Consider the following 114,021-nt stretch of genomic DNA (forward strand, 5'->3'; position numbering starts at 1 on the left):
ATGGCGTCCTTGTTGCGAATGGCGTCGAGGCCGTCGGCGGGCATCATCACGCCGTGCTGGCGGTAGTAGTCGGCGCCCCAGTCGAAATCCTCGAATTCGAAGGCGAATTGATCGCCGTGTTTGGCCAGCACTTCGAGCACCTGCTTGCCCGCGGGCACGACTTCCTTGCCGATGCCGTCGCCAGGGATCGTTGCGATGCGATAGGTCTTCATGTCTCCGTCCTCATATGTAGTCAGTGGAGGGCACTTTACCCCTACCGGGAGTCCAGGAATCGGGCCGATATTCAAAGCATCTTTAACTTTGAGTCACAAGTGGCTCGCCCGCACGGACTGCCCGCTGCGCCGGTTCGCGACTGCACTCATTTCACGCCTTTGTCGAGATGAGTCAGCACGAAGCCGGACACCGTTTGTCCGGGCCGCATAAGCGTGTCGGGTGCTTCGACGATGGCCGATTGCGCCTTCTTGCGCCGTCTGCAACGTCGATCATGTCGTTTGGTCTACGAACGATAGGCTCGGGAGATTGGCGTAGCCAATTCGCGTCAGGTCAGTGCATGCGTATCACCCGGAGCGGGGCGATGGCTAGCACCAGGTCGGCTATATCAGCATCCCCGTCACGGACGGTGACGCTGCAACGGATCGAGGATGTTGTAGCGGGGCAAATTGGTTATACACTGCAAATGCATCACGGCAGTGCTTGAACGCGCCCAATCCTTGGAGAACATATCATGCTCAAACGTCTGATGTTGATGCTCACAATCGTGCTGTTTTTGCCTGTTTCTGCTGCCTGGGCCGACGAATATTCGGACGCACTCAACCTGTTCAGGAACGCGGGAGAAAGCGGCAGTCTTCTACAGAATGCCTACGCCTACGCTGTGTTTCCGAAGATCGGCAAGGGAGGGGTCGGTATCGGCGGCGCCCGTGGCAAGGGCCGCGTCTATGAGCAAGGGAAACATATCGGCGATGCGACGATGACTCAGCTCACTGTGGGTTTGCAACTAGGCGGTCAGGTGTACAGTGAACTCATCCTGTTCGAAGACGCACGCGCGCTCAAGGAATTCACCGGTGGCAACTTCGAATTCGGCGCGGATGCCAATGCGATCGCGATCACTGCGGCGGCGGGTGCACAGGCAGGCACGACGGGCACGTCTGCTAACGTCAGCGGTGGCAAGAAAGACGCCAAAACTGCGGGGTCCTATCGAAAAGGCATGGCCGTATTCACAGTGGCCAAGGGTGGGCTGATGTACGAGGCAAGCGTCGGCGGCCAGAAATTCTCTTACAAGCCACGGTGATTTTCGCCGAGCGTGAACGTGGACGCCGACACGGCCGTGCCCATGGGCATCATGAAGCTGGACTTGCGTGGAGGCTCCTATGAATCATGGCCCAGGCAGAAAATGGATGTCTCCATACCACGCGCGTGTCGTCGTGCCGGTGTTGTCGGTGTCGGTCAGCAGGCCGTAGCCGATGATCCGTCCTGGCGGTTCGTGAAAGACTTTCTCATAGTCCTGCACGACGTTGCGACGGAGCGTTTGCCACTGGCCGGCATCGCCGGGCTGGCCGGACACGACGATCATCTGAACGCGGCCCGTGTGAGGGTTGGCAATGACACTGCCTGGCGCGGCCGAGGTTGACCAGATGTACATGAGCGTTGCGTAGGGCAGGTCCTGGCCGCCCAGGCGCCTTGCCATTGCCATGCTCGTGCGATCGAAAATCGAAAGTTTGCTCACGTCGCCGTCAAATGTGAAGACCAGTCGCGCCGGTGCGTCTTCCTTCGAACCGACGCGATTGTCCGCGCCCTCTATGGGCTTTTCCGCTTTCCAGCGCCATGCCACGACGGGTGTCTGCGCGAGATCGATATTGCCTTCATGCATCAGCGCGGAAGCGGAACGATCGGCGTCTGCCTGAAGGACAGTTTTGTTGCCGTCGTGAACCAGGGTGTATTGCGTCATCGCCTTGCCGTGTACGACCGGCAGGTTCTTCCACCCTGCGGGCAGTGGTCCGCCCGGCTCGAGCGTGGAAAAGGCAATACCCGGTGTTTCGTCCTGCGCTGGCAGGGTAAGTGGCGACAGCAACAAAGCAACGCACGCAGCGATGCGGATTGGCCTGGCTGTTCGTTTCCACGCTCGCGTGATCGGGGTACGGTGCATGACGGGTCCCGGCTGTCTCCTGGCGTGCATTCATTGTAGTGGGTGTAGCTGACGACAGCCCGGCCCGGAAGCGGCGCGCCCGACGTTGTGCGACCGCGGAACCATGAACTTCCGTGGTCGACCCGAAGGAGCTGCCGGGGTTGGTGAAATATTAATGGTAGCTTCCAGGACCGTTTCGGACATCGGCCCCGCTATTCGCAGCACTTTGTAGCCGTTGGCGTGCGCATATCATTCGCGCGACGTGCTGGCGCGTCCTTGCCGTCATGCTCAGTTGCTATCAGGAAAGATACAGCCGCCACTGCGGACCAGCGCCTTCACCTCTTCGCTCACCTGCATGGGGCTTCGACTTAGTCGAGCAAGGAACTCCTTGCTGCGCCGCACATACGACTTCGAGTCGTGCTTCGCGCTCCAAAGGACTATGTTAAGGACGATGGGAATGAGGTCGAGTCCCTTCTCGGTCAGAGTGTAGAAGTCCTTGCGCCTGTCGTCGGGGCTGGGCGCCCTCGAGAGAATTCCTTGCTCATCAAGAAAGGCAAGGCGGGAAGCAAGGACGTTGGTCGCAATTCCCTCTTCCGATTTCAGGAACTCGCCGTACGTCTTCTTGCCAGCAAAAACGATGTCCCGAATGATCAAGAGCGACCACCGGTCGCCGAAGATTTCCACGCCGTAGTTCACCGCGCAATGGGACCGAACGTCTTCTTTGCTCTTCGTATTCATGGCTACATCTTAACATCGCTTGTATGTTGCAAGTAAAATTCTGCCTTTTACTTGTATTTTGAAAGTAATATGACTGGCATGGTTTGTACGTTAAGCGCGGTCATGGGATCACGCCGGCACCCCATGAATAATCAACCGCATGTCAGCAAGCAAATTCGCAATGAAAATCGGGTTTATCGGCGCCGGGCCTATCGCCCAAACCCTCGCCAAGCACGTCTTGGCGCACGATCATCAGGTTATAGTTAGCAATTCGCGAGGGCCTGAGTCGCTCGCCACCCTTGTGGGAGAGTTGGGTTCCGGCGCTGCCGCCGGAACGGCGATGAGCAGTGTGTGCACAGAAACGTGCAGTATTGCCAGGCGACGTCCTATGGCTTTGTGCCGATCGCTTCACCTGCTATGCCCCAGTCTTCTTTCGCGTGCGTCTTCGACGAACGGCTTCGACCGCCTGTGAGGGCTTGCCGGCGCGGTGCGCGTTGGCAAGCGCTTCAAGCCCCGCAATAACGAACTCTAGGTAGTCGTCGACAATCGCCTCGTGATCGCTGCCTGCCGCGGGAAGTACGGCCGACTGTATTTTCCTGGGCGCAATCATCATTGCGATACAGGGCAATACGGTGAACAGCACTGCACGTTGAACGGCGGCATCGTTCGGCTTCAGACCCAGCACGTCGCTGACGATGCCGAGCATGAAGGCCGCTTTCGGCCGCACAGCCTGCTCGACGAGCGCGGGAATGGCCGCCGACGGCGAGAGGACTTCGCGCAATATCAGCAAAAATCCCCATGGCCTTTTCGTGCTGGTCGAAAGGCTCACGAGGCGCGTAAGCACGGTGCGAAGCCTGTCCTGCGGATCGCTGATTCCGTCTACAAGTGCGGCGAGTTCGTCCAGTCCCACGACCTGCCGGTGCGCTTCGATAAGGGCCGCTTCATAAAGCGCTTCCCGACTGCCGAAGTGGTAATTGACCGACGCCATAGGGGTGCCAGCCGTCTCACATATCGCCTTACTGGTGGATTCGGCAAATCCGCGTTCGGCGAAGATGCGTCCCGCGACATCGAGCAAATGCTGCCGCGTCGCGGCGCCGTCTGGCCGTGACGCCCGACCTTTTCGCGTGTCCGGGGTCCTGCCTGAATTCGTTGGCATGGTCAACGTACCTTACGGGAATTAGTTTGAATTTGAATTTCAATTCAGATATGCTCCATTCTACTTCATCATCGCCCGCTGCGTGGACAGACGGGCACGATGCAGTCGATTCCAGCTGTCACTTTTGGGCAGGCCTTGGCTATGACGGTGACGACCGGATCATTCTCGATGGAGCAGCACCATGTCACGAGCAGTCTCCGGGACGGAACCCGGCCAGCGTCAACTCAACGGGCCCCAGACAACGGGCCGCCACTACAGGAATCTTTCTCGTCCGATGTTCGAGATGGGCTCGGAATTCGACGTGGTCGTGCGCATGCGCGATGGCGTTGAGCTGCGCGCGGACATCCGCAGGCCCGCAGCACCCGGCCGATACCCGGTGCTGGTTTCGGCATCGCCTTATCCGCGTCAGATCCAGAACCTCGGGGCGCCGCTGGGCTTTCTGGAAGCGGGCGCCAGCGACTTTTTCGTGCCGCGAGGCTACGTACACGTCATTGCAAACGTGCGCGGCACGGGGGGCTCTGGCGGAACGTTCGGGTTTTTCGACGCGCAGGAACGGCGAGACATGCACGATCTCGTCCAATGGGCCGGCGAGCAGTCGTGGTCCGACGGTAACGTCGGCATGGTAGGAATCAGCTACTTTGCGATGACCCAGCTGGAGGCGGCGGTGGAACAGCCCGCCCATCTAAAGGCCATCTTTCCTGTCGCGGCGAGTATCGATCTCTACGAAGCGGCCGTACACAACGGACTGGCGAGCACGAGTTTTCTGACGCCGTACCTGTCGATGATCGGTGCGACGTCGGCACACGTCAGCGACTTCTACCGCAATCGGTTCGTCGAAGTTTTGGGGCGCTTCCTGAAGACACCTGTCATTCACAAACGGTTCGAGACGATCAATGGCGAGGCGGCAATCGCGGCCCTGAAGGGCTTGCTCACACTGCATCACGATCCGCATCCCTGGGACGATCTATGGCGGGCTTGCGTTGTTGAACACCAGACGCGCGACGACTGGTGGGAGGAGCGCAGCCTGCTGCCGCTGCTGGAGCGCGTCCAGGTACCCGTTTATCTGGGCTGCGACTGGGACAATGTCCCCATGCATCTTCCATCGACGTTCAGGGCCTGGCACGCGCTCAGGAACAGCCCGGAAGTCCGCGTGGCGATGCTGGGCGAACATGGCCTCGCCTGGCCGTGGGAAAGCCTCCACGTTGAAGCGCTTGCGTGGTTCGACCACTGGCTGAAAAAGCGCGACACGGGCATTCTTGAAGGCGACCCGATCCGCTACTGGATGGCTGGCGCCGAAGAATGGCGGACGTCGGACACCTGGCCGCCGGCACGAACGGAACTGCGACGGTTTGCACTCTGCGCGGACGGCACGCTTGCGAGCGAGGAGGGCACACCGGGGGTGCGGCGACTGATCGCTTTCGGCCAGGGATTGAATCGTCAAGCTCCGAGTCCGGCCGATCCCGCATCAAGTCTGATCTGGACTAGCGCCCCGTTGGAACACGATGTCGACGTAACAGGCGATGCGGAGATCGAGCTTGATGCGAGCTGCACGGCGCCGGACACCGCGTGGATTGTACTTTTACAGGACGTCGATCCGTCGGGCAAGGCACAGAACGTGACGGCCGGATTTTTGCGCGCAAGCCTGCGTGAAATCGATGAGCAGCAAAGTCATGCGGGTTCTCCTGTGCTGCCCTGCAAGCGTTTTGAAGCTGTGCCGGTCGGTACGGTTGTCAGGTATCGGATTCCGCTCGTTGTCACGGCTCGCCGGTTTCGTGCCGGTCACCGTATCCAGCTTCTCATGACAAGCGACGACCAGAATCCCGACTTCCCGGCACCGCTGAATTTCCGGCATGCGAGCGTGGGTAGTAATACGGTTAACACGATTGAATCTTCGTCCCGCCTGCTGCTCTCCATTTGCGGCTGAGATTGGCCGCTTGCGGCTTCCCTTGAGCGCGCCATCGTGCGGCGATTCTCGTCGGCTTTCGAACTTCCTGCTCTAAGGGTGAATGGTTTCGCCGCGATTGAGCATGCCGATGAACTCCTCGATCTTGCGCGCACGCGTTGCGGCCTTTTTGGCATTCTGTATCCGAAACAGGACGGCATAGCGGTTTCGGCCGTTCAGCGTCGCAAAGAATGCGCTGGCCTTGGGATTGGCATCCAGTGCGGCCTGAAGGTCGTCCGGCACGACTGAGTTGCTGGCGGACGTATAGGCAGCTTCCCAGCGACCATCCTCTTTGGCTTTCTCGATTTCTCGCATGCCCGAAGGCAGCATTCTGCCTGCGGCGATCAGCGCTTCGGCCCGGTCTCTGTTGAGCCTGGACCAGAGACTTTTTGCAGAGCGTCGAGTGAAGCGTTGCAACCAGCATTCGTCGCTTTCAGTCTGTTTTTGACCGTCGATCCAGCCATGACAAAGGGCACTTTCCAGCGCCTGTTCGTAAGTCAAGGTTGGCTGCCCGGCGCCCTTTTTGGCAAGGCGCAGCCATATCCCGGCCGAGGTGTCGCCGTTTTGCGTCAACCAGTTTTCCCATTCATTCTGGTCGAGGAATGTCAGACGAGGCTCAGTCATGGAGGATCCGAATGGTTGCATTTCAGCAGCGAGGTTTTTGCGTTCACGGAACCTTCGCAGATTAACCATTTGCGCAGATTTGGGAATAGCCAGTTTATCGGCACTTCAGTGCGTATCCGTCGCAGGGAAGATGACGGCCTTTCCTGGCGGCGCATCCCGTGACCGGTTTCCCAATACGGATTCAACCGGTGGATGCAACACACTAGAAGCTGTGCAAGCCGTAGGGGGCGTTGCGACTGCCATCGACGACATGTCTCCGCTTTGATCGCGCAACTAACCGTCCTCGTCGCTCGCATCCCGACAACGCCGGTTCCCGGCGTGTAACCCCGCCTGGCAACGTTTGTCGAGGCGCTTTGAGCTAGCGAGGTTTCTGAACGACCAAAGCGCCATTTAAAAGTGATGCCTGATGCGCACCCGCCCCGTTGAGCTTCAGCGTATGGACGGCGGGACCGGGCAGGAACGGCGCCGCATCGCCGCGCACCCACGTTTCATGTCCCGCGAGGAAATACGGCGACAGCGGGTTGCCCGACTGTCCACCGGGCATCTCGAAGATCCCGTCCTGCTCATGCCCCGGCGATACCGCGAACCGCTCCGATGCACCGAACGCCGGTGACTGCACGCGCGGCATATTGATGTCGCCCGGCAGCGGATCGCTCGGCGTGCTGAGCCAACCGCGCACCCACGGTAGCCACGACGGCACCATCCGCGCGAACGGATGCGCGATCGCGGAGCGGTTGCGCTCGCCCCAGCGCGCATCTCCAAGCCTCGTGCCCTTCGGCAATTGCGCAATCGAGCGGTCGATCCGGTCCAGCACGAACGCGCGCCAGTCCGCGTAGCCCTCGGGTACCCACGCGTGCTGCTCGGCGAGTGTCTCCATGGTCGCCTCGTAACGCGAGTTCGCCGCGCGATAGCCGAGTTCGGGGGCGAACGCGCTCATCTCCTTGTCGAGCGCACCGAACCAGGCGTCGTACAGCGAGTAATAGAACGCGCGCAGCAGCCGGTAGCCGACCGCGCTCACATCCGCGCGGCCATTCCAGGTTTCGACAAGCCGGCGGAATGCCGCGCGTTCGGGATGGCCGTCGAGAGCGCTCGCGTCGAGCGCGTCGAGGGCAATGCGTCGCCAGGGTTCGATCCACAACGCCCGGTCGTCGGTCTGCGTCGCCAGCATGTCGCGCTCGGTCGCATGCGGCAACGCGAGCAGATCGTCGCGAATCTGCGTCGCGCGTGCGCCGAGATCGGCGCCTGCGTCGCCGATGCGGGCCGCCTCGTCCTCTGGCAAGGTCCGGTTGTTCGCGCTCCAGATGCGGCCTGCTGGCGGATCGATGCGCGACGGATACGCTTCGGGCGGCAGATATCCCTGCCAGCCGCGATAGGTGTCGGAGCGCAACGGGAGGCTGGCGAGCGTCGTCGCATTTGCGCTATTCGCATCGGCAAAGCGCGGCAGGGGCCCGGCGAGCGTCCAGCCGATATGGCCTTGTGCATCGGCCGCCATGAAATTCTGCGTTGGCACGCCGGAGGTCTGCGCGGCGCGCAACGCGTCGGCGACGTTCGACACGCTTTCGAGTTGCATGAGGTTCACATTGATCGCCTGTGGATCCTGCGCAACCCAATGCACCGCATACGCATGGGGGCCGGCAACGATCCGGGGGCCCCAGCGCGTTTGCACGACAGGAAGATCGACGCTCGCGCCGCCGTTCACGTCGATGCGCTCATGGATCACCTGCGCGCGCTGCCAGCCGCCGTCGGGCACGCCATAACGCAGCGGATCGGCCGGGTCGCGTACCAGTTCGACGAGATCGATGAACCGCCCGTAGCTGTTCGTGAACCCCCAGGCGATATGGCCATTGCTCCCGGCCACGACGAGTGGCGTGCCTGGCAGGCTCACGCCGGTGATGCGCCGCGTGCCGCCATCCGGCGCGCGATAGATCAGCGACAACCGGTACCAGATGTTCGGCAGCGACAGGCCAAGATGCATGTCGCTCGCGAGCAGCGCGCGCCCGTCCACGCCGTGCGCACCGTCGACCGCGAATCCATTGCTGCCGACCATCGAGTTGACGGCGGCCCCCGTGCCGATGAATCCGGGCACGCCGCTCAATAACCCGGGGGCCTCCGGGGCGATGTTCGCCGCGGACCGCGCTGCGGACAGCCACGGCGGCGGTGCGGGCAGGGTGGCGGGCGACGGCGCGACGGTGTGCATCCCGTCGAGCGGAGCGTCCCAGCGGCTCGTCGCGGGCAGCAGGAACGCGAGCAGATCCGCGGGCACTCGCTCGCGCAGCGCCGCGCGCGACAGCACGTGAGAGACCTGGCCGTACTGAAGGTCGAAGTACATGGCATAGACGGCGAGCAACGTGTCCTCAGGGCGCCACGGGACCGGTTGCGTTCGCAGCAGCCAGTATTCGAACGGCCGCGCGCGAAGCGAGCGCAGGCCGTCGTTGACACCCGCCGCATAGCGTTCGATCAGTTGCCGCTGGTCCGCGGGCAACGTGGCGAGCGTCGCCCGCGCGTGCTCACGAAAACGCCACGGGCGGTCACGCCGGTCCAGTGGCAACGCAGCGGGCCCGATGAGCGCGGCCATCTCGCCGGCGGCGACCCGGCGCAGCAAATCCATCTGAAAGAAGCGGTCCTGTGCGTGAACGAATCCGGTCGCATACGCGACGTCGTCACGCGTGCTGCCTTGTACCGTCGGCACGCCGAGCGCGTCGCGCGCGATCGTCACCGTTGCGGATACCGGCGCGTCGCGCGTGCCGTCGAGCGGCGGCAGGCTGGCTCGCAGCGTCAACCCGGCTGCTGCCACCAACGCGGCCACCGCGATGACGACGACGCACAGCAGAATCAGCGGCCACGCGCGGCGCCGCTTTTGGGGGGAAGGGTCGAACGGATCGTCATGGATCATGGAGGCGGTCGTCCAAAGCCTGCTGCAACGGCAATCTGATCGCCGAAATGGCTGACGACGATAGCACGATCGTGTGTAGGGCAATATGCGCGGACGTTACCGGAGCCGAACGATGAGCATCGTCGCGCTCTGGAGGGGATGGATTGTTTCTGGCGAATTGCGTAGGGCGTGGGATCGTCTTTAGAAGTTCTCGGCCACCGTGTTCCAGAAGCCCGGCTCGTCGCGGTGGGCGTTTTCCATCGCGATGCATTTCCAGTAAGCAGATGCAGAACGACAGGCTCCGCCGGCGCTCTCTGTCACCGAGCGCCAGCGGCAAACGCCGTGTCAGTGTCTGGTCACGCTGACGGTCACGATTTCGTATCCGGGGTCGGCGTTCTCATTGGCCGCCTTTTCCGCTTCCTCATAGGAGAGAAAGGACTTGGCCCCTTCAATTGCCGGTGCCATGCCAATGTCGCCGTCCTCTGCACAGCAGAGGAACTGCTCACCGGTTTTCACCACGTAGACGGTCGTCATGTCTTCCTCCATGGTTTGCGCGGGAGTTTCCAGTCTAGCAGGCCGCATGCGGCGAGACAGCCACGCTTTCATCCAGTGAAGTGCAGCAAAACACGCGCCTTGTCGTGATGTCGATGCTGAGTGTCAAGTTGCGGAGAAGCGTGGGCTTCTCTATACGTATGCGACGTACGCGCCCCGTCCGCGAACCGTCTTCCCGATCCAGCTATATAAAAAATCATATGGAAGATATGAATTTGTCATTTTACCTGGCATATCTCCCTGTCGTTTAATGGGCTCCGTCACATCGACCCATAACGCCGTGGCGCAACGCCCAAGGCGGATAAAGACAGGAGACAACGATGACAATCTCACGCACCGTCGACGTGACGGCCTTCATCGATCGGCATCGCGTCTCGCGGTTTCAGTTGCTGATTGTCACCCTATGCTTCCTGATCGTTGCCATTGATGGCTTCGATACCGCCGCGATCGGCTTCATCGCCCCCGTGCTGCACACGCAGTGGCAACTGCAACCGTCTCAACTCGCGCCATTGTTCGGCGCGGGGCTCGCAGGCCTGATGGTCGGTGCGCTCGTGTTCGGCCCGTTTGGCGATCGGGTGGGGCGCAAGCGGCTCTTGCTCGTGTGCGTATGCGCATTCGGTTTGGCGAGTGTCATGTCGGCGTTCGCGCCGTCGATCGGCGTGCTGATCGCGCTGCGCTTTTTGACCGGTCTCGGCCTGGGTGGCGCGATGCCGAACGCGATCACGCTTACTTCGGAGTACTGCCCGTCGGCGCGCCGCTCGTTTCTCGTCACGACGATGTTCTGCGGCTTCACGATCGGCTCCGCACTCGGTGGATTCGCGGCCGCCGCGCTCATCGAGCATTACGGCTGGCGCTCGGTGCTGTTCGTGGGCGGCATCGTACCGATCGCGATCGTGCCGCTACTCGCGTGGCGGCTGCCGGAATCGGTGCGCTATCTCGCCAGCCGCGGCGGACATGGCGAGCGCATCGTGCGCACGCTCGCGCGCATCGCCCCCGATACCGACCTCGAAGGCGCGACGTTCACGGCGTCCGGCGCGAAATCGGGCGGTTCGCCGGTGGGTCGACTGTTCCGTCCCGAACTGCTGCGCGGCACGCTGCTCATGTGGCTGGCCTTCTTCATGAGCCTGCTCGTGATCTACCTGCTGTCGAGCTGGCTGCCCACGTTGCTGCGCACGACCGGCGCCTCGCTGCGCACGGCGGCGCTCGTCACGGCGATGTTCCAGGTTGGCGGCACGCTTGGCGCGATCGTGCTTGGCTGGCTCATGGACCGGCTCAACCCCTGCTATGTGCTCGGTGCGAGCTACGCGGCGGCCGGCGTGTTCACGGCCGCCATCGGCTCGCTCGCCGCTACGCCCTGGCTCGCGGCGCTCGCCGTCTTTCTCGCCGGTTTTTGCGTGTCGGGCTCGCAGGTCGGCGCCAATGCGCTCACCGCGGCGTTCTATCCGACCGATTGCCGCGCAACGGGCGTGAGCTGGGCCAACGGCGTGGGCCGCCTGGGCTCGGTGGTCGGTTCGGTCGCGGGCGGCGCGATGCTCTCGATGGGGCTCTCGTTGCCGTTGGTCTTCGCGATCGTCGGCGTGCCTGCGGTCGTTGCGGGCATGGCGATGATGGCTTTCGGACGCTGGCGCACGCTGGCCGCGCCCGTGGCGCCGCAAGACGAATGGGTGCTGAGCGGCGACTGAACGCGGCGCGCGAAACGTGTCATTTCGCCTGTGCTGCCGCCTGCAACGCGGCCAGCACCACGGACACCGCCGAGCTTTGCGGCTGCGCCGTCAACGCACCGATGCGCTGCACCGCCGTCGACACCTTCAGCGGCAGTTGCCGCAACTCGCCATTCAAATCGGTCTCGCCGCGCCGCAAGCGCGTGGAGACGAACAGGCACGGCACGCGTCGCGCCACCGCGCAGTTGGTCAGATGCGAGGTCGACTCCATCAACACGTGCGGTGAGGCGACGCCCGCCGTCGCGAACTCGACTTCGAGCGCGGTGCGCATGGGCGAGCCCATCGACGGCATGATCCATGGCCAGGCGGCCGCGTCGCGCCAGGTGACGCGAGTGTGCCGGTGCAACGGATGATCCTTCGGCGCGACGACCAGAATCTCGTCGCTGTATAGCTCGGTGACGGTGAAGCCGGCGGTCAGCACGGCCGGTTCGAGCCGGCAAACCACCATGTCGAGTTCGCGCCGCTGCATCAGCGGCAGCAGGTAGTCGAGCGTGCTTTCCGAGTAGTTGATCTGCTGGGTGGGCGCGTGCGTGGCCAGATACTCGATCACACCAGGCAGCAGGCGTGTGGCGATGTACGGCAGCATGCCGATCTTCAGTGGCAGACGCGTGCCGCGTTTCAAGGCATCGAACGCGGGCTGCACGGTGTGCAGGTCGGTGAGGATGCGCGCGACGCATTCGAGCATCGCCTCGCCATAGGCCGTGGGCGCGACCCGCCGCGAGGTGCGCTCGAACAGCGGCAGGCCCAGCGTGTCTTCCAGCTCGCGCAGCCATTTCGACAGCGCCGGCTGCGTGATGGACGCTTCTTCGGCCGTGCGCGCGAAGCTGCGATAGCGCCCGAGCCAGTCCAGCGTCTCCAGGTCACGGATGCGCAGCCGGCGCAACACGTGCGGCAAATGTTCGATACGGCCACGGTCGGCGCCGGGCGGTGCCACGTCGGGAAGCAATACGGGCGGTCTTTTCGTGGCGGCCATCGTGCTCTCTCATTCATTACCGCAGGGTTATGGATCGATACTCATCTTTCATCGAATCGTATCGCACATTGCGCCACAATGAATCGCACATCCGGGCTGAACGGGTGCGAACAGCAGAAAAAAATCGTGGAGACAATCGTATGAACGAGCAGAAGAAAGCGGATGCCCCGAAGCCGTCCCGGCTTGCGAGCGACGGCAGGCGGCACTTCCTGAAAGTGGCGGGCGCGGGCGCGGCGATTGCGGCAACGGGTCTCGCGCGACCGGCAGAGGCTGCCGTGTCACAACCGGACAGCGCTTCGCAAGCGCCGCAAAAAGGGCCGCAAAAAGGGCCGACGAGCGCGCCGGAAAGCGCCCCGCCTGGCTACAACATCCTGTTCATCCTCACCGACCAGGAGCGTTACTTCGACGCCTGGCCGTTTCCCGTGCCGGGGCGCGAAGCGTTGCGGCGCGACGGCATCACGTTCACCCGCCACCAGATCGCTTCCTGCGTGTGCTCGCCATCGCGCTCGACCATCTATACGGGGCAGCATACGCAGCACACAGGCGTGCTGGACAACGCAGGCGTGCCCTGGCAAACCGATATGTCGACCGACATCCGCACGATCGGCCACATGATGCGCGACGCCGGCTACTACGCGGCGTACCTCGGCAAATGGCACCTGAGCGGCAGCCTGCACGAAACGAACAGCCCGTACAGCGCGCCGGTGGCCGACTACCATCAAAAGATCAAGGAATACGGGTTCGACGATTACTTCGGCGTGGGCGACCTGATCGGCGAGGTGCGTGGCGGCTACAACTACGACGGCATCACGACCGAGTCGGCCGTGAGCTGGATGCGCACGCGCGCCCCGCACCTGGCCCAGGAGGGCAAGCCGTGGTTTCTGGCCGTCAACCTCGTCAATCCGCACGACGTGATGTTCGTGAACACCGATCCGCCTGGATCGGAATTGCAGCGCGCGAATGCGATGATCCTCGGCAACGCGCCGCCGCCTTCAGACGCGCTCTACCAGCAGGGCTGGAGCCAGGTTCCGCTGGCGGCGTCGCGCCGCCAGCCATATGACGAGCCCGGCCGCCCGCGCGCGCACGGCATGTACAACGATGCGCACGTGAACCTCGTCGGCCGCTTTCCGTTCACCGACGAGCGGGTCCGGATCTATCAGGATAACTACTTTAATTGCATCCGCGACTGCGACACCCATGTCGTGCGGCTCCTGGAGACGCTTCAGACGCTCGGGCTCGACGAGCGGACGATTGTCGTCATGTCGGCGGATCACGGCGATCATGTCGGCGCTCATCAGCTTGTCGACAAGGGCGCGACGACCTATGCGCCGCAGAACCACGTACCGCTCGTGATCCGCCATCCGGCCTATCCGGGCGGCAAGCGATGCGAGGCCTTGACCTCGCATATCGACATCACGCCCACGCTGCTCGGGCTGACCGGGCTCGACGCGGCGCGCCGGCAGTCCATTGGCGGCGATGCGCTGAAAGGGCACGACCTCACGGGCATGCTCGCCCGCCCGGAGCAGGCGCGCATTGACTCGGTCCGCGAGACCGCGCTCTTTAACTACGCCATGCTGCTGTACTACGACAGCGAATGGATGCTCAAGGAGTTCAAGACGCTGCACGAGAAAGGCGTGCCCGAAGACGAGATCCGCCGCCGCGCGCTCGCGCAACAGCCTGACTTCCGCCTGCGCGGAACGATTCGCAGCGTGTTCGACGGGCGTTATCGCTTTAGCCGCTACTTCTCGCCGCTGGCGTTCAATCGTCCCACGACGCTCGAAGCGTTGTTCGAGAAGAACGACGTCGAGGTCTATGACCTTGCGCGCGATCCCGGCGAGATGCATAACCTGGCTCTCGACAGAAAGCGCAACGGCGAATTGTTGCTCGCGCTGAACGACAAGCTAAACGAAACGATGGATCGCGAGGTTGGCGAAGATAGTCCCGACGTGATGCCGATCCGCAACGGCAAGGTGCAGTTGCAGATACGGGAGTCGATCTAGCCGGGGCTGGCGTCGTTTCAATCCGGCATCAGTGCCTGCGATCCAGCCGCCGGGTGAAAAACTCGCCCGCCAGCTGGATGACTGAAACGAGCGCGATCAGAATGAAGATCACGACGATCATCACCTGGGTTTCGTAGCGCTCGTAGCCATAGCGAATCGCCATGTCGCCAAGGCCGCCACCGCCCACGGCGCCAGCCATGGCCGACATGTCGATCATCGCGATCGCGGTTACCGTCACGCCGCCGAGAATGCCGGGCAACGATTCGGGCAACAGCACGTGGCGCACGATCTGGAGGCGTTTGCAGCCCATCGCGCGCGCGGCCTCGATCAGCCCCGGCTCGACGCCGCTGAGATTGACCTGAACGACGCGTGCAAAGAACGGAATCAGGTTCGCGCTCAAGGGCACAACGGCGGCCCATGCGCCGAGCGTCGTCCCGACGATGAAGCGCGTGACGGGCAGCAGCGCGACCAGCAGGATGATGAAAGGGATCGCGCGAAACATGTTGATCGCGGTGGAGAGCGTCTTGTGCAGCAAGGGCCGCGGATACAGCCCGCCTGGCGCGCTCAGCGTGAGCACGATCGCGAGCAGCATGCCCGCGACGATCGCGATCACCATGGACGCGCCCACCATGAGCAGGGTCTGGAGCAGGGCCCGGACGTAGCGGTCAGCCAGGGTCGGCGACATAAGCTTTCACCTCGGAAGCATCAGAACGCGGGAATCACGGAACCGTTGAAGTGCGTCTGGATAAAGTGCCTGACTTCCTCGGACTGGTACGCCTTGACGAGCTTCGGTACCCACGGCGCGTTGCGGTCCTGCTCGCGCACGGCGATGATGTTCACGTACGGGTTGTGCTCTTTGCGCTCGACCGCGATGCCGTCGCGCGTGGCGTAAAGTCCCGCCTCCGACGCCACGTTGTTGACGATGGCGGCGGCATCGACGTCGGGCAGCGAGCGTGCCTGGACGAGCGGGTCGGCCTCGACGAAATTGAGCTTGCGCGGGTTGGCGCGCACGTCCTGAAGCGAAACCGTGCCCGTGTAGGGATCGACGCCGTCGCGCAACGTGATGAGTTTGTGATCGCGCAGGATCACGAGCGCGCGCGTCTGGTTGCTCGGGTCGGCAGGAATACTAACCGTTGCACCGGCCGGCAGTGCTTCGAGCGACTTGTACTTCTTCGAGTAGAAGCCGATGGGCGAAATATACGTGTCGCCCACCGCCACGAGCTTGTAGCCGCGCGACTTGACCTGATCGCGCAGATACGGGATGTGCTGGAAGGAATTGGCGTTCAGATCGCCATTGTTGAGCGCCTCATTCGGACTCGCGGTGCCGCTGATCACGATGGCCTCCACGTCGAGCCCGTCTTTTTTCGCGACCTGCGTGACGACCTCCCAGATCTGCTCATCCACGCCGCCGGCCACGCCCACCTTGAGCGGCGTCGGCGCGCCGGCAGCGAAGGCCGGGCCGCTGGCAAACGGCAGCACGAGGGCGAGGGCGGTGAGAATGCGCAGGGTCGGTCGAATCATGAAGAGGTCTCCGGGATGAAAGGATGAGCTGACATGCCGGGCGATTATAGGAATGCGGAACCGCGCCGCACTACGAATGGATTGTCGAATGCTAATGACGCTTGGAGCACCGTGCATCTGAGTGAAGCGGGGATGCGGGCAGCGTGCGGGGCGGCTGGCAAGCAATAGGGCGGCAAGCTGGGGCCGGGCAGCTTCTACGTGGCCGTCATGCGGCCAGAAGTCATGAGGTGCCGGACAGGAAAGCGTACCGGAGCGTGAGGCAGGACATGCGCCCGCGCAGTCGCCGGACGGTGGCGGGCATAACCCGTGCGGGAAGCGTGAATCGCCTGGAACGGAATCCAACGGAGTCCGGCGATCCACACTTCCACGGAGCCCCCACCATGAAAAAGCGGATCCTTTCCCTTGCCATCGCTGTGGCCATTCCAGCGTCCTTTGCTACCCCGGTGCACGCTGAGGGCTGCCTGAAAGGCGCGGCCGTTGGCGGCGTCGCGGGCCACGTCGCGGGCAAGCACGGCACGGCCGGTGCGGCCGCCGGGTGCGCAGTCGGACATCACGAAGCAGCAAAGAAGCAGAAGGCCGCGAGTGACGCGGCCGCAAGCAGGCCGGCGAGCCAATAGTCGCTCAGGGCCGGCTACGTACGATGCCTGAGGTTGCCTCAGGTCGCGAAGCCGGCCGCGGCGCGGCGCGCGGTTGACGGCAACGTCAGCACGCCGATCAGGCCGATGACCACGCTCACCTGCACGTAATAGATCGGTGCGAGATTGCTGCCGGTCACATGCACGAGCCACGTATTCACGAACGGCGCGAGGCCGCCGAAAATCAGCACCGCGAGGTTGTAGGTGACGGCGGCGCCGGTCGAACGCACGCTGACGGGGAACACCTCGGTCAGCACGATCGGCGTGGGGCCCCAGAAGAAGCTCATGAAGAACGACACGCCGATCTGCACCGTGAGCAAAGAGCCGAACGTCGGTGCGTCGACGAACTGTTTGAACAGCACGTACGAGGCGATGCTGTAGGCGACGATGGCCGGCAGCAGCACCGCCTTGCGGCCGATACGATCCGACAGGTAGCCCGCGAGCGGACAGAATACGAGGATGACCAGCGTGCCGATGAAGGTGCTCAGGTTGACGTCGGAGGCCGACATGCCCAGTTGCTTCTTCGCGAAGATCGGCAGGAAGAACACGAACACGTAGGCCGACACGGTGCCGACCACCGACATGCCGAGCGTGCCGAGCATCGCGCGCGGATAGTCGCGGAATACGGTGCGCAGCGGCGTCTTCACACGCTCCACCTTGCCGCTTCGCACTTCGTTCGCGTAGGTGAGGAATTCCGGCGATTCGTCGACGGTCGAGCGGATCAACCAGCCGACCGGCCCGATCAGGATGCCGAGCAGGAACGGCAGACGCCAGCCCCACGATTCCAGCGCTTGCGGCGCGAGATTGACGGTCAGCAGATACGCGACCAGCGCACCGAGCGAAAATGCCAGCGCCTGCGAGCACATCTGGAAACTGCCGAAAAAGCCGCGCCGGTTCGCGGGGGCGAATTCGACCAGCATCGTCGTCGCGCCGCTGAATTCACCGCCCACCGAGAAGCCCTGGATCAAGCGCGCGAGCACCATCAGGATCGGCGCGGCAATGCCGATCGCCGCGTGGGTCGGCAGGATGCCGATCATGCCGGTGCCGATCGACATCAGCACGATCGTCAGTGACAGCGCTTTCTTGCGGCCCACGCGGTCGCCATACAGGCCGAGCAGCACGCCGCCGAGCGGGCGCACCGCGAAGCCGACGCCGAATGTGGCGAGCGTCAGCAGCATCGACGCGAATTCGTTGCCGCCCGGAAAATACAGCTTCGCGATTATCACGGCGAAGAGGCCGTAAATCGCGAAGTCGAACCATTCGAATGCATTGCCCAGTACGGATGCGATTACGACTTTGCGCACCATCGCCGGCGACGGCGTCGGTTTGGCGTTCATGGCGGTCCCTTCTGATCGATTGCGTGGAATGGCGTCGACTTAGCCGAGCCGTTGCCGAACGATTTCGATGAACACGGCTGCGCCGGTGGGGGCGGTGTCGTCGTCGAAATCGAATTCGGGGTGATGGCAGGTGAGCCCGTTGTGGCCGAGGAAAAAGTACGAGCCGGGGCGCTGCTGCAACATGAACGCGAAGTCTTCCGAGGCCATCAGCGGCGCGACGTCGACGACCACGTTGTCCGCGCCGAGCACGCGCTCGGCCGCGCGGCGCACCGTTTCGGTTTCGGCGGGCGTATTGAGCGTGGGCGGCGAAGTTTGAAGGTGCTCGAAGCTCACTTCGCAGCCATACATCGTCGCCGCGCCTTCGCAGATCGCGCGCAGCCGCGCGAGCGACGTTTCCTGTGCCTTCACCGAGAGCGTGCGCACCGTGCCTTCGAGCACCGCGCTGTCGGGAATCACGTTGATCGCGGTGCCCGAGAGGAACTTGCAGATGCTGACCACGGCGGTATCGAGCGGATCGATGTTGCGGCTCACGATGCTCTGGATCGACTGCACGAGCGTGGTGCCGACGATCAGCGAATCGATCGACTTGTGCGGCATCGCCGCATGACTGCCGATGCCCTTGATGCTGATGCGAAAGAGGTCGCAGGCCGAGAGGATCGCGCCATTGCGCACGCCGATCTTGCCGGCGGGCAACTGGTTGTTGTTATGCAGTGCGTAGATTTCGTCGCAGTGGAAGCGCTCGAACAGGCCGTCGTCGATCATCGCCGAGCCGCCGCGCAGCGTTTCCTCGGCCGGTTGAAAGATCAGATGAACGGTGCCGCGAAAGTCTCGATGCGCGGAAAGATATTTCGCCACGCCGAGCAGGATCGCCGTGTGGCCGTCGTGGCCGCAGCCGTGGAATACGTTGTCGTGGGTCGATCGGTGCGCGGGCGTGCCTTTTTCGCTCATCGGCAGCGCGTCCATGTCGGCGCGCAGACCGATCGACGGACCCTCGCCAAGCGTGCCGCGAATCGTGCCGACCACGCCCGTGCCGCCAACACCGGTCTGCACGTCGATCGCCCAGTCGGCGAGCCGCTGCGCCACCAGACCGGCGGTGCGATGCTCGTGAAAACCCAGCTCCGGATGCTGGTGAATGTCCCTGCGCCACGCGCGCATGTGTTCGCCCAGGTCGTTCAGTTCGCTTTCCGTCTGCATGGCGCCAGTCCCTTTTTCCCGTTCTGCCAGGTGAGTGTGCGGTCCGCCCATGCGCTGCACGGCGGGCCGGTCAGATTCCAAGAATAATTCAATAGTTGCATTCTTCAACTAATGATATTCCCTGAGATCGGCGGACGCCCGGCGCGCGTGGGCTATGATGATGGATGACAGAGCGGCCGCGCGCGGCGCGCTTCCATACAAGTGAAGGTTTGGGAACAGGACGGCAGCACATGCGAGCAGGAACGCCACCGGCGGGGCATAAAGGGAAACCGGACGACCGCGGCCAGGACGAGGACCAGGCGAAACACGACGGTGGCGGCGCCAACGGGGCAGCACTTTATCTGACCTTCAAGCTGGATCTGATCAAAAGCGAGATGATCAGCCGCGCGAACGCCGAGTACCGGCCCGCGTTCGGGCTCGACGTGCGCTCGCTGCGCGTGCTGAGGATGATTTGCGACGCGCCCGGGATCACCGCGAGCGTGCTGAAAGAGCAGACGCTGATCGAGAAGACGATGCTCTCGAAGCTGGTCGCGGACCTGATCGAGCGTAAGCTGGTGCGGCGCTCCATTCATCCCGACGACGCGCGCCATTTCCAGTTGTGGCCGACCGCGGCCGGCAAGCGGACGCGCGTTTCCAGCGACGAACTCGGCCAGTCGCTGGAAACGGAGATCCTGTCGATGCTGAGCACCGAGGAGCGCAGCCAGTTGAACAGTATCGTCGACAAGCTGGTCGACGAGTTTCGCAAGGCGGCGAAGGGGCAGGGCTGAGCGGCCGCCGCGCTATTCGCCGATCCAGGACCCGCGCAGGTCACTGTCATGCAGCAATTGCAGCAGCGTTTGCGCCGGACGGCTAAGGCGTTTCGCGGCGAGCGCGATGAACTCGACATCCGGGAGCGTGGGCAGGCTCGACGCATTGACAGGCGGCGCAAGACCGCGCGCCGCGAGATACTGCGATCGCACCGTAATGCCGAGCCCGCCGCGCGCTGCCGCCACGCAGCCCGCATGACTGCTGCTCGTGCAGACCATCTGCCAGCGGAAATCGGTTTGGGCGAGGGCGTCGAGGACGACCGCGCGCGTCACGCTCGGTTCGGCGACAAGGACGAGCGGCAGCGGCTGCGTGAGGTCCACGACCGTGCCGGTGGGCGCGAGCCACTCGAGCCTGCTGGTGAACAGGACCGCGCCGCGTTTGTCGCCGACCCGTCGTTTGCCGACCATGAGATCGATCGTCCCGGCATCCAGCAACTCATAGAGTTCGCCTGTCATGCCAATGTTGATTTCCAGTTCCACATCGGGATGCGCGTTGCGAAAGGCCGTCAATACCGTTGGCAGCGGACCGAGCGCGACGTCGTCCGACGAGCCCAGACGGACCCGACCCTTCAGGCGCGGCGCGCGGAACTGGGCCTGCGCGCGGTCGATCGCATGCAGGATCACGCTGGCGTGGGCGAGCATGGCCTCGCCGTCCGGCGTGATCGAAAGCGAATGCGTGTCGCGCACGAACAGCCGTCTGCCGATCGTCTGTTCGAGGCGGCGGATATGCTCGCTGACGCTCGACTGGGTCAGGCCGAGCTGACGCCCCGCCTCGGTGAAACTGTGGCAGGTCGCGACCGTGACGAACGTCCGGAGCCAGATGGGATTGAGCATCCGGGCATTGTTATCGGAAACGCCGATGACAGTCAACGTCGTCAGTGGGGTTCCCGATTTACGGCGATGACAATACGATGACGGCATTCCCCCAAAGTTTGTCCGCGCGCGCTGCGCGCCCGAAGTTTCAATGAGCAAGGATTCCAGTCACACCGCATTGCTGTGGATCGTCGCCGCCGGCTTTTTCATGCAGGCGCTCGACACGACGATCGTCAACACCGCGCTGCCGTCCATCGCGCATAGCCTTGGCGTGCGGCCACTCGAGATGCAACCGGTGATCGTCGCCTATACGCTGACGATGGCGATGCTCACGCCCGCATCGGGCTGGCTCGCAGACCGCTTCGGCACACGCCGTGTCTACTTCACCGCCATCCTGATCTTCGTGCTCGGCTCGCTGTGCTGCGCGAACGCCCATTCGCTGGGCCAGCTCGTCGTCGCGCGCGTGCTACAGGGCATTGGCGGATCGATGCTGTTGCCGATCGGGCGACTCGCCGTGCTGCGCGCCGTGAGCGGCGAGGCCTACGTCTCGGCGCTGGCGCTCATTTCCGTCTCCGGTCAGGTTGGCCCGATCGTTGGACCGACGCTTGGCGGCTGGTTTGTCCAGTCCTTCTCGTGGCATTGGATTTTCCTGATCAACGTGCCGATTGGCGCGGTCGGACTGTTCGCAGTCCTGCGCTATCTGCCGCGCGCGACGGGGGTGAGGGCGCCTGCGTTCGACGTCGCCGGTGGCGCGCTCGTGTCGCTGTGCATGATCGCGTTTTCGCTGGCAGTGGAAGTGCCGGTCCAATCGCATCGCGCCGCGTGGTCCGCGGGCCTCTTCGTGCTCGGGCTCGCGAGCGCGCTCGCTTACGTGCCGTACGCAAGGCGGCGCCAGAATCCGCTCTTCAAGCTGGCGCTGTTCCGCGAGCCGAACTTCAGCGTCGGTCTGATCGGTAATCTGCTCTGCCGCATCGGCTCCAGCGCGGTGCCGTTCCTCGTCCCGCTGCTGATGCAGCTCGAACTCGGCTATACGCCGCTGCGATCCGGCATCATGATGCTGCCCGCCGCCATTGCGGGCGCCCTTGCCAAGCGCTGGATCGCGCCGCTGATTCGACGCTTTGGCTACGACACCTTCCTGCTCGTGAATACGCTGATCGTGGGTGCATCGATCGTGGCGTTCGCATTGATATCGCACGACACGCCCGTGATCGTCGAGATCGCGGTGCTGGCGATTTTCGGCGCGGCCAACTCGATGCAGTTCGCGGCGATGAACAGCGTCACGCTCAAGGGGCTTTCGCACGAGGATGCGGGCAGCGGCAACAGCTTGTTCTCGATGGTGCAGATGCTGGCGATGGGCCTCGGCGTGTCGGTTGGCGGCGCACTTGTCAGCGTGGTCGCCGATCAATGGGGATCGGTGGCGCTCGGCTTTCGCGTGAGCTTCGCCGTGGTTGGCGCGATCACGCTGGCGTCGGCGCTGATTTTCCGGCGCATCGAGGAAACGCCCGCCGCAGTCTCGACGCCGGTGAAAGCGGCGGCTGCGGGCGGGCGGTGATCGGACAGGCGGCACGCCTGGACGGTAATGCGCTTTATTTTACATAATATAATTTAGCGCATTTGTATCGGGGTCGGGTGTTATAATTTTGCCACCCGAATTCCACGCCCAGGCTTGCGAGCCGCACGGCGCCAACCGGATAATCGAGCCTCGACGGTCCGACAACAGGTGCGCAACGCCTGCAATGCATGACAGATGACCTGAAAAACCTCGTCGCGAGCGACGACTACCGCCATTGGCTGCTCGAATTGAAGCAGCGCGTCGAGCGTGCCCGTCAGCGGGCGGCCGCGAGCGTGAACCGCGAACTGATCAAGCTGTACTGGCAGATCGGCAGCGATATTCTCCAGCGGCAGCAGACCCAGGGATGGGGAGCCGGCGTCGTCGACCAGCTCGCGCGCGACCTGAAAGCCGCATTTCCGGACATGCGGGGTTTCTCGCCGCGCAACCTCAAATACATGCGCGCGCTCGCCCAGGCGTGGCCGGACCCGGAATTTGTGCAGCAGCCTGCTGCACAATTGCCCTGGTTCCACCTGTGCACGTTGCTCGACAAGGTCAAGAACCCCGTTCAACGCGACTGGTACGCCGCCAAGGCGCTGGAGCACGGCTGGTCGAGAGCCGTGCTCGTCGCGCAGGTCGAGACGGACGCCTGCGGCCGCGCGGGCAATGCCATCACGAATTTTGCCGAACGCCTGCCCCCGCCGCAATCCGACCTTGCCCGCGAGGCGCTGAAGGACCCGTACGTCTTCGATTTCCTCGCGTTGGCCGAAAACGCCCAGGAGCGCGATATCGAACGCGAATTGACCCGGCACATCACGCAATTTCTGCTCGAACTGGGCGCGGGGTTCGCGTTCGTGGGGCGTCAGTACCGGCTGGAGGTCGGCGGCGACGAATTCTTCATCGACCTGCTCTTCTATCACCTGAAGCTGCGCTGCTATGTGGTCGTCGAACTGAAAACGACGCCGTTCAAGCCCGAATACGCGGGCCAGTTGAACTTCTATCTTTCCGCCGTCGATGCGCAGGTCAAGGCGCCGGAAGACCAGCCGACCATCGGCCTGCTGCTGTGCAAGGAGAAAAACCGGCTCGTGGCTGAATATGCGTTGCGCGGTGTGGCCAAACCGATGGGCGTGGCCGAGTACCAGCTCATGCGCGAGGTGCCGCCTTCGCTGGAACCTGGCCTGCCGACGATCGACCAGATCGAGGCCGAACTGCGCCCGGATCTTCCGGATGCCGCGTCATAGGCCTTTGTCTTGCAGCCGTCCTGGCGTGCAAATGCGCTAAATCGCGCGCATTTGATTGCCGAAAGCTCGCGCGAACAACCCCGTGCTCATGAAGTAAAGCCTGGCGATCCTGGCTATTTTTCACGCCGCGCCGCTTCAAAGCGCCAACGCGTCGCCGTAAGCCGAAAAGCGCAACTCCTTGCCCGACACGTGCGCCGCGATGAAGTCCAGAAACAGGCGGATTTTCGCGGGAATCATGGGCGTGTCGAGAATGGTGGCGTACATGCCGTCATCGAACGACGTGTTGCTCACCTGGTATTGCGGCATGAGCCGTACGAGCCGCCCGCTGGCGATATCGTGGTGCACGGTGTAATCCTCGAGCAGCGCAATGCCTTCGCCGAGCCGCGCAAATTCCAGCAATGCGACGCCGTTGTTGCTCACATGTCGCGGGTTGACGGCCACTTCTGCCACCGCCTCTTCCTGCTTGAAGCGCCAGATGTAATTGTCGCCTGGCAGCGTGTACGCAAGACACTCGTGCGTGGCGATCTGGTCAGGTGTTTCGGGTGGCGTACGCGCGGCCAGATAGCCGGGCGAAGCCACGAGATAACGCTCGCTCTTGAAGAGAATGCGCCGCTTGAGTCCGGCTTCCACCGGGGGCGCAATGCGAAAGTCGATGTCGATCTGCTGGCGGCGCAAATCGGCTTTCGATTCGCCAAGAATTAATTCAACGTGAATGTCCGGATACTGGCGGCGAAATTTCGTGATCAGCGGCGGCAGCACGCCAAGACCAAACATCATGCGCGAGTGCACGCGCAACATGCCCATGGGCGCGGCGCTGATGGCCGTGATGTTGCTCTGTGCCTCGCTGATGCTCCAGAGTATGCCCTCCAGATGCCTTGCGTATTCCTGCCCTGCTTCGGTCAGCACGACCTGACGCGTGGAGCGCAGCAGCAGCTTGACATTCAGTTCGTTCTCGAACTCGGTGATCATGCGGGAGACGGAGGTGGCCGAAACGCCAAACGTGCGTGCCGTCTCCGAAAAACTCTCCGTTCGTGAAATAGAGAGAAAAAACTCCATCGCACGAAGCCGGTCCATGATTCCTCCAGTTTTTGCAGTTCAGAACGCATGTTTTACGTTATGCCTGATAATAACATGGCGAATCTGGAATTCCTCGGCCATCAGGGGTTTGTATTATGGGTATTAATTCGTCATCCGAATCGTCTGTCTAGCCGGGATGCGGCTGGGTACCGCCGTGGCATCTCTCAAAACGTCGAGGCTGTTGAGTCGTTCCTCATTGCGTCGCGCGAGACGAAACGGGCACCGACGCGCGGTGCGCCGTGTGCCCGTTAGACCATACCGTCGATGCGTTGATGTGCCGCGCACGCATTGGCGCGGCTACATGAGGTTTCGCGCAGGCAGGATTTCGCCGTGGCGGCGCGGCGCTCAGTGGTGCGAGGCCGCTGGCGTGCCCGCCACGAGTTCGTTGCGGCGCAGATGCGGCGCGTGACGGCCGACCACGAGCAACGCGCCGGCTGCGATCAGCGAAGGCACGGCGAGCGTGCCGAAAATGGCCGAGAATTCCCAGTTCAGGCTCAGCAGGAACGCGCCGCCGAACGTACCCGCCACGGCGCCGAGACGCCCGATCGCCAGCATCCACGCGCAGCCCGTCACGCGGCTCGAGGTCGGATAGAACTGCGTGGCGAGCGTGGACATCGAAGACGCCGCGCCCGAAAGCGTGACGCCGGTGACGACGATCAGCAACGTGAGCCCCGCGTCGTGCGCCACGTTGCGCCCGATGATAAAGACCACGAGCGCGGTGAGCGCGTAGAACAGCGCGATCACGCGCACCGGGCTCATGCGGTCCATCAGCCAGCCCGTGAGAAGAATGCCCACGCACGCACCGAGGTGGAAGTAAGCGGACGTGGCCGCGTATTGCGGCAGCGAGAAGCCCGAACCCTTGAGCAGCGTCGGCATCCAGTTGTTGATGAGGTACAGCACCACGAGGCACATGAAGTACGCCAGCCACAGCATGGTCGTGCCCACCACGTACTTGCGCGAGAGAAGTTCGAGCACGGGCGAGCGCCTGGCCTGTTCGCGCGGCGCGTGCGCCTCGCTCACGAACACACAGCCGTCAAGGCGCGCCTTGGGCGCGAGACGACGCAGCGCGCGGGCGATGCGCTCCGCGGGCTTGCCGCGCGCCACCATGAATTTCACCGATTCCGGCAGGAAGGCGAGCAGCAGGCACGCGAGCACGAGCGGTGCGATACCGCCCACGAGCAGCACGCTGCGCCAGCCGAACGCGGGAATCAGCCAACCCGAGAGCAGGCCGCCCACAGTGTTGCCGGCAGCGAACCCCACCAGCATGCCGTTGACCGCGAGGCCGCGAATGCGCGACGGCACGAATTCGGCCATCAGCGTCGCCGTGTTGGGAATCGCCGCGCCAAGGCCCACGCCCGTGAGAAAACGCATGATGGTGAGTGACTCCATCGACGTGGCGAAGGCCGCCGCCGTGCTCCACACACCGAAGAACGCCACCGAGCCCACCAGCACGCTGCGGCGGCCGATACGGTCGGCGATCGGGCTCACCAGCAGCGCCCCCACGCCGATGCCGATGAGCGTGGCGCTCAAAACGGGGCCGAGCGAGGCGCGCGGCACGTGCCAGTCCTGGGCGAGCGTGGGCGCGATGAGGCCCATTACGCCGGTATCGAGGCCATCGAGTGCGATGGTGAGAAAGCACAGCACGAACAGCATGCAGTGGAAGAGCGAAAAGCGCTGATCGTCGATGAAGGCCTGGACGTCAACGGTGCGTCCCATGTCGCGTGCGAGACTCATCGTGCGTCTCCCTTCACGCAGGCCGCGCAACGCGCGACGCGCAACCGGGAAAGACACTGATTGCCGCTACTGATCCTCTTCATACCGTCTTGTCTCCATTGAGTCATATTCGCGCGCGTCGCTTCTCGAAGCGGGCGATGCACAGCCAGACTACGAGCGCTTTGGCCCGTTTTTGTTCCGCGTCGTGCTCGCCTTTTATCCGGCGGCGCATTTTGCGTTGTTTTTATCGATGTTGCCAGCCATCGATTCGCACACCGTTGCTCATGCATCGATCCGGGTGATCGTGCTTTGAACGCCATGCGTTGCGGGAATCTCTCGCGGTACGATTATATGGAGGGCGTGCGGCGCCGATTTCTGCGAAATCAGAAGAGGTGTACTGCAAAATTCGACATATTCGCGTGCGTGGCAGGAGGATTTAAGGGAAAACCCGCTTGAATGGGGTTTGGGCGACGTGTCTTGAGTTACGGCCGCCCCACGCCGCATACCAGCCCCCAAGAACAATAATTCCCTTGCGACCCCAAGTGCCGTGTTGCCGGCTGACCCATCACGGCCATTCGCGATAGTCGGCCCCTCCTCTACTTGATCGTGTCGGCGGCAGCCTTGCACACGGCGGCATCCTGATCGCCCGTGCCGCCGCTACATCCCACCGCGCCGACCACCTTGCCCCCTTCTATGAGCGGAAACCCTCCGGGCGACGCCACCAGCCCGGCGTCCAGCGTGCCCACATACGCGTGTCCGCTTTCGTACTGGTTGTAAAAGACCCGGGTTTCCCGCCGAAATCGCGCTGACGTGCGCGCCTTGTTCTGCGAGACCTCGATCGAGGCGTACTGCGCGCCGTCCATCCGCTCGAACGCGAGCAGCTCGCCATGCGTGTCGACCACGGCGATATTCATTTTCCAGTCGTGTTTTTTCGCTTCGGCCTCCGCAATCGCGAGCAGTTTTTTCGCGGTGTCCAGGCTGATCGCGGTGCCATAGGGAATGTCGAACGGCATCTTCTCCGGTGTCCCGCCTGCCGAAGGCTGTGAGGCCGAAGTTTGCGCCGCCGCTGTCGTTGCAACGGCATTGGCCGCGACAAGGCAGGCTACACACGTAATTCGAACGAGACTTTGCATCGCACCACCTCCCGCTGTGTTGGCCGCAGGCGCGTGCATTGAGCCGTTGGCGGAACGCTTTGCACGATGGCCCGGCTGGTTCGAAACGTAGCGCGATGAGTGCCGGTGTGCAAGACGATCCTTCGCCCGGCGCCTCGTGCCGATTTCCCCCTTGGGAATGTGGCTATGCACAAAATGACGTTTCGTGCTACCGTACAGCCCGTTCGTCAAGAACACGTTCTCGGGGCGGGGTGCAATTCCCCACCGGCGGTAATCGTCCTTAACCACGACGTAGCCCGCGAGCGCTCCGTTATCGCAGGCGGCAATCAGCGATGGCGCAGGTCAGCAGACCCGGTTGGATTCCGGGGCCGACGGTATAGTCCGGATGAAAGAGAACAGGTCGGCTTGCGGCTATTCGCGTCGTGCGAAGGCCGCGGCCGTCCTTCGCCCTGTTCACACAAAACAGGCTGAAGTCCATGAACATTTCCACCACGCTCGAATCACAAGCCGTCGCAGCATCCTCCCATCGTCCGCGCATTGCTTTCATCCAGGCCTGCTGGCACCGTGACATCGTCGACCAGTGCAAGACCTCGTTTTTGCAATCGATTCAGAAGTACGGCTACACCGCTGAAGACGTCGACCTGTATGAAGTGCCGGGCGCCTTCGAAATTCCGTTGCACGCGAAACGACTTGCGCAAAGCGGTCAATACGCCGGCATCGTGGCGGCCGGGCTCGTGGTCGACGGCGGTATCTATCGCCATGACTTCGTCGCGACGGCTGTCATCAACGCCCTCATGCAGGTCCAGCTCGAAACCGGTACGCCGGTGTTCTCGGCCGTGCTGACGCCGCATCATTTCCACGCCGGCGAAGAACACGTTGGCTTCTTCCGCGAGCACTTTGTCGTGAAGGGGGCTGAAGCCGCGCACGCCTGTGCCGACACCGTGAGCAAGCTCGCCGCCCTGCCCGTGCGATAAATCACGCATCACGACGGTTGCGCACGCAACCACTGGTGGCGCCGCATGGAAGACGCGGCGTCGCCTTGGCATCTCATGACGTGAGTGTGCCGCTGTCGAGGCTGAACGCCCAACGTTGCGGATGAAGCTTTACCTGCCCTGCTCCGGTCATTTCAGCGGCGGCACACGATTTCAGTAGTGATTTCGATTCAACGTGCTGCTGCACGAAGAGGCGTTTGAGCACTGCGGCGCAAAGCCGTGAGTTGAAGCGCGGGCACTGCAATGTTCGTTTAGCCAGGTACATGGGTTGCTGATGCACAGGCGCCTGACCTCCTGGAGCGATGCCAAATGATCATTCGATTTCCCCGCACTCAAGCGTTCTACTGCGCCGGAGGCACGATCCGTTTCGACGCCGAAGTGGACGGCGCACAAGTCACATGCGAAATATCGCCTGAGGCTCTTGAAGAACACTTCCGTGCGCGCCCCGGACAAGCCGGCCTGTTGAGCGCCTTCGCGGCGCATCGCGATGAGATCGAGTCAATCGCAAGACAAACACTGCCCCATCGGTTGTCCGCCGGTCGCTGCCAACTCTTTCTACGCGATTTCATGTGCCGGGCAACACACGCCGGCGCAATCATGAGTCTGCACCGGGACATGGCGAAAATCGCACGCCCCGTGGCATCTGAAACGAGTGCGACTCATTCAGCCGCGAGCATTGCGGCGCTCGACGAACTCGAAGCGAGCTAACGCCCTGAACGGCGCGGCGTTGCCGGTTTCCACAGGCACGACGCGAGCAAGCCAACCCGAGCGTTGAATGCCGCGTGAACCCGGCAACCGCTTGCACCGAGGGTCATGCAGTTTGCCAATAGCGTTGTATAGGCCGGGCAATAGCGATGCAATGACGCCGAAGTAATGTTGACGCGCAGGGCTTCATGGCATGGCTGCGCGTTGCAACTCTTGCCGGGATAGATGGCGTTAATGCGGTAAGGTCGACTGTCGTGAACCTCACGCATCCGTGTTTCTTCCGATCGGGAAAATTGAACCTCAACAACGATTAGAACTTCTTACAATTTCGTCGCCGGATCACGCTTGACCCACCGGTATACGCTGCTTACGATCGACCTGCGGACCTTGCTCTGCTGTTCTTCATCTAAAAGTTGAGTCGGTATGGCTGTTGCACCGTTCATGCTGGATTGTGCTGTTTAGCTGCGCAGCCTCGTTGTCAGACCGATGCCAGCGAGCCGTGCGGATTTTTGCGGCGCTGGTTCCAAAGCCCGGTTTGTTGGCATTAGGGGGCTCGTTATGTCTTACCGCCGCTGGACCTCTCCTTCCGAGACCGCGGAATGGCTCATCCTCGTCGGCGCGGCTTTCGCGGTGCTGGGCGGGTGGATTCCCTGGATGGGCCACGCACCTTACTACTTCGTCGCCGGGGTTGCACTGATCGGCTCGGGCACCCTGATGCTCTGGAGCCGATCGGCAGGGCTCTGGTGGTACTTCCTCATGTTCGTCGCGGCCCTGATCTGGTCGGTCTTCAAAGTCGGGCTGAATGGCTGGAGTCTTTTGCAGCGACTCTTTGTGCTCGGCCTGCTCGGCATCGGAATCAGCATCACGTTCGTTACCAGCCAATCGGCAATCGGCCGGCCGCTGCGCGTTGCGGCGATCGTCATGGCGATCGTGTACGGCCTGGCGATAGGCAGCATGTTCTTGTCCGCCGTCTTCTGACCGGACCGGCAATAACCCGCAGAAGAACTTACGCGGCGCCCGTGCAATAACGACGCTCTTCAAGCTCGTCAGTTGATCGGTCGAATGACCGATCGAGTGTCAACATATGCCGATCGCCAAAGGCATTGATCAATTGGCGCACGGCATTCGACCGCAAGCTTCCGGGCAGCCTGTCATGCACCAGTCGTCCGCCGCCAAGCCGCGCTCGTTGCGCGCTGGCCGCTTGCCGTCGTGCGCAAGGGTTCATGTCGCTTCGCTCGCGCACTCGGTTGCGCATGCAACGAGGCATACGGCGGCCCGCTCGTGGCCGAGCGAGGTGAGAGTCGGCTCCAGGACGCTGCCGTCGATACACCGCGCAGCGTGGATTGGCTGATGCGACGGGTTCGTCGAAGCGTCCCCCGCAGCGGGCGAGCTTCACCTCACGCGGACAACGCGTCGACCACATGCTGCGAGTGCACGACCTGCGCGTGTGGCGCAATCACCTTGTCGAGCAGAAGATCGTGCAATTCGCTATCCGGATCGGCGCAACAATCACGCGCGACGACCAACCGGTAGTCGAGGTCAAACGCCTGTCGCACCGTGGACAGCACGACGCCACCCGTCGTGATGCCCGCAAGCACCAGCGTTTCCACACCATTCGAGCCCAATAGTGTTTGCAGGTCCGTTCCGCTGAATGCGCCTATGCGCTGCTTGATCACGACCGGCTCATCGTGCAACGGCGCGACAGCGGGATGGATCGCCGTTTCCGGCTGGCCTCGCAAAAAGAGGCCGTTCTGCTTCACGAACGAAAAGAGCGCGTTACGCGGGCTGACCTCCGGATGGCCGGTGCGAAAGGCGACCATCACGTAGACGATGGGCATGCGGGCCGCGCGCGCCGCCGCGATCATGCGTGCGGTGCCGGCCAGCACGGCCTCGCGCTGCGCCTGCGCAACGTAGTTCTCCAGCAGCACGTTCTGGTAGTCCAGCACAAGCAACGCGGATTTCGCCGGATCGAGATGAAAAGGCTCGGACATGGTCATGTATCCATCAAAGTGGGCCGCCGCTGTCGCGTGAGAGCGCGGACTCGTTGTCGAATCGCGCTGATGACAGCGGACAGCGGGCGTTAGTTATGAAGATATTAACGGCGGCGCAAGTGTGCGGTAGCGCACAGTGTTGTGAGCAAACTGAAAGGCGAGCGCCCTATCACTTCGGTCAGCGAGGGCCTTCTGCGCAAAGCATGACAGTCTTCGAACTCCCCGATCAAGAATGCCACAACGGCTGCAAAGGGAGTCGGAACAGAAAAATCATGCTTCGCTCGTGAGGAAGATCAGTCATGTTCATTCACTTTTCCGACACGGCCGCGACATGCTCCCCCAAGGGATCCGTCGTCTTCGTCGCGATGGTCGACGCGACCGAGGTGAATTGCGAAGTCTCGCCCGAGGCGCTCGCGGACCATTTCGGCGCCAAACGCATGGACCCGCCGTGTCTGCTGGCCGCATTCGAAGCTCATCGGCGGGAAATCCTGGCAACGGCGGCGGCAATGCTTCCGCACCGGCTTTCGGGGCGGCGCTGCCTGCTGTTTTCACGGGACTTCTCGTCCACGCTCACGCCCGGACCGCACGTCATGCTGGAGGCCCGATCGCCGTCTCATCCGGGACCCGTCAGCCTCCCTTGCGAGCCAGCATCGCCACGTGCGAACGCGCGTTCAAGAGCGTCGCCGTAAGCCCGTAGCAACAGGAAGCGCGCTCAGAACTGGATCGTCGAGCGCACCCCCAGAACCGCCTCGTCGCCAATGCGGCGTGACGGATTCTGCGGGTCGGGAATCCCGCCGGCGGGCCGGAAAAAGTACTGAAAATCCGCCTGCCATTGCCACCACGGCGCGACCTGGTACTGGTAGGTCGCCTCCAGAACGGTCTCGGCGCTGCGCGACGGATAGCCCGGCGTGGAAACCGCCTGGGCGCTCGCATAGTCCTGCGCGTGCGAGCCGATGTGCGCGTAACCTACGGCCAGGCCCGCTGCGTCGTTGTCGCGCCCCTTGAACGGTGCCTTGAGCGTCACGCCCGCGTTGATCCCGAGGTCCACCAGGTTACGGTCGCCGGGTGCGCCCATCACGCGCGCGAACACGCCTACCGACTGCGGACTGTCCGCGGCCGGGCGCCATACCATCTGGTCCGCCACGGCGTAGATGCTGTAGTTGCCCCGATGTGTGACCGGGCCGCCCACGCCCGTCATGCCCGTTGCCGGATCGGCGAAGCGGTTGCTGTTGTACCAGAAGCCGAGCTTGTAGGTGCCGGGCAGATCATTTGATTTGGCATCCGAATTATTGGCTGGCGGCTGGTTGATGGCATACTGAATTTCGCCGATAACCAGCGTGCCATTGCCCAGATTGAAATTCGTGCCGCTCGCGTTGAGCTTTTGCGGGTCGCCCTTACCAGGCGCGGGGTTGCCGTCGAATACGCCGCCTAGCACGGTAATCGCGTCGGTGGGCGTGGCGCGCACGCGCACGCCAAGCGACGAAAGCGGATAAGCCGGGCCGCCCGCGGGCAGATCGACGGAGGGCAAGGCCGACCAGCCGAACGTCGCATTCATGAAGACGTTCGCGTACTGGCTGATCATGAATTCCTGATCGAGGCTCTGCTGCCCGACCTTCACGTCGACCTTGCCGCCGGGCAGCGTCTGCTGGTACCACAGCTCCCACAAGCGGGTCGATGCGTCGGCTTCGATGCCGCTCGCGCTTTGCAGCGTTTGCAGGTTGCGCGTGCTCAGGCTCGTGCCGTGAATCTGAAAACCGGAGACGTTGAAAATGCCGCCCGGCAGGCCGAACGCCTTCTGCGTGTCCATGCCCAGGCTGAACTCCGTGAGCCCCTGGTAAGCGCCGCCGCGCTGCGTGCCCCCGCTCAGGTTGCCCATGTATTCGCTGGTTTCCTGCAAGCCGAACGTGACGCCATACTGACCGAGCCAGGGGCGCAAGCCGCCCATGTCGCCAAAGAGGTTCGAGCGCTCCCAGAGGCCGGTGGGTGCGGCGCTCGCCTGATCGGCAGCCGGTGCTTGCTGCGCCGCTTCACCGGATGGTGCAGCCGGTTGAGTGGGTGCGCTTTCGCCGCCGGTCTGAGCGCCGGTTTGCGCATAGGCGGCGGGCACGACGCCCAGCGAGAGAACGGCGCTCAACGTAATCGAGCCGCCGGAACCGGGCAGCCTGCTCTTGAGGATCTTTTTCATAGTATTTGTGGGGCTGGGGTAAGTTGCGGACGGGTCCGCTTTCTACGCAGAGCGTGCCTGCGAAGCTTGATGAAACTGTGTCCGGCGCGCAGGTTTTCTACGCGAAGCGCACGGGCGGCCGTAAGGGGCGCTCCAGTTGCGAGGCGCACGCGCACAGCAGCGAAACCAGCGCGGCCGCGGCGACGGTCGCACCGAGAAGTGCGTAACCGGTGGGCGTGAGCGGATGCCCCGCGTGAACGGTGCGCAGCGCACCGCGTGCCGCCAGGTGCGCGGTTCGATGGACGAAGTGCAGTGAGCGGCGGCGCGCACCGGCAGTCGTTGCCTCGTGCACACGCAGTTGAAAAACAAGAAAGAGAAAGGCGAACATCATCCCTCCGCGTTGGCCGCTCTGAGGGCGGACGAAATGCGAAAGCGCAGCCATGCCTGCAAGCCAGCTTGCAAATGGACACATGGCAATCGAATAGAGGGAGCGTGCTGCTGAGAGACCGGCCGCAAGAACAAGGACCGTCAATAACGAAGCGCGCTAACCCGGCGTAAGCGAGTTAGCGGCGAAGGAGTGAACCTGTGGCGGCTATCTCGCGGTTGTGCTGCCGGCGCTGGCCGGCATCGGACTTCCACTACCTGAACATGCGTCCACGGACGACTCCTTTGCTGTGACGGGGCGGATTGTATTGGGCACGCGGACAGAAACGCAAGTAAAAAAAGCATAAACGCGATGCGGGTCAGCAACAGCCCCGTATGCCGCGATTTCTTTCAATCGCGTTTCCCCAAGCCTTCAGAAGCGAATCTCTGCTCTGCTTAGCAATTCTGGTTGACTTTCCGATTTTTCAGCGACTAGAATTCGCCCGTCTTCTCAAAGGGGCCGATGCCTTGGACAGTAGCAGTAGTCGATCTTCGAACCGTTTCGCTGCCTGACCGGCAGGACACTCGCTCCCCTTCCCGAGCCGCCGTCCTGCCAGCAGGCAGACGGTGCGCGCCGTAGCCGTATCCTTCGTGCACCCCGAACCATAGCGCCATGCCGACGCGGGCTTCGCACGCGCTCGTTCTGGCAATACCTTGCGAGTGCTTGCGCTCGCGGACGACGTGCGTCCGCACCCCGCCAACGCCGGGTGTGGGCGCGCGCCCGGCACGAACAGGAGTCCCCATGCCCGACAGTGACAGTTGCCCTCCCCGCTTGCCTTCAGGCTTGCCCGAGGAAAGCACGTAGGCCCGCGCAGCCGCGCTGAACGCACGGCTACCGAACGTCTGCGGGGCCTCCATTCGCCCGAACCCACCAGACGTCCGGAGAAACATCATGATTTTCGGTCTGCTTTTGTCGCACCTGCCTCACGTCAATGAAGCGCGCCCGCACTACGAGGCGCTGCTCTCGCTCGAACCGGTCCGCCGCCGTTCGGTGAAAAGCGGGTTGAAAAACCCGCTGAAAAGCCTGTGGCGGCGGATCAAGTCGCGGCTTTCTTAAGTTCTGCAAAACTCCGGTCACGAAGAGTCGCCATCGTTGAAAAAGCGTTGGTGCTCCCTGAGCGTGGCCGCGAGTTGACCATTCCCTTTCACATGTTTTTCGATTCGCCTTGTTCGTCACGCTTTCAACCGCACGCCATGGCGTGCGCGGTACGCGTATGCCGAGTCCCACCCGCGCCTCGCTTCACGCTGAATGAAGACTGAATGGAAACTGAATTGAGACTGAATCCCATGCAAAACCCCAACACGTCCAACGCCGCGCTCGACCCCGACCTGCTCCAGCCGCCTTCGCGCGCCCGCCCCGAAGTGCTCAGCGTCCAGCACGTGTGCCGCGGTTTCAACAGGAACCAGAGCGAGCAGCTCGTGCTCGACGATGTGAATGTCACGTTGCGAGAAGGCGAGATCGTCGGCTTGCTGGGCCGCTCGGGCTCCGGCAAGTCCACGCTGCTGCGCATCATCGCGGGCTTGATTGCGCCCACCAGCGGCGACGTGAACTACCTGGGCCGCCCGCTGCGCGGCCCGGCCGCAGGCGTCGCGATGGTGTTTCAGACCTTCGCCCTCTTTCCCTGGCTGACTGTTCTGCAAAATGTCGAGGCCGGTCTGGAAGCGATCGGCGTCGGCCCGCAGCAGCGGCGAGCGCGGGCGCTGGCGGCCATCGACCTGATCGGTCTGGACGGCTTCGAAAACGCCTACCCGCGCGAGCTTTCCGGCGGCATGCGCCAGCGTGTGGGCTTCGCGCGCGCGCTCGTGGTCGACCCCACGCTCATGCTCATGGACGAGCCCTTCTCCGCGCTCGACGTGCTCACGGCCGAAACGTTGCGCACGGACCTGCTCGACCTCTGGACGCAAGGCCGCCTGCCCATCAAGTCGGTGCTGATCGTCACGCACAATATCGAGGAGGCGGTTTTCATGTGCGACCGCATTCTCGTGCTCTCGTCGAATCCGGGCCGCGTGGTCGCCGAAATTCCGGTGCCGTTCAAGCATCCGCGCAATCGCCTCGACCCGGTGTTCCGCGCGCTCGTGGACGACATCTACGCCAAGATGACCGCGCGCCAGCCGGGCGCGCCGGCGAAGCCCGAACTGGAGCCGGGCAGCCGGCTGCCGGGCGTGTCGATCAACCTGATGGCCGGCCTGATCGAGACACTGGCCGCCGAGCCGTACAACGGCCGCGCGGACATGCCGGATATCGCGCGCACGCTGCAACTGGAAGTCGACGACCTGTTCCCGGTTGCCGAAATGCTTCAGCACCTGGGCTTCGCGGAAGTCAGCGAGGGCGACGTGGTCCTCACGCACGCAGGCAAGACCTTCGCGGAATTCAGCACCCAGGAGCGCAAGCTGATGTTTTCCGAGCATTTGCTGCGCCATGTGCCGCTCGCCGCGCGCATCAAGACGGTGCTCGACGAGCGGCCCAACCATCGCGCGCCGCGCGTACGGTTCGAGCAGGAACTCGAGGATCTGCTTTCGGACGACGCCGCCACGCAAACGCTCGACTCCGTGATCGCATGGGGCCGTTATGCCGAAATCTTTTCGTACAACGACAAAACGGGAATCTTCAGTTTCGCGGACGTGGAGTCCTGAGCGCGCCGTTCATGGTGACGGCCCGGCTGGCCGTCACCGCGCGCACCGCCATCCCCGAATCGGGCACCGATGGCGATTACCGCTGTACAAGCCACGCCGCCGCCTGCAAGAATGCGGAAGCAACCGGAGTGCCGCACCTCATCCGCCTCTGTTGCGCCGCAACCAGAACCCATGCAGGAGGAGGATCATGAACAGGCTTGTCAAAGCCATGGCCGGCAGTCTATGCACGCGAGCGTGGCGCGCCGTTGTGATGACGGCGCTGTTCTGTTTCCTGGGCCAGAGCGCCTTCGCGCAAACGGACGACCGGGCAGCGAGCCTGCGCGAGAAGTATCAGAGCCTCACGCAGCAACTCGCGCATAACCCGTTTCAGCGGCCGCTGTACCTCGAATCGCAGGAGTTGCCGTCGGCGCTCAAGGGCGACATTTACGGCGTGGTCAGCTTTCCCTTCGCGGTGGTCAGCCGCTCGCTCAGCGACCCGGTTCAAGGCCCGGCCAACTGGTGCGACGTGTTGATCCTGCACCTGAACATCAAGTACTGCCATGCATCGGCCGGGCCGAACGGCACGGTTCTCGCCGTGAATATCGGCAAGAAAACCGAGGAATCGCTTTCCTCGTCGTACCGCGTGCAATTCAACTATCACCAGGCGGCGAGCACGGCCGATTATTTTCGCGTGGAGCTTTCCGCCGCCACGGGTCCGCTGAGCACGAAGGACTACCAGATTGTGCTGGAGGCGATACCCGTGGGCGAGAACCGCACCTTTATCCACCTGACCTACGCCTATGGTTACGGCACGGCGGGACGCCTGGCAATGAAGGGCTATCTGGCGACGATCGGCAGCAACAAGGTCGGCTTTTCCTCGACGCAGGATACGTCGACGGGCGAGACGCAATACATCGGCGGCGTGCGCGGTCTGGTGGAGCGCAACACCATGCGCTATTACCTTGCCATCGAGGCTTATCTCGGCGCGCTAGCCAGCCCGTCCAACGACCGCCTCGACAAACGCCTCGCCGACTGGTTCGACGCGACCGAGCAGTATCCGCGGCAATTGCACGAAGTCAGCCGCGCCGATTACCTGCAAATGAAACACAACGAGTATCAGCGGCAGCAGACCGCGCAGTAGTTCATGCGGCGGGCCGCGAGACGGGCGTCAATGCGGGTTCAGCGGGGGCATGTAGGTCGTGCGGCTTGGCCGCAGGCCCATGCGATGCGCGCTTTCGAGCCACGTGATCGCGGCCGCGGTGGGATCGACCACGGGCACATGGACATGGGTCGCTTCCAGCAGCGCCGCTTGCAGGTCTTGCGCCACCCCGAGCATGCCCGTGCAGCCGAGCACGATGACGTCGGCTTCATTGCGTGTGACGACCGCATCCTTGGCCTGCTCCAGCAGTGCGGCGAGGAGCTTGCGGCGATCCGTGAGCTGCTGGACCGGAATGTTGACGACCCTGGGCGGGGCGATCCGGCTCTCGATGCCATAGCTGCGTGAAAGCGCGCGCAGCATCGGCAAGACCTCCGGCAGCACCGTGATGAAGGCAATGCGCTCGCCAAGACCGAGCGCCGTCAACACCGCCGGCTCGAAACCGCCCACGACCGGCATATCGGCGATCTCGCGCGCGGCCGGCACCGCCGGATCGGCAAAGCAAGTGACGAAGATGGCGTCGACCTTGTCGGCGGCGGCCTGCTTGACCTGGGCGAGAATGCCGGGGCCGTTCATCACGTCGTCGTACTCCGACTCGATGCTGGTGCTGCCGCTGTGAAGGCTCACCGCATCGATCGTGGTGGTGGGCAGCGCCCAATGCCTCGCTTCGTTGAGCACCTCGGGAATCAGCGCGTCGCCGCGAATGGGCAAAATGATGCGAATCTTCATAGGTCACCTTCCTGTCGTGGAATGAAAACGAAATGGCCGGCCTCCTCGCATGAATGAATATATTTTGTATAACGAAATAAATGCAAAGAAGATTACCGGTTCGATCACCGTGCAGCCGGCCCTACCTGTACAACACTACGCTTGACACACCCTCTCATCGATCGCAAATGCGCGAGCGATGACTTCCGACACCACCGCCGTCAACTTCCTCGCATACGGCACATGCAGGAACTCGTTGGGCCCGTGCGCGTTCGACTGCGGCCCGAGCACGCCGCACACCATGAATTGCGCCTTGGGAAAGCCCGTTTGCAGCAGATTCATCAGCGGTATCGTGCCCCCCTGCCCCATACAGGCCGCATCGGCGCCAAAATGCGCGCGCGACGCCGCGTTCAACGCGGTTTCAAGCCAGCCGCTGGTTTCGGGGGCATTCCATCCGTTCGCCATGCCCGCGACCGGCCTGAACGTCACCTTCGCGTTGTAGGGCGGGTCCAGTTCGAGCAGTGTCTTGAGCGAGCCGACAGCCTGCGCGGCGTCGACGAGCGGCGGCAAACGCAGCGAAAGCCTGAAGGCCGTGCGCGGGCGCAATACGTTGCCCGCATCGGCAAGCGCGGGCAGCCCCTCGGCTCCCGTCACCGCGAGCGACGGCCGCCAGGTCGAATCGAGCAAGGCCTCTTGCGGCTCCGCCGTGGTCGGCAACACCTTGCGGCCGTCCTGGCCGCACGCCCAGGGCAAGGTCTTCCAGACTGCGTCGCCAAGAATGTGCGCGGCGGCTTGCGCCTCGCGCAGTCGCGCAGGCGGGATCGGGCAATGAAACCGCGCGGGCAGCAGGCGCCCCGTCGATGCGTCCTCCAGCCGCTCGAACAGTTGGCGCATCACGCGAAAACTCGATGCGGCAATCCCGCCGTACGCGCCCGAGTGAATCCCTTCGTCCAGCACCTCGACTTCGAGGTCGCCCATCACGGCGCCGCGCAGCGACGTGGTGAGCCACAGTTGATCGTAATTGCCCGCGCCGGAGTCGAGACACACCACGAGACCCACCTGGCCCAGCCGGGCGCGCAACGCCTCGACATAGGGCAGCAAGTCGTAGCTTCCCGACTCTTCGCACGTTTCTATCAGTCCCACGCAGCGGGGGCGCTCCACGCCCTGCGCGTCGAGCGCGGCAAGCGCCGTCACGCTTGCGTAGATCGCATAGCCATCATCGGCGCCGCCACGTCCGTAGAGCCGCCCGTCGATCAGCTTTGGCGTCCACGGCCCGAGATCGCGACGCCAGCCGTCGAACTCGGGCTGCTTGTCGAGATGCCCGTAAAGCAGCACGGTTTCCGCGCTGCCCGAGCGGGTGGCCGGCGCGTCGAACCAGATCAGCGGCGTGCGGCCCGGCAGGCGCACCACCTCCACTTTCAGGCCTTTGACGGGCTGACGTTCGGCCCATTGCACGGCGTCGGCCACCACGCGTTCGAGATAGCCGTTGCGCGCCCAATGCGGGTCGAACGCGGGACTCTTCGCGGGCACGCCGATATAGTCGATGAGCGCAGGAACGATTTCGTCGTCCCAGCGTTGCGCGACGTAATCGCGCAACGCCATTGCGTCGATCTTGCGCGGCATTTCGTTGATTGCGACATCCTCAGCCATCTCGTCTCCTCAGTGGCGTCCATCAGGTGGCGTGCGTGGCGACCTGCAAAGCCTCGATCGCAGCCGCACGCGTATTGACATTGAGCTTCGAAAACATCGTCTTCAGATGCTGCTTGACCGTCTCGGGCGAGACCCCCAGCGCGCGGCTGATCTCCTTGGTCGTCTGCCCCTGCGCGAGCCAGTACATCACGTCGCGTTCGCGCGGCGTGAGGCGCTCGTCGCGGTCGATGCGCGAACGCAGTGCGTCGAGGTAGTGCGCCTGAATGCGCGCGCGCAGCGCGTGCTGCGCGGCGGTTTCGTCCGCTAACGCGCGGTTCACGAACGTCAGGTCCGGACAGTCCTCGATAAACGGCTGGCTCATGCCGCCCTCGGCCGCAATCGAAACCGCCGCCGTCCATGCCTCGAAAGCCGCGTGATCGGCGCCGGCGGCCTTCATGGCGCATGCGCGCAACAACCGCGCCACCACGATGCCGGGCCGCTCCTCCATTTGCTCCGCGAGCGCATGCAGCCGGTCGGCCGCCGCGCGCGCGACATCGATGCGCCCCTGCGCGAGCGCGCTGCGGATCGTTGCGCGCCCAATCATTTCGACGTCGTCCCACGGCAGCGCCCGCGGCTCGCACGCCGTGTTCCAGAGCGCCGCGAGATCGATGCGGGCTTCGAGCGCGCGCATCGCTTCGTGTTGCCCGGCGTCGGCGAGCCAGGCGAGCCGCAAGCATGCCGACTGCACGCCGAGGTGCGGCAGCGTCTCCAGCGCGGCGAGCCGGTCCGCCGCATCGAGACGCGCGAGAGCCGCTTGCGCTTCGCCCTGCGCGAAATGGCAGCGCGCGCGTTCGACGTAGAGCGCACAGATGACTTCGAGCACCAGCCCGGCCGAATTTGCCGGGATGCCGTCGAGAATGCGCGCCGCAACCTCGACCTGTCCCGTGAGATACGCGATGCGCGCGCGCATCGCCGCGACGCGATGAGAAAACGAATCCTGCCCGAAGCGCGCGACGGCAAGATGCGGATCGCTCACTTCAGTGAGGATGCGCTGCGCCTCATCCAGATGCCCCGACCCCATGCATTCGCGCGCACGATTGAGGCGCACCCACGCGAGGTTGTAATCGTGCTCGGGGCTGCGATACATCGTTTCGATCCTGGCGATGTAGCGCGCGGCGTCCGAGAGCGGCCCATAGCGGTGGATGAACATCACCTGGAGCGGAATCAGGATGCCGAGCAGGCGCCAGTCTTCGCAAAAGCGCGTCATCGCCAGCCGGGTCACGCGGTCGAGATCGGCCCACGGGGACATCACCAGTTCGTGCTCGGCGCGATGGACCAGCACCATCGACTCGACGAGCGCGAGATCGAGTTGCAGGTCGGTGTCGCCCGCAAGCCGGGCAGAGGGCGAACCGGGCGAACCGGGCGGCGGCTCGCGCAATTCGGCCTGCAAGCGTTCGAGATCCCAGCACGCCTCGCTCGCGTTGTTTTCCACGAGCAGGATGCCGATATGCAGCAGCCGCAGGCGCGGATGGCGATGCCGCACGTCGGCGGGCAAACGCGAAAGCAGCAGGCGTGCGCGCCCGACGCCCGCGTCGGCCATGAGGCGCGCGCCACCGCGCGCTTCGAGCAGGCGCGCCGCCGCCTCGGGTTGCTGGGCCGCCACGGCGTGATCGACGGCGGCGAGCAGGTCGTGGCGCGCGGCATAGGCCGCCGAGGCGCGCATGTGGCGCGCGTTGACCACCGCGTCGCCGTCCTGAAGCGCGCGCCGCAGCAGGTGATCTCGCAGCCAGGGCACCACATGGATGGAAAGCGGCGACGTTCCCGCCCGGATCATCGGCGAAAGCGCGGCAAGCCGCGTAATGTGGTGCCCGCTGTCGGCCCGCTCGCGCACGGCGTCGGCAATGTCGGCGCGCACCTCGGCGAGCATGGCCGTCTCGATGAGGAAGGCGCGATCGGCAGGTTCGAGCCGCTCGACGACCTGGGTCGCGAGCCAGGCGTCGCCTTCCACCTGCGCGCCGCCGCCCTGCACATCCTGACGCCGCGCGAACTGCATCGCGACCGGCCAGCCCTCGCAGTTGGCCAGCCAGGCGGCAAGCGGCGCACCGCATCCCGCTTGCCGGTGAAAGCGCGCGGCTTCATCGGCGCTGAAGCACAGCAGCGCGGGATCGAGCACGCGCCAGTGACCTCCCAGCCAGCGTTGCGACTGGAAGGCGTCGGGTGCCCGGCGTCCCGCGAGATACAGCGTCAACCCTTCCGGCAGTGTTTGCGCCAGGGCCGTCAACTGCTCGTCGGCATCGGTTCCCGCGAGATGTTCGTCGTTGTCGATGAAAAGCGCGATCTCGCCCGCGCGCGCGCGCGCCGCCTCCAGCAACGCGTCGAGCTTCGCCGGCGCGCGCGCTCCGATCAGGCCGGCTTGGCGCAGCGCCTCGCCCAGCAGCGCGCGCAAGTCCCCGGCCTTTCGATCGCCTTCCTGGCAGTTGAGCCACACCGTGACGACGCCCGACTCGCGCAACTGTCCGGCTCGTTGCGCGCACAACGTTGTCTTGCCGAATCCGGCAGGCGCCCGCACGACGATCACGCGCGCGCCGGCGGGCGCCGCTTCGCTCAATTGCCGCAGCAGACGCTCGCGCGCCAGCGCATCGTCGATGCGGACGTCGGGTTCGAAACGGGTGGACGGGTCCGGACGCATGCGGCGCTCCACAATCACTCTCCTGCGGCGTAATCAAGGGCGGCGAGGATCAGAAGTTCTTCACGAGCGAGAAGTTCACGCTCACGCTGCGCGGCACGCCCTGATGGTGATAGTCCACGTCGAGCGTGCCGGAAATGAAGCAGCTTTGCGCGGCGAAGCCGAGGTAGGTAAACGTCGGACCAATCATCCCTTCCGTCGCGCGTTGATAATCCGATCCGCCAATATTGTAGATATTGTAAACATGGTGTATGCCCGCCAACAGGTTGGGAATGAACTGATAACCGGCGGCGATATCGAACAGCGAAAGCGAGAGCCCGCCACGCATGCGCACGCCGTCGCCGGAGGGCAATTGCGTGAGGTTGTAGTTATGAAAGAGATACACGCCGGCAATGGGCGCCACCGTGGCGTGCCAGCGGCCATAGCCGAAATAGTTGTTCACGCTCGCGCTGATCGACCACTGGTTCGCGCCCGCGCCGAATCCGCTCGTCTTGTTCGATCCATTCGGCGCGTTGAAGATCAGCATGGGGCTGATCCACCAGCTCCGAAATGCGTCGGTCCCGAACGAGTTGTCCGCCGACTCGACCACGTGATAGTAGTATTCCAGGCCCAGCTCCGGCGTGGACACCCCGAATGCGGCGTCGTCCGAACCTTTTGCCGTGGTCTGCACGCCCGAATAGAAGCCCAGCCACGTTTCGAACTGGTCGCGCGTCGTCCCCGTGAAACCGCTTTTCGAAAAGTACGCGAACTCGGTAAACATCTTGCCCGTGTTGATGTTCGGTGCGCTATGCGAGTACGTGGGAAACAGCAGCACGCCGAACGTGCCGGGAATACCCGGCTGCGAGAAGCCGATGAAGTTGCCCGCGCACGCGGCGCCCGACCAGGCCGCGGCCGTGCAGGCAAGCGCGCCGAGCGCCGCCAGGCTCGCGCGTGCTCGTGTGTACCTGACTTTCGATGCGGCGCGCGCACGCAGTGCGCAAGGACGCCGGGCCAAGCTTCCAGTTTGACGACCAGCTGCTGCCATACAGATCTCCTCACACAGGTTCCCGTGGTCCGCGCGAAGCTCGCGCGGCCACCGTGGGCGCCCTTGCCGCCGCTTAGGGTTCTTTATGCTGCGCAGGGCACGGGCGCTTGTTCACACCTCTCTCACGCTTCGGTGAGCGCGGCCTCTTGCGCCGCGCTGGCGAGCGTCTCGAGCGCAACGTAGTCGGTGTCGTAGCCGAAGTAGCGCGGCCCCGCGAGATCGAGACCGGCGGGCGTGCGCCACGACGGGTGGCTCGGCAAGCCCATGAGCGTCACGCGCAGCCCGTAACGCATCGCTTCGCTCGTGATCGGCTCGGCCGTTTCGGTGTCGAGCGTGCAAATGAGGTCGGGCGTCATGCAGGCAATGCGGCCGTCCACGCGAGCGAGCAGGAACTCGTTCTGGAGTTCGAGTTGCGCCGTGCGGCCCGCGAACCGGTCGAGGCCCGCGATCGTGACGACGCCGCGCTGCCAGCCGCCTTCAAGGCGACGCACGACGTCGGTCACCTTGCCCTCGAAGAGGCGCACGCCGCCGAGCGCGCCGAGCAGTGCGCCCACCGCGTCGGCGCCGTCGCGCCGCGCGTCGAGCACCACCTGGCCCGCGCGTTGCAACGCGCGCAGCGAACCGCGAATCACGGCGCGCTTGGCTTGCGCGCCGGTCATCGGATAGAGCGCGCAGGCACATGCGCCGCCCATTTCGACGAGAATCGAGCGCGTGGTGCGCTCCGCGAAATGGTTGTTGCCGGTCTGGATCAGCACGACATTCGACCGGTCGTCGACGACGGCCATCGGCGTCGCGCCAATGCCCTGCATCGTGCAGGTCGACATCTGGAGTTCGGGAAACGCGCGGCCCATCGTGTCACCGTCGATCAGCGGAATGCCGACACGGCTTGCCACCGAAAACGGGATCGTCGAATTGAAGCCGCCCGCCTCCATGCACAAGGTGGCGTCGGCCTTGCGCCCGAGGTGCTTTTCCAGCGCGTGCAGCGCGAGGATGAGCGGCTCGACGCTCGGCAGTTTTTCCGTCATCACCACCGGCGCGCCCGCGCCGGCCACGGGCACGACGAGCGCGTCGTCGTCGAGCGTCATCACGTCGATCAGGTCAACCGGGCCCGATTCGCGCATCAGACGCTGGCCGAGCAGTTTCCCGAGATACGGATCGCCGCCGCCGCCCGTTCCGTAAATGGCGCTTCCAAGGGCAATGGCCTCAAGCTGGTCGGCGTCTATTTTCCACATAATTCGTTCTCCATATTGATGCGTGCTTTTTTTAAAGCGCTCACAAACGCAGGTCGCCTACCATCTTCACGCGAATGCGCGTGGCCTTGCCGGGCAGATAGGCAAGCGGTGTTTCTTCCACGTTCAGCGTATCGATGCTCTCCGGCACGCCGCCTTCCTCGATGACCTTCTTGCGGCAGCGCGCCTGCGCGTCGGCAATCGCGTCTTCGCGGCCCATCTCCTCCAGCCGGTAGACGTGATCGATTTCGCAGCCGATCTGGGCGATCGCCGCGCCCACCGCGTTTGCCACGTTGAACGAAGGCGGGCGCAGCGTCGGCAGCCCGTCCACGTCGCCGTCCAGCAACACGCTGCCGCCGCCGACCAGCAGCACCGGCACGGGCGTGTCGGAAATGCGCATGCGGTCCACGGCGGCGGCGACCATCTCGTGCATGCGCTGCGTGCAGGCGCGAACGTCTTCTGCGCCGAGATGCGCCACGCGTTGCCTGTCGCCGAACCCGGCAATGCCCGCGGCCACGGCGATGTCGCTCGCGGTCAGCGTGTCGCCGCCGAATACGAGCGCCTTCTCGTAGAGTTGATAGCCGACGCTGCGCGGACCGATCGCACACGCCGAGGTGTCGACGAGCGAGCCTCCGCCCAGCCCGATGCAGTGCACGTCGGGCATGCGGAAGTTGGTGCGCACGCCGCCCAGTTCGACCGCCACGCCGGCCATGCGCGGAAAGCCCTTTTGCAGCATGCCCACGTCGGAAGTCGTGCCGCCGATATCGACCACGATGGCATCCGCTTGACCGGAGAGGAACGCCGCGCCGCGCATCGAATTGGTCGGGCCCGATGCGACGGTGAGAATCGGATAGTCGGCAATGCGCTCGGCGGCGATCAGCGTGCCGTCGTTCTGCGTGAGAAAGAACGGCGCGCTCACGCCCGTTGCGCGCAGCGCGTCGCTGAACGCGCGGCTGATGCGGCCGCCGAGATCCACGAGTGCCGCGTTCAGGATCGTCGCGTTCTCGCGTTCGAGCAGCCCGAGGTTGCCAAGCGACGACGACAACGTGATATGCGCATGCGGCAGGCGCTCACGCACGAGCTGCGCCGCGCGCTCCTCCTGGCCCGGTGCGAGCGGCGAGAACACGCCGGAAATCGCGATGTGATCGATGTTCGCCTGCGCGCATTCCTCGGCAAAGCGCCTGATCGAGGCGACGTCGAGCGGCGAAATTTCCCGGCCGTCGAACTCATGACCGCCCGCCGTCAGGCGCACGAGAGGATTGAGCGTTTCGACCAGATCGGCGGGCCAGCCGGAAAACGGCGGGATATCCGCGCTCGACGGCAGGCACAGCCGCAGCACGCCGACGCGCGATAGCTCGCGCCGCTCGATCACGGCGTTGGTGAAATGGGTCGTGCCGATCATCACGGCGCCGAGCGCCGAAGGCGCGACATCGGCTTCGCGCAAGACGCGCGAGAGCGCGTCGAGCACCCCGCTCGTCACGTCGCGCGTGGTGGCGGTCTTGATGCCGAGAACGACTTCACGCCCGCGCAGCAGCACCGCGTCGGTGTTGGTGCCGCCTACGTCGATTCCTGCTCGGTACATATGCTCCTCGTTTTGTTGGGTGAAGTGCGGGTTGAGTCGGCGGCCGAAGGCCGCCGCAAATTCAGCTCTGCGATTGCGTATTCACGGGCAGGCGTCGCGCCACGAGACGGCGCAGCACGGCATAAGCCGCGATCGACAGCAACAGCGAATCCAGCGCGGGAATCGTCGTCACGCTCATCTGCTGCGCCTGCATCCAGGCGGCGATGCCCGTGGCGAGCCCCCAGGCGCCGAGCGCCTCGATGCGCCAGCCCGGCGTGGCCTCGGTGAGCTTGCCGGCGCCGAGATAGAAGTTCGCGAGATACACGCCGGCGATAGGCGGCACGGCCACGGAGAGCACGATGAGGAACGGCACCATTTTGTCGCCCACGCCGAGCACGCCGAGCAGCGTGCCGATCACACCGGCGGCGAGCGCCAGTCCCCAGCGCGGACGCTTCGGCGCGACGGTCACGAGCACGAGCGACGCGGCGTAGAGGTTGTAGGCGTTCGTGACCCACGCCGAAAGCAGGATGATGAGCAGACACGGCAGGCCCATGCCCAGCAGTTTCATGATTTCGACGAGATCGGCCGCACCCGTCACGATGCTCGGAATGCCGGAAAGATTGAGCACGAGCGGAAAGCCCACGCCGTACGCAATGCACACGCCGAGCGCGCCTTGCAAGGGCGTGCGGGCAAACCGGCACACGTCCGGTGCGAGCACGGCGCCCACGATCAGGCCGCCCACGACGAAGGAAATGCCGGAGCCGACCGAAAGGCTGTCGGCGCCCGCGAAGTCCAGCGCGTTCGCGGCGTGCGGCATATGCAGCGCGAACCAGAAGGTGGCGAAAAGCAGGCCCAGCTTGAGCGGCGTCGTGACGAGCGAGAGCAGGTCCAGCGCGCGAAAGCCCACTGCGGCCGTTGCCGTCATCAGCGCGCAGCCAATCAGCGCCCACGCGGTGACGGGAATGTGCGGCAACAGCGCAGCGGCGCTTGGCTGCATCGCGCGGCCGAACAGCATCGCGATCACGGCGAACCACCCGAACATCGAAATGGCGAGGACCGCGTTGGCGAGCGCGCCGCCGCGCGTGCCGAACGCCTGGACGATGAGCATGTAGCTCGACAGACGCGAGCGCGCGCCGGCCACGGCCGCCAGCGAAGCCACGGCGGCCAGCAACAGGCCGCCGCACCAGCTCGCCGTGATGGCGTGCCGGGTGCCGAGCGAATGCGCGAGCTGCGCGCCCATCGCGAACGCCGGCAACGTAATCACGACGCCCATCAGGATCAGTGCGATGCGAACGCCGCCGACGGTTTCTTCCGCCGAAACGGGACTTGCCGAGGAATCGAGAGTCACGGGGTGTCTCCATGAGCTGCACGCGTGGCGTGCGCTGGGCTTTTAAGGGGCTGTACCGCTTGGGATGCGCTCGTTCCTGCACATCTGCGTCGATCTTAAGCATCGACGCGAGCGGACAATAATGACGATTGGGGGGGTAAGGGGAGAAAAATGGGGGATTGGGCGAGCAGGATGCGACCCCGTCGCGTGATGGTGAGCGCCGGTGAGTTTCTGTGCGCATCGATCGTTGCGCGCACCACGATCGGCCGAAGTGAATCGCGCTTGACGATTTCCCGACTTGTCTGCCTATACTATTGGCGACTTTTCGGTGAGCACGCGGCGACCTGACGCCAGCGACGCCGGGCAATTTCTGATCGCGCGGAACGGCTTATTCCGTTTTTATTATGGATACCTGATCAATATGACGTGAACGATTTTCCGCAAGCCACACGCTGTCCGATGTTCCAATCAACGTAATGACAAAGGAGAATAACCCGTGAATCAAGCCATGATCCGAGCCTGCCTCGTGGCGCTCGCCATTGGAGGGGCGAGCGGCGCCTGGGCGCAAGGCGTACCGCTCTCCCCCGACTCCGCCTCCGCGCTGGTGGCGTCGAACAAGGCCGACAAGAAGCTCGCGGAGGACGTGAGAAGCGCCGTATCCGGCGCGAGCGTGGACACCTCGCGCGTGAAGATCGTCGTGCGGCACGGCGCCGTGACCCTGCGTGGCTCGGTGCCGGATCGCGATCAGATCCAGGCGGCTTCGGAAGCGGCGGCGCAGGTGGACGGTGTCGCCAGCGTCAAGAACAAGCTCAAGAGCCGGCAGTAGCCCACGGCTTCCACGCGCCGGGGCCGGCGCGTGGCGCGGGCGGCGCGTCCCGAACCTCAGACCGTCTTCAGCATCCCGCCATCGACGAAGTACGTCGAGCCGACGCTATAGCTCGCCCGCTCCGAACACAGAAACACGATGAAATCCGCAAGCTCCGCGGGCGTGGCGAACCGGCGAATGGGCGCGTGCTCGTTGGCGACCTGTTGCAGATGCCCTTCCCAGTCGCCGCCCGTGTCCGCCGTCAACTGCTTCGCGGTCTTCACCCAGTCGGGCGTCAGCACGAGCCCCGGATTGATGGTGTTGACGCGGATATTGTCCTTGATGACCTCGTTGGCGAGGGTTTTCGAGAACATCATCAGCGCGGCCTTGGTCACGTTGTAGATCGGCTCGTAACCGAGCGGCTGCACCGCGCAAATCGACGCGTTGTGCAGGATCGCGCCGCCGCCGCGCTCGCGCATGGTCGGCACGAAGGCGCGCGCGAGGCGCACGGCCGCCATGACGTGCAGCTCCCAGTACGCCTGCCACTTCTCGTCGGGCGCGTCCATGATCGTCTCGTTGCTGCCGGTGCCCGCGTTGTTGAAGAGGATGTCCGCGCCGCCGAACGCGTCCTTCGTGGCGTCGACCAGTTGTGCGACGCCTGCCGCGCTCGCCACGTCGCACGCCACCGCGAGCGCGCGCACGCCGTGACGGGCCGCGAGGTCCGCGGCGGCCGCTTCCAGGCGTTCCTGCTGTCGCGCCGCGAGCACGAGTTGCACGCCTTCTCCGGCCAGCGCATCGGCCACGGCGAGGCCGATGCCTACGCTCGCGCCCGTCACCACGGCCACCTTGCCGCGCAGTTTCAGATCCATCGAATGTCTCCTGTATCGGGCAGTCCGTGCTGCCGCATGAGTCTTCTTATGACTTGCCGAACCGCGCGCGCGTACGTTCAGATCACGCCCGAGGAGCGCATGTCGGCGAGATGGCGCTTCATGTCCTGGACGTCGAGCGCATGCGCTTCGCCCTTCTTCAATGCCACACTGGTCGACAGGATGTCCACGATCACGAGCGCGGCGAGCCGCGAGGTCGTCGGCGTGTACACGTCGGTGTTCTCCAGCGTTTCGGCCACCACGGCCACGTCGCAGTAGCGCGTGAGCGGCCCGTGCGAGCCCGTGATCACCACCACGCTCGCGCCGCGCTCCTTCGCCGTGCGCGCCACTTCGATGAGCGAGCGCGTCGAGCCCGTGTTCGAGATCGCCACCACGGCGTCGCCGGGTTTGAGCATCGAGGCCGCGATGAACTGCTGGTGCGAATCCTGGTGCGCGATGCAGGGCACGCCAAAGAGCGGAAACTTCTGCTGCGCGTCGAGCGCCACGATGCCCGAGGCGCCAAAGCCGAAGAACTCGATGCGCTGCGCCACCGCGAGCAGGTCCACCGCGCGCCCGATCGCCTCGAAGTCGAGTTTCTTGCGCGCCCAGTCCAGGCTCGTGATGGTGTAGTCGAAGATCTTGGTGGCCACCGTCTCGGGCGTGTCGGCGCCCGAGAGCACCGAGTGCGTGGCGGGCGCCCCGAGCGCGAGGCTCTGCACCGCGCGGATCTTGAATTCCTTGAAGCCGCTGCAACCGATGGTCGCGCAAAAGCGCAGCACCGTGGGCTCGCTCACCTGCGCGAGCCGCGCGAGCTCGGACAGGCTCAGGTCCGCGATCGTGTGCACGTTGGCGAGAATGTAATCGGCGACTTGCCGGCTCCCGCGCCGCAGGTTCGGCCGGGCGCGGTCAATCACTTCAAGAATGTTGTAATCGGGCACGCGTAATTTCCTTCGTCGACAGGCTGGCGCAACGCCATGGCCGCATGGCGGCCCCGTGCGGCCGTCATGCGGTTACGACGCAGTTTAGCGGAAGAGCCAGCGGCGCCAGAAATTCGACCCCTGCTGCATGAGGACCGCCGCGACGATGATCGCGCCCATCACGACCTGCTGGTGATAGCCCGGCACGCTCGCGAGATTCATGATGTTGCCGATCACGCCGAGAATCAGCACGCCCATGAGCGTGTTGAGCACGCCGCCCTTGCCGCCCGCGAGGCTCGCACCGCCGATCACCACCGCGGCGATCACAGTGAGCTCGTCGCCCACGCCCACGGTCGGCGCGCCCACGCTCGCGCGCGAGGTGGAGATGATGCCCGCCATGGCCGCCAGCACGCCCGAGCACACGTAGGTGCCGAGCACGTGGCGCGCCACCGGCACGCCCGAAAGCCGCACCGCTTCCTCGTTCGAGCCGATCGCGCGCACCACGCGCCCGGCGCGCATGCGCCCGAGCGCAATGCCGCCCAGCACGAACACGATCAGCATCACGAGCGTCGGGCCGGGAATGCCCAGGTAGCTGTGGCGGCCGAAGTCGAGCAGCGCCTGGCCCGCGTCGTCGACGAGAATGGGCGAGCCGTTCGAGACGATCATGGCGAGGCCGCGCGCGACCGTCATCATGGCGAGCGTGACGACGAACGGCGTGAGGCGGCAGAACGCCACGAGCACGCCCGAGACGAGCCCGCACAGGCCGCCGGTCACGAGCGTGGCGGCCAGCGCGAAGGCAAGGCCATGCTCGGGAATGAGCAGCGCCGAGAGCACGCTGCCGAGCGCGGCGACCGAGCCCACCGAAAGATCGATGCCGCCCGTGAGCACGACCAGCAGCATGCCGACCGACATGATGCCGACGCCCGCCACCTGGCGCGAGATGTTCGAGAGATTGGCGACGGAGAAGAAGTCGTCCGAGATGAACGAGGCGGCCACGATCAGCACGACGAGGATCGCGACCGTGTTGAACTTGCGCGCGGCTTGCCAGCCGTGCTTGAGCGACGCGATGCCGGAGCGGCGCTCGCGCGGGTCGGAGGTGACGGCGCTGGGGTTCATGATGGGTGTCTCCAGACTGTGTGAGCTTGATGAGCGTTGGGGTCAAACATGCGTGAGCGAGGCGCGCTCGCGCGGCGGCGCGCCATCTGCATTGCCATGCGGGCTGCCGTGGGTTTCGCCCGGATCGCGGCGCAGCGAGAGCGAGAGAATCGCTTCTTCGCTGTAGCCGTCGGGTTGCAGTTCGCCGCGGATGCGGCCGTCGCCCATCACGAGAATGCGGTCGCACAGGCCGATCAGCTCCTGATGCTCCGACGAGATCACGAGCACGGCCTTGCCGCGCTCGGCAAGCTGGTTGATGAGCGTGTAGATCTCGACTTTCGCGCCGACGTCCACGCCGCGCGTGGGTTCGTCGAGCATGATGAGATCGCCGTCGGCATGGAACCATTTCGCGAGCACGACTTTCTGCTGGTTGCCGCCCGAGAGCGTCGAGACGTCGGCGTCCATCGAGCGCGCCTTGATGCGCAGCGCGTCCATGAGCTGCGCGACGCTCTCGCGCTCGCGCCCGAAGGCGAGAAAGCCGCCCGGCGCGCTCACCGACTTGAGCGCCGCCAGCGTCGCATTGATGCGGATCGGCATCTTGAGCACCGCGCCCTGGCCCTTGCGGTCCTCGGGCACGAAGCCAATGCCCGCGCGCACCGCCGCGCGCGGCGAGCGGGCGTTCAGGCGGCGGCCTTTGAGCTCGACCTCGCCCGCGTCCGCCCGGTCCGCGCCGAAAATCAGCCGCGCGACCTCGGTGCGCCCCGAGCCGATCAGGCCGCCCAGCCCTACCACCTCGCCCGCGCGGACTTCGAACGAGACGCCGCGCACCGCCTCGCCGCGCGCAAGATCGCTCACCTTGAGCACGACCTCGCCGCGCGTGGCGTGCCGCTCGGGAAACAGCACCGAGAGCGGACGGCCCACCATCTTGCGGATCAGCTCGTCGCGCGTGAGATCGGCGGGCTTGACGGTGTCCACGCGCTTGCCGTCCTTGAGCACGGTGATGCGGTCGGCGATCGCGAACACTTCTTCGAGCCGGTGCGAGATATAGACGATGCCCACGCCCCGCGCGCGCAGCGCCCGCACGATCTCCAGCAGGCGTTCGGCGTCCGAGGGCGCGAGCGCGGCGGTCGGCTCGTCGAGCACGAGCAGCTTGAGCTCGCCGGACAGCGCCTTGGCGATCTCGATCACCTGGCACTGCGCGGCGGACAGCGTGCCGACGAGCGCCGCCGGATCGATCTCGAACCCGAGGCTCTCGATCAGCGCGCGCGCTTTTTCGCGCAGGGTGCGCCAGTCGATCACGCGCGGCAACGCGCCGAGAAACACGTTCTCGGCCACCGAAAGATCGGGGGCGAGCGCCGTTTCCTGATGAATCACGGCGATGCCCTCGGCGAGCGCGGCGTGGGGATTGCGCAGCACCATCTCGCGCCCCGCCACGCGTATGGCGCCGGCGTCGGGCTGATGGCCGCCGCCGATCACGCGCATGAGGGTCGACTTGCCCGCGCCGTTTTCGCCGACGAGCGCATGCACCTCGCCGCTCATCACGTCGAAGTCGATGTTCTCGATCGCGTGAATGCCGCCGAAGCGCTTGTCGATGCCCGTGAGCGCGATGAACGGAATCATGTAACTCTCTCCAGTCGAACCGGCGCGCCGCCTTGTGCGCGGCGCGCCTTCGTCGTCAACAGCAAAAACGTTTCGTATGCCTTATAAACGGCGGCTTCAGAAGATCGCCTTGGGGTTGTAGAACTTGTCGACATTGCCCTTGGAAATCGCCGCAGACGGCGTGTACGACACCTTCGGCACGTTCACGGCTTCGCCCTTCGCGGCCTTCACGCCGATGTCCACGGCCGTGCGCGCGACGAGCGCCGGGTCGTTGAGCGCGGTCACGCCGTACTTGCCCTGCTTGATGAGCGCGAGCGCTTCCTTCTGGCCGTCGGCGGCCGCCACGAGCGTGATGCCCTGGCGGTTCGCGCTTTCGATCGCGCGGCGCGCCCCGAGCACCATGCTGTCGTTCTCGCCGAGCACCATGTTGATGTCCTTGTTGGCCACGAGCAGGTCTTCCATCGCCTTCAGGCCGCCTTCGTCGGACCAGTTGCCCCAGCCCTGGCCGACGATCTGCACGTTGGACTTGCCGGTCTTTTCGAGCTGCGCCTCGATGATCCCTTCGAGCACGCCGTCGCGGCGCTCCTTGCCCACCGGGTTGCCCTTCTCGCCCGAAATGAGCGCGATCTTCAGCGGCTTGTCGCCCATGTTGTCGACCACCCAGCGGCCCACCAGCGCGCCGTTCTGGCGATTGGACGACTGCACCAGCGTGAGGTAGTTGGCCTTCGGGTTGAGCGTGCTGTCGATCACCACGACCTTCACGCCCGCCGCGCTCGCGGCGTTCACCGCGCCCACCAGCGCCTCGGGGTCGGCCGGATCGATCACGAGCACTTTCACGCCGCGCGTGACGAGGTCCTCCACGTCGGCGATCTGCTTTTGCATCTTGCCCTGCGCGTCGGCCACGATCACGTCGGCGCCGAGCTCGCTTGCGCGCGCCTTCGCCGATTCCATCGCGGCCGCGAAGTACGGCGCGTTGAGCACCTTCATCGAAACGCCGACCTTGAGCTTGTCCGCGGCGAACGCGGGTGCGGCGGCCACCATGCCGGCCGCGGCAAGCGCGGCGGCGCACATCAGCTTCTGCATGAGACGCGACATGTCTCCTCCTTATATAGGTGTGTCACGCGGTAAAACGGCACGCTGCGCGCGGTGCGCATCGGTGTGGCGTCAGGTTCATGACGCGAGCAACTTGCCGGGATTCAGGATGCCGAGCGGATCGAGCGCGGCCTTCACGGTGCGCATGGCGGCGAGTTCGGCCGGGCTGCGCGAGAGCGCGAGCACGTCGAGCTTCTTGGTGCCGATGCCATGCTCCGCCGACACCGAGCCGCCCATCTCGCCCGTCACGCCGTACACGGTGCGCTTGACTTCGGCGGCGGCGCTCGCGGGCCAGTCCGGCTGCTGCACGACGATGTGCAGATTGCCGTCGCCCAGATGCCCGTACACGAGGATCGTGGCGTCGGGCCACTGCGCGCGCAGGCGCTCGTCGCAGCGGCGCGCGGCCTCGCCCACATCGGCAATCGAAAAGCTCACGTCGAACGAGACGCGCCCCGGGATCAGGCGGCCGTATTCGCCGGGTGCGTCGCGAATCGCCCAGAACGCGGCGGCGTGCGTTTCATTGGCCGCGAGCGCGGCGTCTTCAAGCGTGCCCGCTTCGAGCATGTCGGCGAGGAAGGCTTCGAACGCGGCGTTCTGGCTTTCCGGCTCGGCGCCGCTGCTTTCGAGCAGCACAAAGAACGCGTGACGCCCGGCAAGCGGCGCGCGCAGTTCGGGCAGGCGCGAGAGCACGAAGTCGTAATAGCCCGGCCACATCACTTCGAAGGCCGAAACACCGGCGGGCAAGCGCTCCTGCGCGAGCCGCAGCAGCGTCGTGACGCTCGCGTAGTCGGGCACGCCGCACCATGCGGTGGAAACGGCGCGGGGCTTCGGGCGCAGCCGCAGCACGGCGCGCGTGATGACGCCGAGCGTGCCTTCGCTGCCGATCAGCAGATTGCGCAGGTCGTAGCCCGTGTTGTTCTTGATCATCTTGCGCAGGCCGCCCACCACGCTGCCGTCCGCGAGCACGGCCTCCACGTCGAGCGCCTGCTCGCGCATCATGCCGTAGCGGATCACGCGGTTGCCGCCAGCGTTGGTCGCGAGATTGCCGCCGATGGTGGCGCTGCCGCGCGCGCCCAGGTCGAGGGGGAACATGAAACCCGCGGCGTCGGCGGCTTCCTGCACGGTTTGCAGCGGCACGCCCGCCTGCACCGTCATGGTCGCGCTCACCGGATCGATCTCCTCGATCGCATTCATCAACTCGAGGCTCAACGCCACCTCGCCGCCCAGCAGGCACGCGCCGCCCGCGAGGCCGCTCAACCCGCCCTGGGTCACCACCGGTTGGCTGTGTGCATGGCAGATGCGCAGCGCCGTGGCCGCCTGTTCGGTCGTGCGCGGACGCACGAGCGCAATGGGCTCGGCGCACGGCATGCGGCTCGAATCGGCGTGGCTGCGGCCCGCGAACTCCGCCGGCAGGCTCACCACAGCCGCGCCAAGCGCCTCGCGCAAGGCTTCCACCACGGGTGCGCCTGCTGCGGCGCTCGCCCGATGAGCACTTTCCTGCATGCTTGCCTCCTGCTTTTTTTCGTGTCGCCTCACCAGCCGTGAAGCGTGGGTTATTCGAATGAAAACGATAGTAACACTACCATTAGTGAAGTGAAAATAACGATATTCCTCGGTATAAACCCGCATAGTCGTTTGTTTCGCAAACTATATCATCACAAACGCTAACGTTTAGAAAGCTACACGAACCCAACTTCGAGGGAGATGAAAGCGATGCAATGGCCCGAACCGCGTTCGTTCGACGTGGATCTGGCGACCGGCCTGATGGCCGGCACCGGTTCGCATTACCAGAAACGCCTGGGCGATCTCGCCGGGCTTTACGCCGACGCGCGCGCCTTCGAGGCGCTCGCGGCCTCGCGCGGCGACGAAGTCGTTTATGAAGTCACCGATCACCGGCCCAACGCGAACCCGGGCGACCTCATCACGGGCGTGACCCGCATGGGCGCGGGCAAGGTGGGCGACGAGTTCTTCATGACGCGCGGCCACATTCACGCGAACGTGGACCGGCCGGAGCTGTACTTCGGCTTGAAGGGCCACGGGCTGATGCTCATGGAAGCGCCCGACGGCGAAACGCGCACCGTCGAGATCCGCGCGAATACGGTGTGCTATGTGCCGCCGCGCTGGATTCACCGCTCCGTGAACCTGGGCGAAAGCGACTTCGTGATGCTGTTCTGCTACCCCGCCGACTCGGGCCAGGACTACGCGATCATCGAGCGCTCGAACGGCATGCGCACGCGCATCGTCGACGACGGCCAGGGCGGCTGGAAGCGCGCCTCCAATCCCGCCTGGCGCGCGCGCACGCATGCCGAGATCGACGCGCTGCTCGCGTCCCACACTGAAATGGAGCAGGCACGATGAGCTACGCCGCCGCCACGAAACCGACCTTCTACTTCATCGGCGTGACCACCGCGCAAAGCTCGATCATGCGCGTGTTCCCCGCGTGGGCGCGCCATCTCGGGCTCGGCGACGTCGAGATGAAAGGCATCGACTTCGCGCCGCACGCAAGCGCCGAGGCGTATCGCGAAGCGGTGGCGTTCATTCGCCGCGACCCGCTCTCGCTCGGCGCGCTCGTCACCACGCACAAGATCGACCTGTACGCCGCGTGCCAGGACCTCTTCGACGAGATCGACCCGCATGCGCGCATCATGGGCGAAACGAGCTGCCTCTCGAAACGCGACGGCAAGTTCGTGTGCCACGCGAAAGATCCGATCACGTCCGGCTTCGCGCTCGACGGCTTCCTGCCGCCCGGGCATTTCGCGCGCACGGGCGCCGAAGTGTTTTCGATGGGCGCGGGCGGCTCGACCATCGCGCTCACCTGGCATCTGATGCAGCAAAGCCGCGGCGCGAACCGGCCCTCGCGCGTGATCGTCTCGAACCGTTCGGGCGCGCGTCTGGAGGAAATCGAGCGCATCCACCGCGAGCTCGATCTGGGCGTGCCGTGCGAGTACGTGATTGCGCCGCGCCCGGAGGACAACGACGCCGTGCTCGCGCGCCTGCAACCCGGCGCGATCGTGATCAACGCCACCGGCCTTGGCAAGGACGCGCCGGGTTCGCCGCTCACCGACGCGGCGCGCTTTCCCGAACGCGCCATCGCCTGGGACCTGAACTATCGTGGCAACCTCGTGTTCCTCGATCAGGCGCGCGCGCAGCAGGACGCGCGGCAGTTGCAGGTCGAGGACGGCTGGACCTATTTCATTTACGGCTGGACGCGGGTGATGGCCGAGGTGTTTGATATCGACATTCCGACGCACGGCCCGGCTTTCGATGACATCTGCCGGATCGCCGCGGCAGCGGGCAAGCCGCAAGCGACGCAGCCGGCGTAAGCGCAGCCGCCAGCCGCCAGCCGCCAGACGCATGAACGCGCGCTGGCGCATTCATTCACTCCATTCGAAGGACCGACGATGTATCTCGACAAATTCCGCCTGGACGGCAAGCTCGCCGTGGTGACGGGGGCCGCGCGCGGGATCGGCTATGCGATCGCCGATGCGCTCACGCAGGCAGGCGCCCGCGTGGTGCTCACGGACATGGATCAGGGCGCGCTCGACGAAGCCGTGAGCAAGCTCGCGGCAACGGGCGCGCAGGTCGAAGGCGAACGGCTCGACGTGACCGACGTGGCCGCCGTGCAGCGCGTGCACGACGCCGTGATCGCGCGCCACGGCCGCGTGGACGTGCTCGTGAACAACGCGGGCATCGCCATCTCGAACCATCCCGCCGAAACCATGACCGACGAGGTGTGGGACCGCGTGATCGACGTGAATCTGAACGGCGTGTTCCGCTGCTGCCGCGCGTTCGGCAAGAGCATGCTGGCGCACGGCGGCGGCAGCATCGTGAACGTGGGCTCGATGTCGGGCTTCATCGTGAACCGGCCGCAGGAGCAGGCGAACTACAACGCGTCGAAGGCGGGCGTGCATCACCTCACGCGCTCGCTCGCCGCCGAATGGGGCGCGCGCGGCGTGCGCGTGAACGCCGTGGCGCCCACCTATATCGACACGGAAATGAACAAGTACGTGTACGAAGACGAGGAGATGTATCGCCACTGGGTGGGCGGCACGCCGATGAACCGGCTGGGCCGCGTGGACGAAGTGGCCTCGGTCGTGCTGTTTCTCGCCAGCGAAGCCGCGAGCCTGATGACCGGCTCGATCGTGCTCGCCGACGGCGGCTACGTGTGCTGGTAAGCATGAGCGCCGCGCGTCTCTCCATCGACGTCGAGACCTTCGAGATGCCGCTCGCGGCGCGTCTGGCCGCGCCGCCGGCGCATGCGCCCGTCGCCGCCGCCGCCGTCGCGCTCTACTGGCTCGGCCAGGCGGGCTTCGTGATCGAGGGCGCGGGCTTGCGCGTCCTGATCGACCCGTATCTTTCCGATTCGCTCGCGCGCAAGTATCGCGGCGCGCGCTATGCGCACGAGCGCATGATGGCCGCGCCGATCGCACCCGAGGATCTGGAGCACGTGGACCTCGTGCTGTGCACGCATCGTCACACCGACCACATGGACCCCGACACGCTGCAACCGCTCGCGCGGCGCTTTCCGGGGCTGCGTTTCGTGGTGCCCGCCGCCACGCTCGACGAAGCGGTGAAGCGCTGCGGCGTGGAGGCCTCGCGCCTGATCGCCGTGAACGCGGGCGAGCGCGTGCAGCCGCTCGCCGACGTGCCGGAACTCAGCGTCGCGCCGCTCGCCTCGGCGCACGAAACGCTCGACATCGACGCGCAGGGGCGGCACCCGTGGCTCGGCTACGTGATCGAGATTGCCGGGGTGCGCATTTATCATTCGGGCGACTGCGTACCCTACCCTGGCCTCACCGCGAACGTGGCCGCGCTCGCGCCGCATGTCGCGCTGCTGCCAGTGAACGGGCGCGACGCCGAGCGCAGCGGCAACGGCGTGCCGGGCAACTTCACGCTCGACGAAGCGGTGACGCTCGCGAAAGGCGCGGGCGTACGCGTGATGATCGCGCATCATCATGGTCTCTTCGACTTCAACACGATCGCGCCGGGCGAGATCGACGCGCGCATTGTCGAGGAGCGCGGCGCGCTGGCGCTTTACCGCGCGCGCACGCAATGCGCGTGGCGCGTGCGGACTCAAGCGGGCAGCGCCTGAAAGAAGCCACTGCGCGAGGCAACTGAACAAGGATATTCCCCACGACGATGGGACAAGCAAACATGGAGACAACCTATCTGGCGATCGACGTGGGCACCGGCAGCGTGCGCGCCGCGCTCGTCGATGCGAACGGCACGATCCGTCGCCTTGCCGCGCGCGAGCACGAGCAGATCGTGCCGCGCTATGGCTGGTCCGAGCAACGCCCGCTCGACTGGTGGGCGGGCGCGGTGCACGCGATCCGCGAGGTGCTGGCGGCCGAGCCGGGCGCGGCGCAGCACATCGCCGCGATCTGCGCCTGCGGGCAGATGCACGCCACCGTGCTCGTCGACGCCGACGGCGAACTCACGCGCGAGACCGCGCCGCTCTGGAACGACAAGCGCGCCGCCGGGCAGGTCGAAGCGTTTCGCGCGCGCCACGGCAGCGGCCCCGACGCGCACACCTGGCTCGCGCGCACCGCGAATCCGGCCACGCCCGCGTGGCCCGGCTTCAAGCTCCAGTGGATCCGCGAGCACGAGCGCGACGCCTACGAGCGCGCCACGACCGTATTCATGCCGAAGGACTATGTGAACTTCCGGCTCACCGGCGAGCGCGCGTGCGACTGGAGCGACGCCTCGATGACCTTCCTGATGGACCCGCAAACGCGCGGGTGGTCGCCGGTCATGCTCGATGCGCTCGGCCTGGACGCGCGCAAGCTGCCGCCCATCCGCGCGCCGCACGAGTTGCTCGGCGCAGTCACGAAGGCGGCCGCGCAGGCTACCGGCCTGCGCGAAGGCACGCCCGTGCTGGTGGGCGCGGCCGACTATCCGGCCTCGGTGCTGGGCTCGGGCGTGCACGAGAGCGGCCTCGCCTCGGACATCACGGGCACCTCGTCGATCATCACCGTGATTGCCGACACGCCCATGCTGCACCCGGAGGTCTCGAACGTCGCGACCTGCGAGGGCCTGTGGGGCCGCTTCACGCTGCTCGACTCGGGCGGCGACGCCATGCGCTGGGCGCGCCGCGCGTTCCACGAAAACGCCCTCTCGTACGAGGACGTCGCGCGCAAGGCCGCCGAAGCGCCCGTCGGCGCCGAGGGCCTTTTCTTCCTGCCGTACCTCACCGGCGAGCGCCTGGGCGCGCAGCCGAACTCGCGCGCGCAGTTCTTCGGCATCGCGGCGCGCCACGGCCTCGCGCACCTGCACCGCGCGGTGCTCGAAGGCGTGGCCTTCGGCGTGCGCCGCCACATGGCGATGATCCAGCCCGCGGGCGTGGCGATCGAGCGGCTGGTGGCGGCGAGCGGCGGCGCGAAGGCCGCGTTGTGGCTCGACATCAAGGCCAGCATGTACCGCACGCCGGTGCTCGTGCCCGCCGAGGTCGAATGCGGCGTGATGGGTTGCGCGCTGCTCGCGGCCACCGCCACCGGCCAGTTCGCGACGCTCGGCGACGCCGTGCGCCGTTTCGTGCGCTTCGCGCGCGAGGTGCAGCCGGACCCGCGCGCCGCCGACACCTACGACCGCATGATGCCGATCTTCGAGCGCCTCTATACGCACTCGCAGCAGTTCTACGACGACCTCGACCGACTCGCGGGAGACCACGCATGAACACACCGCCCCGCGCCGTGCTCTGGGACATGGACGGCACCCTCGCGCTCAGCGAACCGCTGCACATGCAAACGTTGATCGCGGTGCTCGCGCACTACGGCATTCAGGCGGGCGACGAGCTGCATCCGCTGACGTTCGGCCGCAGCGGGCTCGACGTGTACCGCCTCTGCCGCGAACGCTTCGGCATCGAAGCGGATTACGCGGCGTGGTCGGCGCTGCGCGCCGCGCGCTACGTGGCCGAAGCGCCGACACTCGAAGCGCGCCCCGGCGCACTCGAAATCTGGCGCGCCGCGCACGCGGCCGGGCTGCGCCAGGCCGTCGTTTCCAACGCGGGCCGCGTGCTGCTCGAAGCCAATCTGAAAGCGCTCGGGCTGCAAGCGCCCGAGCGCGTTTCGGTGAGCGTCAACGACGTGCGGCACGGCAAGCCCGACCCCGAAGCCTACCTGCGCGCCGCGTATCTGCTGGACGTCGCGCCCGCCGAGGCCATCGCCATCGAAGACAGCCCAACGGGCGCGCGCGCCGCGCTCGCCGCGGGCATGCGCGTGCTCGGCTGGCCCGATGCGCAAGCCCCCGAGGCCAACATGCATTTTCCGCAAGGCACGCAGATCGTGCACCACGCACGCGACATCGCCGTCGCGCTCGGGCTGCCGGGCGTGATGGTTTCTTAACCCGCATCCGTTTCCGCACATATTTCGCAGACCCAATCATGTTGAGAACCAGCATATTCCCCTCGCGCTACGTCCAGGGCGCCGGTGCGCTCGCCACGCTCGACGCCGAACTCGCACGTCTTGGTTCGCGCGCCGCGTGTCTTGTCGATCGCAACGTCGCGGCGCTGCTCGAACCGGTGCGCGCGCGCGCCGAGCGCGTCACCTTGCAGGTGCGTGAAGTCGACGCCGCCTGCACCGAGCGCTCGGTTGCCGAAACCGCCGAGTGGATTCGCGCGAGCGGCGCGGACGTGGTCGTCTCGTTCGGCGGCGGCAAGGTGATCGACACGGGCCGCGCGGCCGCAGACGACCTGCGGCTGCCGTTCGCCTGCGTGCCGACCATCGCGGCTTCGGATGCGCCGTGCAGCGCGCTCGCGGTGATCTACGACGAAGCGGGCCGCGTGGTGCGCGACCGCTTCGTGCGCAGCAACCCGAACCTCGTGCTGCTCGACACCGCCGTGATCGTGCGCGCCCCGGCGCGCTTTTTCATTGCGGGCATCGGCGACGCGCTCGCGACGTACTACGAGGCCGAGGCCTGCCGGCGCGCGTATGCCCGCAACCTGTGCGGCGGGCGTGGCACGGCGCTCGCCTTCGAAGCCGCGCGGCTGTGCCGCGACCTGCTGTTCGCGCACGCGCCGCAAGCGGTCGAAGACTGCCGGGCGCAACTCGTCACACCCGACTTCGACGCAACGCTCGAAGCCACGGTGCTGCTCTCCGGCATTGGCTTCGAATCGGGCGGCGTGGCGGCGGCGCACGCGATCCATCATGGCCTGGCCGACCTGCCTTCGTCGCACAGCCTGCTGCACGGCGAAAAGGTGGCGATCGGCGTACTCGCCTCGCTGTTCCTCTCGACCGTGCCCGACGAAGAGCGCCGGCGCGTGTTCCGCTTTTGCCGCGCGATCGGCTTGCCCACGCGGCTCGCCCAGGTGAACGTCGACGCCGACGACCACCACGCACTCGAAACCGTGGCGGCACGCGCCTGCCGCGCGGGCGAAATCATTCACAACGAACCGTACCCCGTCGAGCCCGCGATGGTGGTCGCCGCCCTCAAGGCGATGGACCGCTACGCCGCGCGTCTCGACACACTCATCCAGCAAGGAGCTGCCTGAACATGACACAAACCGCCCTGCAAAAAAACGCTGCGGAAAACCAGGAAATCCACGCCTTCCGGCCCGGCCTCTTCAGCGGCAAGACCGTGCTCGTCTCGGGGGCGACGAGCGGCATCGGCCTGGCGATCGCCGAGGGCTTCGCCTCGCTCGGCGCGCGCGTGATCGCCACGGGCAGCTCGCCCGCCAAGCTCGAAGCGCTGCGCGCCGACGCCACGCTCTCGCACATCCGTTTCGAACGTGTCGACGTGCGCAACGTCGATGACATCAACCGCTTTTGCAGCGATCTCGAATCGTTGGATATCCTCATCAATGCGGCCGGTGTGGCGCGCCCGATGGACGAGTACCGCGACGACGTGTTTCGCGAGGTGATCGACGTGAACCTCACGGCGGCCATGCGCTTTTCGATGGCGGCGCGGCCACTGCTCGAACGCACGAAGGGCGTGGTCGTGAATGTCGCCTCGATGCTCAGCTATCTCGCCGACGTGGAAGTGCCCGCCTATTGCGCGAGCAAGTCCGGCATTCTGGGCCTCACGCGCGCGCTGGCGCATGCGTTCGGCGTGGCGGGCGTGCGCGTGAACGCGATTGCGCCGGGCTACCATCGAACGGACATGACGCGCGTGCTCTGGGAAACGCCGGCGTCGGCGGAAAAGATCGCGGCGCGCGCGGCGCTCAAGCGCTGGGGGGAAGCCGAGGATCTGGTGGGCGCCGCTGTCTTTCTCGCGTCGCCCGCGGCGGCGTTCGTGACCGGCGTCACGTTGCCGGTGGATGGGGGGTATGTGAGCGGCAGCTAAGCGCAAGTACGGGGGCCCGGTTCACGGGCCCCTGGCTTTTGCCTTCAGTTTTTGTCTTTAGCGTGTGCCTTCAATCCGCATGCCTGCGGCGAGACGCCGCCTTCCTCTGCCGCGATTTTCGCCAGTCGTATCGCGCTGTCAAAACTGCATGCCGTGGCGGTCTGCCGTCGGTCGACGGTCACGACACAGGTGTGGAAGCTGTATCGCCATTTGATGCGGCGCTCCTCCAGCAAGGCCGACAACCACCGCCAGACAGACGCATCGTCTGCATTGGCGGCGGCAGCGGCCCGGTTTCGTTCGCGTTGCATCGTATCCATCGGTCGAGCTTGTAGCGTAGCGCGCGACGCGCAAGCCGCCGCTCAGTGCGACGACCAGCCCTGGTAGCTCGCCACGTTCTCGCGCGTGACCAGCGTGGAAGGCATCAGCACGACCGGATTGGCCGGCTTGTGTCCGTTCATGATGCCGTAGCCGAGCGTCACCGCCTGCTGCGCCATCGCCCACGGGTCCTGGCTCGCCGACGCGGCGATCGAGCTGTCCGCGCTCTTGAGCGCCGCCTCGACATCGGGCGCGCCATCCACCGAAGCGAGGACGATGCCCTTGCGGCGCAACTGCTTCGCCGCAAGGTCGCTGCCGAGCGCCTGCGGGTCGTTGGTCGCGAACACGGCGTCGATCTTCTGGAACCGCGTGAGGTAGCCCTGCATGGCGTTCATGCCGCCGTCGCGCGAGCCCTTCGCGTTCTGGTCGTCGGAGAGCACCTTGATGTCGGGATGCTTCGCGAACGCGGACCGGCAGCCTTCCACGCGGTCCAGCACCGCCGAGACGGGCGGCCCGTTTTCGATGATCACGTTGCCCTTGCCGTTGAGCCGGCTCGCGAGATAGCCGCACGAGAGCGCGCCCGCCTGCACGTTGTTCGTCTGCACCGTTGCATCGGCCCCCGCTGCCGCGACATCCACGGCCACCACGACGATGCCCGCCGCCTTCGCCTTGCGCACGGCGGGCTCGATCGCCCTCGGATCGACGGCATTCAAGACGATCATGTCGACGTGCGAGGCAATGAAGTTGTCGATCTCCGTGAACTGCTTGTTCAGGTCGTAGTCCGCGCCCAGCGTCGTCACGCGGACATTGGGATTGATCTCTTTGGCCTTCGCCTGGGCGCCTTTGATGAGCGTGATGTAGTAAGGATTGCCAAGATCGTTGACGGTGATGCCGATCGAGCGAAGCGGCTTGCCCTCGGCATGGGCGCCCGTGCTGGCCGTGGCCGCCAGGCCAATGGCAACGCTGGCGGCAATCAGGGTCTTCCTGAACATGAATACGTCTCCTCGTTGAATGGGAAAGCGGGTGTTGAAGCGAGCGCGGCATGCGCTCGTGTGGGTATTTGTTTGCGTACTGATTCAGATAGTCAGGTGCGCGCGGAGCCCTGCTGGCGCAGGCGGTCGAGCGCCACCGCGCCGATGATCACGAGCCCTTTGATGATGTACTGCCACACATCCGAGATCCCCATGAGCACGAGACCGTTCGTGAGCACCGCGATGATGAGCGCGCCCACCAGCGTGCCGACGATCGAACCCACGCCGCCCACGAAACTGGTGCCGCCGAGGATCACGGCGGCGATGGCATCGAGTTCGTACGACTGGCCGAGTTGCAGACCGTTGGCCGCGTAGAGGCGCGCGGCCGACATGACGGCGGCAAGCCCCGCCAGCAGGCCGGAAACCGTGTAGACGAAAATCTGGATCGAGCGCACCTTGATGCCGGCCAGCCGCGCCGCCTCGGCATTGCCGCCCACCGAGTAGATATGCAGGCCGAGCACGGTGCGCCTGAGCACGAACCACGAAACCGCGATCACGATGGCCGCGATCACGACGAGCCAGGGCACGCCCGCAATGGAATCGTTGCCGATGAACGCGAACGGCAATTGCGGATTGAACACGGTGGTGTCGTGCCCCAGCACGCGCGCGACGCCGCGCACCGCGGTCAGCGAACCGAGCGTGACGATGAACGGCGGCAGGCGCAGCAGCGCGATCAGACCGCCGTTCGCCACACCCAGCACGCCGCCCAGCAGCAAGGCGGCGGGAATCGCGGCCCACGCCCAGCCGGGCGCGTTCGAAACGAGCATGGCCACCACCGCCGCGGCGGCCAGCACCGAGCCCACCGAAAGATCGATGCCGCCGGTGAGCACGACGAAGGTCATGCCCGCCGCGAGCACGACATTGATCGACGCCTGCTGCGCCACGATCGACAGATTCTGCATCGTGAGGAATTCGCCGTTGCCAAGGCCAAAGCCGATGCACAGCAGCACGAGCACGGGCAGCATGCCGGCCGTGCGCGCGAGCGAGCGCAGGCGCGTGCGGCGGCGGTTCGGCGCGCCGCCGTTCGCGGGTTGCGCGCCGGGGCCGTCCGGGTTCAGGGTGAGTTGGGTCATGTCGTCTCCGTGTTGTCGTTGTCGGGGCCGTTGTCAGGGCCGTTGTCGGGGCGGTGAAGCAATGGCGTCGCGCCGGGGATGCTCCGGCGGGGAAGGATGCGGGTGATGAGGTGAACGTCAGGCAGCCGCGCGAGCGGGCGAGCGATTGGCGGCGTCCGCGCTCGACCCCGTGGCGAGTTCGATGATGGCTTCCTGGCTGATCGCGCCCTCGCCTGCCAGCTCGCCGGCAATCGTGCCCTCGCGCATCACGAGCACGCGGTCGGACACGCCGATCACCTCGGGCAATTCGCTCGAAATCACGAGAATCGCCACGCCCGAGCGCGCGAGCTGGTCGATGATCCGGTAGATCTCCGACTTCGCGCCGATGTCGACGCCGCGCGTGGGCTCGTCGAGAATCAGCACGCGCGGACGGATCTCCAGCAGCCGCGAAAGCAGCACCTTCTGCTGGTTGCCGCCCGAGAGCGAGCCCACGTTGGCCGAGGCTCGCGCCACGCGGATCGCGAGCGCATCCACCGCCGCGCCCGTGCGGCCCGCCGCCTTGCGGCGATCGAGGACACCCGCGCGCGCGTCGCGCCCCGCGATCATCACGTTGATGTTGTCGTGCACGCTCATGTCGAGAAAGAGGCCGTCGCCCTTGCGGTCTTCGGTGAGGTAGACCACACCGGCGCGGATCGCATCGCGCGGCGAACGCGGCTGGAGCGGCTTGCCTCCCGCCACCTCGACTGTGCCCGCCGAACGTTTGCGCGCGCCGTAGACAAGCCGCGCCAGCTCGGTGCGGCCCGCCCCGACGAGCCCGGCCAGCCCAAGCACCTCGCCCTCGTGCAGCACGAAACTGCAACCGTGCACGCGCGCGCCGTCCGCGAGATCACGCACCGCGAGCGCCACCGGCGCGTCGCCCGCGAAGCGATGCGCCTTTCGATAGAAGCCCGAAAGATCGCGGCCCACCATCATCTTCACGAGCCGCGCTTCGGACAACTCGGCGCGCTCCAGCGTGCCGACGTAGCTGCCGTCGCGCAGCACCGAAACGCGGTCGGAGAGCGCATAGATCTCGGCCATGCGGTGGCTGATGTAGATGATCGCCATGCCCGCTTCGCGCAGGCGCTGGATCAGCGCGAAAAGCCGGTCCGTTTCGCGCGTGGAGAGCGGCGTGGTGGGCTCGTCCATCACGAGAATGCGCGCGTTGGCGAGCATGGCGCGCGCGATCTCCACGAGTTGTCGCTCGGCGATCGTGAGTTCGCCCACGCGGGTGGCCGGGCCGAAGCGCGCCCCCAGACGCGAAAGCACGTCGGCGCAGGCACGCTCCATGGCCGCGCGGTCCGCAAGCCAGCGGCAGCCGCGCTTGCGAAGCTCCCGCCCCGCGTGAATGTTCTCGGCCACGCTGAGATTGGGCGCGAGACTTAGCTCCTGATAGATCACGGCGATGCCGAGATCGCGCGCGGCCTGCGGTCCGTGGATCGCCACGGGCTTGCCTTCGAGCAGGATCTGCGCGCCCGCGTCGGCCTGATAGGCGCCGCTCAGGATCTTCATGAGCGTCGATTTGCCCGCGCCGTTTTCGCCCATGAGCGCGTGAACTTCGCCGCGCCGCACGTCGAGGCGGACGTCGCGCAGCGCGCGCATGCCGGAAAACGTCTTGCCGATATTGCGCATCTCGAGCAGCGGGGGCGGCGCATCGCAGGGGCTGCGCGGGTGGGTTTCAGCCATGACTAATCTCAGTGAGCGGGAACGTGTACGGCTAGTGTTGCTATCGATATCTTTTGTCTTGATCGACGAATTACATCAATAACGTTATTTTTAATAATGTTACGTGTAGCGTTACAAGCATTTGAATTAGGGTTTCCCCGCTGATGCCTGCAACTGGCGGAATTCGAACTTGTGCGTTACTAACGGGCGCGACGTCGTGCGCTCGCGCGGGTTGCGAACGATAAGGGCTTGCGGGGAACGCGGTTGACGCAGCGCCGGGCATGACCGGCTACTGGACGAGGTGGGCGTGGTGTCGCGAGGTGCGGGTGAAGCGGCTGTGGGCGGTATCGACGGTCAGCCATCGTTCGCCGAAGACCACGGGCAAACGACGGCTGCGCAGATCGAAGAATGCGACTGCGGCGTCAGCGGGCGGCGGCGCTTTTGCGGCGCAGCCATTCGCCCAGCACCAGCAGCGAGGTCGAGAACAGCACGAGGATCGTGGCCAACGCAACGATCGTGGGCGTGATGCTGTCGCGAATGCCGCTGAACATCTGCCGTGGAATCGTGACCTGGTCCGGGCCCGCGAGAAACAGTGTGATGACGACTTCGTCGAACGAGGTGGCGAAGGCGAACAATGCACCCGAGAGCACGCCGGGCAGGATCAGCGGCAGCGTCACGCGGAAGAACGTTTCCACGCGTCCGGCGCCGAGGCTCAGGCTCGCGTTGACGAGCGACCGGTTGAAGCCCTTGAGCACCGCGCCGACCGTGGTCACCACGAACGGCGCGCCCAGCAGCGCATGCGCGATGACGAGCCCGACGAAGGTCCCCGCCAGGTGCAGCTTCATGTAGAACAGATACATGCCGACCGCGACCACGACCAGCGGCGCAACGAGAGGCGAAAGCATCACCGCGGTCAGCAGCCGCTTGCCCGGAAAGCTCGCACGGTCGAGGCCGAGTGCGCAAAGCGTGCCGAGTACGGTGGCGAGCACCGTGGCGCTCGGCGCAACGATAAAGCTGTTGCGGATCGCGCGCCACCAGATGTCGGAGGTGAACAGGACGCGATACCAGTGCAGCGACCAGTGCGACACCGGGTAGACGAGGAACGAGTCCGCCGAAAACGACAGCGGCACCAGCGCGACAATGGGCAGCGCGAGATACGCAAGCAGTCCGTAGCAAAGCACGCGCAGCGCGACGTACCAGACTTTCTCGGGCAAGCCGACCGATGGCTCGAAAGCGGGCATGAGTCTCATGACGTCGCCGCCTCCCCGAACAGGTGCCGGCGCCCGGCCATGAGCATCCGGTAGACGACGAACAGCAACGCGGTCGCGATCAGCAGCAGCGCGCTCAACGCGGCGGCGAGGCCCCAGTTGATCGACGTGTTGGTGAACCAGGCGATGTAATAGCTGAGCATCTGGTCCCCCGCTCCGCCGAGCAGCGCGGGCGCGATGTAGTAACCGAGCGCGCTGACGAACACGAGCAGCGCACCGGCTGCGACGCCGGGCGCGGTGAGCGGCGCATACACGCGCCAGAACGCGCCGAACGGATGGCTGCCGAGCGAAACGGCGGCGCGCTGGTAAGTTAGCGGAATGCCGCGCATCACCGCGAGCAGCGGCAAGACCATGAACGGAATGAGGATGTGCACCATCGAAATGACAACGCCCGTGCGGTTGTAGATGAGGTCGAGCGGCGTGTCGACGATGTGCATCGCGAGCGCCAGCCGGTTGATCACGCCTTCGCGCGGCAGTACGACCATCCAGGCCGCAATGCGCACGAGAATCGACGTCCAGAACGGAATCAGCACCGCCATCAGCATGAGTCGCTGGCGCGCCGCCGGCAATCTGCTCAACCAGTAAGTGAGCGGAAAGCCGAATACGACAACCAGCGCCGTCACGACCGCGCTGATCCCGAACGTGCGCCCGAGTATCGGCAGAAAGACCCGCTGATCGGGCGGCAACATGGCGATACGTCCTTCGGCATCCTGATGACTGTCGATGGCGCGCAGCGCGTAGGCAGCCGTCAGCGGACGCACCGCGCGCGCAATGGCGCGCCATGCCGGCGCCTCGCCCCAGTGGGGATCGTACTGGATCAGATCCGCTTGCACGGCGGCGGGGTCGCGCGGCGCGGCGGGCTGGCCCGCGCCTTCGGCGAGATGATCCAGATGGCGGCGTGCGCGCAACAGCAACAGTCGCATGCCGGGCGCGTCGCGATTGAGCCGCTCTGTCGCGTCGCCAAGCGTGCCGGCATCGTCGGCCGCGACGATATCGGCCGCCAACGCGCCGAACGCCGCGGCAGGCGGCGCCGACGCGCCGTCCCAGTTCGCCAGCGCGCGAGCCGTGCCTGGAAACGCCACCGCCACCGACGGGTCCCACACGGCCCGCGTCAGCAGGCTGGCAATCGGCACGACGAAAAAGACCAGCATGAACAACGCGAGCGGCGCGATCAGCAACAGCGCCCCGCCCACATCGCCACGCGAGCGCGCCACCTTCGCGGCGCGCGGACGGGCGGCTGCGGGCGGGCGCGCCGCCCCGTTGACCACCGTTCCCAACTCTGTAGCGCCCGACGGATTCGACATGGCAGCCATCCGTTCAGCGCGCGGCCCAGGCGGCGAAGCGCTGGTCGAGATCATCGCCGTGTTCGTCCCAGAACTCACGGTCGTTCACGACGCCGACCTTCGCATGCTCCGGCGTATTCGGCAGATTCTTGAGCTGCGCCGGCGACATCTTCGCGAGCGTCTGGGCATTGGCCGGTCCGCCCGGCTGCTTCGAGAGAAACGCAGCCTGTTGATCGGCGCCGATCGAGTAGTTGATGAACTTCAGCGCGTCGTCCTTCATCGCCGAGCCTTTCGGGATGACCCAGTAGTCGTAGTCGGAGATCGCGCCGTTCCAGACGAGGTCGAGCGGCTGCCCCGCCTTCTGCGCCGTGATGATGCGTCCGCTAAAGACAGTCGACATGGCGACGTCGCCCGAAACGAGGAACTGCGCCGGTTGCGCGCCCGCATCCCACCACTGGATGCTGGGGCGCAACGCGTCGAGCTTGCGGAATGCGCGGTCGACGCCTTCCGGCGTGGCGAGCACCTTGTAGACGTCGGCAGGCTTCACGCCGTCGGCCATCAGCGCAAATTCGAGGTTGCCGCGAGCGGTCTTGCGCATGCCGCGCTTACCCGGAAATTTCTGCGTATTCCAGAAGTCCGCCCAACTGGTCGGCGTGCCCTGGAGCAGCTTCGAGTTGTACGCGAACGTATTGGCCCACGCGAATATCCCCACGCCGCAGCGCGTCTTTGCCGCCGCGTTGAGCTGAGCGCCTTGCGGGATCTTCGACCAGTCGATGTGCTCGTACAGGCCGCTGTCGCAGCCGCGGCCGACGTCGGTCGATTCGACTTCGACGACATCCCAGCTAACTTGCTGACCATCCACCATCGCCTTGACCTTCGCCTGTTCGCCCGAATACGAGGACGCCGTCACGTCGATGCCGGTTGCGGCCTGAAACGGCGCGATGAACGCGCTCTGCTGCGCCTCGGCCAGCGTGCCGCCGTAGTTGACGACGGCGAGCGGCCGCGCGAAGGCGCCGCAGGAAAGCGATTGAAGGGCAACGGCAACCGCCACGGCACCGATCCATTGAGTATTACGCATGATGTCCACCCCGATTAGATTGAAAAAAGCGTTATGCGAAGATCCGCACGTGTCGTTCGGCGAAACGCAGCACGACTGCGTCGCCGTTCCCTATGCCGCCCAGGCCCGCGTCGTCGAGCGGCACCTTGACGAACCCCGAATCCTGCCCGGCCAGCGAGAAGCGGAACCGGACGTGGTCGCCGAAATACAGCGTCCCTTCCGATCGCGTCCGCATCGTGTTGGCCACTGCGGCCCCACCCTCCACGCCTGCCTCGTCGCCCAGCGCGATCCGCTCGGGACGCACGCAGGCGCGCACCGTGTCGCCCACGCGCGGCGCGCCGATCACCCGCCCCACGAGCACTTCGCCGCCCGGCAGACCGACTTCGCCCCGTTCGCCGTCGAGCGCCAGCAGGCGGCCGACAAAGACGTTGTTGTCCCCGACAAAGTTCGCGACGACACCGTTGCCCGGTGTTTCGTACAACGCATCGACACGGTCGATCTGCTGGATCTTCCCGGCGTCGAACACCGCCACGCGATCGGACATCGTGAGCGCTTCGCTCTGGTCGTGCGTGACATACACGAACGTCAGCCCGAGCGTGGCATGCAGATCCTTCAGTTCGATCTGCATGTGCTCGCGCAGCCGCTTGTCGAGCGCGCCCAGCGGCTCGTCCATCAACACGAGACGCGGGTTGAACACCAGCGCCCGTGCAAGCGCGATACGCTGTTGCTGCCCGCCCGACAGGCTTGCCGGCAGACGCGAGGCGTACTGGCTCATCTGCACCATGTCCAGCGCCCGCCCCACGGCGGTCTGCTTTTCTGCCGCCCCCATCCTGCGCACCGTGAGCGGATACGCGACGTTCTGCGCGACCGTCATGTGCGGAAAGAGCGCGTAGTTCTGGAACACCATGCCGATGTTGCGCTTGTGGGGCGGCGTGACATTCAGCAGCGTGTCGCCCAGCCAGATTTCGCCTTCGGTCGGCGACTCGAAACCCGCGAGCATCATCAGACAGGTCGTTTTTCCGGACCCCGACGGCCCCAGCAGCGACAGAAATTCGCCTTCGTAAATGTCGAGGTCGAGCCCGTCGACCACCCGGTTGATGCCGTCGTAGCTCTTGCCTACGCCACGGAATCGCACCAGCGGTTTGCGTTCCTTGTTCATGCCGGCCTCCTTTCTCCCGTTTTCCACGACACGCATGCGCGCCTCAGGACATGGCGGCGACAACGAGATCGCCCATTTGCGCGGTGCCGACCCGCTTCGTGCCCGGCTCGACGATGTCCGCCGTGCGATAGCCGGACGCCAGCACGCGCCGCACGGCCCGCTCGATACGCGTGGCGGCCGCGTCAGCGTCGAAGCTCATGCGCAGCATCATGGCCGCGGAGAGGATCGAGGCCAGCGGATTCGCGATGTCCTTCCCGGCGATATCGGGCGCGCACCCGTGCACGGGCTCGTAAAGCCCCTTCGTGCCCTCGCCGATCGACGCCGACGGCAACATGCCAATCGAGCCCGTGAGCATCGACGCCTCATCGGAGAGGATGTCGCCGAACAGATTGCCGGTCACGATCACGTCGAAATGCCGCGGGGCGCGCAGCAACGACATCGCAGCGGCATCGATATAGAGGTGTTCGAGCGCGACGTCGGGATAGCCGGTCGCGACCTCGTCCATCACCTCGCGCCACAACTCCATCGACTCCAGCACGTTCGCCTTGTCGACCGAGCACACGCGCGACTGGCGCTTGCGCGCGGTGCGAAACGCGACGTGCGCAATGCGCCGGATCTCCGCTTCGTCGTAGCGCATCGTGTTCACCCCCACGCGCAAGCCGTTCTCCACCGCCACGCCGCGCGGGCTGCCGAAGTACAGGTCGCCCGTGAGTTCCCGCAGGATCAACAGGTCCAGCCCGTCGATATGCGCCGACTTCAGCGGCGAGGCGCCGAGCAACTCGGGGTACGCGACCACGGGCCGGAAATTCGCGAACAACTGCAACTCCTGGCGCAACGCGAGCAACGCGTCGCCGGGACGCAGTCCGCGCGGCAAGGTTTCATATTCGAAGCCGCCCTCGGCGCCGAACAGGATCGCGTCGGCTTCGACCGCGAGCTGCCGTGTCGCTTGCGGCAGCGGGTGGCCGGTGCTGTCGTAGGCGCAGCCGCCGATCAGCGCGTGCTCGAATTCGAGCGGCATGCCTTCGCTCTGGAGCACGCCCAGCACCTTGAGCGCCTGGGCCGTCACTTCCGGGCCGATTCCGTCTCCGGGGAGCACTGCGATTTTCATTCGTATTCCTATGTTAATTTCAGTCTGTGAATCGGGGTCGTGCGGACTTGCTGTCCGAATTCCGGCTAGGTCCGGCCGGGACCGTGGCGGCGTTCGAAGTCGTCGATCTTCTCGCGCAGGCGCAACGTGACATCGATCTCGTCGAGACCGCCTGCAAGCGCTTCTTTTGAAAATGCGTCGATCTCGAACGCGATCGTCGTGCCATCGGGCGCGACCACCCGTTGCGCGGGCAGATCGACCTTGACGCGCGCGCCCGGCCCTTCGGCCAGCCATGCGCTCACGTGCGCGACAAAGGCGGCATCGGCGCGGATCGGCAGGACGCCGTTCTTCAGGCAGTTGCTGAAGAAGATGTCGCCGAACGTCGTCCCGACGATGGCGCGAATGCCGAAGTCGAGCAAGGTGTGCACCGCCTGTTCGCGCGACGAGCCGCAGCCGAAATTCGGACCGGTGACGAGGATCTGCGCATGCGCGTAGCCCGCGCGGTTCAGCGCGCATTCCGGGCGTACGGCGCCGGATTGCGGATCGAACCGTTGGTCGTGGAAGAAGTAGCGCCCGTAATCGGTCCGTCGCGCATGCATGAAGCGCGCCGGAAGGATCTGGTCGGTATCGATGTCGGCGGCGGGCAGCGGCACCGCGACGGCGTCAAGCGTGGTCAACGGTTGCATCGCGCAGCAGCTCCCGATAGTCGACGATATATCCCGTCACGGCGGCGCCTGCCGCCATGCCGGGGCTCATGAGATGCGTGCGGACACCACGCCCCTGGCGTCCGACGAAATTGCGGTTGGTCGTGGAGGCGATGCGCTCGCCGGCGCGGCCTTCGTCGCCGTTGATCGCCAGGCACATCGAACAGCCGGGCTCGCGCCACTGCGCGCCGGCCGCCACGAAAATCCGGTCGAGACCTTCGGCCACCGCCGCGTTCTGCACCGCGCGCGAACCCGGCACGATCAGCGTGGGAACGCGCACGCGCCGCCCGCCCAGCACGTCCGCCGCGGCGCGCAGGTCTTCCAGGCGGCCATTGGTGCAGGAGCCGATGAACACGCGATCGATCGCGATGCCCTCGATCGGCTGCGCGGGGCGCAAGTCCATATAGTCGAGCGCGGCGAGCGTGCGTTCCTGCTGCGCGGCGTCGCCGATATCCGCCGGATCGAGGATCGAGCCCGCGATCGAGGTCGATTGCGACGGATTGGTGCCCCAGGTGACCATGGGCGCGACCCGTGCCGCGTCAAGCGACACCTCTCGCGCGAATGCCGCGCCGGGGTCGGTGCGCAATGCGCGCCAGCCGGCGACGGCCGCCTCCCACGCGGCGCCCTTCGGCGCGAACGCGCGGCCGTGCAGCCAGGCCAACGTCTTGTCGTCGGGGGCGATGAGGCCCGCGCGCGCCCCCGCCTCGATCGACAGGTTGCACAGCGTCATGCGTGCTTCGACGGAGAGCGCGTCGACGGTCTCGCCCGCGTACTCGACCACGTGCCCCACCCCGCCCGCCACGCCGATCTGCGCAATCATGGCGAGCGCCAGATCCTTGGCGGTGACGCCGGCGGCGAGGCGCCCCGTGAACGACGCGCGCATGGTCGCCGGACGGCGCTGCCACAGCGTCTGCGTCGCGAGCACATGCGCGACTTCCGATGCCCCGATGCCAAAGCCGAATGCCCCGAGCGCGCCATGCGTCGACGTATGGCTGTCGCCGCACACGACCGTCATGCCCGGCAGCGTCAGCCCCTGCTCGGGGCCGCTCACATGCACGATGCCGTGACGCGGATCGTCGAGCGCGAACATCGGCACGCGCTGCTCACGTGTGAAGTGAATCAGCCGCTCGACCAGTTCGCGCCGTTCGGCATCGACGACGTCGGCAATCGTGCGGCCGCGCGAGGATGCGTAGTGGTCGGCCATCGCGAACGTCGCCTCCGGCCGCCGCACGCGCAGCCCCTTGCGCGCGAGACTGTCGAACGTGTCGCGCGGCAGGTCGTCGCCGACGTAATGCCGGTCGATATAGATGAGGGTATGGCCGTCGTCGCGCGCGTGGACGACATGCCGTTCCCACAGCTTGTCGAACAGCGTGCGCGCAGATGTCGAGGGAGAAGTCACACAGGCTCCGTGAGGGACCGCCGGGCGGTCGGTATCGATGGAGCTCAGTCTGCGGGCGTCAAAATTGCCTCTGAAGACGTATTTCGGAACGCATGATGCGTCAACCGCGATGGCAGACATTGCCGCGCCGCAGCAGCGGCGCAGTTATGCCGTGAGGAATTCGACGAGCAGTCGCGTTGCGATGGGGAGTTCTTCGGCCTGGCGGATGCAAAGCTTATGGAGGCGGCTGGCCCACGGCTCGTCGAGCGGAATTTCCGCGATGTGCATCGCGCCGGCGCGCCCCGTGACGAAATAGTCCGGCACGATGCCGATGCCGAGTTCGGCCTGCGCCATGCGGCAGACGGCGTCGAAACCGGCCACCCGGATGCGCGAGCGCAGTACCCGCCCCGCCTCGCTCGCGAGGCGCTCCACGAGCACCTGGATCGAGCTGTACGGCTCCTGCATGATGAGCGTGTGGTCGAGCAGTTCTTCGAAGCGCAGGTTCCTGCGCCCGACGAGCGGATGGTTGGCGGGCGCGACGACCACGAGCCGGTCCACGTAGCAGGGCATCACGTCGAGGTCATCGACTGGCTGATCGCCCCAGAAAATGCCGAGGTCGGCCGCGCCTTCGCGTACCGCGTGAACGACGCCGGTACTCGTATCGGGCCGCAGTTCGACGGTGATGCTCGGGTAATCCCGCATGAAGCGCCCCAGCGCATCGGGGAAAAAGCCGAACAGCGCCGACTCGTTCGCGGACGCCCGGATGTGCCCGCGCGCGCCCTTTGTCTCCGCCGAGAAGTCGGCCATCTCGCTTTCGAGCCGCGTCAGATCGCGCAGGATGCGGCGGGAATGACTGAGCAGCGCTTCTCCGGCGCTGGTCAGCGTCACGCCACGCCGATGCCGTTCGAGCAGCGGCACGCGCAGCGCGAGTTCGAGATCCGCAAGCCGCTTGCTGACCGCCGACGGCGCCATGTGCTCGCGCTCGGCCGCCTTCGCGATGCTCGCCTCTTCCACGACGGCGATGAAGAGGCGCAGCGTGACGAGGTCGAGACGCGAGACGAGCTGGCTACGGAATGGCGACGCGGGGCCGCTCTCCGGGCCGTCGTTTTCAGGCCGGTTCTTCTGCATGTTCTTGGCGACGTCAGGGGGACGGGATTCCCTGCGTACGAGAATCCGGCATGACGGCTATGCGATCCCCCGCACGTCGCGACAGTTGCCAAGCGCAGCATTGTATGCGGCCAATATTCCGCTGGCCAAACCCGACGTCAACCCAGGAACCGCTCGACGAGCTTCACGAAATAGCTCGCTCCCACCGGCAGCAGCGCGTCGTTGAAGTCGTAGCTCGCATTGTGCAAAAGGCACGGCCCGGCGCCGTGTCCGGGTGAGCGATGATCGCCGCTGCCGTTGCCGAGAAATGCGTAGCAGCCGGGCCGCGCATTGAGCATGAACGAGAAGTCCTCCGCCGCCATCGTCGGGTCCACCGCTGCGTTCACGTGGTCCTCGCCGACCAGTTCGCGCATCACCTCGACGGCCAGCGCCGTCTGCGCGGGATCGTTGATCGTCGCCGGATACTGGCGTTCGAAATCGACCTCGCATTCGCACTCGAACGCGGACGCGACCGACGCCGCGATCGTGTGCATGCGCCGCTCGATCAGCGCGAGCGTCTCCTCCGAGAACGTGCGTACGGTGCCGCCGAGCCACGCGTCGGTGGGCACGACGTTCAACGCCTCGCCCGCGTGGATCTGCGTGACGGACAGCACGGCGCCCTCGACCGGGTTGCGGTTGCGCGTGACGATGCCCTGCAAGGCCGTGAGCAGGTGCGCGGCGGCGAGCACCGGGTCGCGGCCCAGGTGCGGCATCGCGGCATGACACCCGGCGCCGCGCAGCCTGATCTTGAACAGGCTTGTCGACGCCATCAGCGCGCCGGGCCGCACGGCGAAGTCGCCGGCCGCGATGCCGGGCCAGTTGTGCAGCCCGAATACCGCGTCGCACGGAAAGCGCTCGAACAACCCGTCTTCGATCATCGCGCGCGCGCCGCCGCCGGCCTCCTCGGCCGGCTGGAAGATCACGTGAACCGTGCCGTCGAAGCGGCCGTGCTCCGCGAGATGGCGCGCGGCGCCGAGCAGCATCGCCGTGTGACCGTCATGGCCGCACGCGTGCATCACGCCGGCCGCCGTCGAACGGTGCGCGAACGTATTCGCCTCCTGCACCGGCAGCGCGTCCATATCCGCGCGCAGGCCGATCGCACGCGAACTCGCGCCGCGCGTCAACGTGCCGACGACGCCCGTGCGCCCCACATTGGGCGTGACAGCGAAGCCCCATTGTTCAAGCCGTGCGGCGACCAGCGCGGCGGTGCGGAACACGTCGTAGCCCAGTTCCGGGTGCGCATGGATATCGCGGCGAATGGCCTGCAATTCGTCGGCATTCGCCGCGATGGATTCGATCAGTTTCATGGACAAGCGCTTCAGACGTGAAAGAGCTGCGCGACGAGCGCCGCGCCGATAAACGAGCCGGCATTGGCGACGAACGAGACGAGCACGATGCGCCAGCCGAGCCGGCGGAACGCCGGAATATCCTTCGCGATCGACAGGCCCGCGAAGGCGAGCATCGGCGTCGTCACGTTGAGAAAGTCGTTGTGCGCGCCGAACGCCGCGATTTGCGGCGCCCAGGGGCACCACGGCGAGGTCAGGAGCATGGCGACCACCGACACCCAGCAAACGGCGGGAATCTTGTTGCCGGTCATGCGCGCCACCGCATCGCCGATGATCGTCGCGCCGACCGTGATCGCCATGCCCGGCAGGCCGACGAGCGGCGTCGTGCCGTGCGCGATCCAGTCGCAGGCGAGCGTCATCGCGGCGGTCACGACCCACACGAGCAACCGCGTGCTGTAGCCGAGCGCGGGCGCCTCGGTCTGCACGTCGCCGAGCGCCGGGCTCGCTGTCGCGGCCGCGTCCGTCGAGGCCTTCGTCGTCCGGCCGATCAGCGGCTCAAGCACGCGATAGCCCAGCACCGCGAGCGGCAGCGAGATGAACAGCGTGAAATACGTGCCGATCGTCGTCGTGATCAGATTGCTGGCGGCGGCGAACGCGAGCACCGATTTCGCGGTCTCCGGGTCCTGCTGCGCCGCAATCGCGCCCGAGGCCGCAGCCATCATGCTGCCGGAGCCTACGCCCGAACCCATCGCCAGCGCGAGCGGGTCGAAAATGTGGAGGCTCGCGACAAAGCCCGCGAACACGGCAATGAACACCGCACCGAACACGGTGCCGGTCAGATATTCGGCGAGCACGCCACGCCCTTCAGGGGACGCCATCCCGTACTTCTCGCCGATGATCGCGAGACTCGGCTCCCGGCCCACGGAGAACGTCGCGCCGATCGCCTCGCGCTTGATGCCGAGCAGCAGCGCGAGCGGCAAGCCGAGCAGGATCGTGCCGACGAAATGGCCGAACTCCTGGAAGGCAAGCGCCCAGCCGGCTGCCGCGAGCTTGGGCAACGCGCTGCCGACCATCAGCCCGAGCTTCGCGACGAACAAGAGGAGCGCCGGTTGCAGGATCGCGGCCGCGAGAAACTGATTCGACGTGTCGAGCCGCGCGGCGCTTTTCCAGCGCGCGCTGAAGAGGCCGAGCGCGGCGCCCAGCAGCAGTGCCCAGATCATCGGCAGCAACACGACCTTGCCGGGCCCGATCGTGAACGTGAACGACCCGATGCCCTGCGCGATCAGCAGGATCCCCGCCGCGTACAGCATGACCTTCGCGATGCCCGCGCCACCGGCGCCTCCGGCCACTTCGCGCCCGATCCCCATTGTTTGCTCCATCCCAGTCTCCCGTTGCATCCGGCCCCGTTTTGGCCCGGTATCGTTCATCGCCCTCGCGCCTGTGCGGCAAGGGCGGGCGGTCATCTTCGACTGGCCGGACCGTATAATCAATCCACTCCATTATTAAAAGTGTTCACTTTTTTAGAACACTCACGCGATTCATCATGGGCAACACGCTGACCGACAGCCGGATCGTCTACTTTTATGAAGCGGTGCGCTGCGGCACGATCCGCGCGGCGGCCGACTGGCTCGACGTCGCGCCGTCCGCGGTCAGCCGCCAGATCGCGCTGCTGGAAAAGGAGCTCGATGCGACGCTTGTCGAGCGGCACGCGCGCGGCGTCACGCCCACCGAGGCCGGGCGCTACGTGATCGAGTACTTCCGCGAGCAGCTTGCGCATCGCGACGACCTGCTCTCCCACCTGCAAGAGCTGCGCGGCCTCAAAACGGGCCGTGTCGACGTCGTACTTGGCGAGGGCTTCGTCTCCGACATGCTCTCCGGGCCGATGCAGCAGTTCTGCCGCCAGTTCCCGGGCATCCGCGTGAACCTCGAAGTGGGCGGCACGAACGACGTGATCCGCAAGATCGTCAACGACGAAGGCGAAATCGGCCTGGTCTACAATCCGCCCGCCGAACCGAAGCTCGTCTCGCGCGCGTCGAAGCAGCAGCCGATGATGGCGATCGTCGGCCCCGGCTTCGAGCGCGAGCGCTACCCCGTGCTCTCTGTGCAGCAGCTCGCGACGTTTCCGCTCGCGGCCGCCCATCCGTCGTACGGCATCCGGCAAATGCTCGAAGCGGTCGAGTATGCGGAGCATGTCCGACTGGTCCCGAGCGTGACGACGAATTCGTTCGCGATCCTCAAGGAATTCGTGAAGGCCGGGCTTGGCGTTGCGGTCATGCCCGCGTTCGCGGCGGCCACGGAGCTGCGGGCGAAGGAAGTCTTCGCGGTGAGGATCGCGCATCCGATCCTGGAGAACGCGGAGGCGCATCTTGTCACCCGCGTCGGGCGCAGGCTCTCGGTCGCCGCGAACAAGATGCTGCAAATGATGAGCGGACAGTTGCAGGCGTTTCGCTAGCGCCGCTGGAGGCAGCTGCGGTCGCCAGCCCTCAAAACTAACCATTCAGTTAAAATTTCGCGCCGATAACGGACTGCGGTGACGTGCTCATTATTCGGGCCGAATCACGTTCGCCTGGACGCGCGATGCCACGTCGCGTCCGTCATCGCGAATAATGAAACTGGATGAAAATGACTTTGGATTTCAAATATCCCCTTGGGCTTGGGGCGGCTTTGATTGGCGCGGCGTTTTCGGCCCAATCCGCATTTTCTCAAGAAAGCGTGATGCTTTACGGAAATGTCGATGAGGCAATCACCTGGTCGAGCAATCAGAAAGGCAGTTCGAATATTTATATGCGGCAAGGCAATCTCTATGCCTCCAAATTCGGACTCAAGGGAACGGAGGCGCTGAGCTCGACCTTGAGCGCGGTTTTCGACTTGCAGGAGGGTTTCGATCCCGGAACCGGCGCCCAGCAAACGGCCGGGCTGGCCTTTAACCGCTACGCCTTTGTCGGCTTGCAGGACACCCGATGGGGCACGCTGACGCTGGGTCGTCAGTACACGCCGTATTACATGCTCGTCGGCACGCTCGGGCCCGTAAGCTGGCTAAGCGGAGCAACCGGGGCGCATCCGGGCGACATCGACGGATTCGACACGGATATTCGCGCGAACAGCTCCGTGGTTTATACGTCGCCGGCCTTCCACGGTTTGCGCGCGAGCGCGCAATATGGCTTCGGCGGCGTCGCGGGCAGCCTGCAACGCGGCAGTCTTATCAGTGCGGCCCTGCGCTACGACGGCGGCCCGCTTTCGATCGCCGCCGGATATCTGAGCATGAATAACACCGACTACGCAGGCGGCTTCGATCCCAATGCCAGCGCGCAATTCCCGCACTCGGAGCTGAACAACGGCTATCTATCCGCGCGCCGGGTCCAGCAGGTTGCGGCCGCGATGAACTATACGGCAGGCAGGCTCGTGCTTGGCCTGAACTATTCGAATGTGATCTACCGGCCGGACAGCCACTCGCTTTTCAACGACGCCGCAGTGTTCAACACCTATGGCGCGCTCGCAAGCTATAGAGTCAGCGTGCCGCTGGAAGTGTCGGCCGGGTACAGCTACACGCGGGCTTCGTCTGCGAATGGAATCGACGACGCCGCACGTTACCATCAGGTTTCGTTGAAGGAGATGTACCACCTCTCCAAACGGACCACGCTGTACGCGCTTCAAGCCTATCAGCATGCCTCCGGCTACACGCTCGGCGCCGGGGGAAGCGGCGACATCATTGCGGCGAGACCGATTGTTGGGGACTCGCAAAACACCACGCCGTCGTCGACGCCCAATCAGTTCGTGGCGATGTGCGGGCTGGCGATCGCTTTCTGACTGTGCCCGCAAGGCGGGCGGCTCATGCGTGCGTTGCAGGTTCGGCGGGGCGTGCTCAGGTCGCGGGCTGCCTGCGCAGGCAATCCGCGCGATAGTCGTTGTCGAGCTGCTGTTGCGCCGCGTTCAGATCGGCCGGGTAGATCGCATCGTCGGAGCCGGGGCGGTAGCCTCGGTCCTCCAGTTCCCCCAGTTCGCCCATCAACTGCGCGTGCGTGACGGTGCCCGCGACCCGCTGAAACGGATAGGAATGGCACTGCTGCTGCGTAAGCCGAGGAGCAGCGAAAGCCGAAAGACTCCAGAACATCGCGGCGAAAGCAATGACGGTACGTGAATGCGATCTCATGTTTCTATCCAGTAAGCAATAAGGATTCGGATGATTTCCTCTGAATGCTTCACCTTACTGAGTCGCATGTAATGAATAGCTGTCCGGAAAATGAAAATAGATTTAATTTTTCCGGGCATGCTTGCCGCATTGTAAAAAACGGGTCGTGACCGTGCCGGATCTGCCGCCGCCCGGAACTGACGCACACCCACGCACACCCACGCAAACCGGTGCAAGTTTGCGGGCAGAGTTTTGGATTTGATCTTAAAATGTACTATCTGGTTAATTTTAGAACTTTACCCGCCTGCACGAACAGGCGGCGCTTCGCCGCAGGCGCAGCGGAAAAAGCGCGCGAGGCGTACGCACTGCGCCCTCCTCCCGCCTTCGAAGCCAACCCGGCGTAACAACGAAAAGACACGCATGTCCAAGCAATCCAACACGGAACCCCTCTCTGTCTTGACCCGGACGGGTCTCACCCTGGCAGGACTGGTCGGCCTGCTTCTGGGGCTTTACTTCACCATCGGCGGCGGCATGCTGATCGCGCGCGGCGGTAGCTGGTACTACCTGCTGGCGGGCCTCGCGCTCTGCACGACCGGCGTGCAACTCGCGCGGCGCCGCTCCAGTGCGTTCGTGATCTACCTCGTGATGTTGATCGCCACGGCGCTGTGGGCCGTGTGGGAAGCCGGCTTCGACTTCTGGCCGCTCAACACGCGCATCTTCATGTTCTCGATGATCGGCATGCTGCTCGCGCCGTTCTGGCCCGTGCTGCGCCGCGGCGAAGGCAAAGCGCCCGCGCGCGGCGCGGCGTGGGCTCTGGCCGCCGTGCTGTTGGTCTGCAACGCCGCGTTTATCTACGGCATGTTCGTGCCGCACGGCAAGTTCGGCACCGAAACGCCCACGGCCGCGGCCGGCAACGCCGGCACCGAAGACTGGACCGCCTACGGCCACTCGGCCGGCGGCGACCGTTTCGCGGGCGCCACGCAGATCAATCGCGACACCGTGAAGAACCTCCAGGTCGCATGGACCTTCCACACCGGCGACACGCCGATGAGCCCGGACGGCGGCGGCTCGGAAGACCAGGAAACGCCGCTGCAAGTCGGCAAGACGCTGTTCCTGTGCTCGCCGCACAACACGGTGATCGCCGTGGACGCCGCAACCGGCACCGAGAAGTGGCGCCACGCGTTTGCGACCCACACCACGGTGTGGGTGCGCTGCCGCGGCCTGGCGTACTTCGACGCGACCAAGCCGCTCGTGCAGCCCACAGCGACGGGTTCGACGCCGGTTTCGCCGATCGCCCCCGCTGGCGACCCTGCTGCCTGCCGCCGCCGTATCTTCATGAACACGATCGATGCGAAGCTCGTTGCACTCGACGCCGACACCGGCAAGCTGTGCGACGATTTCGGCGATCACGGCATCATCGACCTGAAGGCGGGACTGGGCAAGGCGAAAAGCCCGCTGTACCAGCTCACCTCGGCGCCGACCGTCGCGGGCACGACCGTGGTCACGGGCGGGCGGGTTGCCGACAACGTCACGCTCGACATGCCCGGCGGCGTGATCCGTGGCTTCGACGTGATGACCGGCAAAATGAAGTGGGCGTTCGATCCGGGCAATCCGGACGACCATGCGGCGCCGGAGCAAGGCAAGACCTTCACGCGCTCGACGCCGAACGTCTGGGCGCCGATGACCTACGACGCGACGTCGAACACGGTCTACATGCCGGTGGGCAATGCGGCCATCGACCTGTGGGGCGTGAAGCGCACCGCGCTCGACGAGACATACGGCGCATCGATCCTCGCGCTCGACGCCACCACGGGCGCCGAGAAGTGGCATTTCCAGACCGTTCACCACGACCTCTGGGACTATGACGTCCCGATGCAACCGACGCTCATCGACTTCCCGACGCAGGACGGCAAGCGGGTGCCGGCCCTGATCGTCGGCACGAAGATGGGCCAGTTGTTCGTGCTCGACCGCCTCACCGGCAAGCCGCTCACGCAGGTCGTCGAACATCCGGTCAAGCCCGCGACGATTCCGAACGAACCGTATGCGAAGACGCAGCCGCTCTCGGTAGGCATGCCGCAGATCGGCGCTGACGTGCTCAAGGATTCGGACATGTGGGGCGTGACGCCGATCGACCAGTTGATGTGCCGCGTGATTTTCCGGGGCATGCGCTACGACGGCCTCTTCACCGCGCCGGACACCGACCACTCGCTGAGCTTCCCGGGCTCGCTCGGCGGCATGAACTGGGGCGGGCTTTCGTATGACCCGAACTCGGACATGATCTATGTGAACGACATGCGCCTCGGTCTCTGGGTCCACCTCGAAAAGGCAAAGAACCGTGGCGGCGCGTCGGACGGCAACGAAGCGGTGAATGCGGGCATGGGCGCCGTGCCGCTCGGCGGCACGCCGTACTCGGTGCTCAAGGACCGCTTCTTCTCGCCGCTCGGCATTCCCTGCCAGAAGCCGCCGTTCGGCAGCCTCACCGCTGTCGACCTGAAAACGCGCAGCATCGCATGGCAAGTGCCGCTCGGCACGGTGAAGGACACGCGCCTCTATGGCGTGCAGATGCACATGCCCACGCCGATCGGCATGCCGACCATCGGCGGCTCGCTCACGACGGCCGGCGGTCTCGTGTTCTTCGCGGCAACGCAGGATTACTACCTGCGCGCGTTCGACAGCTCGACGGGCAAGGAAGTGTGGAAGGCGCGTCTGCCGGTGGGTAGCCAGGGCACGCCGATGAGCTACGCCATCGACGGCAAGCAGTACATCGTCATTTCGGCGGGCGGCGCGCGCCAGTCGCCGGATCGCGGCGATTACGTGATTGCCTACGCGTTGCCCGGCCACCCGTAAGCGTCGCATTCGCACGTTCCCTCGGGGGAGGCATACGGGTGACCGGTATGCCTCCCCCGCTCTTTTTTTCGGGGCTTCTCGCAGCCTTGCGAATCGCAACGGCGCGATCGCAGGGTTTGCCTGCGCGCTCGTCTCCTCCATTCCGAATGAGTCGTTCCTCCCTCGTATACCGCGCGTTGCAATGCGCTCGCCCATGTCACGCCCCCGTATCCGGTCGCAGGACAGATCGACCCGCGAGGACCATGGGTCTTGTCCTGCGCGTGGGCTTTGCCGCGACGGCAATCGCTGCTCACACCTCGCCCGCCCACGCACAAAGCGCCGTGACGCTCTACGGCTCACTCGACACGAGCATCGAACTGACGAATCCTGGCGCGGGTTATGTTGCGCGCATGGATTCCGGCGCCTATCGCGGTTCGCGAATGGGCTTGCGCGGCGCCGAGGATATCGGCAACGGCGTCAAGATTCTGTTCGACCTTGAAAATGGCTTCGGCTCAACGGATGGCACCTATGCGGTCGCGAACACGATGTTCAACCGTCAGGCGTGGATCGGCGTGGGCACGGCTTACGGCACGCTCCGCATGGGCCGTCAGTACTCCCCAATATACATTCCATTCAAAGGGCAACTCGACGCCTTCGGCGCCGGCACCATCGCCTCAGGTCTGAACAATCTCTCGAAGATCACGCCCTACGAAAGCAACGCACTCACCTACCTGTCGCCCGAAGTGCACGGCTTTTCCACCAGCATCATGGTCTCGCTGCGCGATGCACAGGACGGCGACGGCAACGGGCTGGCAGGCCACATCGAAACATTCGCGTGGCACAACGGCCCGCTGCGCCTCTCGTACGCGCATCAGCAAACCCACGGTAGCGGCGCGTTGCGCGCGAACCTCGGAGGGATCTCGTACGCGTGGGGACCGGTTACCGGATTCCTTTCCTGGTTCAACGGCGACGGCGGAACGCCGCGCTACCACAACGCCGGCGTGTCCGCGTCAGCCCGCTACGCTGTGAGCGCGCGCCTTCGAGCGTCGCTCGGCTACACCTGGCTGCGCGACCAGTCGGGAGGTGACAACGACGCCGACCAGTTTAGTGCGGCTTGCGAATACGATCTCTCGAAGCGTGTCCTGCTCTATGCGAGCGCCGGCTGGCTCCGTAATCGTGGTCAAGCTGAATTCACACTCAGAGGCGTGAACGTCACCGGGCTCACGCCTTCCTGGCCGGGGGCTTCCGTGAGAGGCGTCCAGTTCGGGATGATCGACCGCTTTTAGCCGGTCTTCTGCTTTGCGGCATAAGGTCACGGCTGGGCGCGGTTTCGAAGCCATGGCACCTGCTGCACAGGCCGCTCAGGCAACAGAGGTCGTCGCGACGCCGCCAGGGGATTGCGCTCCCGTTGTTTGCACCTGTACCCTGACCTTGTCCAGGCCAACGAAAAGGAGAAGGACCATGATCAAGTCCAAGCTACGCCGAGTGCTCACCAGGGAACGGCGAACGACGATGGACAGCAGACGCCTCGATCGCGAAGCGTCCGCACAGCGTCAACAGGGGCAGCCGGAGGAGAGTGAGCCGCGCTCGGAAGTGCCGCGCTTCGGTGAGCGAGCGTCGCGCCACTGAGTGCCAACCGTCCCCGTTCACGCCCCACACAGCGTGACGCCAGACCGAAACATTCCCATACCCGCCGACTCATGCGCGGCGCATAATTCCCGGAAACGAACGCGCTGCCACGCCAGCGCGCTCCATCCAACGTCAGTTTGCTGACGTTGGCGCTCGCCTCGCGGCGAGGGCTTGGAGGTTTCCCCATGACACCGTGCAGCTACGACGTCCTGATCGTGGGCGGCGGCCTTGGCGGCGCCGCGCTCGGCCGTGCACTGGCAAGTGCCGGAGTGCGCACGCTCATTGTCGAGCGCGAAACGACGTTCAGGGACCGCGTGCGTGGCGAAGGCATCTTTCCGTGGGGCGTGGTCGAGGCCCGTACGCTCGGGATCGAGCGTCTGCTGCTCGATGACGGCGCGCACGCGGTGCCCTTCTGGAAGCGCTACGCCGGAGCGGACCCAGACGATTGCCGGGATTTTGCCGCCACCACGCCCGCGCGTACCGTGTGTCTGGACTTTTATCATCCGGCGATGCAGCGCACCCTGCTGGACGCGGCGCAAGCGTCGGGGGCGATTGTCCTGCGCGGCGCCGAGGTCGTGAGCATCGAGCCCGGGGAGATGCCGGGCAAGGCACCCGTTGCCGAGATCCAGACGGCCGCGGGGAAGCAGCGGGTGAAGGTGCGGCTCGTGGTCGGCGCTGACGGGCGCAGGTCGATGGTGCGCCGAACCGCGGGCTTTTCCTTGAATCAGGATGCCGGACGACTCATGGTGGCCGGGGTCCTGTACGAGGGACTGGATGCGCCTGAAGACGCAATTCACCACTTCCAGCGCCCGGCATTGGGCCAGACTGCACTGATCTATCCGATCGGCGGCCAGCGGTTTCGCACGTATTTTGTCTCATGGATAGGACAGCGCACGCATCCCATCAGTGGCAATGCGCACATCGGCGAACTCGTGGACGCGTGTGTCGAGACTGGCGTGCCGCGCGACTGGTTCGAGCATGCGCGTGCGATTGGACCGCTGGCGGCCTATCCGGGTGCCGATAGCTGGGTCGATCATCCCTGCGACGCGGGCGTGGTCCTGATCGGGGATGCGGCGGGGGCAAGCGACCCGTCGTGGGGAAGCGGGCTGGCATTGACGCTGCGCGACGTCAGGGTGCTGCGTGACCGTTTGCTTGCGAACGACGACTGGGAGGCCGCGGCACACGCGTATGCGTTCGAGCATGACCGGTATTACGGTGCGCTGCATCGTGTGCACGATTGGCTCACCCAGTTGCTCTATGAACGAGGCAAGATCGCTGACGAGCGCCGCGCCAGAATCCTGCCGTGCTTCGCAATGGAGCCCGATCGCGTGCCGGATCTGCGGGGGCTCGGGCCGGAGGCGCCGTCGGATGAAGCGGCGCGCAGGCGGTTTTTTGTCGAGGATGGTTTTTTGCCTGCCGGTTGACGGTGGCGCGCGCGGGAGTGGCTATCACGCGCAACTTGCAGCGCACGCGTGCCATCCTTGACTCCGCTTTACCCCGCTCGAAGATCGCCGCCGCCGAGGCATAACTCGCGATATGGCCGCCGGGTTCTCCGCCAGCCTTGTTCGCTTATTACCCGTGTGTGCCTCAAGGTCGGCGACGGATCGTGTCCGGCAGCTTTTGCCACGGCAGATCGCCGGGATCCACCGCCATCGCGCCGCGCGCCTTGGCGGTCAAAATATCCGTGCGCTCGTTTTCGACAAGCGGCGCGAAGTCGGCGCGAAAGTGGTTGCTGCTCTTGACCACCATGATCTTCATCTGCTCCGGATGCACGCCGACGAAACGGAAAAGCTCCCGGTCCTGCGCGCCGATTTTCGCGCTCGCGACGACGACCAGCACGCCGTCGATTTCGACGCAAGCGGAAGGCCCCAACTCGGCGAGGAACCCCGTCATCTTGGGCCCCTTGTAGGTCACCTGGCCATCGCTCACGGCCTTGACCGTGAACTCGCCTTCCACTGGCGGATCGCTGGGCCCATCCCACAGCATCGACGGCTGGCCCAGGCGCCCGCGAAAACGCGCGCCGACGCCAGCCGCGATGGCTTGAGCCGCGAACGCCGGATCGTTCATGACAGCCACCGCGACGCGCTGCGGGAACACCGCCCCCGCGCGCGCTTCGAGCAGCGCGTGCAGCATGCCCGTTGTGGAACCCGTGCCGCCAATGCCGGGGTTGTCCTGCGTGTCGGCGATCACCACCGGCTTGTCGGTTGCCTCGTTGCGCCGGATGGCTTCCTTCACGGCGTCTTGCGCCGAATACACGTTTAGCCGCCATTGCGTGGGCTCGCTCGCCATCGCCTCCAGTTGCGCAACGGCCTCTTGCGCCCTTTCGCCGATACTCCAGATCATCGGCGCGCATTCCGCGAAATCCGAGGATGGAAAGCCCATGCAAAAGTTCGACAAGGTGCCGAGCTCGACGTCGATTTGCGCCAGGCGGTCATAAATCGCTTTCGGCTTGCCGAAGGTCGTATTCTGCGAGTTCACCGGAATCAGGAACGGCAACCTCGCACAGTAAATCGTTTCGCGGCGGCCATGCAGGAGCCGGCGGCGCAACGCCTCGGCCGCCAGTGCGCCGGTTTCCACATAGTCGATATGCGGGTAAGTGCGAAACGAAAGCAGCGCATCAGCGCAAGCGAGCATTTGATGCGTGACGTTCGCGTGCAGATCGAGGCTCGCGACGATCGGGATGTCGTCTCCAGCGAGCGCGCGCACACGGGCCAGCAGTTCGCCTTCCGCGTCGTCGACACCCTCTGCCATCGCGGCGCCGTGCAGGTCCAGGTAGATTGCTTCGAACTGCTTGCTTTTCACATCTGCGCAGATTTCCGCGCAGATCTTTTCAAACGCCTCGGCGGTGACGTATGACGACGGCACCGCGCCGCACCAGAGGCTCGGCACGGCTTCCCACCCCTGTTCGCGTGCGAAGCGTAAAAAACCCATGCCCGGCACCGGTACCTTGTCGAGCATGGCGAGCATCGGCTCGCCGCGCACGGCCGACGGAAAAATCTCACCGGCCTCGAAGGCGGACCAGGGGGCGAGATCCGGCGCGAACGTATTGGTTTCGTGCTTGAAACCTGCAATCAACACTTTCATGAAATGACTCCGGTTACGCGTGTGCGTGCTGCAAGGCATAGTTGACGACTTCGTCGTGCCGCGCGAACCACACGCCGCCGGGCAGACTCTTCGCATACTTGATCAGTTCGTCGAGTATCCAGATGCGCGACCGGTTCGTGATGACGTGCGGATGCATCGTCAGTTCGAACAGGCCGCCTTCTTCGTACGCCGCGTCCAGTTCGCGCTTGAAGATGTCGAATACACCGGTCGGTGGCGTATAAGGGCGCAGCCCCTGGAAGCGATGCATCAGGAAATACACGGCGTCGTCGCGAACCCAGTCGAACGGAATTTCCGCCACGCCCGAGGGCACGCCGTTCAAATCGAGTTCATAGCAGTCGTCGTCGGCGCCCAGCGAGGAGTCGTAGACAAAACCGAGGTCGCGCAAAAGCTGAAGCGTATTCTCCGAAAAGTCGCCCGATGGCGAACGAAATCCCGTCGGGCGTTTGCCGGTCACCGCCTCCAGCGTGTCGAGCGAGCGCGAAAGAAGATCGCGCTCGTCTTCGAGCGCCAGCTTCGAATTGAGTTCATGAATCCAGCCATGCACGCCGATTTCGTGTCCGGCACCCACGATGCGCCGCTGCTCGTCCGGATACAGCAGCGCAGTGACCGCAGGCACGTAGAAACTCGCACGCACGTCGTGCTTTTCCAGCAGCGCAAGCAAACGAGGCACGCCCACGCGATGACCATATTGCCCCCACGCAAGACGATTGATGGACACCCCACCGTCGCGCAACTCGTTCGTTTCGTGGTCCGAATCAAACGACAACGCCACGGCGAGTTTCGCGCCGCCCTGCCACGTTTTCGGTCGGAATCTGCGCCCCGCGCGAACGCGGTTGACGCGTCTGCGCCATTCGGATTCCGGCCATTGCCAGGGTTGCATCGTGCTCTCTTCGGTCATGGGGACTCTCATCGTGCGCTTGTGCGCAACTCAAGGTTAAGGAAACGCCGCGCGCGCAATGGCTGCGGGTAAACACTGAATCGAAGCGGGTTGGCGCGTGGCATGCATGCAAATGCCGGCCGGCCAAGGGAGTCAGGCCTGCCATCGCCGCGTCACGTCGACGACTGTAAAAGAGCCGTTTATTTTCCAGTTGACAATTTGGGACACCGGCTTTTCTAATAAAGACACGATCTGCAAAACAGTTCGCGGAGCATGGAGGCGGCATAGTGAAAAGAGTCGTGAGAAGCGGTACGTTGTTTGGCTATCTGAAGGCGGCATGCGAAGTCGGCATCGACGGCGAAGCCATGCTCAGCCGCGTGGGCTTGAGCAAAGATTTCGCCGACCACCCGGACAGCCTCATTCCGCTGGACGCTTTTGTCCGGCTGCTCGATCTCTCCGCCACCGAGTCGGGCCGCAACGATTTCGGTTCACGTGTAGCGGTTGCGCGCGGCGTTCCCGACTACGGGCTCGTCAGCCTGCTGCTGCGTGAAGAAGAGACACTAGGCGACGCGCTGCGCACGCACGCCGCGCATTTGCACCATCATTGCGACGGCATTTACGTCGGCCTGGATACACGCTTCGGCAATCCGTTTCTCTCGTTTCGGATCTTTTCCGATTACCCGACGACGCAGGTGATGGAATTCGCCGCTTGTGGACTGGTCCAGCTCATTCGCTGGCTTGTCGGTTCCGACTGGAACCCCGCAGCGGTTTGCCATGAACATTCGCGTCAAACTCACGCCATCACGCAAAGCGCCTTCTTTCGCTGCGAAACGCGCTACGACCAGGTCATCAGCGGCATCCTGCTGGGGCGCGATGCGTTGAGCCTGAAAGTCACGGCGTCTCCGGCCGTGCTCCGGCGACAGGCCAAAACGCTGATCGAGCAAACGCTCATGAGCGCGCCCGATCATTTCGAAGTGCGCGTCGCCCAGATCATGAGCCAGCAGTTGCACGATTCGAATTGCAACGCCGACACGCTGGCCGAAATTCTGGGCATGAACCGCCGCACGCTGCACCGGCGGCTCGCGAGCCAGGGGCTTTCCTATTCGGCGCTGTTGCAGCAGGTGCGAAGCGATGCTGCCAAGCGAATGATCGAGCTGAATTCGATACCTCTGGCCGAGGTCGCGGAAGCGGTCGGGTTCGGCAGTCTGAGCTCGTTTTCCAGATGGTTCCAGAGCAGTTTCGGATGCAGCGCTTCGGAGTGGAAGCGCAAGCATCGCCTCGCGGTTCAATAGCGTATTGCCGCGCGCGACAGGTCCCTCTTCCTTCGCGTTGATCTGAAATTCCGTGAGGCGCTGTCTGTTTTGGACAGCGCCCACGTCGACGTCTTCCCCTTCCGCCCGTTCGACTTCATCAGGGTTTTTCCCCGGAGCGCGCGTCCCATTCTGGAAAATGCGTGTCCCGTGATGTCAATTACAAAGAAATTGACGCACTTACATTGATATCCACTTCGAGCACTTCGGGACAGCGGCGATCCATCTCCGATGATTCAGCCCCTTTTCCCGCATTGCTGCGCGCCGAAACCAGAGACAGTGGAATCAAGGGAAAACATGGAAGTCTTGCATGCAGAAGGAAACGACCCGCTGGATGCGGTATTGCGGTATATCGACGAGCAGAAGCAGCCGTTCATCACGCGCCTGATGGACTACGCATCGCATCCGAGCATCAGCGCTCAGGGTGTCGGTATCGACGAAGTGGCCACGCTGCTGCGCGATGCGTTCCTCGCGATCGGTTTGGAGGCTGAAATTCTGCCCACCGACGGCAATCCCGTCGTGCTCGCGAAATGGAATGGAAAACCGGGCGGCCCCACCGTGCTGCTGTACGGCCATTACGACGTGCAGCCGCCCGACCCGCTCGACGCCTGGCTCACACCGCCGTTCGCGCCGACCATTCGCGACGAGCGCATTTTCGCGCGCGGCATCGGCGACAACAAAGGGCAGCATTTCGCCCAGATCCTCGCGGTAGAGTCGCATTTGAAGGTTCACGGCACCCTGCCTTGCAACGTCATTTTCATGCTCGACGGCGAAGAGGAAGTGGGTAGCCCCAATTTGCTGCCGTTTGCGCTCAAGCATCGCGAGCGCCTGAAGGCCGATCTCGTCATCACCGCCGATGGATCGCTGCATCCTTCGGGCACGCCTGTCGTGCAGTTCGGCGTACGCGGCCTGCTGACTTTCGAGCTTCACGCGCGCGGGGCGAAACACGACGTCCATTCCGGGAATTTCGGCGGCATCGTCGTGAATCCGGTGTGGACCCTCGTGCATCTGCTGTCGACCATGAAGAGCCCGGCCGGCGAGATCACCATAGACGGCCTCCTCAATCACGTCGATCCGCCGACCGCGCAAGAACGCGCGGCCATCGAGCGATTGCCGATCGACATCGAGGGCGTGCTCGCCGGACTGGGCTTGACGCGACTCGACCAACCGCTGGCGCGCGGATACTTCGAACGCCTGATGTTCCACCCCACCCTGACGATCAACGGCTTTCATGGCGGATACGGCGGTCGCGGCATGAAGACGATCATTCCCGGCTCGGCCTTCGTGAAATGCGACATGCGCTTGGTGGAATCGCAGACCCCCGACGAAGTCTTCGATCTGATCGTCGCGCACGTGGCGCGTCACGCGCCCGAAGTCGAAGTGGTTCGATTGAACAGCATGACGCCCTCCAAAACGCCGATTACGTCGGCCTACACGAAGAACATCGTCAACGCGATCGAAAGGGCGCAAGGCACGAAACCATTTCTGTACCCGCTGGTTGGCGGCAGTTTGCCGGACTATGTATTCACGAAAGCGCTGCGGCTGCCCGCGTTTCTCATCCCCTATGCGAATGCGGACCAGGCGAATCACGCACCGAATGAAAACATGCGCATCGACTGCTTCATCAACGGAATCAGGACAGGCGCCGCGCTGCTTTCGTACCTCTTCGAGGGCGAAGCGAAAACCTTATCCGCCTGAGCGCGGGCGACGACCCCGATTTACCGCACCGAACCCCATCTTTCGAAGGCAAAACATGAGTGATTATGAGCATGGCCCGCGCTCCGGCGTACCGGCGTGGCGCACCATCGTGGCCACGGGATTGCTGGCCTTATCGTTCGCTTTCTCGTACATGGACCGGCAAATCCTGCCTTTATTGTTCGAGTCGGTCCGCCACGCCTTCTCGATGAGCGATACGCAGATCGGCATGCTTCAGGGCCTCGCCTTCAGCTCGTTTTACGCCTTCGCGGGCATTCCGCTCGGCTGGCTGGTGGATCGCTACCACCGCGTGAGGATCGCCGCGGCCTGCGTCGCCGTCTGGGGCATGGCGACGGCCGCGTGCGGGCTGAGCGGCAGCTTCGGACAGTTTTTCGTCGCGCGCACGGGCACGGCGATGGGCGAAGCGGGCTGCTCGCCCGCAGCGTACTCGATACTCTCCGACATGCTATCGGGCCGCGCGCTGTTGAGAGCCACCTCGGTCTATAACACCGGGCCTTACGTCGGCGGCGGCATGGCGCTCATCCTCGGCAGCGTCGCGCTACGGCACTTCACCGATACCGGCGGCATCGCCTTGCCGATGGCCGGGCATTTCGCACCGTGGCAAGCGGTATTTATCGTGCTGGGCCTGCCCGGCCTGATCTTGTCCGCCCTGCTCTTGCTGATACGCGAACCTAAGCGCCGCGAGGTCGGCGGCCACGAAAACGACATCTCCACGCGTGCCACGTTGAAGATGCTCTCCGGCTCTTCGCAACTGGTGTTCTATTACGCGGGATGGGTGTTCATTTCGTCGGGCCTGTTCGTGCTGTTGACGTGGTTCCCGAGCGTGATGATCCGCGAAGGTTTCGGCACGGCGTCGACCATCGGCCGGCCGCTCGGCGTGATGTTCCTCGTGGTCGGCTTGAGTGGATGCTTCCTTTCGCAACTGCTGCTGCGCAACCTGAACAACCGGGATCTGCTCAGCCCGCTGCTGCGCCGCCTTTCGATCGTCCTGGCAATGCAGATTCCATTGATCGCCGCCTTCATGCACGTCGATACGCCGACCGCAGCGTACTGGTTTTACGCCTGCGAGGTCGCGGTGTTCTCCGTCGCCACGACGTTCATGGTGACGCCCATCCAGCTCGTGGTGCCCAACCGCATGCGTGGGCGCGCCACCGGCGTGTTCCTGATGTCCAACTACATGATCGGCGCCAGCCTCGGGCCGGCGGCGGTTGGCGCGCTCAGCGACAGGATGGCGGGCGATCCGCATGGCCTGCTTACCGCGTTCGTGACCGTGCTTGGCGTGTCCTGCGTCGGCGCGGTGATCCTGATGTACCTGTCTTCCACCCGGCGTCTCGGTGCGAAAGAGCCCTGCCCGGCCCACGCGGACGCGGACGCCGTGGCGAAGCAGTCCTGAGTGCCCGGCCCCGTCAACGCGAAAAACGCAATCTACAAGAACAAGTCAATCGTGCTCATTCATAGACCATGAAAAAAATTTCCACCATTTCGATAGCACTACTATTCATATCGATGATGCCCACCCTCGCGTCGGCACAGAGCAGCGTCACGCTCTACGGCATCGTCGACGCCGGCATCGAATACGTCACGAACGCCCAGAAAACGCACCACTCCGTCGTGCAGTCAGGCTCGGGCGAGGTCTATGGCAGTCTGATCGGATTGAGCGGGTCCGAAGACCTGGGCGGTGGCGTGAAGGCCATTTTCAAGCTGGAAGCGGGTCTCAATCCGAATACGGGCGCGTCCTTGCAAGGCGGCCGGCTGTTCGGGCGATCGGCGTGGGTGGGTTTGGCGAACGACAACAACAAGATCATCTTCGGCCGGGTCTATACGCCGCTCTACGACGTCCTGCTTTATCTCGACCCGCTATTGGGATCGAACGTGAGCTTGCTTACGCAGGACGGCGGCTTCACTTCGCGCGTCGACAACGGCGTTCGCTATACGCGTACCGACGGCCCGTTTCACGAAAACGTGGTGTACAGCTTCGGGCACGATGCGGTCGACGCACCGCTCGGAACGACGGCAGGCGCAGCGGGAAATTCGAAGGAGATTTCGGCGTCCATCGACTACACGACCAGGACCGCGATGGTCGCGCTCGTCTACGACGACATTCACGGCCCGCTCGTCGCCAATCAGTACGAGCTAGGGCTCTTCGTACCCGCCCTCTCGATCACCGCCCCGACGACGGGTGAACGCGCGCAGCGGATTGCGGCCGCCGGGCGATATACGTTCAAGGACACGTCGCTGTTTGTGGGCTACCGTCATTTGCGCACGATCGTGGGTGGTCAGGTGCAGAACTCGAATCTCTATTGGACCGGCGCCACCGAACGCCTAAGCGCCGCGTGGTTCGTCGCGCTCGGCGTGTACCACCAGCAGGTCACCGGCATCGACGCGAGACCAACTTCGGTGGCCTTTCAAACCCAATACCTGCTTAGCAAAGGAACGGCGTTGTACGGGAACATCGGCAAGGTCTGGAACACGGCCGCGAGCAACATGGGAATCGATACCCAAACGCAGACACTGCTCGGCGCGGGGCAACTTGGCGCCAGCATCGGGATTTACCACATGTTTTGACGCTCAAGCATGTCGGGCGTCCAGGGGGGGCCTCAGGATACGCCAGGCCAAAGCGGTCATACTGCACGCCATTTTTTGTCGAGGGCATTCGGCCTGCCGCCAGGGCTTACGGCCGAACAGTTCGCCCCTGGTCAGCGCCTCTTAGGCGAAGGTAGCTCCGTGCAGGACGTTGCGAACATCGTATTGATTACTTTTGTTGCTATCACAACGCTCGACGTGCCGAATCGCCCAGACTCAAGCGACCCCTGCCACGCCCGCCGATGCGCGCAAGCGGGCGATGTCACGCGCAGGCGGTTCTCCAAAGTGGCGGCGATATTCGCGACTGAACTGCGACGGGCTCTCGTAGCCCACACGGAGCGCAGCAGTCGTGACGTCGATGGCCTGGACCAGCATCAGGCTGCGCGCGTCCTGTAGCCTGAGCTGCTTCTGGAATTGCAGCGGCGTCATCGCCGTCACGGCGCGAAAATGCTCGTGCAGGCTCGACGGACTCATACCGACTTCCGAGGCAAGCTGCTCGATGCTGAATCGTTCCCGAAAATTCTTCCCGATCCACGCGATGGCGCGGCCGACCAGCGCCACCCGCCCCTGGCTGAAGGTGATGTGGCGCATCCTGGCGCCGTCCGGCCCGGCGAGCAGGCGATAGAGAATTTCCTGCTCCGCAAGTGGCCCGAGCACGGGCAGCGCTGCCGGATCGTCGAGCAGGCGCAGCAGGCGTAGCACCGCGTCGAGCAGAGCGGCGCCCGCGTTGGACACGGTCTTGCCGATAGGCGGGGACGGCGTTTCCGGCGGCGGCGGCACGCGCAACGCCAATTCTCCCAGCATGACCGGATCGAAATCGAAGTACAGGCAGAGATAGGGTTTGTCAGGCGTCGCCTCGATCACATGGCCCATCGCCGGCAGGTCGTAGGTGACGACTCCATAGCGCCCCGGTGCATATCTGAACACGCGCTCGCCCAGCGTAACCTCCTTGTGCCCTTGCGCGACGAGGCACAGCTGCGGCCTGTAAACACTCGGCATCGGCATCGTTACCGTGGAGGATTGAACAAGCGTCACGCGTTCGATGGGGGTGGCGTGAAAGCCATCGCCCGTGACGTGTCGGCCAATCAGGGCCGCGAGTTCGGTCAGTGTTTTCATAGATTGCACCATTGCACGCGCGCGGCAGGACCGCAAGCGCGGCAGGATGGCCATGCAAACCGAGGCTTCTGGAGGATTGGGCAGTGATTTCGGTGCATCAGGCTAACGGTTCGGCGTCGCCGCACATCACAGTGCTAGCGGTGCCACGGGTCGCAGCGAACCTGGCCGCGCAACAATTATGGAGCAAACATGACCATCGATAATCTGAAAACTCCCACAGTCGCACTAGGCACCTGGGCCTGGGGCGACAGCGGCGAGACTGGCAACGGCTACTTTGGCAGCCACCTGACGCAGGCTGACCTGGAAGCGATCGCCGACAAAGCACATGCGGCCGGGTTCACCCTGTGGGACACCGCCCGGGTGTACGGCATGGGCCGTTCCGAAACCGCACTCGGGGCGGTGCTCAAGCGCTACCCCCGCAGCGACTACCAGCTCTCGACGAAGTTCACTCCGCAGATCGCGGGAACCAGCGATGATCCGGTGGCGGACATGCTGGAGCAGAGTCTGGCCAACCTCGGCACCGACTATATCGATCTCTACTGGATTCACAATCCAGCCGATGTGCCGCGGTGGACCCCGTACCTGATTCCATTGCTGAAGAGCGGGAAGGTCAAACATGTCGGCGTCTCGAATCACAACCTGAGCGAAATCCAGCTCGCCGACCAGATCCTTGGCGAAGCCGGGTTCCGGGTCGAAGCCGTCCAGAACCACTATAGCCTCCTCTACCGCAGCTCCGAGCAAGCCGGGATCCTGGACTACTGCCGCAACCAGGGCATCCCGTTCTTCGCCTACATGGTGCTCGAACAAGGCGCCTTGACCGGCAAGTACCGTCCGGAGAACCCGCTGCCGGAAGGCAGCAACCGGGCGAAAAGTTACAACAGTATCCTGCCTCGACTGAAGGCGCTGACGGACAAGCTCGCCTCGATCGGCCAGCGCCAGGGCGCCGAAGCTCCCGATGTCGCGGCAGCGTGGGCCATCGCCAAGGGCACGACACCGATCATCGGCGTCACCAGGCCCTACTATGTCGAGAGTCTGGTCCGAGCCGGCCGCATCACGCTCACCAGCGGCGACATCGCGGAGCTGGAAGCGCTCGCCGACGCCGCTAACGTGAACACCCGCGGCTGGTGGGAACACGCAATGTGAAAGCGCCCCGATCGATGAATTCGTAACGTTCGTGGATGCGTAAAAGAAAAGGCGCGGAATGGGTATCCGCGCCTTTTTCCCTTACACCGTTGCAGCCGAACCCAGCAGCGCCGTGCTCTGGCTCGATAGCGTGCCGCCATTGCCCTGCACGATCGCAACATCGATCCCGGCCTGCTGCCGCGCGCCCGCCTGAGCGCGAATTTGCTCCACAGCCTCGATGATCAGGAAGATGCCATACATGCCGGGATGCGTGAACGACAGGCCACCACCGTTCGTGTTGACCGCCAGCCGTCCGCCCGGAGCGATTGCCCCGTCGCTGACGAAGCGGCCGCCCTCACCCTTGGGACAGAACCCGAGGTCTTCGAGGAACAGGATCGTGTTGATGGTGAATGCGTCGTAGAGCATCGCCAGATCCACATCCTTCGGGCCCAGGCCCGCCATCTCGTAGGCACGTGCGGCCGATACCGAGGCCGAGGTGACCGTGAGATCTTCCATGCAGGAAATCTGGCGATGCCAGACTTCCGTGGCATTGCCGAGCACGTAGACCGGCTTTTGCGGACCGGCTTCGGCTTCCGGGGCCCGGCGCAGCACAAAGGCACCGGCCCCGTCCGTCAGCAGGCAGCAGTCACGCACGGTCAACGGGTCGCTGACCATGCGGGCATTGAGCACCTGCTCGATCGTCAGATCGTCACGGCTATAAGCCAGCGGGTTCAGTTTCGCCCACTTGCGCGCTGCGACCGCAACCTCTGCCAGATGCTCGCGCGTCGTGCCGTATTGATACATGTGCCGTTTCGCGGCCAGCGCGTAGGAACTGATCGGAAACATCGGCTCATACGGATTTTCGAACGGCTGCGGATCGAGCGACTTGCGCATCTCCACACCTTTGGCGCGGTTCATCGTGCTCGTCTTCTGCGTCGAGCCATAGCACACCAGCACGTTGTTGCAGGTGCCGTCCATTAGCGCCTGAACGGCAGGCCAAAGATGCGCAACGAAACTCGAACCGCCGATCATGGTCGAGTTCAGATAACCGGGACGGATTCCCAGATATTCAGCGACCGGCATCCCCCACATCGATGCCGAGACGCTGGCCGTGGCCAGTCCGTCAATGTCCGACATCTTGAGCCCCGCATCGGCAACCGCCTTGTGCGCCGCTGCGCTCAGGATTTCGAGTTCGGTGAAACCGGCCGCCGAGCCGAGGCCGGCCATGCCGATACCGGCGATGGCGGTCTTGCCGCGAAACTGTGAAACCGACATTACTTTGCCTCCCCGGTCGTGGAATCCACAGGACGGAACATCACGAGCGCTTCGCCCTTGATCTCACCGATAAATGCCTGAACCTGATCGCCGCATTCGATCGCATCCAGATCGGCGTCGACAATGCGGCTCATCAGTCGCGGCCCTTCAACCAGATCGATGAGCGACAGGTTCTGGTCACCGCCCGCTTCGGCAGGACGGCGCATGGTCGTCGTCGAATAGACGGTACCCGCACCCGAAGGCGTCTTCCATTCGAGTTCGAGGTTGCCGCAGCTCGGGCATGCAACGCGCGGCGGAAACACGAATTTCTCGCACGCCGTGCAGCACTGGATCTGCCAGTTGGAGGCCGCTACGCGATCCCGATACTGTTTGTCCGGGCCACCCACCACAACTTTCTCTTCTGTTTTCATTATCGTTCACCAGGTTCACGAGAATTATTCTTCCATCGCGTCCGCATAGGCCTGCGCATGGTAATCGTGATCGCCGAAGATCGGATCACACATGGTGAGGAAACGGAAATAATCGCTGACTTCCAGCTCGTCCGTCATGCCGATGCCGCCATGCAGTTGCACTGCCTGCTGCCCCACGAATCGTGCCGCCTCGATCATCGCGAGTTTTGCCGTCGCGATCATGCGCTCGCGCTTGCTGGCGTCCGGTTCCGAGAGACCTTGAATGCCGATGTAAATCGCAGACCCGGCCAGTTCCTTCTGGATCAGCATATCGGCAACGCGGTGCTGAAGCGCCTGGAAAGCAGCCAGCGGTTTGCCGAACTGCTGCCGCACACGCAGATAGTCGGTCGTGATCTCGATCAGGCGTTCCATCGCACCGAGCGCCTGAGCACAGAGTGCGATGAGCCCGTGGTTGATGCACACACGCAGCGCCTCATCGCCCGCACCCTGCGTGTGGATCAGCGCGTCGGCGCTGACCCTGACGTTGTTGAACGTCACGTCTGCCGCGCGTTGATCGTCGATCGTCGGATAGACCACGAGGTCCAAACCCTGGCTCTCACGCGGAACGAGGAAAAGGCGGATATCGCCGTTTTCGGAACCCAGCCGGGCACTCACGATATAGGCATCGGCGACCTGTGCGTGCCATACAACCGTTTTCTCTCCATGAATGACATAACCCTCTTCGGCGGGAAGCGCAACCGTGGCCACCGAATCCAGTTCGTAGCGCGAGCCGGATTCAGAATAGGCGGGTACCACGATCGAGTCACCGCAGGCAATTCCGGGCAGCCATTCCGCTTTCTGCTCCTGCGTGCCGTATGCCGACAGAATAGCGGCAGCCGCCGTGACCGGAATGACCGGCTCATGGACGAGGCCTCGGCCAAGTTCACGATTGACCACAAGATAGCTTTCGACACCCTGATCGAAACCGTCGTACTGCGCTTCGATCGTGAGACCCGCGACGCCCATGGACGCCAGATTCGACCACACATCGCGGTCAAATCCAATGCCGTTGCGAGCGCTCTTGCGCCTGTGCGCGAACGTATATTCGTGATCTACGAAACGACGCAGGCTGTCCGCCAGCATCCGCTGCTCTTCGCTGTATGAGAAGTCCATATTTACCTCAAAATCCGATGATCATCTTGTTGATGATATTTTTCTGGACCTCAGTCGAACCCCCATAAATCGAGGTCTTGCGCATATCCAGATAGGTGGCGGTACCTCCAGCCGCCCACTGCGGACCCGCAACCGGAATCGTCGCGCCCTTCTTGAGCCATGCCTGATCGAATGGCCGGCTGTGCGGACCCGCCACCTCCTGTTGCAGCATCGCAATGTCCTGCTGCAACTCCGAGCCGCGAATCTTGATGATCGATGCCTCGGGACCGGGCTGGCCTTCCGATTGCGTCGCCACGCGCAACACCATCATTTCGAGCACAGCGAGATCGCGCTCCACCTTCGCGATCTTGTCGCGCATACGCGGATTGTCGATCATGCGCCGGCCGCGTCCATCCTTCGACTCCGCCGCATAGCGCTTGAGATGACGCAGCTCGCGATGGCAGTGACCAATGCCCGCAATTGCCGTGCGTTCGTGACCGAGCAGATATTTCGCGTACGTCCAGCCCTTGTTCTCCTCACCCACAAGATTTTCGACTGGCACCTCGACGTTCTCGAACCATGTCTCGTTGACTTCATAGCCGTGGTCGAGCGTGTTAATCGGACGGACAGTGACCCCCGGCGTCGTCATCGGGATCAGCAACATAGAGATCCCTTCTTGCGGCTTGGCTTCGGCATTCGTGCGGACCAGACAGAAAATCCAGTCCGCGTGGTGTCCCATCGTGGTCCATGTTTTCTGACCATTCACGATGTATTTGTCCCCCACACGAACGGCTTTTGTTTTCAGCGACGCCAGGTCCGAACCGGCACCCGGCTCCGAATAACCCTGGCACCAGAAGTCGTCGACAGCAGGAATGCGCGGCAGGAAACGGGCCTTCATTTCCTCGCTCGCATATTTCATCAGCACCGGGCCTATCATGGTCAGGCCGAAGGGCAGTTGACGCGGGGCGCCGGCGCTGTAAATCTCGATCTCGAACAACATGCGCTGGACATGATTCCAGCCGGTACCGCCCCACTCCTTGGGCCACGAGGGCGCGCCCCAACCGTGCGCGGTCAGGATACGATGCCAGCGCACGTAATCCGACTTCTCGATGCGCTGGTGCGACATCACTTTCGTGCGAATATCCTCAGGAAGGTTATCGCGCACGAATACCCGGACCTCCTCCCGGACGGCCATCTCCTCTTCGGTGTAGTGCAAATCCATGTCATACCTCTAGATACAGAACAGGGGGACCGCCAAGGTTCCCCGTTGTCGAAATCACTCAGTGCCCCACTGCTTCGCTCACGGTCAGACCCGTATGCGCCTGAAGGTTCTGCGCATCGAACGCGTCGCGCTCCTTCACTGCGCGTGCCGACTTGTCCGTCACCGAGAAGAACCAGATCGCCAGGAATGCGACGGGAACCGAGATCAGTGCCGGGTTATTCAGCGAGCACAGCGGCTTGGCGTTATGCAGCACCGCAACCCAGATTGGCGCCGAGAACAGCGTCACGACAAGTGCCGAGATCAGGCCAAGCAGACCACCGACGACTGCGCCGCGTGTCGTCGTACCCCGCCAGAAAATCGACATGATGAAGACCGGCAAATTTGCCGAGCCTGCAATTGCGGCCACAACGTTCACGAGGAATGCGACGTTGGTATTCTCGAAGGGAATGCCCAGACCGATGGCAATCAGGCCGAATACAACCGTCGCCGTGCGGCTGATCTTCATTTCCTTCCTGTCGTCCGCGTGACCCCGTGCAATCCAGGAAGCGTACAGATCATGCGAGATGCTGGACGCACCCGAGATCACCAGACCGGAAACCACCGCGAGAATCGTCGCGAACGTGACGGCAGCAATAAAGCCGAAGAACAGATTGCCGCCAACTGCACGCGAGAGACTGACCGCCACCATGTTCGGACCGCCCACCAGATCCTTGAGCAGGCTGAAATGGCCGTCGGCACCGACCTTGAAGTATTCGGGATGCTCGAACAGGATCGAGATCGCGCCCACGCCCACGATCAGAACGAGTACATAGAAGTACGAGATCAGACTCGTGGCGACGAAAACCGACTTGCGGGATTCACTGGCATTGGACACCGTGAACAGACGCATCAGCAAATGAGGAAAGCCGCCCACGCCGACAATTCCGCCAATGCCGAAGGAGAGCGCATTCCACGGATCCTTGAAGATGTGGCCGCTGCCCATGATGCCCGTGTGTGCAGGGTGCACGTCATTCGCCGCCTTGAACATCGCATCGGGATGAAAGCCGAAATGTGCCAGCGAGAGGAGCGCCATGATCGTGACACCCAGCAGCAGCAGCGTCGCCTTGATCATTTGCACCCAGGTCGTGGCCTTCATGCCGCCAAAGTACACGTAGATCACCATCAGGCTGCCGACGATCACTTCCGCCAGCCAGTAATGCAGGCCGAACAGCAGTTCGATCAGTTTGCCCGCCCCCACCATCTGCACCACGAGGTAGAGAATCACCGCCGTGATCGACGTGAAGGCCATCATGACGCGAATCGGACCCTGTTCGAGGCGATAGGCCACGACGTCGACCACCGTGAACTTGCCGAGATTGCGCACCGGCTCCGAGAGCAGGAACATGACGATGGGCCAGCCAAGGAGGAAGCCCACCGTGAACATGAAACCATCATAGCCGGTGAGGAACACGACGCTGGTTAGGCCCAGGAACGAAGCGGCTGACATGAAGTCGCCGCTGATGGCCAGACCGTTCTGAAAGCCGGTGAGACCACCGCCCGCCGAGTAGAAGTCCTTCTTCGTGTGCGTGCGTTTTGCAGCCCACCGGGTGATGACGAGCGTGCTCAGCACGAACAGAATGAACATGCCAATGGCGGCAAAACTCGTATCCGTTTTCGCAGCGGTTGCCGCGTCCTGCGCGTGGGCAGAAGTCGCTGCGATCAGGGCACCGAGTGCCGGAAGCAACCGGAGATATGCGTTCATCAGATTGCTCCCCGGGCCTGATCGACGACAGCCTGCATGCGCTTGTCGTATAGATTGGCGGCACGCACCGTATAAGCGTATGCGGTGAGCACCACGAGGACGATCAGCAGCAGACCGACGAGGATCCCAATGCTGATGGAGGAGCCTTCCCAGAGCGGGGTTCCCATGGCCCTGGGTGAGAAACCCATGATTGCCATGACGATGTAAAAGCAGACAAGGTTGACTGCCAGAAGTGCGCATCGGAAATTACGACGCGACCTTACGATCCGCATATATTCCGGGTTGGCGAGGATGGCCTTTTCAATCACGACTCAGTCTCCATGGTTATTGTTGTTACTCGTCACCGTCAGGCCGGCTAACGACTCCGGCCCGAAATCCAATACTAAAATTAGCGTGGACTTCGTTTAAGGCACCATCGCCGGCTTACCGTTTAAGGATATCGGTGATCGCGATATTCTCGAATTCAAGACTTGCCCGACCGATAATCTCGTACCAGTGAGATTCGGATCCGTGTGCGAGACGCCACGCATGCAATCTGCGTGTATAAAGTTGAAGATCGTATTCTTCGGTGATACCGATCGCGCCATGGACCGAATGCGAGATTGCAGCCACGGTTTTCACCGCCTCACTGGCTCTGCCCTTGGCCACTGCCGCCGGGAAGGTAGACGGCGTGCGTGCGCCCTTGCTGAAAGCACGAATGGTGGCCATGCGGGCAGCAGCCACATGTTCGGCCATCTCCGCGAGTTGATGCTGGATCGACTGAAACTTGCCAATCGGCTTGCCAAACTGTGAACGGTCGTTGCCATATTGCAGCGTGAGTTCAAAACAGCGTGTCATTGCACCCACGATCTGCGCGGCGTGCAGTGCTGCGCCCCATGCCTGGACATTTCCGCGTATGAAGTTGTCCTTGACGATGCTTGCTGCCTCGCCCGTCACGGACGCATCCCAGCACAGATCTGCCGTGCCGTCGTGATGGATACCGATCAGCGAACGCTGCGCACGCCCTGCATCCAGCACGAGATAGGCGTCTTCTGTTTCGGCCACGACATAATCCGCAATCCCGCCAAACGGCACACGCGGCGCGACCATGGCGCCCATCTTGTTGTGGTCCAGCGATGGCGCGAGCGTGACGATGCCGCCTGGAATGGCATCGCGCGGCAGGAGGGTACGCAGCACGATTGCCTGGCCGATCGGAAGCGGCGTGGCATAGGCGCCGAGCATCACCAGGATCGGAAAGATGCCCGCAAGGTCGAGATCCGCACCGCCGTCATCCTCACTCGCCATCAGGTCAAGGAATCCCGCGTCTGCCACTGCGTTCCATAGTTCCGTGTAAGCACCATCGCCCTCAATCTGGCGAACGACCTGCGGTGTGCACTTATCCTGGAGAATGGATTCGAATGCTTCGTTAAACATGACAATAATTCCTTAACGCAAGCCAAGACCGCGTGCGATCATGCCACGCAGGATTTCGCGGGTGCCGCCACGCAGTGAGTACGTCGGACAGACCTGGCTGATGTACTGGCTGGCGCGCACCAGCTCCGCATCGATCTGCGCACCCGGATCGAGGCCCAGCGCGTCTTCAACGATGGATGCGATTTCCTGCTCGAATGTGGTGCCGAGATCCTTGACCAGGGCCGATTCGACGAGCGGGCTCTCGCCGGCGACCAGCAGCGACGTGACTGAAATCGAAAGTTCACGAAGCGCGCTCAGGTGCGCGAACAGACGACCAATTGTCTTGTTGTGCCGGGCGTCGCGGGTATCACGCAGATGCTGAACCCACCGATCGAGAAGCACGATGCTCGAATAGATGCGCTCGGGCCCCGAACGCTCGAATGCGAGTTCGGCGTTGACCTGCATCCAGCCTGCACCCTCTGCACCGATCAGGGCATCCGTACCTAACTTGACGTCGTCGAAGAACACCTCCGAGAAGTGCGCGTCGCCAGCGAGATCGACGATCGGTCGTACCGTGACGCCCGGCGCCTTCAGGTCGACGATGACCTGCGACAGACCGTTGTGCCGGTCTTCCGGCGTACCCGAGGTGCGAACCAGTGCGATCATGTACTGGCAATGATGCGCGTTGGTCGTCCAGATCTTGCGACCCGAGAGCGACCATCCGCCTTCGGCCAGCGGCGTCGCCCTCGACCGGATACTGGCAAGATCCGATCCCGAATTCGGTTCGCTCATTCCGATGCAGAAAAACGCTTCGCCCTGGCAGATCTTCGGGAGATAAAATGCGCGCTGTGAATCGGTGCCGAACTTGTTGATGAGGGGCCCGCTTTGCCGGTCCGCGATCCAGTGCGCCGCGACCGGCGCACCCGAGGTCAGCAGTTCTTCCACAAGCACAAAGCGCGAGAAGGCGTCCATTTGCGCCCCGCCCCACTCCTTGGGCAATGTCACGCCGACCCATCCGCGGGCTGCCAGTTTGCGACTGAACTGGGCATCGAAGCCCATCCAGGAACGGGAACGCTGATCTGCCGAGGCCGGCGGCAGTTCAGCGCGAAGGAATTGCTGCACTTCGGAGCGAAATACCTGAGCATGCTCGGGCAATGTGGCTGGCGTCAAACGGTCGAGGATCGTCGTCATACTTACACCGAAATCGCAGAACCGCCGTTGACCGACAGATGCTGGCCCGTCATGTACGAAGCCGCATCGCTGAGCAGAAAGCAGACCGGACGCGCCACTTCAGTCGGCTCGGAGAAGCGGCCAAGCGGAATCTTTGCCATGTACTGGTCGCGGAATTTTTCACCACGGATGACTTCGGTCATCGGCGTTTCGACGACACCGAAGCCCACGGTATTCGCACGAATGTTGTACCTGGCCCATTCGCGTGCGGCACACATGGTCATGCCGAACACACCTGCCTTGGCGGTACCGTAGTTGATCTGGCCAACGGTACCGTTGCGGCCGGCGTCCGACGAGACGTTGACGATCGAGCCTGCGATCTTTTCACCGGCCTTCGAACGCGCGATCAGGTGACGGCCCAGTGCTTGCAGGAAGTGAAACGATCCTGTGAGGTGAACGTCGATCACCTGCTGCCATTGCTCGATCGTCATCTTGTCGATCATGGCCGTGCGCGTGATGCCCGCGTTGTTGACGAGACCGTTGACGCCGCCGAATTCAGCCACACCGGCTTCGATTGCAGCGGCGGCGGTTGCCGGATCCGTGACAGAACCTGTGACGCTCACACAGCGGTCGCCGAGTTCGGCCTTCAGCGTGTTGAGCCCTTCCGCGTTCATATCAACGGCGACAACCCGGCCACCGAGTCTGGCGATTTCGACAGCGAGCGCGCGGCCAATCCCCTGACCTGCGCCCGTGACGATAACCTGCTTGTTTTCAAGCGAAAAATTCTGATCCACTTCCTGTCTCCCTACTTCTCGTTCCATTGATACAGCGGCGGTTCTTTTTCGACGAAGCGACGGGCTGCCTCCTTGAGGAAGGCCGATTCGCGACACATCGCCTGTGCCATCGCCTCCTGCCTGTAGACGGTGCCTCGATCCGACTCGAAGGCCCGGTTCATCACCGATTTCATGATCCCGATCGCACCGTGCGGAGCGTTCTCGAAACGCTGTGCAAATTCGATTGCGTCTTCGAGCACCGAGCCCTCGTCGACCACGCGCTGGATGAGCCCCATGCCAAGCGCGAGCTTCGCGTCCAGCACCTTCGCGGAGAATGCGAGCATCTTTGCATTGGCCAGCCCCACCGCGCGAGGCAGCAGATACATGCCGCCCAGGTCCGGCGTATAACCGATTCTCGCGAACACCGCGCAGTATTTCGCATCCGGGGCCGAGAACACGAAATCGCATGCCAGGGCGAATGACAGACCGGCACCGAAGGCCGAGCCTTCGACTGCCGCAATAACCGGTTTTTCGAGGTCCACGAGTTCGTCGAACCAGCGGTGCATGTCGAGAATGCGTGTGCGCCCTTCAAACACGTCATTGGCCGATGCGGCTTCGGTAATGCCCTTGATGTCGCCGCCCGCGCAGAAATGACCACCGGCTCCTGTTAGGACAACGCTGGAAATCGAATCGTCGTCGCGAATGTCGGGCAGCAGTGTCGCGAATTCAGCGCGCATTTGCGCATTGAGTGCATTGCGTGCTTCCGGCCGGTTCATGGTCAGAACGGCAACCGACCCGTGTCTCGTGAGTTCAAGTGCGGCCATTGTGTCCTCAGTAGCTCATCTGCATGATCCAGTCGCCAACGATCGCCGGCTTGTCCGCACCCGGCTCGCCCACGCTCACCTTCCAGTAGACGCGACATACGCGGTCCTTCACGTCCTCCACCCTGGCAATCTGATAACCGCCGACCATCTTCGTGTTAACCGGCACGGGCTTGATGAAGCGGATCTTGTCAAAGCCATAGTTGAGCGACATCTCGCGGCCCGGATACTCGAAGAGTTCGTTGTACCAACTCGTGATCAGCGAGAGCGAGAGCAGACCATGGGCGATCGTCGAACCATAAGGTGATTCTTTCGCCGCGCGTTCCTCGTCAACGTGAATCCATTGATGATCCCCTGTCACGCCGGCGAACGCGTCGATCATCGATTGATCGATCGTGATGGGCGCACCGAAAACCGGATCCTGTCCAACGAAGGCTTTCAGGTCGTCGATGGATGCGAATGCTTTCTTGCTCATACACGCTCCGTAGTGATCAGATGGCGCCGCTGGCGCGCAGTTCTTCGATCCGGGCGGCATCGAGTCCGAGCAGATCGTTGAGCACGGCTTCCGTGTGCTCGCCGAGCAGCGGCGCCGACTTCACATATTGAAGCGGGGTTTCGGACATGCGAATCGGATTGGCGACAGACGGCGCGTCGACACCGATCGAGTGCGGCAGGCTCATCTGAAGACCGCGATGCTGGATCTGCGGGTCCTCAAATACCTGCTTGATGTTGTTGATCGGGCCGCACGGCACGTTCGCTGCTTCGAGCGCCGTGACCCACTCCGTCATCGTGCGCTTGAGCATTTCGGGCACGATTTCGGGAATCAGCAGGGTGCGGTTCCGGTTGCGATTGCCGGGCGTCGAATAGCGGTCATCCGTCGCCAGATCATCTCGGCCCAATACCTTGCAGAACGACTGATACTGGCTGTCGTTGCCGACCGCAACGATGATGTCCCCTTCCTTGCAGCGGAATACCTGATAGGGAACCATGTTCGAGTGAGCGTTGCCCATGCGATTCGGCACGTTGCCGCTCAGGAAGTAGTTGATCGACTGGTACGAAGTGATCGAGACGATGCTGTCGAGCAGGGACATGTCGATGTGCTGCCCGACGCCGCTGACATTGCGATATTCGAGTGCGGCGAGGATGGCGACCGTGGCATACATGCCGGTAAAGAGGTCGCTGACGGCCAGACCGCTCTTCATCGGTTCGTCATAGGGCGTGCCATTGGGCAACCCCGTGATCGACATGAGTCCGCCCATTCCCTGGAATACGAAGTCATAGCCCGGCAACGCCGCGTAAGGACCGTCCTGACCGAAGCCCGTAACCGAGCAGTAAACGAGTCGCGGATTCAGATCCTTGAGCGACTCGTAATCCAGACCGTAGCGCTTGAGATCGCCGACCTTGTAGTTTTCGACGACAACGTCAACCGATTTCACCATCTCACGGATCAGCGCCTGCCCTTCGGGCTTCGACATGTCAACCGTGATCGACTTCTTGCCGCGATTCGCCGCCAGGAAGTACGAAGAGTCCGTCGTTTCTTTTCCTTCGGCATCCTTAAGAAATGGAGGCCCCCATGCGCGCGTATCGTCGCCAACCCTGGGGCGTTCGACCTTGATGATTTCCGCACCCATATCGCCCAGATTCTGCGTGGCCCACGGGCCCGCAAGGATACGCGTGAGGTCAAGAACCTTGATGTGCCCAAGGGCAGATTTCATATTCCGTTGTCTCCGATATGTCGGTCTTGAATCCAGTCTATGGCGTCGTAAGGTTGATCGTCCAATATTAATTTCCGTGAATTTGATACGCTTTGCGTATCGCCCGCACCGTGACTTATGCTCAATACCGGTCACGTCATCTCCACCATGGGACAAACCCTTAAATGAGCAATTTTCTGTCGTATACCCAAGAAAATCATGTAGTTACCCTGACCATGCTCGATGCGGAGCGACGTAATCCGCTAACCGGCAATAGCGTGGTCGATGAATTCCTATCCGCAATTACCCGCATTCAAAACGATACGAGTGTGCGCGCTGTGATCATTACGGGTGCGGATCCGGCGTTTTCGACCGGGGGCGACATCAAGACGATGCAAAAGCAGGCCGACCCCGAGGTGAACGTGGCCACGATCCGCGAGGACTATCGCACCGGCATCCAGCGCCTGCCGCTCGCACTGTTCAACCTCGATGTGCCCGTGATCGCTGCCGTCAATGGTCCTGCCATTGGTGCGGGACTGGATCTGGCCTGTATGTGCGATATCCGCATTGCGTCGGAAAAGGCGAAATTTGCCGAGAGTTTCGTCAAACTCGGCATAATCCCTGGTGATGGCGGTGCGTGGCTGCTTCCGCGTGTCATCGGTCTGGCCCGTGCATCGGAAATGACGTTCACCGCCGAGATCATCGACGCTCAGCGAGCGCTCGAATATGGCCTGGTCTCCCGCGTCGTTGCCCATGACCAATTAATGAGCGCCGCTCGCGAGCTGGCCGAGCGTATCGCGGTGCATCCCCCGTATGCAATGCGAATGACCAAGAAACTCATACGCGAAGGCATCCACGGACGCCTTGATTCGGTTCTGGAACTCAGTGCCGTGTTCCAGGCCGTCGCGCACAAGACCGATGAGCACCGTGAGGCCGTGAGCGCGTTCCTGGAAAAGCGCCCGCCGAACTTCAACAAGTGAGATGAACACGGCTGGCACGGAACTACGAGAACAAGGCGGATATGCAATCACCGAATGATCCAATGCTCGATCTGCGGCGAGTACGGCAATTTGTAACGCTTGCGGAGACATTGAATTTCCGTCGTGCCGCCGAACGTCTGAACATGGCGCAGCCCCCGCTTTCCGTTTCCATCCAGAAACTCGAAGCGGATATCGGGCTGCGCCTTTTCGAACGCGGCGGTGCCGGTGGCGTATCGCTCACGGCAAGCGGAAAAGCCGCATTGGCGGACGCACGCAAACTGCTCTTCCACAATTCGCAGATGCTGATCGCCGCCCGTGCAGCAAAAGAGGGAACCGGGGGTGCACTGGTCATCGGATTCGTGGGTTCAACGATGCAGGGCCTGCTGCAAAAGAGCCTGCGAATCTTCCGGGCCGAATATCCGAATGTTGAACTCGTGCTAAAGGAATCGATCTCGACACGTATCGTCGAGAACGTGGAAAGTGGCGAATTCGACATTGGCTTGATCCGCACGCCGCTGCTGATCTCGACGCAACTGAGGGTCGTGCCGCTCATCACGGAACCGTTTATGGCCGCGCTGCCAGCGGGTAACAGCCTGAGCCAGAAGGCTGAACTGTTGATGAGCGATCTGGCGTCCGAGCCGTTTGTGTTCTATTCCAGGGAACAGGCGGCGGGTCTACAGGCCATGGCCATGCTGGCGTGTCATCGGGCCGGGTTCAGTCCGAAGATCAATCAGGAAGCCACGCAGATCCAGACGGTTTTATCTCTTGTCGAAAGTGGTCTGGGCGTTGCGCTGGTGCCTTCGACAATGCGCAATTACATCATCGATCGGGTTGTCTATCGCGCCATTGCCGATATTTCAGACGCCGCAGAAATTGGCTTGAGTCTCGCCTTGCCCGAGATGGCAAATCCTGTGGCGCAGAAGTTCTGCGAAGTCGCAAGATCTGTCTTTCTCTGAGCAACAGGCTGCGGCTGCAATCCAGAACGCGAGAACGAGCCGTTCCGGATTGAATGGCTAGCCGGCGGACGCAAATTCCGTGAGGCCAGGTTCGACTTTCGATCGTTATCGCGGCAAAAACATCAATGGGCCGGGCGCAGTTTGTTGCGCACTGCCCTCACGCCGCTTGCCTCGGCCGCCGCGGAAGACGCCGCTTCGACCGCTGCGGCATCGGCCACTCTGCCGCTCAGCGTCACGACGCCGTCGCGAGCGCGTACCTTCACCTTGCTGGTGTCGATACCTGCCGCGCCGAGCGCCGCATGCACGTCCGCCACCATCTGCTTGTTGCGCGCCGTGGCCGCGATGATCTCAGATGCCGACTCTGGCGTGAGCGGCGAGCCGCCCTGCGCTGTGGCTACGCCCGCAGCAAACATAAGGACGGCGGCGACGGTCAAGCTTCGCATCCGGTTCATTTCTATTCTCCTCGTATTGTGCTTATCGCTATTGAATGGACGATGATGCTTTCATGACGTCATGACTTCGTTGCGCGCTGCGCCGCTCGATAGCTCGATGAACGCAACTTCGAGCGTCTCGTGCGCGACCGAAACGCCCGCATAGCGGTTGCCGTGCGCAACGGCTCGCGCGGTGAAGCGCTCCAGCGTCACGCGCCTCGCGTGGCGGTCGACGAAGCCGCCCAACCCGATCGCCCGCATGCGTCCGTCGTGCGCCCGGTCGAGCGCAGCCAGCGCTACGCTCTGTAGCGTGCATTCCGGCGAAGGGTCGGTAAAGCCCAACAGCATGAGCTGCGCGCCGTCACGCGTCTTGAGCGTTCCACTGACGCTGCCGAACTCGTCGTACGTGTATTCCAGGGATTCGATCCAGCCGTTCTTCACACCACGCATCCCCACCGCCGAGCGTGACGAAAGCCGGGGCACGGCAGCGCGCACAGCAGGAACAGGCACACTCACGCGTTCGAATGTCAACGTCTCGGAGTAGACACCCGCCTCGGCCAGTTCGATCGCATCGAATGGGCCGGACGCCACGAGTCCGTGCAAGACCTGAAAGCGCGCGCCTCCATAGAGAACGCCTGTCATGATCGAAACCCAATGCCAGCCCGGGTCGATCACGTCGCTGTCGAGCGGACGCCAGCGCACCGAGATCGCGAACGGCCGGTTGCCGTCGTGCGCCTCGCCAATCCAGCCTGAAGCGGGATAGGTTCCCGTCGCGCCTGTTTCCGAACGGTACGTGCCGCTCACGTGCCCGTTCGCCTCGTGCTGCGCGATCTCAAGCAGCGATCCATACGGGTTGCGCCACGTCCCGAGTACGGGCGCGTTCTGATCTGGCTGAGCGTTGGGCGTCATGCGAGCTCCTTGCCTTCCGTCTCTGGCAGCATCAACGCGAGCAGCACTGTGACGACGAGAAAGAGATTGATGAAGGTGGTCGTCATGTTGAACGACGATCCCCGCGCCACAAGAAAGCCGATGAAAGTCGGCGCGGCAAAGTTGGCGAGCCGCTGTGCGAGGATGGCCCAGCTATAACCGATCGTGCGTAGCCTCGTCGTGTACATCTCGGCTACCCACGTATCCCAAACACCCCACGCGCCAAGGCTGAAGAACGCGAGTGCGAAGTTGCTGATGTACAGCGCACCCAGCGTTTGTGCATTCGCGAAGACATAGCCTGCGACGGCCGATAGCGCCACGTACACGATCATCACCTTCTTGCGGCCGCAGCGCCCGGTGAGGAACGACGCGCTGACGTAGCCCGGTATCATGCACAAGGCCGAGAGCGCGATAAAGCCATAGCTTTGCGGCAGACTCAGTCCGCGCTGCTGGAGCAGCGTGGGCAGCCATGTCTGCAACCCCCAGTAGCCCCATGCGAACGTGAAGTTGATACACACCTGCAAGATCGTTATCAAGAAGGTACGCCCCGCGAAGAGGTCGCGCCAGACGCTGCTCACAACGGCCTCCACGTGCAGCGTGTGGTGAGGTGCGATGTGCGTCGCGCCGCGGCTCAGACGCGCGATCGCCGCGCGCGCCTCTTCCTGCCGGCCCGCGGCGGCCAG

General features: G+C 64.2%; 104 protein-coding genes and 1 riboswitch (1 of these 105 only partly in view). Of the genes, 38 read left to right on the forward strand and 66 right to left on the reverse strand.

Going from position 1 to position 114,021, the window contains the following annotated elements:
• Positions 1-212 (reverse strand): isocitrate/isopropylmalate family dehydrogenase (locus C7402_RS31720; protein ID WP_244314989.1); only part of this gene is annotated, 212 nt, incomplete at its 3' end.
• Between the two features lie 512 nt (positions 213-724).
• Here C7402_RS31720 and C7402_RS31725 point away from each other — a divergent pair.
• Positions 725-1,288, forward strand: coding sequence for a YSC84-related protein (locus C7402_RS31725; RefSeq protein WP_116613475.1), 564 nt, complete (start codon positions 725-727; stop codon positions 1,286-1,288).
• A gap of 84 nt (positions 1,289-1,372) precedes the next feature.
• Here the strand turns inward: C7402_RS31725 and C7402_RS31730 are convergent, their stop codons facing one another.
• Both C7402_RS31730 and C7402_RS31735 read right to left on the reverse strand, forming a co-directional pair.
• On the reverse strand, positions 1,373-2,143 hold the full coding sequence (locus tag C7402_RS31730; protein ID WP_116613476.1) for a DUF3047 domain-containing protein: 771 nt from the start codon (positions 2,141-2,143) through the stop codon (positions 1,373-1,375).
• 267 nt (positions 2,144-2,410) lie between these two features.
• The gene (locus C7402_RS31735; RefSeq protein ID WP_112173861.1) at positions 2,411-2,860 is read right to left on the reverse strand and encodes a winged helix-turn-helix transcriptional regulator; all 450 of its coding nucleotides are present in this window, start codon (positions 2,858-2,860) and stop codon (positions 2,411-2,413) included.
• A 160-nt stretch (positions 2,861-3,020) separates the two neighbouring features.
• Between C7402_RS31735 and C7402_RS48350 the strand changes: the two genes are divergently transcribed.
• Positions 3,021-3,311 (forward strand): NAD(P)-binding domain-containing protein, encoded by a 291-nt coding sequence (locus tag C7402_RS48350; protein WP_116613477.1) that lies wholly within the window; start codon positions 3,021-3,023, stop codon positions 3,309-3,311.
• Here the strand turns inward: C7402_RS48350 and C7402_RS31745 are convergent.
• Positions 3,255-3,914: a TetR/AcrR family transcriptional regulator gene (locus C7402_RS31745; protein ID WP_244314990.1), complete on the reverse strand. Its 660-nt coding sequence runs from the start codon at positions 3,912-3,914 to the stop codon at positions 3,255-3,257. The genes C7402_RS48350 and C7402_RS31745 overlap by 57 nt on opposite strands.
• A 262-nt stretch (positions 3,915-4,176) precedes the next feature.
• Here C7402_RS31745 and C7402_RS31750 point away from each other — a divergent pair, with 262 nt between their 5' ends.
• On the forward strand, positions 4,177-5,919 hold the full coding sequence (locus tag C7402_RS31750) for a CocE/NonD family hydrolase (protein WP_116613478.1): 1,743 nt from the start codon (positions 4,177-4,179) through the stop codon (positions 5,917-5,919).
• Positions 5,920-5,991: 72 nt separating this feature from the next.
• On the opposite strand, the gene C7402_RS31755 is transcribed toward C7402_RS31750, so the two are convergent.
• From C7402_RS31755 to C7402_RS31765, 3 genes are all read right to left on the reverse strand, one after another.
• Positions 5,992-6,561 carry a YdeI/OmpD-associated family protein gene (locus C7402_RS31755; protein WP_112173864.1) on the reverse strand — a complete coding sequence of 190 codons (570 nt, stop codon included), beginning with the start codon at positions 6,559-6,561 and terminating at the stop codon, positions 5,992-5,994.
• A 358-nt stretch (positions 6,562-6,919) separates the two neighbouring features.
• A complete protein-coding gene (locus tag C7402_RS31760) occupies positions 6,920-9,454 on the reverse strand; it encodes a penicillin acylase family protein (RefSeq protein ID WP_116613479.1) in 2,535 nt (844 codons plus the stop codon).
• Between the two features lie 324 nt (positions 9,455-9,778).
• Positions 9,779-9,967: a hypothetical protein gene (locus tag C7402_RS31765; protein WP_112174031.1), complete on the reverse strand. Its 189-nt coding sequence runs from the start codon at positions 9,965-9,967 to the stop codon at positions 9,779-9,781.
• Positions 9,968-10,305: 338 nt separating this feature from the next.
• On the opposite strand from C7402_RS31765, the gene C7402_RS31770 reads away from it, so the two are divergent.
• Positions 10,306-11,667: an MFS transporter gene (locus C7402_RS31770; RefSeq protein WP_116613480.1), complete on the forward strand. Its 1,362-nt coding sequence runs from the start codon at positions 10,306-10,308 to the stop codon at positions 11,665-11,667.
• Positions 11,668-11,686: 19 nt separating this feature from the next.
• Here the strand turns inward: C7402_RS31770 and C7402_RS31775 are convergent, their stop codons facing one another.
• Positions 11,687-12,679: a LysR family transcriptional regulator gene (locus tag C7402_RS31775; protein WP_116613481.1), complete on the reverse strand. Its 993-nt coding sequence runs from the start codon at positions 12,677-12,679 to the stop codon at positions 11,687-11,689.
• Positions 12,680-12,819: 140 nt separating this feature from the next.
• Here C7402_RS31775 and C7402_RS31780 point away from each other — a divergent pair, with 140 nt between their 5' ends.
• A complete protein-coding gene (locus tag C7402_RS31780) occupies positions 12,820-14,679 on the forward strand; it encodes a sulfatase family protein (RefSeq protein ID WP_116613482.1) in 1,860 nt (619 codons plus the stop codon).
• A gap of 28 nt (positions 14,680-14,707) precedes the next feature.
• Here the strand turns inward: C7402_RS31780 and C7402_RS31785 are convergent, their stop codons facing one another.
• Both C7402_RS31785 and C7402_RS31790 read right to left on the reverse strand, forming a co-directional pair.
• Entirely contained in the window at positions 14,708-15,364 is a 657-nt protein-coding gene (locus C7402_RS31785) for a methionine ABC transporter permease (protein WP_112173869.1), read from the reverse strand.
• A gap of 20 nt (positions 15,365-15,384) precedes the next feature.
• Complete coding sequence (locus C7402_RS31790; protein WP_116613483.1) at positions 15,385-16,200, reverse strand: MetQ/NlpA family ABC transporter substrate-binding protein; 816 nt, start codon at positions 16,198-16,200, stop codon at positions 15,385-15,387.
• Positions 16,201-16,580: 380 nt separating this feature from the next.
• Between C7402_RS31790 and C7402_RS31795 the strand changes: the two genes are divergently transcribed.
• The gene (locus tag C7402_RS31795) at positions 16,581-16,817 is read left to right on the forward strand and encodes a hypothetical protein (protein ID WP_116613484.1); all 237 of its coding nucleotides are present in this window, start codon (positions 16,581-16,583) and stop codon (positions 16,815-16,817) included.
• 38 nt (positions 16,818-16,855) lie between these two features.
• On the opposite strand, the gene C7402_RS31800 is transcribed toward C7402_RS31795, so the two are convergent.
• Both C7402_RS31800 and C7402_RS31805 read right to left on the reverse strand, forming a co-directional pair.
• A complete protein-coding gene (locus C7402_RS31800; RefSeq protein WP_116613485.1) occupies positions 16,856-18,172 on the reverse strand; it encodes an MFS transporter in 1,317 nt (438 codons plus the stop codon).
• Between the two features lie 39 nt (positions 18,173-18,211).
• Positions 18,212-19,366, reverse strand: coding sequence for a M20 aminoacylase family protein (locus C7402_RS31805; RefSeq protein ID WP_244314991.1), 1,155 nt, complete (start codon positions 19,364-19,366; stop codon positions 18,212-18,214).
• A gap of 230 nt (positions 19,367-19,596) precedes the next feature.
• Between C7402_RS31805 and C7402_RS31810 the strand changes: the two genes are divergently transcribed.
• Complete coding sequence (locus C7402_RS31810; protein ID WP_116613486.1) at positions 19,597-20,133, forward strand: MarR family winged helix-turn-helix transcriptional regulator; 537 nt, start codon at positions 19,597-19,599, stop codon at positions 20,131-20,133.
• 12 nt (positions 20,134-20,145) lie between these two features.
• On the opposite strand, the gene C7402_RS31815 is transcribed toward C7402_RS31810, so the two are convergent.
• Entirely contained in the window at positions 20,146-21,006 is an 861-nt protein-coding gene (locus C7402_RS31815) for a LysR family transcriptional regulator (RefSeq protein WP_112173874.1), read from the reverse strand.
• Between the two features lie 130 nt (positions 21,007-21,136).
• On the opposite strand from C7402_RS31815, the gene C7402_RS31820 reads away from it, so the two are divergent.
• Positions 21,137-22,537: a DHA2 family efflux MFS transporter permease subunit gene (locus tag C7402_RS31820; RefSeq protein ID WP_116613487.1), complete on the forward strand. Its 1,401-nt coding sequence runs from the start codon at positions 21,137-21,139 to the stop codon at positions 22,535-22,537.
• A gap of 188 nt (positions 22,538-22,725) precedes the next feature.
• A complete protein-coding gene (locus C7402_RS31825; protein ID WP_116613488.1) occupies positions 22,726-23,775 on the forward strand; it encodes a PDDEXK nuclease domain-containing protein in 1,050 nt (349 codons plus the stop codon).
• A gap of 135 nt (positions 23,776-23,910) precedes the next feature.
• On the opposite strand, the gene C7402_RS31830 is transcribed toward C7402_RS31825, so the two are convergent.
• The 3 genes from C7402_RS31830 to C7402_RS31840 form a co-directional block, all read right to left on the reverse strand.
• Positions 23,911-24,849, reverse strand: coding sequence for a LysR family transcriptional regulator (locus tag C7402_RS31830; protein WP_112173877.1), 939 nt, complete (start codon positions 24,847-24,849; stop codon positions 23,911-23,913).
• A 348-nt stretch (positions 24,850-25,197) separates the two neighbouring features.
• Positions 25,198-26,586 (reverse strand): MFS transporter, encoded by a 1,389-nt coding sequence (locus C7402_RS31835; protein WP_112173878.1) that lies wholly within the window; start codon positions 26,584-26,586, stop codon positions 25,198-25,200.
• 575 nt (positions 26,587-27,161) lie between these two features.
• Complete coding sequence (locus C7402_RS31840; protein WP_224040905.1) at positions 27,162-27,578, reverse strand: GlcG/HbpS family heme-binding protein; 417 nt, start codon at positions 27,576-27,578, stop codon at positions 27,162-27,164.
• A 332-nt stretch (positions 27,579-27,910) separates the two neighbouring features.
• Positions 27,911-28,078, forward strand: a riboswitch (FMN riboswitch).
• Positions 28,079-28,153: 75 nt separating this feature from the next.
• Between C7402_RS31840 and C7402_RS31845 the strand changes: the two genes are divergently transcribed.
• Positions 28,154-28,651 (forward strand): 6,7-dimethyl-8-ribityllumazine synthase, encoded by a 498-nt coding sequence (locus tag C7402_RS31845; RefSeq protein WP_112173880.1) that lies wholly within the window; start codon positions 28,154-28,156, stop codon positions 28,649-28,651.
• A gap of 73 nt (positions 28,652-28,724) precedes the next feature.
• Here C7402_RS31845 and C7402_RS46500 read toward each other — a convergent pair whose 3' ends face one another.
• On the reverse strand, positions 28,725-28,949 hold the full coding sequence (locus tag C7402_RS46500; RefSeq protein ID WP_133254596.1) for a hypothetical protein: 225 nt from the start codon (positions 28,947-28,949) through the stop codon (positions 28,725-28,727).
• A 29-nt stretch (positions 28,950-28,978) separates the two neighbouring features.
• On the opposite strand from C7402_RS46500, the gene C7402_RS31850 reads away from it, so the two are divergent.
• Together C7402_RS31850 and C7402_RS31855 are read left to right on the forward strand one after the other, a co-directional pair.
• The gene (locus C7402_RS31850; RefSeq protein ID WP_116613490.1) at positions 28,979-29,377 is read left to right on the forward strand and encodes a DUF1488 family protein; all 399 of its coding nucleotides are present in this window, start codon (positions 28,979-28,981) and stop codon (positions 29,375-29,377) included.
• A 555-nt stretch (positions 29,378-29,932) separates the two neighbouring features.
• Positions 29,933-30,352: a hypothetical protein gene (locus C7402_RS31855; RefSeq protein ID WP_112173882.1), complete on the forward strand. Its 420-nt coding sequence runs from the start codon at positions 29,933-29,935 to the stop codon at positions 30,350-30,352.
• A 419-nt stretch (positions 30,353-30,771) separates the two neighbouring features.
• On the opposite strand, the gene C7402_RS31860 is transcribed toward C7402_RS31855, so the two are convergent.
• Positions 30,772-31,365 (reverse strand): cysteine hydrolase family protein, encoded by a 594-nt coding sequence (locus C7402_RS31860; RefSeq protein WP_116613491.1) that lies wholly within the window; start codon positions 31,363-31,365, stop codon positions 30,772-30,774.
• A 299-nt stretch (positions 31,366-31,664) separates the two neighbouring features.
• Here C7402_RS31860 and C7402_RS31865 point away from each other — a divergent pair, with 299 nt between their 5' ends.
• Positions 31,665-32,054: a DUF1488 family protein gene (locus tag C7402_RS31865; protein ID WP_116613492.1), complete on the forward strand. Its 390-nt coding sequence runs from the start codon at positions 31,665-31,667 to the stop codon at positions 32,052-32,054.
• A gap of 23 nt (positions 32,055-32,077) precedes the next feature.
• Here the strand turns inward: C7402_RS31865 and C7402_RS31870 are convergent, their stop codons facing one another.
• Positions 32,078-33,550 carry a carbohydrate porin gene (locus C7402_RS31870; RefSeq protein ID WP_116613493.1) on the reverse strand — a complete coding sequence of 491 codons (1,473 nt, stop codon included), beginning with the start codon at positions 33,548-33,550 and terminating at the stop codon, positions 32,078-32,080.
• A gap of 97 nt (positions 33,551-33,647) precedes the next feature.
• Positions 33,648-33,917: a hypothetical protein gene (locus tag C7402_RS31875; protein WP_133254597.1), complete on the reverse strand. Its 270-nt coding sequence runs from the start codon at positions 33,915-33,917 to the stop codon at positions 33,648-33,650.
• 927 nt (positions 33,918-34,844) lie between these two features.
• Here C7402_RS31875 and C7402_RS47160 point away from each other — a divergent pair.
• The 3 genes from C7402_RS47160 (at position 34,845) to C7402_RS31885 (ending at position 37,706) form a co-directional block, all read left to right on the forward strand.
• Entirely contained in the window at positions 34,845-35,009 is a 165-nt protein-coding gene (locus C7402_RS47160) for a hypothetical protein (protein WP_165842039.1), read from the forward strand.
• 230 nt (positions 35,010-35,239) lie between these two features.
• Complete coding sequence (locus C7402_RS31880; RefSeq protein WP_116613599.1) at positions 35,240-36,586, forward strand: ABC transporter ATP-binding protein; 1,347 nt, start codon at positions 35,240-35,242, stop codon at positions 36,584-36,586.
• Positions 36,587-36,794: 208 nt separating this feature from the next.
• Complete coding sequence (locus C7402_RS31885) at positions 36,795-37,706, forward strand: hypothetical protein (RefSeq protein WP_372460403.1); 912 nt, start codon at positions 36,795-36,797, stop codon at positions 37,704-37,706.
• Positions 37,707-37,733: 27 nt separating this feature from the next.
• On the opposite strand, the gene C7402_RS31890 is transcribed toward C7402_RS31885, so the two are convergent.
• The 7 genes from C7402_RS31890 to C7402_RS31920 form a co-directional block, all read right to left on the reverse strand.
• Positions 37,734-38,450 carry an aspartate/glutamate racemase family protein gene (locus C7402_RS31890; protein WP_116613495.1) on the reverse strand — a complete coding sequence of 239 codons (717 nt, stop codon included), beginning with the start codon at positions 38,448-38,450 and terminating at the stop codon, positions 37,734-37,736.
• Positions 38,451-38,585: 135 nt separating this feature from the next.
• Positions 38,586-40,052, reverse strand: a complete 1,467-nt coding sequence (locus C7402_RS31895) for a M20 family metallopeptidase (protein WP_116613600.1) — start codon at positions 40,050-40,052, stop codon at positions 38,586-38,588.
• Positions 40,053-40,101: 49 nt separating this feature from the next.
• A complete protein-coding gene (locus tag C7402_RS47165) occupies positions 40,102-42,747 on the reverse strand; it encodes a LuxR C-terminal-related transcriptional regulator (RefSeq protein WP_165842041.1) in 2,646 nt (881 codons plus the stop codon).
• 49 nt (positions 42,748-42,796) lie between these two features.
• On the reverse strand, positions 42,797-43,738 hold the full coding sequence (locus C7402_RS31905) for a hypothetical protein (RefSeq protein WP_116613496.1): 942 nt from the start codon (positions 43,736-43,738) through the stop codon (positions 42,797-42,799).
• A 152-nt stretch (positions 43,739-43,890) separates the two neighbouring features.
• Positions 43,891-45,000: a DUF917 domain-containing protein gene (locus C7402_RS31910; RefSeq protein ID WP_116613497.1), complete on the reverse strand. Its 1,110-nt coding sequence runs from the start codon at positions 44,998-45,000 to the stop codon at positions 43,891-43,893.
• A 40-nt stretch (positions 45,001-45,040) separates the two neighbouring features.
• Entirely contained in the window at positions 45,041-46,579 is a 1,539-nt protein-coding gene (locus C7402_RS31915) for a hydantoinase/oxoprolinase N-terminal domain-containing protein (RefSeq protein ID WP_116613498.1), read from the reverse strand.
• 61 nt (positions 46,580-46,640) lie between these two features.
• Positions 46,641-47,906, reverse strand: coding sequence for a cytosine permease (locus tag C7402_RS31920; protein ID WP_116613499.1), 1,266 nt, complete (start codon positions 47,904-47,906; stop codon positions 46,641-46,643).
• Positions 47,907-48,381: 475 nt separating this feature from the next.
• On the opposite strand from C7402_RS31920, the gene C7402_RS31925 reads away from it, so the two are divergent.
• The gene (locus tag C7402_RS31925) at positions 48,382-48,711 is read left to right on the forward strand and encodes a BON domain-containing protein (protein WP_116613500.1); all 330 of its coding nucleotides are present in this window, start codon (positions 48,382-48,384) and stop codon (positions 48,709-48,711) included.
• 56 nt (positions 48,712-48,767) lie between these two features.
• On the opposite strand, the gene C7402_RS31930 is transcribed toward C7402_RS31925, so the two are convergent.
• The 6 genes from C7402_RS31930 to C7402_RS31955 all read right to left on the reverse strand — a co-directional run bounded on the left by C7402_RS31930 (position 48,768) and on the right by C7402_RS31955 (position 55,762).
• Positions 48,768-49,559, reverse strand: a complete 792-nt coding sequence (locus tag C7402_RS31930; protein WP_116613501.1) for an SDR family NAD(P)-dependent oxidoreductase — start codon at positions 49,557-49,559, stop codon at positions 48,768-48,770.
• A 77-nt stretch (positions 49,560-49,636) separates the two neighbouring features.
• The gene (locus tag C7402_RS31935) at positions 49,637-50,494 is read right to left on the reverse strand and encodes an SIS domain-containing protein (RefSeq protein WP_112173898.1); all 858 of its coding nucleotides are present in this window, start codon (positions 50,492-50,494) and stop codon (positions 49,637-49,639) included.
• A gap of 84 nt (positions 50,495-50,578) precedes the next feature.
• Complete coding sequence (locus C7402_RS31940) at positions 50,579-51,589, reverse strand: ABC transporter permease (protein WP_116613502.1); 1,011 nt, start codon at positions 51,587-51,589, stop codon at positions 50,579-50,581.
• A 42-nt stretch (positions 51,590-51,631) separates the two neighbouring features.
• Positions 51,632-53,188 (reverse strand): sugar ABC transporter ATP-binding protein, encoded by a 1,557-nt coding sequence (locus C7402_RS31945; RefSeq protein WP_116613503.1) that lies wholly within the window; start codon positions 53,186-53,188, stop codon positions 51,632-51,634.
• A gap of 96 nt (positions 53,189-53,284) precedes the next feature.
• Positions 53,285-54,262, reverse strand: a complete 978-nt coding sequence (locus C7402_RS31950; protein ID WP_116613504.1) for a sugar ABC transporter substrate-binding protein — start codon at positions 54,260-54,262, stop codon at positions 53,285-53,287.
• A gap of 75 nt (positions 54,263-54,337) precedes the next feature.
• Complete coding sequence (locus tag C7402_RS31955; protein ID WP_116613505.1) at positions 54,338-55,762, reverse strand: FAD-binding oxidoreductase; 1,425 nt, start codon at positions 55,760-55,762, stop codon at positions 54,338-54,340.
• A 210-nt stretch (positions 55,763-55,972) separates the two neighbouring features.
• Here C7402_RS31955 and C7402_RS31960 point away from each other — a divergent pair, with 210 nt between their 5' ends.
• From C7402_RS31960 to C7402_RS31995, 8 genes are all read left to right on the forward strand, one after another.
• Complete coding sequence (locus C7402_RS31960) at positions 55,973-56,617, forward strand: glucose-6-phosphate isomerase (RefSeq protein ID WP_112174034.1); 645 nt, start codon at positions 55,973-55,975, stop codon at positions 56,615-56,617.
• Entirely contained in the window at positions 56,614-57,582 is a 969-nt protein-coding gene (locus tag C7402_RS31965) for a shikimate dehydrogenase family protein (RefSeq protein WP_116613506.1), read from the forward strand. The genes C7402_RS31960 and C7402_RS31965 overlap by 4 nt, the downstream gene beginning before the upstream one ends.
• Positions 57,583-57,660: 78 nt before the next feature.
• On the forward strand, positions 57,661-58,434 hold the full coding sequence (locus C7402_RS31970; protein WP_116613507.1) for an SDR family NAD(P)-dependent oxidoreductase: 774 nt from the start codon (positions 57,661-57,663) through the stop codon (positions 58,432-58,434).
• 2 nt (positions 58,435-58,436) lie between these two features.
• The gene (locus tag C7402_RS31975) at positions 58,437-59,351 is read left to right on the forward strand and encodes an MBL fold metallo-hydrolase (protein ID WP_116613508.1); all 915 of its coding nucleotides are present in this window, start codon (positions 58,437-58,439) and stop codon (positions 59,349-59,351) included.
• A gap of 62 nt (positions 59,352-59,413) precedes the next feature.
• A complete protein-coding gene (locus tag C7402_RS31980) occupies positions 59,414-60,931 on the forward strand; it encodes a xylulokinase (protein ID WP_116613509.1) in 1,518 nt (505 codons plus the stop codon).
• Positions 60,928-61,599 carry an HAD family hydrolase gene (locus C7402_RS31985; protein WP_116613510.1) on the forward strand — a complete coding sequence of 224 codons (672 nt, stop codon included), beginning with the start codon at positions 60,928-60,930 and terminating at the stop codon, positions 61,597-61,599. Before C7402_RS31980 ends, C7402_RS31985 begins: the two co-directional genes overlap by 4 nt.
• A 38-nt stretch (positions 61,600-61,637) precedes the next feature.
• Entirely contained in the window at positions 61,638-62,744 is a 1,107-nt protein-coding gene (locus C7402_RS31990; RefSeq protein ID WP_116613511.1) for a glycerol dehydrogenase, read from the forward strand.
• Positions 62,745-62,746: 2 nt separating this feature from the next.
• A complete protein-coding gene (locus tag C7402_RS31995; RefSeq protein WP_116613512.1) occupies positions 62,747-63,535 on the forward strand; it encodes an SDR family NAD(P)-dependent oxidoreductase in 789 nt (262 codons plus the stop codon).
• 44 nt (positions 63,536-63,579) lie between these two features.
• Here the strand turns inward: C7402_RS31995 and C7402_RS32000 are convergent, their stop codons facing one another.
• From C7402_RS32000 to C7402_RS32065, 14 genes are all read right to left on the reverse strand, one after another.
• Positions 63,580-63,852 carry a hypothetical protein gene (locus C7402_RS32000; protein ID WP_224040943.1) on the reverse strand — a complete coding sequence of 91 codons (273 nt, stop codon included), beginning with the start codon at positions 63,850-63,852 and terminating at the stop codon, positions 63,580-63,582.
• Between the two features lie 42 nt (positions 63,853-63,894).
• A complete protein-coding gene (locus tag C7402_RS32005; protein ID WP_116613513.1) occupies positions 63,895-64,842 on the reverse strand; it encodes an ABC transporter substrate-binding protein in 948 nt (315 codons plus the stop codon).
• 92 nt (positions 64,843-64,934) lie between these two features.
• On the reverse strand, positions 64,935-65,954 hold the full coding sequence (locus C7402_RS32010; RefSeq protein ID WP_116613514.1) for an ABC transporter permease subunit: 1,020 nt from the start codon (positions 65,952-65,954) through the stop codon (positions 64,935-64,937).
• Positions 65,955-66,071: 117 nt separating this feature from the next.
• Complete coding sequence (locus C7402_RS32015; protein ID WP_244314992.1) at positions 66,072-67,655, reverse strand: sugar ABC transporter ATP-binding protein; 1,584 nt, start codon at positions 67,653-67,655, stop codon at positions 66,072-66,074.
• A 401-nt stretch (positions 67,656-68,056) separates the two neighbouring features.
• Positions 68,057-68,884, reverse strand: a complete 828-nt coding sequence (locus C7402_RS32020) for an ABC transporter permease (protein ID WP_116613515.1) — start codon at positions 68,882-68,884, stop codon at positions 68,057-68,059.
• The gene (locus C7402_RS32025) at positions 68,881-70,206 is read right to left on the reverse strand and encodes an ABC transporter permease (protein ID WP_116613516.1); all 1,326 of its coding nucleotides are present in this window, start codon (positions 70,204-70,206) and stop codon (positions 68,881-68,883) included. Before C7402_RS32025 ends, C7402_RS32020 begins: the two co-directional genes overlap by 4 nt.
• A 13-nt stretch (positions 70,207-70,219) precedes the next feature.
• Entirely contained in the window at positions 70,220-71,263 is a 1,044-nt protein-coding gene (locus tag C7402_RS32030; protein ID WP_116613603.1) for an ABC transporter substrate-binding protein, read from the reverse strand.
• Positions 71,264-71,294: 31 nt separating this feature from the next.
• Positions 71,295-72,401, reverse strand: a complete 1,107-nt coding sequence (locus C7402_RS32035) for an ABC transporter ATP-binding protein (RefSeq protein WP_116613517.1) — start codon at positions 72,399-72,401, stop codon at positions 71,295-71,297.
• Between the two features lie 43 nt (positions 72,402-72,444).
• Positions 72,445-73,509, reverse strand: a complete 1,065-nt coding sequence (leuB, locus tag C7402_RS32040) for a 3-isopropylmalate dehydrogenase (RefSeq protein WP_116613518.1) — start codon at positions 73,507-73,509, stop codon at positions 72,445-72,447.
• Positions 73,510-73,574: 65 nt separating this feature from the next.
• The gene (gene leuD, locus C7402_RS32045) at positions 73,575-74,174 is read right to left on the reverse strand and encodes a 3-isopropylmalate dehydratase small subunit (protein WP_116613519.1); all 600 of its coding nucleotides are present in this window, start codon (positions 74,172-74,174) and stop codon (positions 73,575-73,577) included.
• Positions 74,152-75,591 (reverse strand): 3-isopropylmalate dehydratase large subunit, encoded by a 1,440-nt coding sequence (leuC, locus tag C7402_RS32050; RefSeq protein ID WP_244314993.1) that lies wholly within the window; start codon positions 75,589-75,591, stop codon positions 74,152-74,154. Before leuC ends, leuD begins: the two co-directional genes overlap by 23 nt.
• Positions 75,592-75,735: 144 nt before the next feature.
• A complete protein-coding gene (locus tag C7402_RS32055; RefSeq protein WP_112173917.1) occupies positions 75,736-76,698 on the reverse strand; it encodes a LysR family transcriptional regulator in 963 nt (320 codons plus the stop codon).
• A 137-nt stretch (positions 76,699-76,835) separates the two neighbouring features.
• Positions 76,836-78,023, reverse strand: a complete 1,188-nt coding sequence (locus C7402_RS32060) for a M20 aminoacylase family protein (RefSeq protein ID WP_112173918.1) — start codon at positions 78,021-78,023, stop codon at positions 76,836-76,838.
• An 11-nt stretch (positions 78,024-78,034) separates the two neighbouring features.
• A complete protein-coding gene (locus C7402_RS32065) occupies positions 78,035-79,381 on the reverse strand; it encodes a DUF3100 domain-containing protein (RefSeq protein ID WP_112173919.1) in 1,347 nt (448 codons plus the stop codon).
• A gap of 164 nt (positions 79,382-79,545) precedes the next feature.
• Here C7402_RS32065 and C7402_RS32070 point away from each other — a divergent pair, with 164 nt between their 5' ends.
• Both C7402_RS32070 and C7402_RS32075 read left to right on the forward strand, forming a co-directional pair.
• Positions 79,546-80,454, forward strand: coding sequence for a LysR family transcriptional regulator (locus C7402_RS32070; RefSeq protein ID WP_112173920.1), 909 nt, complete (start codon positions 79,546-79,548; stop codon positions 80,452-80,454).
• 164 nt (positions 80,455-80,618) lie between these two features.
• A complete protein-coding gene (locus tag C7402_RS32075) occupies positions 80,619-81,809 on the forward strand; it encodes a porin (protein WP_116613521.1) in 1,191 nt (396 codons plus the stop codon).
• Positions 81,810-81,864: 55 nt separating this feature from the next.
• Here the strand turns inward: C7402_RS32075 and C7402_RS32080 are convergent, their stop codons facing one another.
• Positions 81,865-82,152, reverse strand: a complete 288-nt coding sequence (locus C7402_RS32080) for a DUF4148 domain-containing protein (protein ID WP_116613522.1) — start codon at positions 82,150-82,152, stop codon at positions 81,865-81,867.
• Positions 82,153-82,551: 399 nt separating this feature from the next.
• Between C7402_RS32080 and C7402_RS32085 the strand changes: the two genes are divergently transcribed.
• The 4 genes from C7402_RS32085 to C7402_RS32095 all read left to right on the forward strand — a co-directional run bounded on the left by C7402_RS32085 (position 82,552) and on the right by C7402_RS32095 (position 88,010).
• Entirely contained in the window at positions 82,552-84,978 is a 2,427-nt protein-coding gene (locus C7402_RS32085; protein ID WP_116613523.1) for a membrane-bound PQQ-dependent dehydrogenase, glucose/quinate/shikimate family, read from the forward strand.
• A gap of 242 nt (positions 84,979-85,220) precedes the next feature.
• Entirely contained in the window at positions 85,221-86,243 is a 1,023-nt protein-coding gene (locus C7402_RS32090; RefSeq protein ID WP_116613524.1) for a porin, read from the forward strand.
• A 175-nt stretch (positions 86,244-86,418) separates the two neighbouring features.
• The gene (locus C7402_RS47170) at positions 86,419-86,586 is read left to right on the forward strand and encodes a hypothetical protein (protein ID WP_165842042.1); all 168 of its coding nucleotides are present in this window, start codon (positions 86,419-86,421) and stop codon (positions 86,584-86,586) included.
• Positions 86,587-86,771: 185 nt separating this feature from the next.
• Positions 86,772-88,010 (forward strand): FAD-dependent oxidoreductase, encoded by a 1,239-nt coding sequence (locus C7402_RS32095; RefSeq protein WP_116613525.1) that lies wholly within the window; start codon positions 86,772-86,774, stop codon positions 88,008-88,010.
• Positions 88,011-88,173: 163 nt separating this feature from the next.
• Here the strand turns inward: C7402_RS32095 and C7402_RS32100 are convergent, their stop codons facing one another.
• Positions 88,174-89,670, reverse strand: a complete 1,497-nt coding sequence (locus C7402_RS32100; RefSeq protein WP_116613526.1) for a M81 family metallopeptidase — start codon at positions 89,668-89,670, stop codon at positions 88,174-88,176.
• 13 nt (positions 89,671-89,683) lie between these two features.
• A complete protein-coding gene (locus C7402_RS32105) occupies positions 89,684-90,589 on the reverse strand; it encodes a polysaccharide deacetylase family protein (protein ID WP_116613527.1) in 906 nt (301 codons plus the stop codon).
• 278 nt (positions 90,590-90,867) lie between these two features.
• On the opposite strand from C7402_RS32105, the gene C7402_RS32110 reads away from it, so the two are divergent.
• From C7402_RS32110 to C7402_RS32125, 4 genes are all read left to right on the forward strand, one after another.
• Entirely contained in the window at positions 90,868-91,860 is a 993-nt protein-coding gene (locus C7402_RS32110; RefSeq protein ID WP_133254598.1) for an AraC family transcriptional regulator, read from the forward strand.
• A gap of 315 nt (positions 91,861-92,175) precedes the next feature.
• Positions 92,176-93,576: a M20/M25/M40 family metallo-hydrolase gene (locus C7402_RS32115; protein ID WP_116613529.1), complete on the forward strand. Its 1,401-nt coding sequence runs from the start codon at positions 92,176-92,178 to the stop codon at positions 93,574-93,576.
• A 55-nt stretch (positions 93,577-93,631) separates the two neighbouring features.
• Entirely contained in the window at positions 93,632-94,987 is a 1,356-nt protein-coding gene (locus C7402_RS32120; protein ID WP_165842044.1) for an MFS transporter, read from the forward strand.
• A gap of 68 nt (positions 94,988-95,055) precedes the next feature.
• Entirely contained in the window at positions 95,056-96,159 is a 1,104-nt protein-coding gene (locus C7402_RS32125) for a porin (RefSeq protein ID WP_112173931.1), read from the forward strand.
• 234 nt (positions 96,160-96,393) lie between these two features.
• Here C7402_RS32125 and C7402_RS32130 read toward each other — a convergent pair whose 3' ends face one another.
• On the reverse strand, positions 96,394-97,293 hold the full coding sequence (locus tag C7402_RS32130; protein WP_116613530.1) for an AraC family transcriptional regulator: 900 nt from the start codon (positions 97,291-97,293) through the stop codon (positions 96,394-96,396).
• Between the two features lie 189 nt (positions 97,294-97,482).
• Between C7402_RS32130 and C7402_RS32135 the strand changes: the two genes are divergently transcribed.
• Positions 97,483-98,436, forward strand: coding sequence for an aldo/keto reductase (locus C7402_RS32135; protein WP_116613531.1), 954 nt, complete (start codon positions 97,483-97,485; stop codon positions 98,434-98,436).
• Between the two features lie 81 nt (positions 98,437-98,517).
• On the opposite strand, the gene C7402_RS32140 is transcribed toward C7402_RS32135, so the two are convergent.
• The 12 genes from C7402_RS32140 to C7402_RS32195 all read right to left on the reverse strand — a co-directional run bounded on the left by C7402_RS32140 (position 98,518) and on the right by C7402_RS32195 (position 110,065).
• Positions 98,518-99,690 (reverse strand): thiolase, encoded by a 1,173-nt coding sequence (locus C7402_RS32140; RefSeq protein WP_112173934.1) that lies wholly within the window; start codon positions 99,688-99,690, stop codon positions 98,518-98,520.
• Positions 99,690-100,100 carry a Zn-ribbon domain-containing OB-fold protein gene (locus C7402_RS32145; protein WP_112173935.1) on the reverse strand — a complete coding sequence of 137 codons (411 nt, stop codon included), beginning with the start codon at positions 100,098-100,100 and terminating at the stop codon, positions 99,690-99,692. Before C7402_RS32145 ends, C7402_RS32140 begins: the two co-directional genes overlap by 1 nt.
• 24 nt (positions 100,101-100,124) lie before the next feature.
• Positions 100,125-101,252, reverse strand: coding sequence for an acyl-CoA dehydrogenase family protein (locus C7402_RS32150; protein ID WP_116613532.1), 1,128 nt, complete (start codon positions 101,250-101,252; stop codon positions 100,125-100,127).
• Between the two features lie 7 nt (positions 101,253-101,259).
• On the reverse strand, positions 101,260-102,453 hold the full coding sequence (locus tag C7402_RS32155) for an acyl-CoA dehydrogenase family protein (protein ID WP_116613533.1): 1,194 nt from the start codon (positions 102,451-102,453) through the stop codon (positions 101,260-101,262).
• Positions 102,454-102,511: 58 nt separating this feature from the next.
• Positions 102,512-104,194 carry a cation/acetate symporter ActP gene (actP, locus tag C7402_RS32160; protein WP_116613534.1) on the reverse strand — a complete coding sequence of 561 codons (1,683 nt, stop codon included), beginning with the start codon at positions 104,192-104,194 and terminating at the stop codon, positions 102,512-102,514.
• Positions 104,194-104,502 (reverse strand): DUF485 domain-containing protein, encoded by a 309-nt coding sequence (locus C7402_RS32165; RefSeq protein ID WP_116613535.1) that lies wholly within the window; start codon positions 104,500-104,502, stop codon positions 104,194-104,196. The genes actP and C7402_RS32165 overlap by 1 nt, the downstream gene beginning before the upstream one ends.
• Positions 104,503-104,617: 115 nt before the next feature.
• Positions 104,618-105,607: an acyl-CoA dehydrogenase family protein gene (locus C7402_RS32170; protein ID WP_116613536.1), complete on the reverse strand. Its 990-nt coding sequence runs from the start codon at positions 105,605-105,607 to the stop codon at positions 104,618-104,620.
• Between the two features lie 12 nt (positions 105,608-105,619).
• Positions 105,620-106,777: an acyl-CoA dehydrogenase family protein gene (locus C7402_RS32175; protein WP_116613537.1), complete on the reverse strand. Its 1,158-nt coding sequence runs from the start codon at positions 106,775-106,777 to the stop codon at positions 105,620-105,622.
• Between the two features lie 2 nt (positions 106,778-106,779).
• On the reverse strand, positions 106,780-107,577 hold the full coding sequence (locus C7402_RS32180; RefSeq protein ID WP_116613538.1) for an SDR family NAD(P)-dependent oxidoreductase: 798 nt from the start codon (positions 107,575-107,577) through the stop codon (positions 106,780-106,782).
• Positions 107,562-108,353, reverse strand: a complete 792-nt coding sequence (locus C7402_RS32185) for an enoyl-CoA hydratase/isomerase family protein (RefSeq protein WP_116613539.1) — start codon at positions 108,351-108,353, stop codon at positions 107,562-107,564. Before C7402_RS32185 ends, C7402_RS32180 begins: the two co-directional genes overlap by 16 nt.
• Before the next feature lie 7 nt (positions 108,354-108,360).
• Positions 108,361-108,825: a MaoC family dehydratase gene (locus C7402_RS32190; RefSeq protein ID WP_112173944.1), complete on the reverse strand. Its 465-nt coding sequence runs from the start codon at positions 108,823-108,825 to the stop codon at positions 108,361-108,363.
• 16 nt (positions 108,826-108,841) lie between these two features.
• Positions 108,842-110,065: a CaiB/BaiF CoA transferase family protein gene (locus C7402_RS32195; RefSeq protein ID WP_112173945.1), complete on the reverse strand. Its 1,224-nt coding sequence runs from the start codon at positions 110,063-110,065 to the stop codon at positions 108,842-108,844.
• Positions 110,066-110,229: 164 nt separating this feature from the next.
• On the opposite strand from C7402_RS32195, the gene C7402_RS32200 reads away from it, so the two are divergent.
• Together C7402_RS32200 and C7402_RS32205 are read left to right on the forward strand one after the other, a co-directional pair.
• The gene (locus C7402_RS32200; RefSeq protein WP_112173946.1) at positions 110,230-111,024 is read left to right on the forward strand and encodes a crotonase/enoyl-CoA hydratase family protein; all 795 of its coding nucleotides are present in this window, start codon (positions 110,230-110,232) and stop codon (positions 111,022-111,024) included.
• Between the two features lie 41 nt (positions 111,025-111,065).
• Positions 111,066-111,980, forward strand: coding sequence for a LysR family transcriptional regulator (locus tag C7402_RS32205; protein ID WP_224040996.1), 915 nt, complete (start codon positions 111,066-111,068; stop codon positions 111,978-111,980).
• Between the two features lie 122 nt (positions 111,981-112,102).
• Here C7402_RS32205 and C7402_RS32210 read toward each other — a convergent pair whose 3' ends face one another.
• The 3 genes in view from C7402_RS32210 to C7402_RS32220 are tightly spaced (at most 51 nt apart) and all read right to left on the reverse strand, a layout consistent with a single transcriptional unit that may run on beyond the window.
• Entirely contained in the window at positions 112,103-112,432 is a 330-nt protein-coding gene (locus C7402_RS32210) for a BON domain-containing protein (RefSeq protein ID WP_116613540.1), read from the reverse strand.
• Between the two features lie 51 nt (positions 112,433-112,483).
• A complete protein-coding gene (locus tag C7402_RS32215; protein WP_116613541.1) occupies positions 112,484-113,320 on the reverse strand; it encodes an avidin/streptavidin family protein in 837 nt (278 codons plus the stop codon).
• On the reverse strand, positions 113,317-114,021 hold the 3' portion of the coding sequence (locus C7402_RS32220; protein ID WP_116613542.1) for an MFS transporter. It continues 717 nt past the right edge of the window; only the last 705 of its 1,422 coding nucleotides appear in the window; its start codon lies off the right edge, out of view; the stop codon is at positions 113,317-113,319. Before C7402_RS32220 ends, C7402_RS32215 begins: the two co-directional genes overlap by 4 nt.

Origin of the sequence: Paraburkholderia unamae (assembly GCF_003096875.1) — a bacterium.
In the GTDB taxonomy this organism is placed as follows: domain Bacteria; phylum Pseudomonadota; class Gammaproteobacteria; order Burkholderiales; family Burkholderiaceae; genus Paraburkholderia; species Paraburkholderia unamae.

Excerpts from the sequence above, each read along its gene's own strand:
- C7402_RS31725 (WP_116613475.1), top strand. The coding sequence starts at position 725 with ATGCTCAAACGTCTGATGTTGATGCTCACAATCGTGCTGTTTTTGCCT.
- C7402_RS31730 (WP_116613476.1), bottom strand. The coding sequence starts at position 2,143 with ATGCACCGTACCCCGATCACGCGAGCGTGGAAACGAACAGCCAGGCCA.
- C7402_RS31735 (WP_112173861.1), bottom strand. The coding sequence starts at position 2,860 with ATGAATACGAAGAGCAAAGAAGACGTTCGGTCCCATTGCGCGGTGAAC.
- C7402_RS48350 (WP_116613477.1), top strand. The coding sequence starts at position 3,021 with ATGAAAATCGGGTTTATCGGCGCCGGGCCTATCGCCCAAACCCTCGCC.
- C7402_RS31750 (WP_116613478.1), top strand. The coding sequence starts at position 4,177 with ATGTCACGAGCAGTCTCCGGGACGGAACCCGGCCAGCGTCAACTCAAC.
- C7402_RS31755 (WP_112173864.1), bottom strand. The coding sequence starts at position 6,561 with ATGACTGAGCCTCGTCTGACATTCCTCGACCAGAATGAATGGGAAAAC.
- C7402_RS31760 (WP_116613479.1), bottom strand. The coding sequence starts at position 9,454 with ATGATCCATGACGATCCGTTCGACCCTTCCCCCCAAAAGCGGCGCCGC.
- C7402_RS31765 (WP_112174031.1), bottom strand. The coding sequence starts at position 9,967 with ATGACGACCGTCTACGTGGTGAAAACCGGTGAGCAGTTCCTCTGCTGT.
- C7402_RS31770 (WP_116613480.1), top strand. The coding sequence starts at position 10,306 with ATGACAATCTCACGCACCGTCGACGTGACGGCCTTCATCGATCGGCAT.
- C7402_RS31775 (WP_116613481.1), bottom strand. The coding sequence starts at position 12,679 with ATGGCCGCCACGAAAAGACCGCCCGTATTGCTTCCCGACGTGGCACCG.
- C7402_RS31780 (WP_116613482.1), top strand. The coding sequence starts at position 12,820 with ATGAACGAGCAGAAGAAAGCGGATGCCCCGAAGCCGTCCCGGCTTGCG.
- C7402_RS31785 (WP_112173869.1), bottom strand. The coding sequence starts at position 15,364 with ATGTCGCCGACCCTGGCTGACCGCTACGTCCGGGCCCTGCTCCAGACC.
- C7402_RS31790 (WP_116613483.1), bottom strand. The coding sequence starts at position 16,200 with ATGATTCGACCGACCCTGCGCATTCTCACCGCCCTCGCCCTCGTGCTG.
- C7402_RS31795 (WP_116613484.1), top strand. The coding sequence starts at position 16,581 with ATGAAAAAGCGGATCCTTTCCCTTGCCATCGCTGTGGCCATTCCAGCG.
- C7402_RS31800 (WP_116613485.1), bottom strand. The coding sequence starts at position 18,172 with ATGAACGCCAAACCGACGCCGTCGCCGGCGATGGTGCGCAAAGTCGTA.
- C7402_RS31805 (WP_244314991.1), bottom strand. The coding sequence starts at position 19,366 with ATGCAGACGGAAAGCGAACTGAACGACCTGGGCGAACACATGCGCGCG.
- C7402_RS31810 (WP_116613486.1), top strand. The coding sequence starts at position 19,597 with ATGCGAGCAGGAACGCCACCGGCGGGGCATAAAGGGAAACCGGACGAC.
- C7402_RS31815 (WP_112173874.1), bottom strand. The coding sequence starts at position 21,006 with ATGCTCAATCCCATCTGGCTCCGGACGTTCGTCACGGTCGCGACCTGC.
- C7402_RS31820 (WP_116613487.1), top strand. The coding sequence starts at position 21,137 with ATGAGCAAGGATTCCAGTCACACCGCATTGCTGTGGATCGTCGCCGCC.
- C7402_RS31825 (WP_116613488.1), top strand. The coding sequence starts at position 22,726 with ATGACAGATGACCTGAAAAACCTCGTCGCGAGCGACGACTACCGCCAT.
- C7402_RS31830 (WP_112173877.1), bottom strand. The coding sequence starts at position 24,849 with ATGGACCGGCTTCGTGCGATGGAGTTTTTTCTCTCTATTTCACGAACG.
- C7402_RS31835 (WP_112173878.1), bottom strand. The coding sequence starts at position 26,586 with ATGAGTCTCGCACGCGACATGGGACGCACCGTTGACGTCCAGGCCTTC.
- C7402_RS31840 (WP_224040905.1), bottom strand. The coding sequence starts at position 27,578 with ATGCCGTTCGACATTCCCTATGGCACCGCGATCAGCCTGGACACCGCG.
- C7402_RS31845 (WP_112173880.1), top strand. The coding sequence starts at position 28,154 with ATGAACATTTCCACCACGCTCGAATCACAAGCCGTCGCAGCATCCTCC.
- C7402_RS31850 (WP_116613490.1), top strand. The coding sequence starts at position 28,979 with ATGATCATTCGATTTCCCCGCACTCAAGCGTTCTACTGCGCCGGAGGC.
- C7402_RS31855 (WP_112173882.1), top strand. The coding sequence starts at position 29,933 with ATGTCTTACCGCCGCTGGACCTCTCCTTCCGAGACCGCGGAATGGCTC.
- C7402_RS31860 (WP_116613491.1), bottom strand. The coding sequence starts at position 31,365 with ATGTCCGAGCCTTTTCATCTCGATCCGGCGAAATCCGCGTTGCTTGTG.
- C7402_RS31865 (WP_116613492.1), top strand. The coding sequence starts at position 31,665 with ATGTTCATTCACTTTTCCGACACGGCCGCGACATGCTCCCCCAAGGGA.
- C7402_RS31870 (WP_116613493.1), bottom strand. The coding sequence starts at position 33,550 with ATGAAAAAGATCCTCAAGAGCAGGCTGCCCGGTTCCGGCGGCTCGATT.
- C7402_RS31875 (WP_133254597.1), bottom strand. The coding sequence starts at position 33,917 with ATGTTCGCCTTTCTCTTTCTTGTTTTTCAACTGCGTGTGCACGAGGCA.
- C7402_RS47160 (WP_165842039.1), top strand. The coding sequence starts at position 34,845 with ATGATTTTCGGTCTGCTTTTGTCGCACCTGCCTCACGTCAATGAAGCG.
- C7402_RS31880 (WP_116613599.1), top strand. The coding sequence starts at position 35,240 with ATGCAAAACCCCAACACGTCCAACGCCGCGCTCGACCCCGACCTGCTC.
- C7402_RS31885 (WP_372460403.1), top strand. The coding sequence starts at position 36,795 with ATGGCCGGCAGTCTATGCACGCGAGCGTGGCGCGCCGTTGTGATGACG.
- C7402_RS31890 (WP_116613495.1), bottom strand. The coding sequence starts at position 38,450 with ATGAAGATTCGCATCATTTTGCCCATTCGCGGCGACGCGCTGATTCCC.
- C7402_RS31895 (WP_116613600.1), bottom strand. The coding sequence starts at position 40,052 with ATGCCGCGCAAGATCGACGCAATGGCGTTGCGCGATTACGTCGCGCAA.
- C7402_RS47165 (WP_165842041.1), bottom strand. The coding sequence starts at position 42,747 with ATGCGTCCGGACCCGTCCACCCGTTTCGAACCCGACGTCCGCATCGAC.
- C7402_RS31910 (WP_116613497.1), bottom strand. The coding sequence starts at position 45,000 with ATGTGGAAAATAGACGCCGACCAGCTTGAGGCCATTGCCCTTGGAAGC.
- C7402_RS31915 (WP_116613498.1), bottom strand. The coding sequence starts at position 46,579 with ATGTACCGAGCAGGAATCGACGTAGGCGGCACCAACACCGACGCGGTG.
- C7402_RS31930 (WP_116613501.1), bottom strand. The coding sequence starts at position 49,559 with ATGGATCTGAAACTGCGCGGCAAGGTGGCCGTGGTGACGGGCGCGAGC.
- C7402_RS31940 (WP_116613502.1), bottom strand. The coding sequence starts at position 51,589 with ATGAACCCCAGCGCCGTCACCTCCGACCCGCGCGAGCGCCGCTCCGGC.
- C7402_RS31945 (WP_116613503.1), bottom strand. The coding sequence starts at position 53,188 with ATGATTCCGTTCATCGCGCTCACGGGCATCGACAAGCGCTTCGGCGGC.
- C7402_RS31950 (WP_116613504.1), bottom strand. The coding sequence starts at position 54,262 with ATGTCGCGTCTCATGCAGAAGCTGATGTGCGCCGCCGCGCTTGCCGCG.
- C7402_RS31955 (WP_116613505.1), bottom strand. The coding sequence starts at position 55,762 with ATGCAGGAAAGTGCTCATCGGGCGAGCGCCGCAGCAGGCGCACCCGTG.
- C7402_RS31960 (WP_112174034.1), top strand. The coding sequence starts at position 55,973 with ATGCAATGGCCCGAACCGCGTTCGTTCGACGTGGATCTGGCGACCGGC.
- C7402_RS31965 (WP_116613506.1), top strand. The coding sequence starts at position 56,614 with ATGAGCTACGCCGCCGCCACGAAACCGACCTTCTACTTCATCGGCGTG.
- C7402_RS31970 (WP_116613507.1), top strand. The coding sequence starts at position 57,661 with ATGTATCTCGACAAATTCCGCCTGGACGGCAAGCTCGCCGTGGTGACG.
- C7402_RS31975 (WP_116613508.1), top strand. The coding sequence starts at position 58,437 with ATGAGCGCCGCGCGTCTCTCCATCGACGTCGAGACCTTCGAGATGCCG.
- C7402_RS31980 (WP_116613509.1), top strand. The coding sequence starts at position 59,414 with ATGGAGACAACCTATCTGGCGATCGACGTGGGCACCGGCAGCGTGCGC.
- C7402_RS31985 (WP_116613510.1), top strand. The coding sequence starts at position 60,928 with ATGAACACACCGCCCCGCGCCGTGCTCTGGGACATGGACGGCACCCTC.
- C7402_RS31990 (WP_116613511.1), top strand. The coding sequence starts at position 61,638 with ATGTTGAGAACCAGCATATTCCCCTCGCGCTACGTCCAGGGCGCCGGT.
- C7402_RS31995 (WP_116613512.1), top strand. The coding sequence starts at position 62,747 with ATGACACAAACCGCCCTGCAAAAAAACGCTGCGGAAAACCAGGAAATC.
- C7402_RS32000 (WP_224040943.1), bottom strand. The coding sequence starts at position 63,852 with ATGGATACGATGCAACGCGAACGAAACCGGGCCGCTGCCGCCGCCAAT.
- C7402_RS32005 (WP_116613513.1), bottom strand. The coding sequence starts at position 64,842 with ATGTTCAGGAAGACCCTGATTGCCGCCAGCGTTGCCATTGGCCTGGCG.
- C7402_RS32010 (WP_116613514.1), bottom strand. The coding sequence starts at position 65,954 with ATGACCCAACTCACCCTGAACCCGGACGGCCCCGGCGCGCAACCCGCG.
- C7402_RS32015 (WP_244314992.1), bottom strand. The coding sequence starts at position 67,655 with ATGGCTGAAACCCACCCGCGCAGCCCCTGCGATGCGCCGCCCCCGCTG.
- C7402_RS32020 (WP_116613515.1), bottom strand. The coding sequence starts at position 68,884 with ATGAGACTCATGCCCGCTTTCGAGCCATCGGTCGGCTTGCCCGAGAAA.
- C7402_RS32025 (WP_116613516.1), bottom strand. The coding sequence starts at position 70,206 with ATGTCGAATCCGTCGGGCGCTACAGAGTTGGGAACGGTGGTCAACGGG.
- C7402_RS32030 (WP_116613603.1), bottom strand. The coding sequence starts at position 71,263 with ATGCGTAATACTCAATGGATCGGTGCCGTGGCGGTTGCCGTTGCCCTT.
- C7402_RS32035 (WP_116613517.1), bottom strand. The coding sequence starts at position 72,401 with ATGAACAAGGAACGCAAACCGCTGGTGCGATTCCGTGGCGTAGGCAAG.
- leuB (WP_116613518.1), bottom strand. The coding sequence starts at position 73,509 with ATGAAAATCGCAGTGCTCCCCGGAGACGGAATCGGCCCGGAAGTGACG.
- leuD (WP_116613519.1), bottom strand. The coding sequence starts at position 74,174 with ATGCAACCGTTGACCACGCTTGACGCCGTCGCGGTGCCGCTGCCCGCC.
- C7402_RS32055 (WP_112173917.1), bottom strand. The coding sequence starts at position 76,698 with ATGCAGAAGAACCGGCCTGAAAACGACGGCCCGGAGAGCGGCCCCGCG.
- C7402_RS32060 (WP_112173918.1), bottom strand. The coding sequence starts at position 78,023 with ATGAAACTGATCGAATCCATCGCGGCGAATGCCGACGAATTGCAGGCC.
- C7402_RS32065 (WP_112173919.1), bottom strand. The coding sequence starts at position 79,381 with ATGGAGCAAACAATGGGGATCGGGCGCGAAGTGGCCGGAGGCGCCGGT.
- C7402_RS32070 (WP_112173920.1), top strand. The coding sequence starts at position 79,546 with ATGGGCAACACGCTGACCGACAGCCGGATCGTCTACTTTTATGAAGCG.
- C7402_RS32075 (WP_116613521.1), top strand. The coding sequence starts at position 80,619 with ATGAAAATGACTTTGGATTTCAAATATCCCCTTGGGCTTGGGGCGGCT.
- C7402_RS32080 (WP_116613522.1), bottom strand. The coding sequence starts at position 82,152 with ATGAGATCGCATTCACGTACCGTCATTGCTTTCGCCGCGATGTTCTGG.
- C7402_RS32085 (WP_116613523.1), top strand. The coding sequence starts at position 82,552 with ATGTCCAAGCAATCCAACACGGAACCCCTCTCTGTCTTGACCCGGACG.
- C7402_RS32090 (WP_116613524.1), top strand. The coding sequence starts at position 85,221 with ATGGGTCTTGTCCTGCGCGTGGGCTTTGCCGCGACGGCAATCGCTGCT.
- C7402_RS47170 (WP_165842042.1), top strand. The coding sequence starts at position 86,419 with ATGATCAAGTCCAAGCTACGCCGAGTGCTCACCAGGGAACGGCGAACG.
- C7402_RS32095 (WP_116613525.1), top strand. The coding sequence starts at position 86,772 with ATGACACCGTGCAGCTACGACGTCCTGATCGTGGGCGGCGGCCTTGGC.
- C7402_RS32100 (WP_116613526.1), bottom strand. The coding sequence starts at position 89,670 with ATGAAAGTGTTGATTGCAGGTTTCAAGCACGAAACCAATACGTTCGCG.
- C7402_RS32105 (WP_116613527.1), bottom strand. The coding sequence starts at position 90,589 with ATGACCGAAGAGAGCACGATGCAACCCTGGCAATGGCCGGAATCCGAA.
- C7402_RS32115 (WP_116613529.1), top strand. The coding sequence starts at position 92,176 with ATGGAAGTCTTGCATGCAGAAGGAAACGACCCGCTGGATGCGGTATTG.
- C7402_RS32120 (WP_165842044.1), top strand. The coding sequence starts at position 93,632 with ATGAGTGATTATGAGCATGGCCCGCGCTCCGGCGTACCGGCGTGGCGC.
- C7402_RS32125 (WP_112173931.1), top strand. The coding sequence starts at position 95,056 with ATGAAAAAAATTTCCACCATTTCGATAGCACTACTATTCATATCGATG.
- C7402_RS32130 (WP_116613530.1), bottom strand. The coding sequence starts at position 97,293 with ATGAAAACACTGACCGAACTCGCGGCCCTGATTGGCCGACACGTCACG.
- C7402_RS32135 (WP_116613531.1), top strand. The coding sequence starts at position 97,483 with ATGACCATCGATAATCTGAAAACTCCCACAGTCGCACTAGGCACCTGG.
- C7402_RS32140 (WP_112173934.1), bottom strand. The coding sequence starts at position 99,690 with ATGTCGGTTTCACAGTTTCGCGGCAAGACCGCCATCGCCGGTATCGGC.
- C7402_RS32145 (WP_112173935.1), bottom strand. The coding sequence starts at position 100,100 with ATGAAAACAGAAGAGAAAGTTGTGGTGGGTGGCCCGGACAAACAGTAT.
- C7402_RS32150 (WP_116613532.1), bottom strand. The coding sequence starts at position 101,252 with ATGGACTTCTCATACAGCGAAGAGCAGCGGATGCTGGCGGACAGCCTG.
- C7402_RS32155 (WP_116613533.1), bottom strand. The coding sequence starts at position 102,453 with ATGGATTTGCACTACACCGAAGAGGAGATGGCCGTCCGGGAGGAGGTC.
- actP (WP_116613534.1), bottom strand. The coding sequence starts at position 104,194 with ATGAACGCATATCTCCGGTTGCTTCCGGCACTCGGTGCCCTGATCGCA.
- C7402_RS32170 (WP_116613536.1), bottom strand. The coding sequence starts at position 105,607 with ATGTTTAACGAAGCATTCGAATCCATTCTCCAGGATAAGTGCACACCG.
- C7402_RS32175 (WP_116613537.1), bottom strand. The coding sequence starts at position 106,777 with ATGACGACGATCCTCGACCGTTTGACGCCAGCCACATTGCCCGAGCAT.
- C7402_RS32180 (WP_116613538.1), bottom strand. The coding sequence starts at position 107,577 with ATGGAACGAGAAGTAGGGAGACAGGAAGTGGATCAGAATTTTTCGCTT.
- C7402_RS32185 (WP_116613539.1), bottom strand. The coding sequence starts at position 108,353 with ATGGCCGCACTTGAACTCACGAGACACGGGTCGGTTGCCGTTCTGACC.
- C7402_RS32190 (WP_112173944.1), bottom strand. The coding sequence starts at position 108,825 with ATGAGCAAGAAAGCATTCGCATCCATCGACGACCTGAAAGCCTTCGTT.
- C7402_RS32195 (WP_112173945.1), bottom strand. The coding sequence starts at position 110,065 with ATGAAATCTGCCCTTGGGCACATCAAGGTTCTTGACCTCACGCGTATC.
- C7402_RS32200 (WP_112173946.1), top strand. The coding sequence starts at position 110,230 with ATGAGCAATTTTCTGTCGTATACCCAAGAAAATCATGTAGTTACCCTG.
- C7402_RS32205 (WP_224040996.1), top strand. The coding sequence starts at position 111,066 with ATGCAATCACCGAATGATCCAATGCTCGATCTGCGGCGAGTACGGCAA.
- C7402_RS32210 (WP_116613540.1), bottom strand. The coding sequence starts at position 112,432 with ATGAACCGGATGCGAAGCTTGACCGTCGCCGCCGTCCTTATGTTTGCT.
- C7402_RS32215 (WP_116613541.1), bottom strand. The coding sequence starts at position 113,320 with ATGACGCCCAACGCTCAGCCAGATCAGAACGCGCCCGTACTCGGGACG.